Below are 115343 nucleotides of genomic sequence, written 5' to 3'. Positions count from 1 at the left end.
CGGCGCTCGCCCGTGCGGTCGGCGCTCTTCGCGACGAACAGCATGCTGAACACGGCGCATGCGTACGGAATGGCGGTGAGCAGGCCCACGTCGAGCACGTTCTTCACGCCGCTCGCCTTGATGAGCGTAGGCAGATAGAAGCTGATGCCGTACAGGCCCATCATGCAGCAGAAGTAAATCACGGCCATGAGCCACACGCGCCCATTGGCGAACACCGCGCCGATCGATGCGTGGCCCTTGCCCGCCTGGTCCTGCGCGATATTGCGTTCGAGCACGGCCTTCTCGTCGTCCGAGAGCCAGTTCGCCGCGCGAATGCCGTTGGGCAGATAGAAGAGCGTAATCACGCCGAGCACGAGAGAAGGAAGCGCTTCGATCAGGAAGAGCCACTGCCAGCCCGTCCAGCCGTTCGCGCCGGTGAAGGCCGAGAGAATCCAGCCCGAAAGCGGGCCGCCCAGCACGCCCGCGATCGGAATGCCGATCATGAAGAGCGCATTCATGCGGCTGCGGCGCGCGGCCGGGAACCAGTAGGTGAGATACAGCACGATACCAGGGAAGAAGCCCGCTTCGGCCACGCCCAGCAGGAAGCGCACGAAATAGAACTGCGTTGGCGTCTTCACGAGCAGCGTGGCCGCCGACAGCACGGCCCACGTAATCATGATGCGCGCGATCCACACGCGCGCGCCCACGCGGTGCATGAGGATATTGCTCGGGACTTCGAAGAAAAAATAGCCGATAAAGAAAATGCCCGCGCCGAGACCGTAGACGGTTTCGCTGAACTGCAAGTCGCTCAGCATCTGGAGCTTGGCGAAGCCTACGTTCACGCGGTCGAGATACGCGGCCACATAGCAAAGGAAGAGAAACGGCAGCAGACGCAACGTCGCCTTCGAATAGGCGCGCGTCTCGAGATTTTGTAATGCGGCCTTCGACTGGCCACCGGCGATCGTATTCATGGTCTCCAACATGGTGCAAATCCAGATGCCGCACAACGGCGCACGGCACGATGCAAAGTGCATGATCGTAGCGAGAGGCAACAAATGTTGTCAATCGTCTGTAAGCAACAGGAAGATGGACGAACCCTCACTGGCCCGGGACCAGGCGCTAGAATCGTCGAACCGGGGTCTCGACGAACCCCTTGCACTGGAGGACCGCGCGCCATGAATTCGACCCCGTTGCCCCGCCGCCCGCGCGTGTATCTCGCCGGCTTCGACGTCTTCCGGCGCGATGCGCTCGAGCACGGCGCACGCCTCGTCGCCGCGTGTGCGGAATTCGGCTTCGAGGGCGTCTATCCGCTCGATGCGCAGGCGCCCGCGGACCTCGACGGCCCGCGCAAGGCCGCGTGGATCTATCGCGCGAACGTCGAATCGATCCGCGCCGCCGATATCGTGATGGCAAACGTCAATGACTTTCGCGGCCCCGGCGAGCCCGACTCGGGCACCGCCTTCGAGATCGGCTATGCGGCCGCACTCGGCAAGGAAATCTGGGCCTACTCGTCCGACCAGGGCACGCTCATCGAACGCGTGCCTTCCGTGCCCGACGCGCAGGGGCGCGTGTGCGACCGCGGCTATCTGGTGGAAGATTTCGGCCTGGCGAAGAACCTGATGATCGCGTGCGCGGCGCGTCTCGTGCAGGGCGACGCGCGCGCGTGTCTCGAAGCCATGGCGCAGGGGCGCACGCCATAACCGCGTGCAAACGCCTGCGCCGGTGCCTGCGAAAGAATCAGTGATGCATGGTGCTCATCGTGCTCATGCGCTGGAGCGCGCGAATGCGCGCCACCGCGGGGCGGTCCGTCACGGCCACCTGATAGAGCTTCGCGAGATCGGCCTTGAGCGCCGTGCGTGAGCCGGCGTCGAGATACACCATGTGACCCGAAGGATAAAAGCGCGCGCTCAGGTTGTCGCGCACCTTCTGGTCGAGCAGCGGCATCTTCTGCAGGTCGATCACGGTCTGGTAGAACGGCGTGACGAAGTCGTAGTAGCCGTTCGCGGAAAGCACGCGCAAATCCGGATTCAGCGCCATCACTGCCGCGAGATCGCCGGCCGTGTAAAGCACGATATTGCCCTGCGCGTCCACGCCCTTTTGCGCGCCCGTCGGATCGATATGACCGAAGTTCCAGTTCTTGAACGCCTGGTCGTTCAGGTCCGTGAACGACGAGTTCGTGCGGAACTTGAGCTGCTCATTCAGGTAGCTGTTCCACATCGCCGTATAGACGCCGCTCACCGCCGTCATGGTGGGATCGTTGCCGCCCGAGTTGGGGTCGATATTGCCGGCAATGCCCGTGTCGATGGCGGTCACGCGGCCGTCGTACGAGCCGAGCGCCACGCCCTTGTCCTTCAGGAGCGAAGTGAGAAAAAGCGAATTGCCGCGGCTGTCGTACGAGGCGATGTCGAGATTCCACGACTCCAGCGTTTCCGTGTCGATGCCCGTGTATTGCGACAACGTCTTGAGCGTGGCAGGAATGCTCTTGTCGTTCGGATCGGGAAACTTCGAGAGCGCCTGCACGTAATCGGTGCGCGCGAATTGCGCGACCTGCGCGGCGAACGCCTGCAAGTCCTTCGGCGCGGGCGTCACGCCGAGGCGCTTGTGGTACCACGCGTCGGCGGCCGCCGTGGGCAGCGCGCCCACCGGATTGCCGCTTTGCGTGTAATCGAGAATCGACGACTGCAGCGTGATGCCGTTCAGATCCACGCCGTCCTCGTGCAGCCGGTAGGCCAGCACGCAGCTACGCGCCGTGCCATAGGATTCGCCGTAGAGAAACTTTGGCGAATTCCAGCGATCGTTCGCCGTGAGGTAGCGCTTGATGAACTGCTTGAGCGAATCCGCGTCCTGATCCACGCCCCAGAAGTCGCGGTTGTGATGCGGCGCGATCGCGGCCGAATAGCCCGTGCCCACCGGATTGATGAAGATGAGGTCGCTCTTGTCGAGCAGGCTGTCCGGATTGTCTTCGAGCGTATAGGGCGCGGGCGGCGTGAAGCCCGGCATCGAGGTCTTGATGCGCTTGGGCGCGAACGAGCCGAGCAGCACGAATACGGAAGACGAGCCCGGGCCGCCGTTGTAGAAGAATGTGACGGGACGGTCCTGCGCCTGCACGCCGTCCTTCGTGAACGCCACGTAGAAGATCTTGGCGTTGGGCTGCGAGCTGCTCGGATCGACCGTCACGAGGTGACCGGCCGTTGCCGTATAGGTAATGACTTCCTTGCCGATCTGGATGGCGTGATGCGTGACCGCGGCGTTCTCGGTCATGTCGGTGACGAAGTCGTCGGGACCGTTGCCGTAAGCGGTGGGATCGAAGCACGGCTGGTCGGCCTGGGAGCGATGCTTGCCGTTGCCGCTCGCGGGGCTGGCCCCTTGAGCACCGCCGTTGCCCTTGGTGGACTGCGCTTCGTCGTTCATGTCGTCTCCACTTTCTGTGTGTGTGCGTTTGAGACAGTGAATGCAACTTCGAATGCAACCTCTCATGCAACCCGCATCGCGCCCGCCGCCTGGCTCTCGTGTTCAACTCGCGTCGCGGCGGCGTGCCGCGCTCATCCTACGCCGAGCCGAGCGCGGTTGCCACCTTGCTGCCCACCGGCGTGCCGAGGCCCGTGCAGGCGTCCCAGCCCGGCGCCGCCGAGAAGTCGCCATTGCTGCCGCTCGTCACGTCGTTGAAGGCGCCGGGCTGCGCGTAGAGCTTCGCGTTCGCGAAGCCCACGGGCGTGCCGCGCGCCGCGTTGATGCGCGCGATCAGCGCCGCCCACAGCGGCGCGACGGCGCTCGTGCCGCCCACCACCGTATCCGCGCCCGCCACGCGCACCTCGTAGCCCGTGGCGGGATCGGCGTCGGCGGAGACGTCGGGCACGCCGCGCCGCACCAGCGCGCCCGCCCCGCCGCTGCCGCGCACGACGCGCAGGCCTTTTTGCCAGTCCGGCAGCGCGAACGTCGCGCTCACGCCGCCGCCGGTCGCGCCGTTATCGCCTTCGCTCCACACGGTTTCCTGCGAGATGCGTCCGTTCGACGCCGCGATGTGCGTGCCGCCGCAGCCGAGCGCGTAAGGGCTCGACGCGGGAAAGTCGACATGATCGGCGCCGTCGCTCACGCCGTCCGACGAGCCGCTGTCGCCCGAAGCCGCGCACACGGTCACGCCGAGCGCGACAGCCGTTTGCAGCGCGTCGTTCAGCGCGCCGAGCGTTTGCTGCGACCACGCCGACTCCGGCGCGCCCCAGCTGATCGAGATGACTGAAGGCTTACGCTGGCTGTCGTGCAGCGCGGCGCTCACCGCATCGACGAAACCTGCCTCGCTGTTCGGCGCGAAATAGACGGCGATGAGCGCCCCTGGCGCCAGCGAACCGGCGATCTCCACGTCGAGCGTGACTTCGGCGTCGGGGCCGTTCGGGTCGCCGGTCGGCGCGTTCGTCGCCTGATCGACGGACACGTCCTCCACGCGCGGCGCGCTCACCCCCAACTCGTTGAAATACGCGCTGAGGTCTGCCGTGTCATAGCCGCCGCCCATTTCGATGACGGCAATGCACTGGCCGCTGCCGTCGCCCGCGGGAAAGCTGTAAAGCTCCGCGAGTTGCAAAGGCGTGAACGATCTGGTTACCGCGCGCGCGGCGCGGATAGGCGGACGGATCGGTGCACCGGGTGTGCCTGGCGCGTCTGCCGGCGCGTTGGTCAGACTCGTCGGCACGATGCGAAAGTGCGGCTGCGCCTTCGCGCGATTGTCGAGCCCCACCACGGCGGTGACGACCTCGTGCATGTCTTCCGGCAAGTGCAGGGGGCCGCTCGGCTGGTGAAAGTGATGGGTGGTTTTGCCGACCTGATGCTCGAAACGCTGCAGGTCGATGCCGAAGGCGGCGTTGTACTGCTGCACCGTGCCCGAGAGCACGACGCGGCGCGCCGAGCCGTCGGCCAGATCCACGGTGAGCCCATGCGCGCTCGCGAACTGCTCGACACGTTCGATGTCGGCAGCGCTGGCGCCAAAGCGCCGCTCGTATTCCTCGCGCGAAACTGGCTGCGCGGCGGGATCGTTCGCGGCGAGCCGGTCCACCAGCTCGTGAAATTCTGCCGACGCCTGACGCCGCAGGATCAGCACGATCCTGAAACGCTCCGCCGGGTCGCAAGCGCCGACGCACTGCGCGCCAGCGGGCGCGGGATGTTCACTGCCTGCCACGGGAAGGTGCCTGGTCATGGACGGTTGCTCCTCCTTGAAGCGCGTGCCTGGATTCTGGCCTTCGGACACGCGTTGAATGACGGGAGTTCCGCGCGCCAAACCGGCCCGGAATGCCGTACAGAATCGTTGGGATATTCACGCAGCATGGCCGCCGCACGAGCGGCCCGCCACGCAGCACGAACGCAAACGACGCGCTGAGCGCATTCGGCATGCCCGCCAGAACCGTTATACACCGGTGACGATTGCAAAGTTGTCACGGCGACGCGGGAAGGCCAGGTCGCGGAGAATGTCGGGAAGTGATGCGAGATGGGCGAAACGCGCGCCGGCGTCGAGCCCGCGCGCTTGAAGTACCCCGTAGCGTGATTGTGGCGCTATGGAGTTTTATGCTGCAGCGGGCAGCGCCGCCGGCAGATGCGCTTGCAGATAGGCTTCGAACTCGTCCTTGACCTCCGGATGGCGCAGCGCGAACTCCACCGTCGCCTTGAGGTAGCCGAGCTTGCTGCCGCAGTCGAAACGCGTGCCCATATAGCGGTACGCGAGCACCTGTTCTTCGGTGAGCAGCGACTGCAGGGCGTCGGTAAGCTGAAGTTCGCCGCCTGCGCCCGGCTTCAGTGCGCGCAGATGTTCGAAGATCGTGGGCATCAGCACGTAGCGGCCCACGACGCCGAGATTCGACGGCGCGACTTCCGGCGCCGGCTTTTCGACGATGCCCGACAGCTTGAACACATCCTCTTCCCATTCGCGGCCGTCGACGATGCCGTACGACGCGCTGTCTTCACGCGCGATCGATTCGACGCCCACCACCGAGCTGTGATAGTGATTGAACGTGTTCACGAGCTGCTTCATGACCGGCGTGGGGCTGTAGAGCAGGTCGTCCGCGAGAATCACGGCGAACGGCGCGCCGCCCACGAGCTTTTCCGCGCACAGCACGGCGTGGCCCAGACCGAGCGCCTCGGCCTGGCGCACGTAGAAGCAGTCCACATTGGCTGGCTTGATGCTGCGAACGACGTCGAGCAGCTTTTGCTTGTTGCGGGCTTCGAGTTCGCATTCGATCTCGTACGACTTGTCGAAATGGTCTTCGATCGCGCGCTTGCTGCGGCCGGTCACGAAGATCATTTCGGTAATCCCCGCAGCGATCGCCTCTTCCACCGCGTACTGAATGAGCGGCTTGTCGACGATCGGCAGCATTTCCTTCGGGCTCGCCTTGGTGGCGGGCAAGAAGCGCGTCCCAAGGCCTGCAACAGGAAATACCGCTTTGGTTACTTTCAGCATGATGTCCATTCCCAGATCGTTCGTTTGAGTCTCGGTCTCGCAGCGAGGCAAGCCGACTTCCCCGAGGTTCTGCCGTGGCAGATTCTTGTGTTGAATGAGATTGTTTAGCGCCTTTTAAGGAATAAAAAAAGGCCAATAAATTCGGATGACTCGCTTCCGGCATAACACCGGAAATTATTGCCACTCACACAGAATAATTCCAACCGGATCGGCATGAATTTCCTGTTCCGTCTTGTGTCAATGACGCGTCTTGTTCGGGCGCAGTCTACTCCGCCTCGTCGACGGGCGGCAAGGCGCCGGAGCGCGTGCGTGCGCGCCGGATGGGCTCATTGCGCAACGCCTCGCGATACGCGGACACCCCCACGAGTATCAACAGCACGGCCACGCCGGCCAGCAAGTGCAGGTTCATCGGATTCTCCAGCGACCATAGTCGATCACACTCAAACTAGCATTCCAAATTCGATAAATAAACCGCTTTGTTTTTCAATCCATTTATTTCTCCATTTCTCATTTCATCATGAATACATTTTGAAAATCTTTTCCTTACTTCCCTCGCGCGCGCGCCCCTAAGATCGCCGGGTACTCTCCCCAAGGACCGGCTGACACCGATGAGCGATCCCGTACTCCAAACCGCCATGCCGCCTGCATCCGCCCTGCCCGCCGCCGCTGCCTCTGCAGCGCGGCCCGTAGCCGCGGCCCGCGAGCTGGCCGGCGAGCATCTGATCGAAGCCCTGCGTGGCTTTGCGGCCCTGCTGGTGGCGTATTTCCATTGCCGCCAGGTCACCTGGATCGGCATGGGCGCGTTCCACCAGCTGCATGCCAGCCTCGCGAGCCCCGGCACCGTTGCCGCGTGGCTGACGTTCCCGATTGCGTGGGGATCGGCGGGCGTGCCGATTTTTTTCGTCATCAGCGGCTATTGCATTCACCGCAGCGGCGCCGCGCGGCTCTTCTCGAACCCCGATTTCCGGCTCGACGCGCGGCAGTTCTGGCTGCGGCGTTTCGTGCGCATTTATCCGGTGCTGCTCGCCGCGTTGCTGCTCACGCTGGCAGTGGATTCGGTCAGCCTCTCGCTGCTTCCGGTGAGCCACAAGATCAACGAGATCGGGGCGCGCGATTTCTTCGTGAACCTGTTCTCGCTGCAGGGCGTGGCCGGTAAGACGTATGGGTCGAACGGCGCGCTCTGGACCCTTTCGCTCGAAGTGCAGTTTTACTTGCTGTATCCGCTGCTGTTCGCTGCGCGGCGCCGGTTTGGCCTGAATGTCGTGCTTGCCGCCGTGGCCCTCATCAACGTCGTTTCCGCGTTGACGCTGGAGCGGCACGACATCATCGTTTTCACTTCGTACTGGTTCTCGTGGATGCTCGGCGCATGGATCGCCGAAGTGCGTTTGCGCGGGTCTTCTGGCTTTCGGTTCGCCTATCCTGCTGCGGCGCTTTTCGCTGTCGCCGGTTGCGTGGCGTTTCACTTCGGGCAGTTTGGGGCGTTTCAGCTCTGGGCCTGTGCGTTTGCCTGCTATCTCGTCAAAGCGCTTGCGCGGCCTGCGCCTGCTTCCCCTGGCTTTCTGCAGTCGCTGTTCTCCAGGATCGGCGATTTCAGCTACTCGCTCTATCTCATTCACTTGCCGCTCTTCGTATTGCTCGGCTCGCTATTGTTCCGCTCGGAGCTGCAGACTTCGATATGGCCTTCGTTTGGGTTCACGCTGGCCGTGATTCCCGTTGGATGGGTGTTCTATCGGCTTTTCGAGAAGCCTGCGCTTAATGCTGCTGCTCGGCTTCGGAAGCGGGTTGTCGCTTGATCCTCTTTGGCCACTTTGGCCTTTCCTTGTTTTCGCGTCGGTATGCAAGTGTGTAGTGGTCAAGCCTCTTTGGACACCCACAAAGGGGCAACACCTGCACACCGACGCGAAAACAAGGAAAGGCCAAAGCGGCCAGAAGCCGCGAAAAAAGGCCTAAAAGCGCAAAAACTTACCTGCCCCGAGCAACAACCCCATCCAGCACCCGCTCGACGGCATCGACATACTGCTGCTTCCCAAACCGCGCCCGGGCAGTAGCCAGCCCTTGCGCAGCAAGCCCATCCCGCAACGCCGCGTCGTCGTGCAACCTGCCGATAGTGGCAGCCAGTTCCTTCGCATCACCTGGCGTACAGAGCAGCCCGCTCTCACCATGCTCGACGATCTCAGTCACACCACCATCACGAGAGGCAACGACCGGCCTTTGCGCCAGCATCCCCTCAACGACCACCCGCCCAAACGGCTCAGGCGTAATAGACGTATGCGCGATCACATCCACGGCCCGCATGCAAGCCGCAATGTCATGCCGGAAGCCGAGAAAATGCACACGCTCCTGCAGCCCGTTCGCTTCGACGAACGCACGCAGCTCCGCGGCATAAGCATCCTCACCAAACAGTGGCGCTCCCACGAGCACAGCATGCGCACGCGGCTCGTCGAGCAACGCTTCGAGCAGCACATGCTGGCCCTTCCAGCGCGCAAGACGGCTGAAAGCACCAACCAGGAACGCATCCTCGGGCAACCCGATCTGCGCCCGCAACTGAGCCTGCGGCACCCGCGCAAGCGCACGGAAAGGCGATTCATCCACGCCGTTGTGCACCACGTCGATACGCTTCGTGTCGAAGCGCGTGAGCTGCGCGAACACCTTCGCCGATGCATGCGAGTTCGCAATCACGTGCGCGAGTCCCAGCTTCGCGCAGCCCTTGATCACGGCACGCTGCACGCGGCCGAAATGCTCGTCGCTAACAATGTCGCGCAAATGCCAGACCACCGGCTTGCGCGCGAGCTTGCCCGCGAGCACGCCGATCACCATGGCACGCTGCGTGTTGGCGTAAAGCACGTCGGCTTCGCGCGCGCGGCGGCGCGTCTCGCGCACGAGCGCGGCGATGCCCGCAAGCACGCCCAGTCGCGGCGCGGTGCCGCCATCGCGGCGCACCTTGTTCAACGCGCCCGAATCGAGCACCTCCACGCGCGCACCGGCCTTGTCGAGCGCCTCCCTGAAGGGACCGTCGTTGAAGAGCAGCACGTCGATACGCGAGCGCAAGCCCTTCACCACTTCCAGCAGCGATAGCTCGGCGCCGCCCAGCACGCCGCTCTGGTCGATGGCGAGCACGCGCGGCGCTTCCGCTGCGTCCGCTTCGATCTCGTACGGAGCCGCGCCGTGTGCCGAGCCCGCCTGCGCAATCGCCGGCACCGCCTTCGCCACGCGCGCGAAGAATTGCTCGCGGAAATGCCGCGAAGAAAAGCGCTCGGCATTCGCGCGGCAATCCTCCGCGCGGAATCGGCCTGGATCGCTTTCGAACGATTCGACCGCATCGATGATCGCGTCTGCGTTTTGCTCTTCGAAGAAGAGGCCCGTGGGGCGCGAACCGGTGTCGCGCACCGTTTCGAGGGCGCCGCCCTTGCCGAATGCAATCACGGGCGTGCCGCAAGCCTGCGCCTCGACCACGGAAATACCGAAGTCTTCTTCCGCTGCGAACACGAACGCCTTGGCGCGCCGCATGCGGTCGTGCAGGACGGCGAACGGCTGATAGCCCAGCACTTCCACGTTGGGCGTCGCCTTCGCGCGTACCTTGTGCATGTCGGGGCCGTCGCCGATCACCACGAGGCGCCGCTCGGGCATGCGTGCAAACGCCTCGACGATCAGGTCGATCTTCTTGTACGGCACGAGCCGCGAAGCGGTCAGATAGAAGTCTTCCTTCGTGGTCTCCAGCTCGAACGCGTCGATGTCCACGGGCGGATAGACCACCTCGGCCTGGCGCTGATACACCTTCTGAATGCGCCGCGCGATGAACTCCGAGTTGGCGACGAACTGGTCCACCGAATTCGCCGTGCGCACGTCCCAGTTGCGGATGTAGTGCAGGATCAGGCGCGCGAGCATCGACTTCGGCCCGCGCGTGAGGCTCGACTCCTGCAGGTACTGATGCTGGAGGTCCCACGCATAGCGGATCGGCGAATGCACGTAGCTGATATGGAACTGGTCCGGTCCCGTGAGCACGCCCTTGGCCACCGCGTGGCTGCTCGAAATCACCACGTCGTAGCCCGACACGTCGAGCTGCTCGATGGCGAGCGGCATGAACGGCAGGTACGCGCGATAACGCTTGCGCGCGCCCGGCAGCTTCTGGATGAACGAGGTCGTGGCGCGCTTGCCGCGCAGGAACGTGCGGTCCTTCGCATCGACGAAGTCGACGACCGAGAACAGGTCCGCATCGGGAAAGCAGGCCAGAATCTGCTCGAGCACGCGCTCCGCGCCCGCGTAGGTCACGAGCCAGTCGTGCACGATGGCCACGCGCGGCGCACGGCCTGCGGCGAGCGCCGGCCGCAGTGGCCGCAGCGGCATGACGGCGCCCGACTCGGGGCGTCGCGGTTTGGTGGCGTCGCGCCGTTGAAGGGGCGCGGCGGCGCTTTCGGACGGCGCCGCTTCGTCGATCAGTTCGTGACTCATGCGCTTTTCCGTGAATTCAGTCGAAAGAGAAGGGAACGGGCGTAGCCGCGCAGCATCGGCGTGGTCGCAACCGACCACACCACGTTGGCAAGCGCGAGCACGACACCGGCGCCGATTGCGTACAGCGCGTCCGGCAGCCACCACGCAAGAGCGAGCGCAGCGGCGAGAAAACTCAGGTGGGCAAACATATCGACGATGATCGTGCGGCTATGAATGCGCGAAAGCCACAGCAGCACGACGTAGTCGAACAGGGCGCGAAACAGCACGGCGGCGGCTGCGCCCGGCAAGCCGAAGCGCGAAATGCCGAGCCACAGCAGACCGGCAAAGAGCGGCAGCTCCACGAGCCCGACGCGCGCAGCGGCGGCAGGATTGTTTTGCGACTGGATGAGAATGCGCGTCACGCCCGCCTGCCCCACGAGCCACACGGCGATGATCAGCACGCGCCCGACCGGCGCGCCATGCTCGGCGATCACGGGCCCGACCCACGCATGCAGGAAAGGCTGGAGCACCACGATCGCACCGATGGCGATGGGCGTGAACACGGCATTGAGAAACTGCAGCGACTGCGCGGCGATTTCATCGGCATGCTCGCGGCCCAGCGCGGAAAGGCGCGGAAACAGCGTGCGCACGAGCGCGTTGGGCACCATGTTCAGGCGCGTGACGAGGTTCTGCGGCACCGTGTAGTACGTGACGAAACGCGCGCCAAGGCCCGCGCCCAGCATCATGCGGTCGAGCGAATCCGCGACCATCGTCGTGATGCTCGCGACCAGCATCCAGCCGCCGAAATTGAAGAGCGCCTTCGAGGTATCGAGGCGCGGCCCGCGCACCTTGCGTATTCCGAGCACGCGCAGCGCCGAACGACCGAGCAGGATCGCGGCGGCGAGACGCGCGAACACGGCGGCGGCCAGCACGGTCTGCAGATTCGGTTCGTAGGCCCAGGCGGCGGCGAGCGGCAGCAACTGGAACAGGAACGTGCCGAGCGTCTGGTTCGTGTTGTAGATGCCGAAGCGCTCCGCACCGTTGATCGCGCCCGCGAACACCCACGAGACGTTCGCCACCGGAATCGCCACGGCGAGCCAGGGCAGCGCGAGATAGACTTCGTGCCGCAATTCGGGCGTCACGTGCGTGAAATACGCGGTATAGAGCGCGCCGCCCGAATAGATCAGCAGGCCGCCGATCGCGCCGGTCGTGAAGTTCAGCCAGAACGCGCTCCAGAACACGCGCTCGCAGGCGTCGGCGTCTTTCGACGCATACGCCTTCGAGATCTGGTTTTGCGCGGCCATGCTCATGCCGAGATCGAGCACGCTGAAGTAGCCGATCAGGGTCCAGACGAGCGCGATCACGCCGTAGCGCTCCACGCCGAGCAGGCGGATATACGAAGGCACCGTGACGAGCGACACGAAGGTCGGCAGCACGAGACCGAACAGATTGATTGCGACGTTGCGCAGTATGCCTTTATCCATTAGGTATCCAGTTGCGTGGCCCGTAGCGGGTCAGGCCGGTTTCCAGCGGTACATGAGCACCTTGCCGCGCGCGTCTTCCTCGACGAACACGAGGTATTCGCCGTTCGCTTCGCGATGCGCGGTGATCCCGAACGGCACGTCGACCCAGCCCGAGGTGTTGCCCACTTCCGCGCCGGGGCCGAAGGTGCCGATCTCCTTCGCGCTGTCCTTGTCGTACACGTGGACGTTGCCCGCGGGCTCGACCACGAACACGTACTGGCCTTCCACCGTGAGCCCCGCGGGCGTGACCGGCGGTTTCGCCTTCGGGTCCCACGGCAGGCGCAGCATGTAGTGCTGCTCGGGGTGGCCGCTCGACCACTTGTCGTAGCGCACCAGCACGCGCCCCGCTTCCTTCCAGAAGCCGGGCTCGTGGGGCGCATCGGCCGTGTAGCCCGTCACGTAGAGCGTGTCGGTCTGCGGCTCGTAGATCGCGCGATGCACTTCGGTGAACGGCTCGGGGACCGCGTACTTGTCGAGTTTGTCGTACGAGTAGATCGGGTTGCCCTTCGCGTCGAGCCCGCCAAAGCGGAAGCGCCAGATGCCCTTGTCGTCGCGCGCGCGCCAGATGTCGCCGCGCGTGTCGATCCACCAGCCCCAGCCGCCCGCCAGATGGTCGCGGCCCGGATTGCGCGTGAATTCGTCGGCGTCGAAGGCACCGTTGCCGTTCGCGTCGCGCCAGATCCAGTCGCCGCCGGGCGGCGGCGCGTTCGGCACGTTCTGCACCCCGCGGCCGCGGCCCGCGATGAAGCCCGACGGGATCGCGGTCTCGCCGTCGCGCTGCGCGTCGAAGCGGTAGATCTTCAGGTGGTCCGCGTACATGTCGGTGAGGAACAGGAACGTGTGCCCGTTCAATACGCGCGCGGTCGGCAGGCCCGGCCACTGGTCGGTGTGAAAGACCGGATCGTCGGGATAGCGGAACCGATTGGACAGGAATCCGACATATTTCCAGTCCTGCCCTGGCGGCTTCGACAAGTCGAGCTCGAAGCGCTTGTTGCCCGTATAGACGCTGTTGGGGCGCTGCGGGTCCACCCACGCGCCATCCACGAACAGCAGCCCTTCCAGGTTCCACAAGCGCTTGCCGGCAGGCGTATAGGCCTCCAGCGTTGCACCGAGACCCGCGCCGATGTTGTCTTCGTGCTGCGGCCCGACGCCGTTGGTCGAAACGTAGATGTTCCCGCGCGCGTCGGTGCCGACGCCCGTGAGGCCGTTGAAACGGCCCGGACCCGGCCGGCCCGCGACGCCCGAGAAAATGCCGCCGCGCTCGCCGAGCGTGGCGCTCTGCGTCCACGTCTTGCCGTTGCGCGTGAAGATGAGGATCTGCTGGCGCGGCCCGTTATCGGCGATCAGCAGGCGTTGCTGCGGATCGAACGCGAGATCCACCGGCACCGAATCGTCGGGCAGCGCGAGCGTGTCGTCGAGGCGCTTGCCGTCCGCCGAGTAATGCTCGACGCGCGCGTGCGCGGCGACCTTGCCCGCTTCGGCGCCCGTCAGCACCCACACCGACCCGTCGGCCGCGAGCGCGATGCGGCCCGGCGCCTGCACGTCCCATTGCCCCTTGCGCTGCATCGAGTTCGCGTCGTACACCTCGATGCGGTTCATCGGCGTGTTGCTCACATAGAGCGTCGAATCCGTCGCGGCGAGTCCGCCGATGTCGGCATGCGTGCCGGTGGGCACCTCGTTGATCTTCAGGAACGACGCGGAAAGCTGTGCATGCGGATTGAGCGGATCGGGTGAAGCCTGAAACGCGGCGGCGCGTTTGGGCTCGTCGAGCGGCCGGCGCGTGATGCCGTACCACTGGTTGCCCTTCGCAGGCCAGATGCCGCTCCCGACCAGATGACCCTTTTCGTTGCCCACGCCAACCGCCGCATACAGATAGCGATGATTCACGGCCACGGCGTTGCCGCCTGCGCCGCCCCAGCCATGCGTGCCGCCGGCGAAGCCGAGCGGCTTGCCGTCCTGGTACGCGCTGATCTCGGCGCCGCTCTCGTCCCACGGCGCGTTGGTGAACACCTTGCCTTCGGGCGTGACGGCGATGGCCGTCACGTTGATCTGCATCCACGTGCCCTGGCCGTTGCCAAAGCTATTGCCGATCCACGAGGTCGTCACGTTGAGTTGCGGCGCGGCGATGGTCTGAACCGACGACGTGCAGATAAACGTGCACATCGCGGCCAGTGCCAACGTCCTGCGCAAGCGGCGATCGGGATTCGATAACGGCAAGGCAAATTCCTCCGGTCTGATGACGGCAATCTGCCAGGATCATGCCGTACAAACCCGATGAAAAATCGCCTCCAAAAAAGGGAAAATAATTCAAAAAAATTCAGTATTTATGACCCATTTCCGAGCCATCCGGAAATAAATTCCCGAACGCCGATACCACGCCGAAAAGGCCGTGCGGTGCGGTGTTCAGCGAGGCCAAGCCCGATTTCCATACGGTAATGCGTATTTCATATCGCGCAAATTCCGGCATTCAAATTCAAAAATCCGGAATCAATATATTTCGGCTTTTTGAACATTTAATTCTTTCTAGAATGAACCGCGAAGCAATCGCGCTTGCATGAACCCACCGGAGAATCGATGACCGTTAGCCGCCCCGTCAGTCAACAAGGCCCCGCCGGCCATTCCCACCGCATCGTCCAGCTGGACGGTCTGCGTGCCTTCGCCGTGCTCGCCGTGTTCGCGCAGCACGCGTTGCGCGCGCCGCTGTGGATGGGCGTCGACCTGTTCTTCGTGCTGAGCGGCTTTCTCATCACCGGCATCCTGCTCGAGCGCAAGGCCCGCGGGCAATCGTATTTCAGCTACTTCTATGCGCGCCGGGTGCGCCGCATCCTGCCGCCCTACCTGCTGCTGCTCATCGTTTCGTCGCTGCTGTTCGGCTTCGGCTGGGCGCACTACTGGCCGTGGTACGCATTCTTCGCCACCAATATCGGCGACGCACTCGGCCAGAGCGGGCACGACAGCCTCAACATCCTCTGGTCGCTCGCCGTCGAAGAGCAGTTCTACATCGTGTGGCCCTTCGTCGTGCTGCTCCTGCCGCAACGGCTCATGGCCGTGGTGGCGGCCGCGCTCATCTTTGTCGTGCCCGTGCTGCGCGCCGTCGCGACGCCGTGGTTCGACTCGTACTGGCCGATCTACTACCTCACGCCGTTCCGCATGGACCTGCTGGCCGCCGGCGCACTGCTCGCCGTGCTCGTGCGCCGCGACCGCAATGCGCTCGAGCCCTTCAAGTGGCCCGCCGCCGTGCTTTTCTTCGCGGCGCTCGGCGTGCTGGCCTGGCTGCATCTGCACTACCCGCGCTTTCGAGGCATGAACACGCCGCTCTCGAACGCCATGCTCTATAGCGTTTCGCTCGTGCTCTGCACCTCCATCGTCGTGTTCGCGCTGCAGTCGAAAGGCATCGTGCGGCGCCTGCTGTCCAACCCGGTGCTCGTGTATGTCGGCACGATCAGCTACACGATCTACCTCATTCACCTCACGATTCTCTATGCCGTGTGGCCGCTCCATTACGGCCGCATCAAGAGCGCCGCGATCGCGCTCGTTCTCACGCTCGCTTATGCAAGCGCGAGCTGGTTCCTCTTCGAGCGCCGCCTCACACGCGGCCCGCGCCGCCGCTCAGCGGCTGAGCCGGTCGACCTCACCGCACGCGTGAGCCAGTCGAGCCCGCAATCGTAATTCCTGAATCCCGTTCGACACTTCAAAGGCACATCACATGAACGAACGTCGCAAAGCGATCATCACCGGCGTTTCCGGCCAGGACGGCGCCTACCTCACGCGCCTTCTGCTCGACAAGGGCTACAACGTCACCGGCACGTATCGCCGCACCAGCTCCGTGAACTTCTGGCGCATGAACGAGCTGGGGATCCTCGACCATCCGTCGCTCGATCTCGTCGAACACGATCTCACGGACGCGGGCTCGACCCTGCGCCTCGTCGAACGCGCCCAGGCGCAGGAGGTCTACAACCTCGCCGCCCAGAGCTTCGTGGGCGTGTCGTTCGACCAACCCGCCACGACCGCCGAAGTCACCGGCATCGGCGTGCTGAACATGCTCGAAGCGATTCGCGTCGTGAATCCGAAGACGCGCTTCTATCAGGCTTCGACCTCCGAAATGTTCGGCAAGGTCCAGGCGATTCCGCAATGCGAGGACACGCCGTTCTACCCGCGCAGCCCCTATGGCGTGGCCAAGCTGTTCGCGCACTGGTCCACCGTCAACTACCGCGAGTCCTACGACATCTTCGCGACGAGCGGCATTCTCTTCAACCACGAGTCGCCGCTGCGCGGGCGCGAGTTCGTCACGCGCAAGATCACCGACAGCGTCGCCAAGATCAAGCTTGGCAAGCTGAACATGCTCGAACTCGGCAACCTCGACGCCAAGCGCGACTGGGGCTACGCCTCCGAGTACGTCGAAGGCATGTGGCGCATGCTGCAGGCCGACGAGCCCGACACCTACGTGCTCGCCACCGGCCGCACCGAAACCGTGCGCGACTTCGTGAAGATGGCCTTCGCCGCCGCCGGCTTCCAGCTCGAATGGTCGGGCAAGGGCGAGCGCGAAACCGGCATCTGCGTCGCCACGGGCCGCACGCTCGTGCGCGTGAGCCCGCGCTACTACCGCCCCGCCGAAGTCGACCTGCTGATTGGCGACGCGACCAAGGCGCAGGAGAAGCTCGGCTGGAAGCCGCAGACTTCGCTCGAGCAGCTCTGCCAGATGATGGTCACGGCCGACCTTGCGCGCAACGAACGCCATGACACATTCTGATCCCGCTAGCCGTCCGCGCGCGCTCATCACGGGCATTGGCGGCTTTACGGGCCGCTATATGGCCGCCCGCCTCGCCGCGGACGGCTACCGCGTGTGGGGCACCGTGCGGACGGGCGAATCGCTGGACGCGGAAGCCTTCCCGTTCGGCGCCACCGCCATCGAAGCGGACTTGCTCGACCGCGCCGCGATCGCCCATGCGCTCGAATCCGTGCAGCCCGACGTGGTCGTGCATCTCGCCGCAGTGGCCCACGTGGCGGACAGCGACGTGGCGCGCACCTACGTCGTGAACGTCGTCGGCACGCGCAATCTGCTCGAGGCGCTCGCGCAGCAGGAGCATGTGCCGCGCGCCGTGCTGCTCGCCAGCAGCGCGAACGTCTACGGCAACGCCACCAACGGCGTGATCGACGAACAGGTCGATCCCCAGCCCGCCAACGACTACGCGGTCAGCAAGCTCGCGATGGAATACGTCGCGAGGCGCTTTCAGGCGCAATTGCCGATCATCATCGCGCGCCCGTTCAACTACACGGGCGTAGGCCAGTCGCCGGACTTCCTGATCCCGAAGATCGTCGAGCACTACGCACGCGGCGAGAAGCAGATCTCGCTCGGCAACCTGCACGTGGCCCGCGACTTCTCCGATGTACGCGACGTCGTGAACGCTTATGCGCGGCTCGTCGAAGTCGCGCCGCGCGGCGCCATCGTCAACGTCTGCTCGGGCACCGGCCAGACGCTCGGCGCGCTGCTCGACATGCTCGCGCGCATCGCCGGCTACGAGATCGAGGTGCACGTCGATCCGCGTTTCGTCCGCGCCAACGAAGTGCGTCAGCTGATCGGGTCGAATGCGAAGCTGCGTGCCATCGTCGGCGACAGCTCGCGCAAGCACCTCGAAGAAACCTTGCGCTGGATGTACGAAGAAGCGCGCGAACGTGTGCCCGAAACGCAATAGCGCCCTGCTCGCTTGCTCTGTTCTACAAATAAACCGCCGCTCTCCCGAGCGGCGGTTTTCTTTGGGTCGATCGACCCGCTTTCAGTGCGCGGCGATCGCTTCCGCGTAGACACCGGCCACGCGCTTCGCGATCACGGCGTTATCGAAGTGCTCGCGCGCATACGCCTTGCATGCCTCTTCATCCGGCAGCTTGATGCGGCCCGAGAGCGCGCCGTCGATGCCATCGGCGATCGCGTTCGCGCCCGTGCTCGGCAGCACGAGGTCTTGTGACAGACCCGCCACCGCCTCGGGCAGACCGCCTACCGGCGTCACCAGAACCGGCGTACCCGCGGAAAGCGACTCCACCGTGATCAGGCCGAAGCCCTCCAGCGCGACCGTCGGCACCACGCTCAGCGTGGCCGCGCGATAGAGCGCAGGCAGGTGCGCGTCGGGCACGAAGCCGAGCAGCTTCACGTTGTCGGCCAACCCGGCTTCGTCGATACGCTGCTGAAGTTCGGACTCCAGACGGCCTCGACCCGCGATCAGCAGGAGGACGTCCGGGTGGCGCTGCTTCACCATCTTGATCGCGTCGATCAGATCTTCGAGGCCCATGCGGCGCACGAGGCGGCGCACGGCGAGGATGATCGGGCGGCCTTGCGGCAGCTGGAGCTTCAGGCGCGCTTCCGCCGCCGTGCAGGCCGGGTCGAAATGCGCCGTATCCACGCAGCCCGGCACGATACGCACGCGCTCGGGCGAGATACCATAGCGGCGCGTGAGAATGTCGCCGAACGCCTTCGAGAGCACGATGAGCCGCGAGGAACGCTCATACACCGACTGCTCCAGCGAGTGCTTGATGCGCTGGCTCAGCGTGGCCGCGCCTTCCACGAAGCTTTCGTCGGCCCACGGCCCCTGGAAGTGCGAAACCTGCGGAATGCCGCGCGTGACGTCAAGCCCGGGGAAGGTGTAGAGCGCGAAGTGCGAGGAAATCACGTCGGGACGGTGGCGGCGAATCTCGCTGCGCAGCGCCCGGCGCGCGTCCATCAGGCGAAACGGCAGCGAGCGCGAAGCGGAGCCGAAGCCGTGAATCGCGCCGCCGCTGTCCTGGGCCACCTTGGGCGAGCCGGCAACGACGCCGCGCACGCGCACGCCCGCGCCGGGCAGCGCGCCGACGAGCGAGTAGTACATGCGGTCGAGACCGCCAGCGCGCTCGGGAAACCAGTGCATGCCGATCTGCAGCGATTGAATGGATTGTGTGGTCATCGCGTGTCCTTATTCTGCATGTATGCGGTTATCAGGGGGTTTCTGCGCGCTGGAGCGATTGACCGCCCGGCAGCGTCGCAGCAGCGAACGCGGGTTCTTCGCGGCGTACGGCCTCGCTCGCGTCGCCGGCCAGTTGCCGGTAGAGCGCGATGTACTGCGCGGCCATGCGCGCCCAGCCGAACTGCGTGGCCAGTTCCGCTGCCGCCTCGCCCATCGCGAGCCGGCGCGACGTGTCGGTGGCGAGCGTCTTCACGGCGTTGGCGAGCGCCGGCACGTCGTCGGGGTCTTCGAGCACAATGCCGCAATCGGGCGTGATGATTTCCGCGCCGCCGGCCGTGCGCGCGGTGACGACGGGCAGGCCCGCCGCCATCGCTTCGAGCAGCGAAAGGCTCATTGCTTCGTAGCGCGAAGGAAACACGTAGGTATCGACGGAGCGCATGAGCGTGGGCATCTCGCGCACGAGGCCGAGAAAATGCACCCGCTTCTCGATGCCCAGCTCGCGCGCAAGATCGGGATACGGGCTGCCCGGCAGGTAGCCCGCCACGGCCAGATGCACGTGCTCGGGCATCTGCTTCATGGCGTGCAGCACCGTGCCGAGGTTCTTGCGCGGCGTGCGCAGATCGCCCACGAACAGCAGCAGGAACGCTTCGGCGGGCAGCGAGAACTTCGCGCGGTCCGCGCTCGCGGCCGAGAAGCCGCGCGTGTCCACGCCGTTGTAGATCACGTCCAGGCGCTCGACAGGGTTGCCGCCCGACGCGCGAATTTCGTCGGCGACCTTGCGCGAAACGGCCGCGATGACGCGCGAGCGCCGGTACGCCCAGCGCTCCAGCACCGCATTGGCACGCGTGTAGACGAACTGGTAAGCGGACCACACGCCGCGCGTGAGACCGAACGGGTAGTACTTGCTGCGCGCCCAGCCGCCGTGCACGAAGTGTGCGGTGTTGACGTCGGCGTGCGCCCAGGTGATGAAGCCGTTCACATGGAGCACGTCGTAGGCGCGCCGGTTGCGGCGCAGCCACAGCGCGCTCTTCACCGCGAATACCTGCTGGCGCAGCAGGTTGGTGGGCCACGCGCGCGACGGCTGCACATTGACCCATTTCACCTTGGGGTGGGCGAGCAGCTCGGGCGCGACATGCGAGGCGACCAGCGTCACCTCGAACCCCTCGTCGAGCGCGGCGCGCGCGATTTCATGATTGACGCGGCCCTGGCCGTCATTGTGGCGCACGACATGCGTGACGATTGCGACTCTCAATCGGAGACCTCCGTGGTAAGGGCCTGGCGTTGCAGCTTCGCCCAGTGCCCCGCGCTGAGAATGGAAAACACGCTCGAAAAGAGCAGCAGGCCGCCGGTGCCCACTAGCGAGTTGGTGAAAACGAGCATGGCGAAGATCGATACCGCGAGGCTCAGGCACGCGCACACGTAGCGGTCCTCGGGAAAACGCATCGATACGCGCACCGCGCGCACGAGCAGCCACAGCACGCCCGACATGTAGAGCAGCGTGCCGGGCCAGCCCAGCACGAACGGAATGTTCATCACGCCGCTGTCGAAGCTGCCGTACTGGCCGAGCTGGCCGTTGTTGCTGGAGAGCTTGGTCGATGCGCCGGTGGCGCCGAGGCCCTCGCCCGTCACGTCGGTGAAGGCCTTCTTCGCGAAGTCGGCATAGAACTGGTTACGCGCCTCGTAGCTCTGGTCGTCCTTCAGGTTCACGAGCGTATTCAGACGCTGCTGCATGCGGTCCGCCACGGGACCGAAGGTGAGCAGCGGCACGCACACGCCCGCCAGCACGAGCGCGCTGACGATGATGCGAATGCGCACCTTGTTGCTCGACTTCATCAGCTGGATCACCATGGCGATTGCCCAGCCGCCCCAGGTGGAGCGCACGAGCGAGAGCGCGAACGAGAAGAAGCCGAACGCCGCCGCGATCCAGCGCACCCGATGCTTCGCGGCCATCACGAACACCATCGCGCCCATCATCGCGAACGCGAACGGGCCCGACGAGTTCATCGTGCTGAACACACGCACGCCGAGCGGCACGGGGTCGCCCTGCGAGTTCATGTCCGAGCCGATCATCCACATCGCATCCCATGGCGGCATGATGAAGAACTGCACGAGACCATACGCGCCCATCACGAGCATGCCGTAGATGAAGGTGTTGATGATGGTCTTGCTGCACTCGGGATACTGGCGCGTGAGCACCATGATGTGAAAGCCGATCAGGAACGGATAGATCCAGTTGGCAAGGTCATAGACCGCCGCGGCCGGGCCGCTGCCCACCACGCCCACCACGAACCCATAGCCGATGCCGAGCAGCGCGAGCAGGAGCGGCAGACCGCGCCGCTGCCCGAGGATCGGGTAGTAGCGCAGCAGCGAAATGCCGCTGATCATCGTGACGGCGAGCGGCGCGACCTGAATGAGGCTGGTGGGCGTGAAGCCGCCCTTGCCGTAGTCGGCGAGGCGCCGCACTTCGGGGCTCAGGAACCACAGCCACCACATGAAGCCGATATAGCGCACCGGGTTCACGAAGTAGAGCCAGAATCCCACCGCGATCGACAGCACGGGAAACGCCAGCGTCAGCACGGTGCCCTGGTGCGCGCCGATCAGGAGCGCCGTCAATAGCCACAACGCGAACGGCGGCAGCGTATCGCGGCTGAACAGGCCGCGCAGGCCGCCGCGGCGGCGGCCCGGCTGGCTCGCCGGCGCGGGTGCGGGGATAGCGGTCGTGACGTCCATGATCACATCCCGCGCGCAGCGACGCCCCGGCCTTGGGGTTCGCTCGCGATCGACTCGCCGTTGCGCGCGTCGCGCTCGTGCAGCATCTCGCGCGTGAGCTGCGCGTGCTGCCGTGCGAAGTGCTGCGTCGTGAGATCGCGCGTGCGCAGCTGCTCGCAGGCTTCGCGCGCCTGGGCGAGCGCACGTGCCGGGTCGGCCGCCAGCGCATTCGCCGCGTCACGCAGCTGCTGGGCGTTGAACGGCTCGACATACGAGGCGGCGTTGTCGTCGAAGTAGTCTTCGAGCGCGCCCACCTTCGTCGCGATCATCGGCTTGCCGAGCGCCGCGGCTTCCAGCATCACCGTGATGCCCGAAGCGTGCGTGTTGGGCCGCAGCGGCACGACGACGATGTCCGCCCAGTCGTACAGCGCATGCTGTTGCTTGATGCCGGACACGCGCACGATCTCGACGTTGTCCGCGCGCGCCGATGCCGGCATGCGCCGGCGCGTGGCGATGCGCACCTCATAGCGCGGATCGTTGCCGAGCGCGCTGACGAGCGTGGTCCAGTCGCGGTCGCGGTCGTTGCCGATCGCGGCCACGCGCACCGGCGTATGCGGCGTCCACTGCGCAGGCGGGCGCAGCGGAAAGTCGCTGGTATTGAGCCCATAGAGCACGTGGCGCGCCTCGCGCCCGAAATATTCGCCGCACAACGCGGCGTTCTCGCTCGCGAGCGTGGTGAGCAGATCGGCACGCTTGAGCAGCCGCTGGTAGATCGCGCGGCGCAGCGCGCCGTAGCCGGGCCAGCGGTCGAGCAGCCACACGCTTTGTGCGAGCAGCAGCGGGCGCGCGCCGCCCTTCTTCGCGTTCATCAGCAGCACCAGCGCCACGGCCAGATGCTCCTGCTCGGTGTGCGTCCAGATGACGTCGGATTGCAGAATGGCGCGGCGATTGCGCCACGCATGAATGAAGTCGAAACCGGCCGCGGCCTTCAGCGCGCGCCGCATGAAGCGCATGGGCGTGCTCTCGCTCGCGTCCTGCGCGTAATTGAGGGCGAATTCCGCAGATTCCGCGTGATGGTAGCCGTACAGGCTGCCGATGTTCTCGCCTTTGCGATAGCGGCGCGGATCGGCGCCATAGAAAAGGTGGACGTGGACTTGCGTACTGCTCATTCGGGGTCCTCCCTGTAGTCGTTGGCCGCGCCAGTCAAACGAGCGCGCGGCGCGCCTCTCGTGCGCCGCCGCGCACCGCGCGCCAGCGTGCGAACGCCGCGCCCGCGGAATCGCCGCGCACGGCGCTCAGGCCAGTGTGCACGAGGCCCGGATACACGCGCGTGCCGACGAGCGCGTACCACCACCAGGCGGTTTCGCGGCGCAGCGGCGTGAGATGGCCGAGCAGGATCAGATGCAGGTTGTAGGCGGCGTTGCGGATCGAGGCGAGCGTCTGCGCGTTGCGGGGGTCTTCGCCCGGGCGCGGCGCGGGGTAATGGTCGACGGCCACGAGCGGGTCGTAGACGAGCTTCCAACCCGCGCGCTTCACGCTCAGGCTGAACGCCATGTCGTTGTGCGTTTGCGCGCCGGTGCCGCGCAGGCGCCGGTCGAAGCGCAGGTCGCCGATCGCCGCGCGTCGATAGCTCATGTTCGCACCCTTGAGCAGATCGACTTCGCGCGCACCGCCCGCGCCCAGATGATGGTTGCCGATAATGCGGCCCGAGCGCTGCAGCTTGCCCACCAGCGTGCGCTCGCCGTCGATCACGCGGCCGCCTTCATGCACCCAGTCGCGGCCGCCCAGCGCCCCGAGCTTCGGGTCGGCCTCGAAGGCCGCCGCAATGCGCGCGACCCAGTCGGCGCGCGGCGCGGCGTCGTCGTCGGTAATGGCGATCACGTCGCCCGTCGCGGCCTCGATGCCGCGATTGAGCGCCGCCACCTGCCCCGGTTCCTCGACGATGGCCACTGCCACGTTGAGCACGCGGGGCGTGACGTGTTCGGCGAGGCACGCGTGCGTCGCCTCGTCGTCGGCGCGCGCCACCACCACGATCTCGTCGGGCGCGCGCTGCTGGCGCAGCAGCGCCGAAAGACAGCGCGACAGATCGTCAGGACGCCGATAGGTCGGCACGAGCACGGTCACTTTCATCGCGAGTTCTCCTCTGCTGTGCTTGATGAGGGCGTTTGCGTCATGCGCTCAGGTACTCGCGCACGTTCGCGTAGCCATAGGCGTAGTTGCCGCGCGTGTTCGCCGGCACGCCGTTGAACACCCCGCCCTGCACCCGCACGCCGGCGTTGCGCAGTCGCTTGAGCGCCTCGGCGATTTCGCCTTCGGTGTGCATGCCCGAACGCAGCACGAGGAACGTCGAGCCCGCATGGCCGCCGATGATGGCGGCGTCGGTCACGGCGAGCACCGGCGGCGTATCGATGAGCAGCACGTCGTAGCGGTTCGACAGGCCTTCGAGGTACTGGCCAAGACGCGGCGACATCAGCAGCTCGGACGGATTGGGCGGACGGCGGCCGCACGACATGAAGTGCAGGTTGTCCACTTCGGTCGCGCGAATCGCCTCGTCCAGCGAAATCTGCCCCGAGAGCAGCTCGGAGAAGCCGTTTTCCTGGGGGCCGCCCAGATGACGCTCGAGCGCGCCGCGGCGCATGTCGCCGTCGATCATCAGCACGCGCTTGCCCGAATGCGCGAGCAGCACGGCGAGGTTCGCGGTCAGGAAGCTCTTGCCCACGCCCGGCACCGAACCCGTCAGCATGACTACGCGATTGCGCGCGTCCATCACGCTGAACTGCAGCGAGGTGCGCAGGCTACGCAGGCTTTCGACCGTGAGATCCTTCGGGCGCGAGTTCGCGAGCACTTCACGCAGACGCGTGCCGCCGCGCACCGGAGCGCGCTTTTCGAGCGCCAGCTGCTCCGGCGAAAGCGGCACGAGACCGTACACCGGCAGCTGGAACGAGCGCTCGATCTGATCCGGATCGACGATGCCCTTGAACATGTTGCGGCGCATGAGCACGAAGCCCGTGCCGAGAATGACGCCGAGCAGCGACGCCGCCGAGACGATCAGCAGCTTCTTGGGCTTCGACGGGTTGCCGGGGCGCAGGGCCGGATCGACGATATGCACGTTGCCGCCCGTGCCCACGCGCTGCACCGAAAGCTCCTGGATGCGGTTGAGCAGCAGCACGTAGATGTCCTCGGCCACCTTCGCGTCACGCTGCAGCTGCACGGCCTTCACTTCCGTGGCCGGCAGGTCGCGGAACTTCGTGTCGTACTTCGCACGCTCGCCCTGCAGCTGCGCGAGCTGCTGGCGCGCCGCGATCAGCACCGGGTGCTGGTCGCCGAAGCGCTGCTGGAGCGAGGCGATCTGCAGTTGCAGCGCCGAGATCTGCTGCTCGTACTGCACGCTGCCGTCGAGATAGATCTTCGCTTCGTCGCTTGCGTTGATCGAGCCCGACTTGCTCTGGTAAGCCGTGAGCGCCGCTTCGGCGTTCTCGAGGTCCGACTTCAGGCGCGGCTGTTCGCTGCGCAGGAAGTCGAGCATCTTGCTCGCGTCGGCCTGCTTGGTCGCCACGTGCTCGCGCAGGTACGACTGCGCCACCGCGTTCGCGATTGCGGCCGCGTGCTCGGGGTCGTTGTCTTCGAGCGAGATGTCGATCACGCCCGTTTGCTTGCCCTGCTCCTGAACCTGGATCGCGTTCTGGAAGCCGCTGATCGCATCGAGGTCGTTCAGGCGCACGACATTGAAGCGGGTGCCCGGACGCGCAACGAGCTTGTTGACGAGCAGCTTGACACCGCCGCCCTGCTCGACCTGGCCGACCGTGCCTTCGAGCAGGCGCGCGCCGTCCGGCGTCGAAATCACGTAGCGATCGTTGTCGAGGGCGGTCAGCGAGAGCTTCTTGCCTTCGAGCTCGGGCGTGACCTCGATCGAGTCGATGTTGATGACTTCGCCGCCCCACGCAAAGTTGCCGAGCCAGTTGCTCAACCCGAACCACGGACGCGCGGGCGTGCCCGGTGTCGCGAGACGCGCGGACAGGCTGCCGATCAGCGGCAGCATGACCGGCGTGACGGTGGTGTTCAGCTTGAACTGCTTCACCACCGGTTCGACGACGCTGCGGCTCTTGATCATCTGGATCTCGGCGTCGGTGGGCAGGCTGCCCGTCGACGATCCCGAGCTGATGTTCGCGCCGGTTTGCGTTTGCGTGAGGGCCTGCGACGTGTAGTCGGAAGGCTCCACGCGAACCTGGGTGTCGGCCGTATAGACCGGCTTGGCGATAAAGCAGTAGAACACGGCCATGGCGATCACCGCCGCCGCGATCGCGATGAGCCAGCCGATGTCGTCGATGATGACGCGCAGCAACTGGCCGAGGACGACGTCCTCTTCCTCGGTGCGGGCCGCCGGGGCCGCCTGGCTATTGGCTTGTATGGTCACGATTCAATCCCGTTGTTTAGGTGTTGCTCCTGCGTCCTCTTTCGAAGCGTTTCGATCACGCTGTTACTTCGCGATCTGCTTCAGATAGAAGACGGTCTGGATGGTCGGCAGCACCTGCTGCAACACACGGTTGAAGGTCGTCGAAGCGGCCGTGCCCACGTACACCACATCCAGCGGCTTGAGCTGGAACTGCGACGAAAGCATGATCGCGTCGGGCTTGGTCATGTCGAGACGGTAGATCTCGGGCTGCGTTGGGTTGTCCTTCATGCCGCGCATCACGAAGATCTGGCGCGGGTTCGCGTCGGTATCGAGAATGCCGCCCGCCTGGGTGAGCGCGTCGGCGATCGTGAGGTCGCCGCGAATCAGGTTCGTCTGCAGCGGCGTCTTCACTTCGCCCATCACGAAAATTCTGCTATCCGAACGATCCGGAATATTGATGACGTCGCCGTCCTGCAGCAGCACGTTCTGAGTCGAATCGCCGCCGTCGAGCATGCGGTTCGCATCGAGGATGTACAGCTTGCCGTGGCGCGTGAGGCGCACGCGGTTGATGTCGGCGTTGTCGGTCGTGCCGCCCGAGCGCGTGATGGCGTCCACCAGCGTGAGCGGCACGTCGCTCATCGAGAGCGGGCCCGGCGTCTTCACGTCGCCCGTGATCTGCACCTTCTGGCTGCGGTACGCGAGCACGCGCACGTCCACCTGCGGGTTCTTCACGTAGGGGCCGAGGCCGGACGCGAGCTGGTCGCGGATCTGGCCAGGCGTCTTGCCCGCGGCCATGATGCGGCCCACGAACGGGAAGAAGATCGTGCCGTCCTTGGCCACGGTCTGTCCGTACGGGTCGGCCTGGCCCGGCAGCGCGTTGGTATAGGGCTGCGTGAGCGCCTGCCCCACCGTCTGCGTCGTGTTGCCGCCCGTGGAGAACGTCGAGCCCTGCGGCGTCGACAGCTCGGGGTGATCGAACACGGTCACGCCGAGAATGTCCTGCGGCGCGATGTGATAGGTGTAGTCGGCGGCGCTCGAGAACTTCGAGGGCGGCAGCGGCGCCTTCGGCTGGGCTGCGGCCGCTTGCGCCTGCTGCAGCACGACTTGCTGCGTGATGAGCGTCACGTTGAATTGCTGCTGCGGCTGGTTGTTCGGCTGTTCTTTCAGGCTCGACGTGTCGAGATAATTGCCGGGCGCCGTCGCGCACGCGGAAACGAAGACGCTCAACGCGACCACAGCCGTCAGTTTCAGTTTTGTCATTGGCATATTCGGCTCAACCATCCCTTAACCATACGATCCATCAATTCAAGACTCTGGCGATACGCGGACTCATGGAGCCCATGCGGATCGCTGACATCAGAGTTCTCCCAATTACCGAGCGCGTACACCTTGCCGCGCGCGGTGGGTTCAATGCGCTCGACCGCGGCGACCTGGCGGCGCTCGGTCACGAGCACGAGGTCTGCGGAGCGCACGAGGCGGCTGGTGAGGCGGCGCGACTGATGCTCGCCCACCTTCATGCCGCGCTCGGCAAGGAGCCACTGCATCACGGGGTCCATGTCGTCCCCATCGCGCGCACGCAGGCCCGCCGATTGAAACGATTCCGGCCGTGAACCTGTCTGTTCGCTCAGACGCTCGCGAAAGAGCTGTTCCGCCGCCGGCGAGCGGCAGACGTTGGCGTGGCAGACGATGAGCACGTTCTTGATCATGATCGCGTGACTCCCTTCCTTTACATGACGCTATGCGCGAAGCCCGGCAACGCTCAGGCCACTGCCTGCGTTGCGGCGGTTTCGGCGCGTGCGCGGCTTGCCTGGGTCGCGCTGGCGCGGCCCACGGCGTGGTACTCGATGCCGAGTTCCTGCAGCGCCGACGGCTCGTACAGATTGCGGCCGTCGAACACGATCGGCATCTTCAGCTGCGACTTGAGCGTTTCGAAGTCGGGCGCCTTGAAGACCTTCCATTCGGTGGCGACCACCACGGCATCGGCTTCGCTTGCGGCTTCCATCGCGTCGTTCACGAACGACAGCCGCGCCTGATGTTCCGGCGCGTGCGCGAGATCGAGCGCGAGTACGCGCTGCGCCTCGGCGGTCGCGACCGGGTCGTAAGCCTTGACCGTGGCGCCGCGCGCGAGCAGTTCGGCGATGAGCGTGCGGCTCGGCGCCTCGCGCATGTCGTCGGTGTTCGGCTTGAACGCGAGCCCCCAGACGCCGAACGTGCGGCCCGTGAGGTCGGAGCCGAAGCGCGTAACGATCTTCTGTGCGAGCACCTGCTTCTGCGCTTCATTGACGGACTCCACAGCGCGCAGGATCTGCAGCGGCTCGCCGAAATCCTCGGCAGTGCGCATGAGCGCCTTCACATCTTTCGGGAAGCACGAGCCGCCGTAGCCGCAGCCCGCATAGAGAAAGTCGTAGCCGATGCGCGGGTCCGAGCCCACGCCGCGGCGCACGGCCTCGATATCGGCGCCCACGCGGTCGGCGAGATTCGCGAGTTCGTTCATGAACGAAATGCGCGTGGCGAGCATGGCGTTGGCCGCGTACTTGGTGAATTCGGCCGAATGCACGTCCATGTAGAGCGTGCGCTCGTGATTGCGGTTGAACGGCGCATAGAGCCGCTTCATCACCTCTTTCGCACGCTCGCCGGGCACGTCGTCGTTGCAGCCCAGCACGATGCGGTCGGGCCGCGCGAAGTCCTCGACTGCCGCGCCTTCCTTGAGGAACTCGGGATTCGAGACCACCGAGAACATGTGGCTCTCGCCGCGCTTGCGCAGTTCGGAGGCGATCGCGTCGTGCACGAGCGCGGCCGTGCCGACCGGCACCGTGGACTTGTCCACCACCACCTTGAAACCGGTCATGTGGCGGCCGATGTTGCGCGCGGCCGCCAGCACGTATTGCAGGTCGGCGGAGCCGTCTTCGTCGGGCGGCGTGCCCACTGCGATGAACTGCACGTCGCCGTGCGCGACCGCCGCTTCCACGTCGGTCGAGAACTTCAGCCGGCGCGCGCGCACGTTGCGCTCGATGATTTCCTTCAGGCCCGGCTCGTGAATCGGCACGATGCCCTGATTGAGCAGGTCGATCTTGCGTTCGTCGACGTCGAGGCAAAACACGTCGTTGCCAATGTCGGCAAGACAGGCGCCCGTCACGAGACCCACATAACCGCTGCCAATGATCGTCAGATTCATGCCCACCTCAAAAGTGATTGATTCTTCATGTCACGCGAAACGTTGCGCACACCAGCATCGCGCGCACTCGCTTCGCCTCAATATGCGTTCTGGCCTGCGAAGCCCTTCCACATGGTCATCGCCACGATGCGCAGGTCGAGCGCGAAGCTCCAGTGCTGCATGTAGTGCAGATCGAAGCGCACGCGGTCGCGCATCTTTTCCACGCGATCGGTTTCGCCGCGAAAGCCGTTGACCTGCGCCCAGCCCGTGATGCCCGGCTTGATGCGATAGCGCGCCATGTAGCCGCGCACGAGGTCCTTGTAGATGTCGTCGTGGGCCAGCGCGTGCGGGCGCGGACCCACCACCGACATCTCGCCCTTGAGCACGTTGATGAACTGCGGCAGCTCGTCGAGGCTCGTGCGGCGCAGGAACGCGCCCACGCGCGTCACGCGCGGATCGTTGCGGCGCGCCTGGGTGATCTGCCCCGCGACTTCCGCATGGACCTTCATCGAGCGGAACTTGTAGATTTCGAATTCGTTGCCATCGAGCCCCTTGCGGCGCTGCTTGAAGAACACCGGACCCTTCGACGTGAGCTTCACGGCGAGCGAAATGACCGCGAGCAGCGGCGCCAGCGCCACCAGCACGCCGCCCGCGAACACGATGTCGAACAAGCGCTTGGGCAGCACGCGCAGATCCGTGACCGGTGAGGCCGCGAGATTGATGGCCGGCACGCCGAGCAGATCGACCACGGGCTGGCTGAAGAACGACAGGCTGCGCACGTCCGGGATGAAGCGGATGTTCACGAAGTCGTTGCGCAAGGCCGTGACGATGCGATGGATCGTGCGCTCCTTGGTGATCGGCAAGGCGAGCCACAGCTCGCGGACCTCGTTCTTGCGCACGAATTCGAGCATCGCCTGGAGGTTGCGCTCCACGGGCACGCCGTCGATTGCCGCGTCGCCGTCCGCGTCGCTGTCCTCGTCGAACACGAGCGCCGGGTGAAAGCCCGCTTCCGCGTGAAAACGCATGTGCTCGATCAGGAAGCGCCCGTAGCGCGGGCCGCCCACCACCGCCACGGCCTTCTGGTTGTAGCCCTCGCGGCGAATGCCACGCAGCACCATGTGCACGAGCGCCTTCGAGACGATCAGCAGGGCCACCGAGGCGACGACCCAGTACGCGAGCCACAGGCGCGAGAGCGAATCGGCGCGGTGCAGGCTGAAGCTCAGCAGGATGCCCGTGCCCTCCACGGCGAGCCAGGCGGCGCACACGCGCGCAAAGAGGACGTAGAGCGACTTGCCGCGCCACGACTTGTAGATCCCGAACGCCGGGAACATCCAGATCGCGAGCACGCAGTTGAACGCGAGCGCCACGCTCTCCGCGTCGGTGAGCGGCACGAACTGGCCACGATGCAAGGCGGCCGCGAGCAGCGCTCCAGCGGCAATGGCGGCAACGTCGAAAATTCTGGCTAGAACGCTGAGCATGTCCGGCACCTCGGGTTTAAAAAATGAAACGCGGCCACGCACTGCAAATCATGGCCGGTCGCTTCAAAAGTTTCTGGGACTGCGTCGCCGCGAAAAACGTCTGGCGTCGCGAATTCTGATCCGAATAAACCCTAATAAGGCGCGATAAAAATTCCGGCCGCAAGCCTCAAAAGTATCTCCAATTGTTTCGCCCCTTTCGGGTCAATTTTTCGCGACTTTTGTCGGCAAAGATTGCCGACACTCACACCCGCACTGGCTCACAACCCCGGTCATTCCGGCAGATTTTTCCTGCCTGGACGCCTGATTTTGGGTTCCGACAAGAAATTGCGGCGGTCGGCAGCGGAATTTTTATTGAATTTTTTATCGGAATTTCGCTATGACGGAAGCGTGATTTAAATTTAATTCGAATATTTTTCGTTTTCTTCTTTACGAATCTATTTATGACGATTTTAAGCATGCTACAAATCGCATCACCGATACCTTTTTCAGGAGAGCGAGATGACGGATACGGGTTCCGCTACGGCATCGGCAAACGCGTCGCAGACGCGTGCCGAAACGCGCAGTGCATTGCAGGTGTGCCCTGTGGTGCTTGCGGGCGGCGCGGGCTCGCGGCTGTGGCCACTGTCGCGCGAGCAATATCCGAAGCAGATGATCAACCTCGTTGGCGAGCAGTCGCTGCTGGCCAACACCGCGGGCCGCCTCGATGCGCTCGCCGAGCGCGTAACGCTCGCAGAGGAGTTGCTGATCGTCTGCAATGAAGAACATCGTTTCACCACCGCCGACCAGGTTCGCGCGGCGGGCAAGCAGGCGCGTCTGATTCTCGAGCCGGTGGGCCGCGATACCGCGCCCGCGCTCACGATCGCCGCGATGTCGGTGGTCGCGAAGCAGGAAGACGGCATTCTCGTGGTGATGCCGGCTGACCACGCGCTTGCCGACCTCGAAGCGTTCCAGAACACCGTGGCCGAAGGCGTGCGTCACGCGGCGAACGGCCAGATCGTGACGATGGGCATCGTGCCCACGCATCCCGAAGTGGGCTATGGCTACATTCACGTGGGCGAGCCGCTCGTGAACGCCGAACCCAACGGTGCGCGGCGTCTGAACGGCTTCGTCGAAAAGCCCTATTTCGAGCTGGCGCAGCAGTACGTCGCTTCGCAGCGCTACTGGTGGAACAGCGGCATTTTCATCGTGCGCGCATCGACCTGGCTCAAGGCGATTCGCCATTTCCATCCGGCCATCTACGCCGCCTGCGCGGAATCGATCGAGCACGGCAAGGCAGACGGCGACTTCTTCCGCGTAGATAGCGAAGCGTTCGCACGTTCGCCTTCGAACTCGATCGACTACGCCGTGATGGAACCGCTCGCCGGCGACCCGACGATCGCAAGCGGCGTGGTCGTGCCGCTCACGGCCGGCTGGACCGACCTCGGTTCATGGGACACCGTCTGGCAGGTTTCGCCCAAGGACGACGAAGGCAACGTCGCGCACGGCCGCGTGATGTTCGAAGGCGCCAGCGACACCTTCGCGCATTCGGACGGCCGGCTCGTGGCCTGCCTCGGCACGAAGGACCTCGTGGTCGTGGAGACCCCGGACGCCCTGCTCGTCGCCGACCGCTCGCGCGCCCAGGACGTCAAGAAGATCGTGCAGCGCCTGAAGCAGGAACGCCGCACCGAAGCCGTGGCGCACCGCCTCGTGCATCGCCCGTGGGGTCACTACGACAGCGTGGACAGCGGCGAGCGCTTCCAGGTCAAGCGGATCGTGGTCGAACCGGGCGCACGCCTCTCGCTGCAGATGCACCACCATCGCGCCGAGCATTGGGTCGTCGTCCGCGGCACCGCGCTCGTCACGCGTGGGGAAGAACGCTTCATCGTTTCGGAAAACGAGTCGGCGTACATCCCGCTCGGCGTGTCGCATCGACTGGAAAATCCCGGCAAGATGCCGCTCGAGATCATCGAGGTGCAGTCGGGCTCGTATCTCGGTGAAGACGATATCGTGCGTCTCGACGATCAGTACGGCAGGCAGTGAAGCAAGCAGGAGAGGCAATGCAGGAAGGCCGCGCGCGCAATGCGCGCGGCCTTGCAGGATCAGCGCGAAAGCGTGCGGTAGCGCGTTCCGGTGGTGCCGACGGTGCGTCGCTCGGCAGTGCCGGACGACGACGTATTGGCATCGCGCGCTTCACTGCCCGTGAGCAGTGCGCCCGTAGCCGTGTAACGCTGTACCGGCGCTGGCAGCGGCGCGAGCCGCACGCTGCCCGGCACGGCCGCAGGCAACGCGCGTGCGGCGGCGGCATTGGACGGATCGCCGCGCGTCACGCCTGGCGCCTGGATGGGCGCGTGCGGTGCGGCACCGGGCAACGCCGTTTGCGAAGCGCTCTGTGCAGCGCCCTTCGACGCGGCATGCTTGGCGAGAGGCGAACCCGGCCACGTAGCGCCGGACGCGGACTCGGCCATGCCTTCGCGATCGAGCCATTCACGCGCCCAGTCGAAGGCGAAATTGCGCGCCGATTCGCGATCCTGGAACGGCGGCCCGATCAGGCCCGAGCGCTCGATGCGCTTGCCGTCCTTGAGGATTTCCACGGCGCCGCGGAACATGCGGTTGCGCACGGGCTGCACGGTGAGGCTCATCGTGTAGCCGCGCCATTCCGCGACCTGCACCACGCCGCCCGCCGGGTGCGCGCTGCGATGCGACGCGTCGCGCGGCATCGCGCGGGTCGCAACGGGCTTGCTCACGCGGGAAGGCGAGAACGGTGCGAACGGCCCATCGCTCTGCGAACGCGTCGCACTCGCAACAGTCGTTGCACTCGTTGCGGCCGACACGACAGGCGCGTCGATCGAAACGGGCAATGCCGGTTCGCCGCCCGCGAGCTGACGCATCATGCTTTCCATGGGATCGGCAAGCGGCGCGTCGGCGAGCGCAGCGGGCGCCTGCCAGGCTTCGGGGCTCTTCCAGAACACGGCCGGCTGGCCATCGTCCTCGGCGACTTCCTCGACTGCGACTGCAACGGGTTGCGCATCGGCCTGCGCCGGCTGCGGCACATACACGAACTTGCGGCCGCGCTGCGAGAGCAGCTCGACCAGTTCGATCAGCGTGCCGCTGCCGTGCCATTCCTCGAAACGACGACGGCAGGTAGGCCCGGACGGATAACGCGCGGGCAAGCGCGACCACGACTCACCGGTGGTGAGAATCCAGAGGACGGCATTGGCCACGACGCGCGGCTCGGCACGAGGGCGGCCGCGCCGGTTGAGTCTGATTGGAGGTTCATCTGACACGAGCGAAGACACCTGCATCCACTCGTCGTCGCTCAGTTCTTCGAAATTCATGCTGTTCTCCACGCAGCCGGACCGGGGCTGCAGTGACGGAGCACTGGCTTGCGGATCTTGTTGCCCGCCTTGGCTAGCTCGGTTGCACCATATGCTTGTATGACGTGTTCATTTGCGTCGCGATGCGCACTCTGGCAGTGCGTTCTTTCACTGTATTGACGCAATACACGTGGTCTCACTCGTGCAAGGGAGAATTTGTGCAGGAAGCATACCACCTGAAACCAGCCGATGAGGAGGGCCGTAATAAGTGTTACGGTTAGAAACAATCTCCACCTTGAATAGCCGCGAAGATCGCCGAAAAAGGCCTGAAAACGCAGTGTTTTACAGCGTAGATACACTTGTAACAGGCTCAATCGTTGCGTAGCCGGCACACGCTGTGTGCCCTACACAATTCCGAACGCATGCATACCACTTAAGACACATCCGCCCCGGCGGATGCCGGGTTTGCTTCTGCAGCGTTATCGTTGTGCCCGCAACAAATGACATGCCGATGAAATCATCGGACGCATCATGAAACCTTCACGCGAGACCCGGCGGTCGCACTTCGCACCGGTTGCACCGCCGCTAACCGAACGCTCGTGCGGCGTCACGTAGCGAAGCCGGGTAAACGAATCCGTCTATAGTAAGGGCGCACTGAACCACCACGGAGATTCGTGTATGCAAACCTCTGTTCCGGGCGTCGCTACGCCGGGCGTCGCCACGCCACGCAAAGGCACGGCGTTGATAGCCACCTTGACCCTGGCGCTGCTCGCCCCCTGGGGTGCCGCACAGGCGCAGTTCGGCAACCTGCTCAACCAGGGCGGCAGCAACAGCGGTTCGGCACAGGGCGCGCTCGGCAATCTGGGCGGCCTCGGCAACTCGCTATCGGCGCCCTCGCTCACCTCGAACAGTCTCGGCAATGTCACCGGCGTGCTGCAGTACTGCATCAAGAACAATTACCTGAACGCCGACGCCGCGAGCAACGTGAAGGACTCGCTGCTCGGCAAGCTGCCCGGCGGCGCGAACACGACGGATAGCGGCTATACGCAGGGCACGAGCGGCATCCTCACGGCCGGCAACGGACAGAAGCTCGACCTCACGGGCGGCGGCCTCAAGGAGGAGGCCACGAAGCAGGTCTGCGACAAGATCCTGAGCCAGGCGAAGTCGATGCTCTAGCCGCCCCGATCCGGTATGCGGATGTGCGCGGGCGCACCGCCCGCGCAATTTATGTGCCGTAAGCTTTGAACACGAACGAAGTCCGGCTGTCGAATGGAATCAACCGGTCTTCTCCCGGCATTGCTGCTCGTAGCCATGACCAAGCGCCACACTCCCGTGATACTCGCGTTCCCGGCCAGCACGCTGCGGAACGCGCTGAGCGGCCTTGCCGCTTTTGCCGCCCTGCTGGTCCCGGTGGCCGCGCATGCGCAATCCACGCAATCCGCCGCACACGACCAGCAGTTCGACTGCAAGTCCGATCCCCACACGTTCATTTCGTCGCTGATAGACGAAAAATCCATCGATCCCCAGCCGAGCCGAGTGGAAGCGAATTCGGTCAACGCGTTCAGCCCGGTGCGCGGCACCCGCCTGAGCGCGTTCGGCTTCCCCATTTACGTGGTGCTCGGCTACGACCGCGACGACACGCTCTTCAGGCGCGGCGCCGGCAAGGAGATCACCTCGCCGCTCTACGGCGTGGTCGTGTCCGCGCCCGCGGAAAAGGTGCGCTCGCGCGTGCGCGAAGCCAACAGCGACGCGACCGTGCAATCGGTCGTGCCGCTGCTGCTCACGGCGATCGTGTGCGGCGGGTAAGCGCTCAGCCGCCGAAGAACGCCATCGCGCCCAGCCCCACCCCGACGATGGCGACGCCCACCGACGTATTGAGCAGCCAGCGCCGCCGCGTGAGCAGCGTAATCGCCGTGAGCGCGATCGAGATCTGGATGAGCGTCGTGGCCTGAGCCCAGCGATGATGGCCGTGCAGCACGTGCTCGCTCAGCGCATCGTCCTGCTCGACGATTTTTTCGAGCGCCTCCGCCTTGGCGCGGATCGGCTCCTTCTGCTGGCGATAGCGGTCGGCGTCGGCGGCGAAGCGCTTCTGCGCGGCGTCCGAATTCGGCGCGAGCGCCGAGAGTTGCGCGCCCAGCTCCGCGAGATTCTGTTTCTCGCCCTTCGCCTGATAGTAGGCCCATTGATTCGCGGCTTCGGTCTTGCGGATCGCCGCTTCGTTCTTGTAATAGAGCGCCTGGTTCTCGCTGTTGCCGCTCTGATAGGCAAAGATCGCTCCAATCGAAGCGAGGATCGCCGTCATCACCGCCATGCGGCCCGGGAACGGATCGCCCTCGCCGTGCCCGCCATGGCCCGCCGCGGCGTGTTCGACCGCGTGGTCGTGCGGCCCATGCACTTCGTACTCTTCAGACATCCAAGGACTCTCCGCTATCTCTGACTTTCACTGGCGCGCACCGCCTTTTCCCCGTGCGGCGCGCCTGTTTGGACGCTCAATTATCGTGAGCGCGGCGCGCTTGTCCAGTACCCGGAATGCATCGGATGTAACGAAACCCGAAATCTCTCCCGACGAAAGCGAATCGTAGGTTTTATCGTCTATTCATTCAGAATAGGTACCCCGGGATGTTGCAGTGCATCCCCTCCCGCCTGCCGTTTGCAAACGTGGATTTGCGCCTGAGCGCCCCCTCGCGTCGCTGCAGTGCCACATGGCCCTATATGCAACCTCGCGCGGCCTGCCCTGAGGCCTTCTGCGTTAATAAATTTCAGCCCGGAGACCATCATGGGGCCCACCACGGCCGCACACGCCGCGGCTATCGATACTGTGGCACACAGCGCGCGCGTGCGGTACGGCGAGCCGGATGATACCGGCTGCCTGATCGACGCGATCTACGATGCCGGCTTCGACGCGCAACGCTGGCCCGATGTGTGCGCGCGCATTGCGCAACGCATCGGTGCGCAACACGTCAATCTCACCATGCTGCCGCCCGAAAGCACGTTCTCGCTCGCCGAGTGGGACGGCATCGACGCTTCGTTTGCCCAATCGTACGCGCAGCACTACGGCAGCTTCGATCCGCTCGTGCCGCAGGTGCGCCGCTGGGCCGCCGGCACGCTCGTCACCGACACGATGATCCACCCGCAGGGGAGTCTGCAACGCAGCGCCTTCGTGCAGGAGTGGGTGCGCCCGCAGCGCTTCTACACGGTGGCCTTCGCAAACGTGCTGCGTGAAGGCGATATGGCCGCCGTGCTCGGCGCGCTGCGCCATGAAACACGCTTCTATAGCGAGGACGAACTGGATGCGCTGCGCACGCTGCTGCCGCATCTGCGCAATGCCTTGCGCGTGCAGCGGCACACGGCCCGCACCCTCGCCTCGCGCGATCAAAGCGCGAATGCCCCCGCGGACGCACTCGACGCGCTCGCGCATGGCGTGCTGATCGTCGACGCCGATGCGCACATCGTGTTCGCGAATCGCGCCGCCACGGCGCAGCTCGCGCGCGCAAACGGGCTGCGTACCGAACACGCCGCGCTCAGCGCCGCCACGGCTGCCGCCACCCAACAGCTACGCTCGCTGATCGCGCGAGCCGCGGGGCGCGACGGGCGCGGGCGCAGCGGCGGCGCAATGCTGATCGCCCGCCAGCCGCCCGACGAGCCGCTGCAGGCGCTCGTTTCGCCGCTAGGCGAACGCCGTCACGCCGACTACTGCGCCCACGGCGCGCGCGCCGGCACGGCCATGCTCATCGTGATCGATCCGCAATCGTCGCGGCGCGGCGTGGAAACGCGCCTGATCGCGCTGTTCGGCCTCACGCCCGCGGAAGCACGGGTGGCCTGCGAGGTCGGCAAGGGCCTCAACCCGAAAGACGTGGCCGAAGCGCTGCAGGTGCTGCCCTCGACCGTGCGCACGCATCTGCATCACGTGTTCGCGAAAACCACCACGCGCCGCCAGGCCGAGCTGATGCGCTTGATCGCGCAGCTTGCGATCGCGCGCGGCGATTGATTCGACATCCGTCGACGCAAAAAGAAGCGGCCCGCGCCTCCCACGCTCCATGAACGCGGATGACGCGGGCCGCAGTGCGGTCTTGTTCGCGACGATCAACCGCCCAGATAGGCGCGCTTGATGTTGTCGTTGGCGAGCAGATTGTCGGCGCTGTCGGCGAGCACCACGCGTCCGGTTTCGAGCACATAGCCGCGATCGGCCACGTGCAGTGCCTTGTTCGCGTTCTGCTCGACGAGGAACACCGTCACGCCCTCTTCGCGAATCGTGCGGATGATGTCGAAGATCTGCGCGATCACGAGCGGCGCGAGGCCGAGCGTGGGCTCGTCGAGCAGCAGCAAACGCGGCTTGCTCATGAGCGCGCGGCCGATGGCGAGCATCTGCTGCTCGCCGCCCGACATCGTGCCCGCACGCTGCTTCGCACGCTGGTTCAGGCGCGGAAACAGCTTGAACACGTGCTCGATGCCCGCATCGATCTCGTGCTGCGAGGCGAAGAAGCCGCCCATCTGCAGATTTTCGAGCACCGTGAGGCTCGGGAATACGCGGCGGCCTTCCGGCGAAATCGCCATGCCCTTGCGCATGATTTCATGCGTGGGCATGCGCGTGATGTCCTCTCCTTCGAACGTCACTTTCCCGGCCGATGCGCGCGGCGTGCCGCACACGGTCATCATGAGCGTGGTCTTGCCGGCGCCGTTGCTGCCGATCAGCGTGACGATCTCGCCCTTGTTCACTTCGATCGACACGCCCGCCAGCGCTTCCACCGCGCCGTAATGGGTATGGACCTTTTCCAGCTTCAGCATCAGTCCTCTCCGAGATAGGCCTTGATCACGCGCGGGTCGTTGCGCACTTGGTCGGGCTTGCCGATCATGATCGGCTTGCCGTGCTCCATCACCAAGATGCGGTCCGACACGCCCATCACGAGGCTCATGTCGTGTTCGATCAGGAGTACGGAGATTCCGAACTCGTTGCGCAAGCCGTCGACCATCTGCTGCAGCTCGACCTTTTCCTGCGGGTTCAGGCCCGCCGCGGGTTCGTCGAGCATCAACAGACGCGGATCGGTGATCATGCAGCGCGCGATTTCGAGCCGGCGCTGATGGCCGTACGAGAGCGTGCCCGCCTCGCGGTTCGCGACCGGCTTCAGGCCCACACGCTCGAGCCAGTACGCGGCGCGCTCGAGCGCGGCGCGTTCGGCGCGGCGATAGGCGGGCGTCGCGAACAGACCGCTCAGCATGTTGCGGTTGACCTTCAGGTGCTGGGCGACCATGAGGTTTTCCAGCACCGTCAGCTGCTTGAAGAGGCGAATGTTCTGGAACGTGCGCACGAGGCCGCGGCGCGCGACCTGGTGGCTCGGCTGGCCGGTAATGGCGTGACCTTCGAGCACGATGTCGCCCGCGGTGGGCTTGTAGAAGCCGCCCACGCAGTTGAACACCGTGGTCTTGCCCGCGCCGTTCGGCCCGATGATCGCGAAGACTTCGTCCGGACGCACGTCGAAGTCGATGCCGTCCACGGCCAGCAGACCGCCGAAGCGCATCTGCAGGCCGGCTACTTTCAACAACGCTTGTGCGCTCATTGCGGCAACTCCACGTGCGGACGGCTCGCGGGCAACAGGCCCTGCGGACGCCACATCATCATCAGCACCATCACCAGACCGAAGATCAGCATGCGGTACTCGGCAAAGCCGCGCGCCACTTCGGGCAGCGCCGTGAGCAGGATCGCGGCGAGCACGACGCCCAGCTGCGAGCCCATGCCGCCCAGCACCACCACGGCGAGTATCAGCGCCGACTCGATGAAGGTGAACGACTCGGGCGTGACGAGCCCCTGGCGCGCCGCGAAGAACGCACCGGCGAGACCCGCGAACGACGCGCCCAGCGTGAATGCCGAGAGCTTGATGCGCGTGGGGTTCAGACCCAGCGAGCGGCACGCGATCTCGTCTTCGCGCAGCGCTTCCCAGGCGCGGCCCATCGGCATGCGCAGCAGGCGGCTCGTGACGAACAGCGTGAACGCCACCAGCACGAGCGCGAGCAGGTACAGGAAGATCACCATGTGCTCGCCGCTGTACTCGATGCCGATCAGCTCGTTGAACGTCTTCGCGCCTTCCACGCTCGCGTGGCGGGCCATTTCGAAGCCGAACACGGTGGGCTTGGGAATGCTCGAGATGCCGTCCGGGCCGCCCGTGATGCTCGTGAGGTTGTTGAGCAGCAGGCGGATGATCTCGCCGAAGCCGAGCGTGACGATGGCCAGATAGTCGCCGCGCAGGCGCAGCACCGGGAAGCCGAGCACGAAACCGAAGGTGGCCGCGGCGAGCGCGGCGAGCGGCAGGCACTCCCAGAACGTGAAGCCGAAGTACTGGTTGAGCAGCGCATACGTATAGCCGCCCACCGCATAGAAGCCCACGTAGCCGAGGTCGAGCAGACCCGCGAAGCCCACCACGATATTGAGGCCGAGGCCGAGAATCACGTAGATGAGTGCGAGCGTCGCCACGTCGATCGCGCCGCGCGAACCGAGGAACGGGAACACCGCGCCGAACGCGAGCAGCACCCAGATCGCCACGCGCTGCTGACGCGCGCCGAGCGCGGGGGCCCGGGGCAAGCGCACCTGACTCGTGGCGCGCACGAACATCGGCTTGACGAGCTGGAACACGAACACCACGGCAGCCGCGATCCACACCGGGCGCCAGTGCTGCTGCAGCACGACCTCATAGCCGTCCAGCGTGAGCTGCAGGCCGAGAATGGGGGCCGTGAGGATGATGGTCGCCACGGCGGCGGCGAGCGCGCCTTTCACCGTTTGCGACGAGGACGGGCCCTCTGCGGCCACGCGAACCGAAACAGTCTGACTCATTTCGACCTCACACCTTTTCGACGTCCGGCTTGCCGAGCAGGCCGGTGGGACGGAAGAGCAGCACGAGCACGAGCAGGCCGAAGGCCACGACGTCCTTGTACTCCGCAGGCATGTAGCCCGAAGCGAAGGTTTCGGCGAGGCCGAGCAGCACGCCGCCGAGCATTGCGCCCGGAATGCTGCCGATGCCGCCCAGCACCGCGGCCGTGAACGCCTTGATGCCCGCGATGAAGCCGATATACGGATTGAGCTTGCCGATCGTGAGACCGATCAGCACGCCGCCCACCGCCGCGAGCATGGCGCCGAGCACGAACGTGAACGAGATCACGCGGTTCGTGTCGATGCCGAGCAGGTTCGCCATCTTCATGTCTTCCGCGCAGGCGCGGCACGCGCGGCCCATGCGCGAGCGCGAGATGAAGAGCGTGAGCGCGATCATCAGCACGAGCGTCACGCCGACGATCAGCATGCGCGAGTACGGAACCGTCACTTCGAAGTTGCCGCCCATGTTGAAGTCGAGCGCGCCGGAAATGAGCATCGGCACGGACACGTCGCGCGCGCCCTGCCCGATCTGCACATAGTTCTGCAGGAAGATCGACATGCCGATGGCGGAGATGAGCGGCACGAGGCGCGGGCCGCCGCGCAGCGGCCGGTACGCCACGCGCTCGACCGCGAAACCGTAGAGCCCGGTGACCACCACCGAGACGATGAGCGCCGCGCCCAGCACGAGCGGCAGCGGATAACCCGTCGAGGTGCCGATGGCCGTGAGCGTGACGAGGCCCACATAGGCGCCGATCATGTAGATCTCGCCGTGAGCGAAGTTGATCATGCCGATGATGCCGTAGACCATCGTGTAGCCGATGGCGATCAGCGCATAGATCGCACCCAGCGTGAGCCCGTTGACGAGCTGCTGGGTGAACTGAGGAAGAAAATCATTCATGCGTAAGCCCCGCGGCCGTGAAGCCGATGAGAGACCTTTGGAACCGTACCAACCCTTTTTTAGTTGCGCGCACAACCGCTATGAAAACGCCCCGCCACGAGGAAAGGCGGGGCGTTGGCAGCGTGCAGCGCCGGGATCAGTTCGCGGCGGTCTTGGTGGCGTCCTTGTGCCACGTGTAGACGACGAAGCGGAACGACTTCAGGTCGCCCTGTGCGTCGTATTCGACCTTGCCGATCGGCGTGTTGAACGCGTTCTTGTGCAGGTAGGCCGCGACCTTGGTCGGGTCCGTGCTCTTCGCGCCGGCAATGCCGTCGGCGATCACTTCGACTGCTGCGTACGACGGCATCTGGAACGGGCCGTTGGCGTCGCGCCTGGCGTCGGCGAAGGCCTTCACGAGCTTCGCGTTGGCGGGGTCCGAGGCGAAGTCGGCCGGCAGCGTGACGAGCATGCCTTCCGAAGCCGGGCCGGCGATGGCCGTCACGTCCTTGTTGCCGACGCCTTCCGGACCCATGAACGTGGCCTTCACGCCCTGTTCACGCGACTGGCGCATGAGCAGGCCCATTTCCGGGTGATAGCCGCCGAAGTAGACGAAGTCCACGCCCTGCGACTTGAGCTTCGTGACGACTGCCGAGTAGTCCGAATCGCCGGCGTTGATGCCTTCGAACACGACGACCGGAATGTGCGCCTTGTCGAGCGCGGCCTTGACCGAGGTGGCGATGCCCTGGCCGTACGACTGCTTGTCGTGCAGGATCGCGACCTTCTTCGGCTTGACCTTGTTGATGATGTAGGCGGCAGCAGCCGGACCTTGCTGGTCGTCGCGGCCGATGGTGCGGAAGATGAACTGGCGCTTCTTGCCTTCGGTCAGCTGCGGCGCGGTGGCCGACGGCGTGACCATCACGACGCCTTCGTTCTCGTAGATGTCCGAAGCGGGAATCGTCGAGCCCGAGCAGACGTGGCCGACCACGTACTGGATGTGCTGCGAAACGATCTTGTTGGCGACGGCGACAGCCTGCTTCGGCTCGCACGAGTCATCCATCAGGACGGCTTCGAGCTTGTTGCCGTTCACACCGCCGGCGGCGTTGATCTGCTCGATCGCAGTCAGCGCGCCCGCCTTGACCATGTCGCCGTACTGGGCGACCGGGCCGCTGAACGGGCCGGCAATGGCGATCTTCACGGTGTCGGCGTTTGCGCTTGCACCAAAGGCGAGCAGCGCTGCGGCCACGGAAACGGAGGTAAGGCGGTTAAGGGACAACAGCGGCATCATCAGGAGCTCCTCGATTGTTTTCGGGTCAACCGGTCAGACGGGATGACCTGCGCAAACGAACAGCGCCCCAATGAGTTTCAATGGGGAACAACCACGACGAGCACCAGAGAAAAAGACGTGACGGGGCCCGGCGTGTATCAGCGCCCTGATAGGCGGCTGAGTTCGGAGAGACTGCTGAGTTACAGACTCTGTTGCGCAAGCATTCCGCCTGCCCCGTTCGCTGCAATTCGTACCGGAAAGGTGGACCGGCCTGAATCAGCGACCCGCGGATGCTATCAATAATCCCATTTCATCGCAACCAAGGGTTTTTTCGGATATCGAGTTGAGTTTTGACATTGGTCAATAGAGGGGCATGCTGGAAAGCGCTTGAAAACGCTCGGGAAAATGGTCTTTCGGGCGGGTGGTGGACCACCATCGCGGCTGAGATGACCGGCTGGTGCGGGCGTCTGGAATTACTGGCTTTTTTGATTATTACGCCCCCTCGATCGTTATTTTAATTTTAACGAAATCTGATTGGCGAATTGCATCTTGAAATAAATCTCAAAGTTAATCTTTTATCGCGATAAAATCACCCATCCAATAATCGATAAACCGGGATTACCCTAAATGCAAAATGCGCCAAATCATTGATTTCAAAGCATAAATATTACGAAAGCCTTAAAATTGAATTTTTATATTCATTGAACTGGCATCATAAATCTCGCATCACCCCTACTTTCCGCCTTTCACTCCCAAACCGCGAAAGCTCTCGCCAAAGCGCGAATTTTTCTCATAATCGGATCGCCCAGTTTCGAATTAATCTGCGCGACACCGTCGCGCGCCCGCCTCACTGACCTTCCAGAGCGTTCCAGCCCCGCAAGAGACGATGGTATCCTCGCTCCCTCGCCGCGCCCGCATGCACCACTACGGCGCATGCCGCGTGCTCTCGCGCCACGCGTGAAGCCGGCGACGCCGCACCGTGCAGATCCGAAAAAACCGCAAGAACCCAGCACTCGGGGGAGATCAAACAGAATGAAGACCTTCAAGCAGGCAGCCGCTGCCGCCACCCTTTCCCTGATCGCCGGCGCCGCCGCACTCGCGCTGACTTCGGCCGCCGCACGCGCCGCCGAAACCGCGACTGTGGAAGTGCTGTCGATCGTCGAGCACCCCGCGCTCGACGCAATCCGCGACGGCGTGCGCGACGAACTGAAGGCCGCGGGCTACGACGCCGGCAAGAACCTCAAGTGGGAATACCAGAGCGCGCAGGGCAACACGGGCACCGCCGCGCAGATCGCCCGCAAGTTCGTGGGCGACAACCCGAGCGCGATCGTCGCCATCGCGACGCCTTCGGCACAAGCCGTTGTGGCCGCAACGAAGTCCGTGCCCGTGGTGTACTCGGGCGTGACCGATCCGGTGGCCGCGCAGCTCGTCAAGACGTGGACGCCTAGCGGCACCAACGTGACCGGCGTGTCCGACAAGCTGCCGCTCGACAAGCAGGTCGCGCTCATCAAGCGCGTCGTGCCCAACGCAAAGACCGTCGGCATGGTCTATAACCCCGGCGAAGCGAATTCGGTCGTCGTCGTGAAGGCGCTCAAGGAACTGCTCGCACAACAGGGCATGACGCTCAAGGAAGCCGCCGCGCCGCGTACCGTGGACATCGGCCCCGCAGCGAAGAGCCTGATCGGCAAAGTCGACGTGATCTACACGAACACTGACAACAACGTCGTTTCGGCCTACGAAGCGCTCGTGAAGGTCGCCAACGACGCGAAGATCCCGCTCGTCGCCTCCGATACGGACAGCGTGAAGCGCGGCGCCATCGCGGCGCTCGGCATCGACTACAGCGACCTCGGCCACCAGACCGGCAAGGTCGTCGTGCGTATTCTCAAGGGCGAGAAGCCCGGCACGATCGCCTCGGAAACCAGCAGCCAGCTGCAACTGTTCGTGAACCCCGCCGCCGCGCAAAAGCAGGGCGTGACGCTCTCGGCCGATCTGCTCAAGGACGCGACCACGGTCGTGAAGTAAGGCGCCGGCGTGGGCGCCGCCATGGCGCATCGCACGCTGTCACACTGCCAGGCCCGATAACGGCCACTTACGTGCGCAACGGCACGCCGCCCCATCCGGGCGGTGCGCCGCGCGTCGACTCCGGCGCACCGCCGCCGCAGACCGCAACAGGATTCTTCCCCATGTCCCTCTACTCGCTTCTGGGCGCGCTCGAGATCGGCCTGATTTTCAGTCTCGTGGCCCTCGGGGTGCTGATCTCGTTTCGCATCCTCAACTTCCCCGACCTCACCGTCGACGGCAGCTTCCCGCTGGGCGGCGCCGTAGCCGCCACGCTGATCGCGGCCGGTCACGATCCGTTTCTCGCCACCGCCTGCGCGATCGTTGCGGGCGGTATCGCCGGCTTCATCACCGGCTGGCTCAACGTGCGCCTGAAGATCATGGATCTGCTCGCGAGCATCCTGATGATGATCGCGCTCTATTCGATCAACCTGCGCGTGATGGGCGCGCCGAACGTGCCGCTCATTTCCGAATCGACGGTATTCACGATCATCCAGCCCGCCTGGCTGCCCGACTACGTGCTGCGTCCGCTCGCGCTCCTCGTCGTCGTGCTGGCCGCGAAGTTCGGCGTGGACTGGTTCTTCTCGTCGCAATACGGCCTCGCGCTGCGCGCGACCGGCGCGAACCCGCGCATGGCGCGCGCACAGGGCATCGCCACGGGCCGCGCGACGCTCGCCGGCATGGCGCTCTCCAACGCGCTCGTCGCGTTGGCCGGCGCGCTCTTCGCGCAAACCCAGGGCGGCTCGGACATTTCGATGGGCATCGGCACCATCGTGATCGGGCTTGCGGCCGTGATCATCGGCGAGAGCATCCTGCCCGCGCGCCGGCTCATGCTGACCACGCTCGCCGCCGTGCTCGGCGCGATTCTCTATCGCTTCTTCATTGCGCTTGCGCTCAACAGCGACTTCATAGGCCTCAAGGCGCAGGACCTGAACCTCGTCACCGCCGTGCTCGTGACGATCGCGCTCGTGCTGCCCGCCACGCGCAAGAAGCTGTTTGGCCGCAAGAACGGGAGGGCATGAGATGCTCAGCGCCAAGGACCTCAAACTGACTTTCAACCCCGGCACGCCGATCGAAACACGCGCGCTGCGCGGCCTCACGCTCGAGATCCCGAGCGGCCAGTTCGTGGCCGTGATCGGTTCGAACGGCGCGGGCAAGTCCACCTTCCTCAACGCGATCAGCGGCGACCAGAGGGTGGATGACGGCACGATCACCATCGACAGCCAGGACGTCACGAAGAAGCAGGCATGGGACCGCGCGCATCTCGTGGCACGCGTGTTCCAGGACCCGATGGCCGGCACCTGCGAGGCGCTCACCATCGAAGAAAACATGGCGCTAGCGATGGCGCGCGGCAAGCGCCGCGGCTTCGGCCCCGCGCTCAAAAAGCAGGATCGCGAGCTGTTTCGCGCGAAGCTGCGTCTTTTGAATCTGGGCCTGGAAAACCGCCTGACCGATCGCATCGGCCTGCTTTCGGGCGGCCAGCGCCAGGCGGTGAGTCTGCTGATGGCGTCGCTGCAGCCTTCGCGCATCCTGCTGCTCGACGAGCATACGGCAGCGCTCGATCCGAAAACGGCCGCGTTCGTGCTGGAGCTGACCGCACGCATCGTGGAAGAGGCCAGGCTCACGACCATGATGGTCACGCATAGCATGCGCCAGGCGCTCGACTACGGCCAGCGCACGGTGATGCTGCACCAGGGGCAGGTGGTGCTCGACGTTTCGGGAGATGCGCGCCGCGGCCTCGACGTGCCGGACCTGCTGCGCATGTTCGAGCAGACCCGCCACGAGAAGCTCGACGACGACGCGCTGCTGCTGGGATAAGTGTCCGGGCGCAGCGTTAAAAAAGCCCGCCCTTCGGTCGAAGCGGCGGGCATTGGCTTTTCAGCGAAATTACTTCGGATACCGATTCAACCGGAAGACGTTTCGCTCACGCCTGCTTAGGATACGAGTACTTGAACGTCCCCTGCGCGCTCGCGATCAGCAAACGATCGTCCACCCACGCCTCGGCGCGCGCAAAGAAGATCGAGCGGCCGCCGCGCTCCAGAAAGCCCTTCGCGCGCACGAACTGGCCAAGCCCCTTGTCGAGATAGTTGGTCGTGAGCGAGAGCGTGAAGCCATGACGCGGCGGGTCGCCAACCGGCGCGAAGAGCCCCGCGTAGCCCGCAGCGGCGTCGAGCAGCGTGGCAATCGCGCCGCCTTGCAGCACGCCCTGGCGATTGAGCTTCGAGGCGTCGATGGGCATCACGAGTTCCGCGTAGCCTTCGCGCCATTGCGCGACGCTCACGCCGAGCGTTTCGAGAAACGGATTGTCCACGGCGAATTGCGACATACGCTGTCTTCCTTGCATTATCGGGCGATGCGATTGATTATAGGGTGGCTGCCGCAACGCCGCAGCGGACCGCAGCGCCGCCCATCCGACTGTTCAGCGAAATTGCGCGCAACTGTACATGGCCAGCGCTGCCGCGCCGCACAACACTGCCTGATGGCGCGCCGATCGCGCGCGTCTCACGCAACCCCTTTCCAGGTCAAACCAGGTACTCAAGATGAACGACAACGCGCTCCACCCCGACCCGCTGGCCACTTCGCGCACAGCGGCGGCAGCGGCCGAGGCCGCGCCCGTGCCTTGCCCCAGCGTCGAAACGCTCGACCGCATCCTGCCCGAGGAACCGCTCCTCATGATGGGTGCGGGCCCCGTGCCGATTCCCGACGCCGTGGCCAAGGCCAACACCGTCGTCATCAATCACCTCGGCGACACCATGGCGCGCGTCATTCACCAGGTGAAGACGATGGCGCGCTATGTTTTCCAGACGCGTTCGAACTGGGTGCTCGGCGTGGCCGGCCCGGGCTCGGCGGCCATGGAAATGGCGATCTCGAACCTCGCGTGGCCGGGCACCCGCGTGCTCTCCATCGTCAACGGCTTCTTCAGCCAGCGCATGGCCGAAATGGCGGGCCGCGTGGGCGCCGAGGTCACGACGCTCGACGTGGCGAACCGCGAGATCGCCTCGCTCGAAGCCGTGGCGCAAGCCATCGAGCGCACGCGGCCGGCCGTCGTCACGATCGTGCACGGCGAAACCTCCAATACGGTATGGAACCGCGAGCTCAAGGAAATCGTGCCGCTCGCCAAGGCCGCCGGCGCGCTCGTGGTGGTGGACGCCGTCTGCACGCTGAGCACCATGCCGCTGGAAATGGACGCCTGGGGCATCGACGTCGTCATCACGGGCGGCCAAAAGGGCCTCTCCTCGATCCCTGGTGTGTCGCTCATCGCCTTCTCGGATGCCGCCTGGGAGCGCGTGCGCACGCGCACCGCGCCGAACACGCACTGGTGCCTCGACGCCATGCTCGCCGAAAACTTCTGGCACAACGCCGGCTATCACTACACCGCGCCCGTCTCGGGCGTGCTGGCGCTACACGAAGCGCTGCGCCTCGTGTGCACGGAAACGCTCGAAAAGCGTTTTGCGCGCCACCTGCGCTGCTCGCTCGCGCTGCAAAGCGGCGTGAGCGCGCTGGGCCTCGCGCTTTATACGCCGCAAACGTGCCGCCTGAATTCCGTGGTCGGCATCGAACTGCCCGAGGGCGCCACCGCGCGCGAGGTGTGCAATCACATCTCGCAACATTACCAGGTGGAGATCGCCGGATCGTTCGGTCTCCCGATCGTTCGCATCGGGCAGATGGGCGAGCAGTGCCGCGAGCACAACCTCTTTCGCACCGTGCACGCGCTTGGCCGCACGATGAGCGATCTCGGCGTGAAGGTCGATCTGCCCGCCGGGGTTGCCGCGCTCGAAGAGTCGCTTTCGGCCGGCTCGCGCGAAGCGCGGCGTTAAGCGCTTTCGGCGCCGCGCGGCCGCTCCCCCTCAAACGCGCCGTGCGCGCACGCAGATGAACGCCGGGGCCTGCGCCAGTTCTGCGTGCAGCGCCGGCGACACCGCCTTCATTTCCGGTTGTGGCATGGGCTCGAGCACGCGGTCGATGGCCCAGCCCGCTTCCATGAGCGCGTTGAAGATATCGGCAAGCGGGCGCCTGAACGCTTCCACCCACGGCTTCGGCTCGCCGAAGCCGCCCCAATGCAGGCCGAATCGCGTCGTCTCGAAGTAGGTGCGCGAACCGCGCGTGCGCGTGTCGATCCAGTCGCGCATGGGATGGGACATCGAAAACACCAGCAGCGCGCCGGGGCGCGCCACGCGGTGAAACTCTGCAAACGTCGGCGCGAGGTGCTCGACGTAGTCGAGGGCCAGCGAGCACACGATGCGGTCGACCGAGGTGCTCGCGAGCCATTCGAGCGGCCGCCCGAGGTCGCCCTGCGCGATATCGACCGCGAGGCCTGCGCAACGCGCCTTCGCCAGTTCGACCATCGCGGGCGTGACGTCGAAGGCCTGCACGCGTGCGCCCTCGCCCGCCAGCTCCGCGCTCACGATGCCGGGCCCGCAGCCCGCGTCGAGCACGTCGAGCCCCGCTACCGCGCCGAGCAGCGAGCGTGTGGCGGGACGTTCGTAGAGCGCGTTGTGCGGCTTGACGGGCGCCCGCTCCGCGTAACGGTCGGCGAATTGTGTGTAGTTGGCGCGGCCGGGGAGTTCGTTGGGGGTCTTTTCGTCGGTGGACATCAGAGCGGTCGGGTAGCGATTGGGTACGCTATTGTCCATCGTTTCGCACGGGCCGACCAACGCCGCGCCCTGCACGGCGGCCCGCCCCGGGCCGCCTTCGCGGCTTGCCCGCCAAAAGCCCACGCAAACGCGACCCCGGTTATCATCGCGCTCTTGCGTGCGCGATCCCGATGCGCGCCGCATGACGCAACCGCAGGCAACTGAAAGCAACCGCAGGCAAACGATGTCCCCCATCCCCTTCGACGCCATCCTCTTCGACTGCGACGGCGTGCTCGTCGACTCAGAACGCATTACGCACGTGGTGCTCACGCAGATGCTGGGCGAACTCGGCTGGACGCTCACGGTAGACGAAGCCATGGGCATCTTCGTCGGTAAGGCCGTGAAAGACGAGGCCGCGCGCATCGAAGCGCATACGGGCTTCGCGATTACCGATGCCTGGCTCGAAGGCTTTCGCGCGCGCCGCAACGAAGCGCTGGAGCGCGATCTCGTCGAGATTCCGGGCGCGCCCGCGGCCGTGCGCGCGGTGTACACGGCCATGAACGGGCGCATCGCCGTCGCCTCGGGTGCGGACCGGCGCAAGGTCGAGCTGCAACTGCGCAAGGTGAACCTGCTCGGCTGCTTCGCCGGCCACATCTACAGCGGCCACGAAACGCCGCGCAGCAAGCCGCATCCCGACGTCTACCTCGCGGCGGCGGCCGGCCTCGGCGTGGCGCCTGCCCGCTGCGCCGTGATCGAGGACACGGTCACGGGCGCGCGTGCGGGCCTCGCCGCGGGCGCCACCGTGTTCGGCTACAGCCCGCCCGAGCCCGGCCACAGCAGCGCGCACGCGCTGCTCGAGGCGGGCGTTGCGCACGTATTCACCGACATGGTGCAACTTCCCGCCCTGCTTTCCCGCTGGTCAAATAGTTAAGCGCGTATAAAACAACGCCAAAAAAGCCGCGCGCTTCGCGCACTGTTGGCCGTACGCATCACCCCGCACCAGATAGAAAGCAGGCCGCCGATGAGTCGCATACCATCCGATTCGTGGCGCTGCGAAAGAAAAAGATAGTTTGCTATCGAATCGCTTTGGGCTATGATCCGCCGATGTCGAATCTTCATACTTTACGCCTTGCGGTCAGCAGCACGCTCGTCGTGGCGGCACGCAAATGGCGGCGCACGACGCACGGCGCCCTCACCGCATACAACGTCTCCGAGGCATGCGCCGCGCCGCTGCTCACCGCCGGGCGCCTTGGCGAAGCCGTGCGCCAGGTGACGCTTGCGGAGCACGTGGGCATCGAAGGCCCTTCGCTCGTGCGCCTGCTCGACCAGCTCTGCGCCGCGGGCCTCGTGCGCCGCGACGAAGACCCCGACGACCGCCGCGCAAAAACGATCTCGCTCACGAGCGAAGGCCGCGCCGTGACCGAGCGCATGGAGGACGAGCTGCGCTCGCTGCGCGCCCGCGTGCTCAAAGGCGTGAGCCGCGCCGACCTCGAAGCGACGCTGCGCGTGCTCAACGCGTTCAACGCAGTTCCCCCCGCAGACCAGGCTGACCGCCCCTTACACGACTGAAAGCAGACAGCGGACTCATGACCTACCCCTCCATCCGCGACTGGCTCTTTTCGGTCAAGACCTTCGCCGCGTCGATGCTGGCGCTCTATATCGCGCTCAAATTCCAGCTGCCGCGCCCCTATTGGGCGATGGCCAGCGTGTACATCGTATCGAACCCGTTCGTGGGCGCCACGCGCTCGAAGGCGCTGTACCGCGCGCTCGGCACCGCCCTCGGCGCGGCGGCCGCCATCGCGCTCGTGCCGCCCTTCGTCGAAACGCCGCTGCTCTTCAGCGCGATCGTCGCGACCTGGACCGGCACGCTGCTCTATCTGGCGATTTCCGACCGCACAGCGCGCAGTTACGTGTTCATGCTCGCGGGCTATACGATGCCGCTCATCGCGCTGCCCACCGTAACCGATCCCACCACCGTGTTCGACGTGGCGATCGCGCGCACGCAGGAAATCACGGTCGGCATCATTTGCGCGAGCGTGGTGGGCAGCAACATCCTGCCTAGCCGCCTCGCGCCCACGCTCATCGAGCGCGCCGACGCATGGTTCCGCGACGCCGCCTGGTACGGCAGCGAAACGCTCTCGGGCCATATTGCGGGCAAGGCGCTTTCGGCGTGCCGTCAACGTCTCGCCGCCACGGTCAACCAGCTCGAATTCCTGCTGAGCCAGTTGAGCTACGACCACACGCACCCCGAGATCCTCGAGCGCGCCGAGTCGCTGCGCGGGCGCATGCAGCTCTTTCTGCCGATGATCTCCGCGCTCGCCGACCCGCTCGTCGCGCTGCGCCGCGATCTGCACGTGTGGCCGGAGGGCCTCGACAGCCTGCTCGCCGACGCGGCGCGCTGGTTCGACGAACCGCTGCCCACGCGCGCCGCCGAGATGCACGATGACGCGGGCGACCCGACCGCGGAGAATCTGCGCAAGCGCATCGCGACGCTGCAGCCCGCGCGCGACGCGCTCTCGAGCTGGGAGGGCGCGCTGCTCTCGAACGCGCTCTGGCGGCTTGGTCAGGTGATCGACGTGTGGCAGGACTGCCGCGCGCTGCGCGCGCTCATCGCGCACGAAGCCGAGGTCGGCACGTGGCGGCCGCGCTATCGCCACTGGCGCCTTGGCGGCACCGAACGCTTCTACGATCGCGGCCTCATGGTGTTCTCGTGCCTCGTGCCGGTGAGCGCGATTCTCGTGGCCTGCTGGCTATGGGTCAGCTCGGGCTGGCACGACGGCGCCGGCGCGGTGACGCTCGCGGCCGTGGCCTGCTGCTTCTTTGCGGCATCCGACGAGCCCGCGCCGCTGGTGTTCCGCTTCTTCCTCGCCACCGCGGCGAGCGTGGTATTCGCGGGGCTCTATCTCTTCGTCGCGCTGCCCAAGGTGCACGACTTCGCGATGCTCGTGCTGCTGTTCGCGGGCCCGTTCATCCTGATCGGCACGCTCATTCCGCGTCCGGCCTTCAATATGGTGACGATGCTCGTGGCCGTGAACACGGCCACCTTCATCAGCGTGCAGAGTGCTTACGAGTCGGACTTCTTTGTCTTCCTGAACAGCAATATTGCGGGCGTGGCGGGCCTGCTGTTCGCCTACCTGTGGACGCGCGTCACGCGCCCGTTCGGCGCCGAACTCGCGGCGCGGCGCCTACTGCGCTCGAGCTGGAGCGATGTCGCGCTGTCGGCATCGCCCACGCCTATCGCAGACCAGCGCAATCTCACCTCGCGCATGGTCGATCGCCTCATGCAGCTCATTCCGCGTCTCGCGGCTTCCGACGAGCACCGCCATCCGTCGATCGAGAGTTTCCGCGACCTGCGTATCGCGCTCAATTCGCTCGATTTGCGCCGTTCGCGCCACAAGCTCGACGGCGACGTGCCCGACGCGATCGACCGCGTGCTCGCGGGCGTCAGCGACCACTATGCGCGCTGCGCGCGTGCGAGCGAGCGCCAGGACGCCCCGTCCGCGCTGCTCTCCAGCATCGACGACGCCATGCGACGCGTCGCGGCTCGCGCGCGCGCGCAACTGCCGCCCGCCACGCTTGCCGACGCCGATGCCCAGCCCGCGCCGCGCGCGCTCGTCTCGCAGCGCTGGCTGCGCGACACGCTGCACGCGCTCGTAGGCCTGCGCATCGCGCTCTATCCGGCCCTTGCGGCGCAGTCGCCATCCAATCCGGAGGCCGCGGTATGAGCGTGCGTCCCTCTCATCCTTTTTCGAAACCCGCATCATGATCGGCGAAATCGATATCTTTGGCGTGTTCGTGCCCGCCGTGCTCGTGCTGATGCTGATCGCGTACCTCATCAATGTCGTGATCGGCAAGGTGCTCACGCGTGTCGGCTTCTATCGGCTCGTGTGGCATCGTTCCATTTTCGATCTCGGTATCTATGTCTTCGTGCTGGCTGCCGTCATCATCGTGTCGCATCGCTTCGTGAATTAACGTGAACGTGAAAAAAACCTGGTTCTCCGCAGGACAGATCCTGCTGACGCTCATCGTCGTCGTGGTCGCCGCCCTCGTGCTGTGGCGCATCGTCAACTACTACATGTTCTCGCCGTGGACGCGCGACGGCCGCGTGCGCGCCGACGTGATCCAGGTCGCGCCCGACGTGGGCGGACTCATCACCCGCGTCGACGTTGCCGACAACCAGCAGGTCAAGCAAGGCCAGGTGCTGTTCGTGATCGACCAGGCGCGCTACTCGCTCGCGCTGCGCCTCGCCGAGGCCACGCTCGAGCAGCGCAAGGCCACGCTCGCGCAGGCCAAGCGCGAATACGCGCGCAATATCGCGCTCGGCAATCTCGTGGCGGCGGAAACGCTCGAGGAAAGCCGCACGCGCGTCGATCAGGGCGAAGCCGCAGCGGCCGACGCCCAGGTCCAGGTCGACACCGCCAGGCTCAATCTTCAACGCACGACGATCGTGAGCCCCGTGGACGGCTATTTGAACGACCGCGCGCCGCGTGCTGGCGAGTACGTCACGGCTGGCCGCGCGGTGGTCGCCGTCGTGGACATGCATTCGTTCCGCGTCGATGGTTACTTCGAAGAAACGCGCCTGCACGGCATTCAGATCGGCCAACCCGTGGAGATCACGGTGATGGGCGAGACGCGCCCGCTGCGTGGTCATGTGCAGAGCATCGTCGCGGCGATCGAGGACCGCGACCGCCAGGCGGCGCCGAACCTGCTGCCCAACGTGAATCCGGCGTTCAGCTGGGTGCGTCTCGCGCAGCGCATTCCGGTGCGCGTGGCGCTCGACGAAGTGCCCGCCGATTTCCGCATGATCGCGGGCCGCACGGCAACCGTGGCCGTGCGCACCGAAGCGAACAACGCCAGCGGCGCCGTCGCTTCGCAGCCCGCCACGGGTGCGAGCGCCCCCGCCGCTTCCCAGGCTGCCGGAGCTTCGCAATGACACGCCGTAGTTTCTGGCGCCGCCGCTTTTCGCCCAACGTCTGGCCCAACCTCGCGCTCGCGCCGCTCACGCTCGCGCTGGGCGCGTGCATCACGCTCGGTCCCAACTACCACGTCCCGCAGGAAGCCGTGGTCAATGCGCCGCTCGCGCAAGGCCCGATCGACGGCGCGGACCATGCGCCCGTCTCGCAACTGGGCGTGCCCGCCAACTGGTGGCAGCTTTACGACGACCCCACGCTCAACGAACTCGTGCAGGAAGCGCTGAAGTCGAACACGGACCTGCGCGTGGCGGCTGCGAATCTCGCGCGCTCGCGTGCGGCGGTCGACGTCGCCAACGCACAGGGCGGCTTCTCGGGCAGCGCGCATGCCACCGCCGAGCGCGCACAGGTGTCGGGCGAGCAGTACCTCCTGTTCGAAAAGGTGCCTGTCGCGACGCTGGGCGACCTCGGCGTCAACATCTCGTATGAATTCGACCTGTTCGGCAAGCTTAGGCGCGGCGTGGAAGCCGCGCGCGCCGACGACGCGGCCGTGGAAGCCGCGGCCGACCTCGCGCGCATCACCGTGGTCGCCAACGTGGCGCAGGCTTACGTGGAATCGTGCTCGGCCGCCGAGGAACTGGAGATCGCGCAGGAATCGCTCAAGCTGCAGAACGAGCGCGTGGCGCTCACGAAGCGCCTGCGCGACGCGGGCCGCGGCAACCAGCCCGACGTGACGCGGGGGCAGACCCAGGCCAACACGATCGCCGCCGATATCCCGCGCTTCGAGGGACGCCGGCGCGTGGCCCAGTATCAGCTCGCCATGCTGCTCGCACGCGCGCCCAGGGACCTGCCGCCCGCCGCGCTCGCGTGCAAACGCCTGCCCAGGCTCAAGCAGCCGATTCCCGTCGGCGACGGCGCCGCGCTCCTCAAGCGCCGCCCCGACGTGCGCGAGGCCGAACGCCAGCTCGCGGCATCGACGGCGCGCATTGGCGTGGCGATCGCGCAGATGTACCCCGACGTCACGTTCGGCGCGGGCGTAGGCACGGTCGGCCTGACGAGCGACCTGTTCACCCCCGCGACCAATGCGTGGTCGTTCGGACCCCTGATCAGCTGGACCTTCCCGGTCAACGGCCAGCGCGAACGAGTGCGTGAAGCAGAAGCGGCATCGGGCGGCGCGCTCGCGCACTTTGACGGTGTGGTGCTCAATGCGCTGCGCGAAACGCAGTCGAGCCTCGCGACCTATGCCGCCGACGACCAGCGCGCCGATGCGCTGCGCACGGCCTACACGTCCGCGCAGCAGTCGGCGGACGAAACGCATCGTCTCTATGCCGCGGGCCGCGAACCGTTCCTCTCCGACCTCGACGCCACGCGCACGCTCACCACTGTGCACGCGCAGGTCGCCGCGGCCGAAGGTCAGGTCGCGCTCGACCAGGTGCGCTTGTTCCTCGCGCTCGGCGGCGGCTGGGAAGGCAATCAGCAAACGCTGCAGCAGCAAGGGGCGCAAGGCAGCCAACCGGCATCAGCGGCACCGGCGGCCACCGCCGCGACTGCACCCGCGAATTAAGCTGGCCTCTCCTTCAGCGCGCCACGCCGCCTTGCGCGGCGTCGGCGCCCATCGACTTCTGTGGCTTCGCAAGCGCGCCGCGTACCTCGAAGCGCACGGTATCGGTCACCTGCCCGCTCGCATCGACGAGTTCGAGCGTGTGCTTGCCCGGCCAGGGCAGCCACGCGACGCGCGCGGCGCCGCCAAAAGTTTTCCCGTCTAACCGCCAGTTCACGCGCGCAGTCGACCCCGTGGCACGCTCGAACCAGACGCGCTGACGCTGCGCGGGAATGTCGGGATCGAGCGCGAAAATGGTGCCGTCCACGGGGCTGCCGATTTGCGCGGGGCCACGTGCGAGATCGGCGGCATTCGATGCCAGGCCCACTAGGGGCGTGGACGTGCCCGCGATGAACCACTCGTTGCGAGACGGCTCCACGGCATTGGCGAACTGCACGCGCACGCGCTCGACGCCCGGCGGCGCGGCCGGCGCGACACTCGGCACGCGCCGATGCAGATAGCCGACGATGGCGGCCCACACCGGCGCCGCACCGGTCACGCCCGAGACGTCCCACATGGGCGAGCCATCGGCGTTGCCGACCCACACGCCCACCGTATAGCGCGACGTGAAGCCCACGGTCCAGTTGTCGCGCATGTCCTTGCTCGTGCCCGTCTTGACCGCGGAAAACATGCGCGTATCCAGCGGACTGTCGAAATCGAAAGTGCGCGTGCGCGCATTGTTGTCGGCGAGGACGTCGGTGACGATGAACGCGGACTCGCGGCTGAAAACCCGCTTTGACACGCTATTCGATGCGGCCTGCGCAGGCGCAGGCAATTCGGCGATCGGACTCGCGACGCCGCCATTGGCCAGTGCGCGATACGCGTTCGTGAGCGTGACGAGGCTCACATCCGCGCTGCCCAGCGCGAGGCTGAAGCCGTAGTAGTCGCCCGCCTGCGTGAGCGGCAGGCCGAGCGCCGTGAGCGTCTTCGCGAATCGATGCGGCGTCACCATCACGAGCGTGCGCACGGCAGGCACGTTCAGCGACGAGCCGAGCGCAGTGCGCACGCTCACCCAGCCCTTGAAGCCCTTGTCGTAGTTCTGCGGCATGTAGAGGCCGCCGCCCGCCGCGAGATCGAGCGGGGCGTCGTCGAGCAGCGAAGCGGTCGTCACGCGGCGCTCGTCGATGGCCTCGGCGTAGAGAAAAGGCTTGAGCGTCGAACCCGCCTGGCGCAGCGCGAGCGCCGCATCGACTTCGCGCGCCTTCGACAGGCCGCCAGACGACCCGACCCACGCGAGCACTTCGCCGGTTGCGTTATCGAGCACGACGACCGCGCCGTCCTGCACGTTGCGCGGATGCGCGCGCGCATTGAGTTCGATGAGCGTGCGCGTGAGCGTGTCGCGCGCGTAGCGTTGCAGGTTCGCGTCGAGCGTCGAGCGCACGCGCATGCCGGGCGCGGGATGCACGGCGTTCGCGATCTGGCGCGCGAAGTGGGGTGCCAGCTGCGGCGAGTTTTCGCTGCGCCCGTCGAACGAGGGATCGTCGGCAACGATGGCCGGGCGCGCGAACGCCATCTGAACGAAGGCATCGAGATTCGGGCAGCCGTTATCGACGTTCGCCGCATGCATGTCGCGCAGGATGCGGCACGCGCGCGTGGCGACCTTCGTATAAGGCGCGTTGGGCGCGCGGATCAGCGCGGCGGCGACCGCCGATTCGCGTTCGTCGAGGCCCGACGGCGCCTTGCCGAACAGCGTTTGCGAAAGCGCGGCAAGACCCACGGTCTCGCCGCGGAACGGCACGAGGTTCAGATACGCCTCGAGAATCTGGTCCTTGCGCCAGGTGCGTTCGAGCCGCAGCGCGTCCACGGCTTGCACGGCCTTTTGCGCGAGCGAGCGCTGGCCCGAGTGCTGCGGGTCGTCGTCGAGCAGGCCCGTGAGCTGCATCGTGACCGTGGATGCCCCGCGCGTGCGTGTACTCCAGAGGTTCGCCCACGCGGCGGCAGTCGCGCCGCGCCAGTCCACGCCGCTGTGCTCGTAGAATCGTTTGTCCTCCGAAACGACGATCGCCTCGCGCAGCGCCGGCGACACGTCGGCGAGCGCGACCCAGTCGCCGCGCCTCGCGGTATGCTCCACCCGCGTGCGCTGCAACGGCGTGCCGTCGCGCGCCAGCAGCACCCAGTCGGAGCTTTGCCACTGGCCGCGCACATCATCGAAAGTCGGCAGGGCGAACGCGGGCAGCGGCAGCAGCACGAGGCACAGCGCGGCAACGCCGAGTGCCCCCGCCGCGCGATGCCGGAGCGCGTAGGGACCGCTCATGGCGCCGCCTTCACGACCACCGGCGCATTCGGCGCGACGCCGAACGTGGCCGGCGCGTAGAGCGCCTCCACGCGCGTGGGCGGCAACCCGAAGGTGCCGACGTTGTTGAGCCGCACCGTGTACTCCACCGTGACCTTGCCCTTCGGCAGAAACTCGTAGTACGCGCGATAGCCGTCGAAGCCGCGCTCGATGAACGCGGGCCACGGACCGTTCTCGTCCGGCTTCTCGCCCTGCGTCGCCACGGCCGAATCGCGCCCGAGTCCGGAGCCGAGGATCGTCGTGCCCGCGGGGATCGGGTCGTTCACGACGACCCACGTCATGTCGGTCTGCGCGTCGATGTCGAGGCGCACGCGTACGACGTCGCCGCGCGTGTACACGCCCTTCACGGCGGCGCTCACCGGCGTGATGGTCTTCGTGATGCGATAGCCCGCCGCGAACGGCGCGCGCAAGGCGACCGCCGCGAGGCTTTCCACCGTGGCCCACGGTTTGCCGCTCCCTTCCTGTGTCAACGTGAGGGGCACGGCCGCGTTCTGCTTTGGCCACGCGAGCAGCGTGCTGCGCGCGGGCGCGTTGCGCGTCGCCGCCGTGGCCCCGCTGGCGCCCGCCGACGCTTGCGCCGCCGCGTTCCAGCCGATGATGCGCGACGTATCGCCGAGCTGGATCTTCGTCGCGCCCGTCACCGGATCGTGCTCGAACACGCGCGAGAAGCGCTCGACCGCGAGCGAGCCATAGGCGTTCGCCGTCGTCGTGCTCCATGCGCCGTTGCGTTGCAGCGCGAGCAGGCCCGCCACGAGCCGCGGCATTTCCTCCTTCCACGCGGGGTTGTCGACAAAGGCCAGCGCGAGGCGCGCCGCGTTGACCTCCGTGCCCGTCATGAGCCACCACAAGTCGTCTTCGGCGGCCGTCGAGAAGGTCAGCTGCGTGCCCTGCCACGTGAGCCGCGCGCGCAGGATCTGCTCGAGCTGCGCCAGTTTCTCCGCGCGATCCGGCACGTCGCGCATGCGCGCGAGACTTTCCGCATAGTCGATCACCGCCGACGTGGGCCACTGGTTCGGCGCGATCTCGATCGAGCCGAACTGGCGCGCGTTCGCCGCGCCGTAGCGCGACAGCGCATCGATAGCGGCGAGCTTGCGCAGATCGAGGTCGCGGCGCGGCGCCCACGCATTGCGCTCGATGCGGCCTTCCACGAAGCGCGTGAGGCCCTCCACCATCTTGCTGCGCAAGGCGTCGGGAAGCGCGAAGCGCGGGTCGAGCTTCGACGCCTCGTCGCTTATCGTGAGCAGATACGCGGTGAGCGCGGTGCTGCCGCGGCTCGCGCTGTCGTCAGCGGGCGGGAAGTAGTTCGCGAGGCCGTCACGGTCCAGATACACCGGCAGGCGCGCAAGCTCCGCCTGCCAGCGCGCGGGGTCGCGCAAGCCGATCGCGATCGACGTCTGCTGCTCGAGGCAGGAATACGGGTAGCGCGTGAACCAGCGGCGCACGCCGGGCAGGCCGTCCGCGAGCTTCGGCTGCAGCGACACTGCAATGCCGCCGCGCACCACGCCTGCATGCGTCACGCTCGCGTTGGCCGGCGGCGCAACGGGAATCGAAAGCGTGCTGTCCACTTGGGCGAGCGTGGCCTGCTGTACCGTCACGGGTATCGCCGCGCTCACCTGCTGCGCGAGCTTCACCGCATCAACCGCATGCGCGCCGCCCTGCTCCGCTGCGCTCACGTTCCACGCGAGCGCGGGCCGTTCCGCTTCGGCGAGATCGTCGGGAACCACGACGGTCCACGCAATCTCACGCGAGGAATTGGGTGCGAGGTCCACGCTCTGCGCGGCAAGCGCGAGCGGCGGCACGTTCGGCGTGACCAGCACTTTCATCGCGCGCGGGGTCGTATTGCGCAGCGTGAACTGTGCGCGGAAGGTGTCGCCCTCGCGCACCTGCGGCGGCAGGCCCGAGATCAGCTGGAGGTCCTGCGTGCTCTCGATGGTCGCGCTGCCCGTGCCGAAGCGCGCCACCCCGCTCGCCGCAATCGCGACGATGCGAAAACGCGTGATCGAGTCGTTCAGCGGCACGCTCACTTGTGCCTCGCCCCTCGCATCGAGCGTGACGCGCGGGTTCCAGTAGAGCAGCGTGTCGAAGAGTTCGCGCGTCGCGCCATGCCCGCCGCCGCCGCCCGCCGGCACCGCCTTGCGCCCGAAGTGCCGCCGCCCCACGATCTCCATTTGCGCCGTCGCCGTCTCCACGCCGTAGGCGCGTTGCTGCAGCATAGCGTCGAGCAGATCCCAGCTGCGGTTGGGCATCAGTTCGAGCAGTGCTTCATCTACGGCCGCCACGGCGATCTGCGTACCCGCCGGCACCGCCTGGCCGCCCGGCAGCTGCACGCGCAACTGCACGTGCGACGTCGCGCGAACCGCGTAGCGTTTCGCGTCGGGCGTCACGCTCACCGCGAGGCGGTGCGCCGCGTCGCCCACGCGGATTTGCGCGAGCCCGTAACGGAAAGCCGGTTTCGAAAGATCGACGAGCGGCGTGGGCGCCTCGTACTGGCGCCCCTCGTACCAGAACGCACGCGCCCATTCGAGCGGCGCTTTCCATCCCCAGGTGAAGAACGAATACCACGGCACTTCGTGAATGCGCCCCCGCAGCGCGAGTACCGAAACGTAGACGTTGGGCCCCCACGCGTCGCTCACCTTCAGTTCGACGGTCGGGTCGCGCCCGTCGAGTTGCACCACGTGCGTTTCGATGATGCCCTCGCGCTCCACGGCGACGAGCGCCGTCGCGAAGCGGAATGGCATGCGCACCTGGAAGCGCGCGGTCTCGCCGGGTTCGTAGCTCGTCTTCTCGGGCAGCACGTCGATGCGGTCCGTGTTCTCGCTGCCGAACCAGAGTTCGTCCTCGCGCGTGACCCATACCGAGGTCGTCGCCGTAGAGGCATGGCCGTCACCGTCGCGCGCCGTAGCCACGAGCTGGATGTTGCCCGCCTCCTTGAGCTTCGCGTCGCAGGTGAGCAAGCCGTGATCGTCGCTCGTGCCGCTGCACAGCGTGCCGAGATCGCGCGTTTCCGTGTGGTTGTCGTAGGCGTAGAAACCGCCCACCATGCGCTTGCGCGAAGTCGTCGTGATCTTCGCCACGCCGCGCACTTCGAGCTTCACGCCCGCGTGCGGCTTGCCCTGCAGATCGAGCGCGAGCGCGGTGACCGGCACGGTATTGCCCACGGAGACCCAATGCCCCGACTTGATGCCCGCCACCACGGCAGCGGGCCAGAGTGTGGCCGCGCCGCTGACGGTCTGCACCTCGCCGTTCGGGTCCGCGAAAGTCGCTTCGAGCGCGAGGCGCTTCGGCGCGTCCACGGCCGGCAGGTTCTTCAGCACGAGCGTGCCTGCGCCGTTGCGGTCGAGCGTGAGCGGCTCCTTGTCGGCCACGAGCTTCGCGACCTCGTTGTCCTCCCGTGGGCCGCTGTCCTCGTCCCCGGACGTGTTGTCGGCCTGGTTCGCGCTCACATACGGCGCGAAACTGAAATCGCTGTACGTGCCGGCGAACGACGGCGTCGTGTCCTTCACGAGCGCCGAAACCTGCACCGGCAGATTCGAAGCCGCGCCGCCCGACACATAATCGATCTGCACCGCCACGCTCGCCTGGGTAGCGGCGACGAGCGGCGACGTCTTCTCGTTCTGCACCGCGATCGTGCCCTTGAGCACCGGCAAGCGGAAGGCTTCCACGCGGAAGCTGCCGCTGTCGTAGCTCATATGAATGGCGTCCGCGCTGTTGTCCGCTTCGTCGTTGCCGTCGCTGGCCGTGCTCGCGTTCGCGTCGCCGTCGTCGAGCGAGACGTCGTATTCGCCGAGCTTCGCTTCGGGTGGCAACACGAAGGTCGAGTCCGCCGTATGGTCGGCGGCCCACTTGAGCGGCAGATGCCAGGTCTGCCCGCTGCCGGTATGGCGTATCGTCACGCGCGTGGGGTACTGCTGCGGGAGCGCGAAGCCATGCATCGTCTGGGCGCGGATGAAGTGTTTCATCGACACCGTCTCGCCCGCGCGCAGCAGCGTGCGGGCGAACACGGTATGCGCGCGCACCGTGGGCTGCAGGCTCGTGTCGGTCGGCACATTGAAGCGCCACGACTCGATGCCGCGATTCCAGTCCGATTGCACGAAGGCCATGTCGGGGCCCGTTTTCGGGTCGTCGATGCGCGCCGAAACGAACAGCCCGCTAAAGCTGTTTTCGCCGCAGTCGCGACGATTCGACAGCGGCCCGTCTATCGTCAGGAGTCCATGGGAATCCGTTTTTCCCGTGGCGATCGTCTCGCCATTGCAATCCGATACGTGCACGTCGGCGCCTGCGACCGGCTCGCCCTTGTCGAGCGAGGTGATCCATACCACGCTGTTCTCGCGTCCCTGCTTGAAGTGCACGCCCAGATTGGTGACGAGCACGGCCGTGCGCACGTACATTTGTGCCGGCTTGCCGAGCAGCGACGCGCCCAGCGCAGGCGAAGCGAGTTCGATCACGTAGAAGCCCGGCCTCGGCACGGGTATGCCCACCACTTCGAACGGCCGCAACGCCTTCGGGTCGGCCTTGGGCAGCGTGAGGGTCTGCACGCCGGGCTGGCCGTCGAGCAGCGAGAGCGAGCGCACGTCGATGATGCGCGCCTTCGCGTCGTCGTCCCCCTCGCCCGTCGTGCGCGGAATCACCACGGGCGACTTCGCGCGCGCGAGCAGCCCCGGTATCAGCTTGTCGATCGACGTTTCGCTCATGCCGAAATTGTCGAACTGGTCGACGAGGCGCATCCAGCGGCGCATGTCGGTATCGGACTGCACCGCGAGCCTGGCGAACTTCGCCTCGCCCGCGTTGAGCCCCTGCACGTGCAGGTCGGCTTCGACGTTGCGCAGCGTGACCGGCACGAGCGGCGGCGTGCCCGGCTCCGCATAGCGCTCGATGATGCCGAAGGTCGAGGACGGGAATTTCGCGAGCGGCGGCATCGGCGCGGTCGCCGTATGCAGCGGGAAAAGATCGGCGTTCGCGAGCGCACGGCCGCTGACGTCCTCGAGGCCGGCGGGCGCCGTGATCGTGAGCGTCGCGCGCTCGGGCAAGGGCGCGGAGAACGAGATCGAGCTGACCTCGTTGTTCCTGTCGTCGGGGCGGAAAGTCGGCGCGACTTCCCCCTTCGGCCCTTGCAGACGGAACTTCTGCGCGTCGGCGCGCGCAATCGGCGCGCTCAGGTCGATGCGCAGGGGCCGCAGCGGCGTACATGGCGCCTTCGCATTCTCGCGCTCGCAACTCATGCTCGCGGTGAACGGCTCGCGCACGGTGAAATCGAAGCGGCGCTCCACGTCGTTGGGCGTGCCGTTCGGTCCGAGCACGCCCTTGCCGTACACGAGTTGCATCTTCGCGCTGGAAGGCAGCGTTTGCTGGCAGGTGAGCGTGAGCACGCTCGCGCTGGCCTTTTCGAGCCGGAAATGTTTGAGCAGCACCGCGCGCGTGGACGCATCGACGGGCTGCACCGGAATGCGGTTGCCAAGTCCACCCGACTCGCACCACACGTGCTCGCGCACGGAAGCCGGCGTGGCGGGGCCATTGAGCTTCAGCACGAATGCCTGGTTTTCCTCTATTTCGCCACCGTAGGGACGTACGCTCAGCGGGAACGGGCCGCCCGTGGAGAACGTGAAACGGCGCACGCCCGTCACTGCGTTGCCCGCCTGCGATTTGAGCGCGTCGACGAGCGTGACGCTGCATTGCACGTCGGGCGGCAGATCGGCGGCGAAATCGTACGCCCACGTTTTCCCGTCGATCCAGCGACCCTGGCCCGCGCTGGCCGCCGCGTTGCTGCATTGCAGGCGCGCGGGGTCCTTCGCATCGGGCGCCCCGAACGCCACCATGGCCTCGTCGAACTTCACCACCACCTGGCGCACCTGCGCCACGGTGCCCTGCGGCGACACGCTCACCGCGCGCGCGGCATAGGCGCGCCACGCCCAAGCCATGCTCAAGCCCAGCACCAGGGCAAGCGCCAACGTCCACCACCCGCGAGTTGTTCGTGTTATTCGTTGCATCGACCGGTCCTCGTTTGCGCGCGCGCCGCGTGGCCATTGCCGGGCGGCGTGCGGTGAATGGTACAGGGCGCCGCGCGCCCGCGCGCCAGGAATGGCCGCCCGCGCCCCCATGCGGGCGGCTCGCGAAGAACGCGAGCGCCGGCGCGCAGCTTGCCGCGAATCGGGAAATCGCGATATCGGAAACCGCTGAAATTGCGAACGGGCTAAAGCGAAGGGAGGACTGCGGGGAAGAGGCTAGCCGGGCTTGCGGACGCGAGCCGGTGAGAGTGGGAGTGAGGATGCGCTGGGACGGCGGCCGCGCCTCGCGGCTCGCCATGGACCGCGGGCGACCACTGGCCGCCCGCAATACATCGGACTACATGGCTTCGCGGTACCGCGCCGCCGGCTGCGACTGGCCGAAGTTCGCGAACATCGCGGACCGCGCGGCTTCGTAATCGTCCCACTGCTGCGCGTCGGGCAGCGGCGGGATCGTCACCGTCTCGCGCCGGTCGAAGCCCACGAGCGCCGCGTCGACGAGATCGTCCGCTTCCATCACGGCCGGTAGTGCATTCACGTCCTTGCCGGAGCGCTCCCAGATTTCGGTGCGCGTGGCGCCGGGTACGACGGCCTGCACGTACACGCCCTTGCCGCCGAGTTCCAGATTCAACGACTGCGAGAAATACAGCACGAACGCCTTCGTCGCGCCGTACACGCTCGAACGAAACTCGGGTGCGAGGCCAATGACTGAACCGATATTCACGATCGCCCCCTTGCCTTCGCGCGCGAAACGCGGCGCGACCGCGGCGGCGAGGCGCGCAACCGCCGTGACGTTCAGACCGATGAGGCCGGCCACGGCGTCCGGGGCCTGTTCGACGAAGGTGCCCGGCAGGCTCGCACCCGCGTTATTGATCAGCACACCGATGCGTGCGTCGTCGGCGAGGCGCGCCTCCAGCAGCGCAAGGTCGGCGTGCGAGGCCAGATCGGCGCGCACGACTTCCACGTTCACGCCATCGCGCTCGCGCAGGCGCGCCGCGAGGTCTTCCATGCGGGCGCGATCGCGCGCCACCAGCACGAGGTCATGACCGCGCTTGGCGAAACGGTCGGCGTAGACGGCGCCGATGCCCGTGGACGCGCCAGTGATCAGGACAGCAGGTTTAGCAGACATCGAAACTTCTCCTTGGGGATTCCGTTTACATGATGAACGTCATGTAAACGGAATCATGATGACCATCATGTATAATGTCAAGCGTCGAATGATGGAAAGCGGAGAGAACAATGAGGGTCAGTCGCGAACAGGTGGAAATGAATCGCCAGCAGATCCTGCAAGCCGCCGGCCGGCTCTTTCGCGAGCGCGGCTACGATGCGGTGACCGTCGCGGACGTGATGAGTGCCGCCGGGCTGACGCACGGCGGCTTCTATGGCTATTTCAAGTCGAAGGACGAGTTGATCGCGCAAACGCTCGCCCACGTCTTCGCCCAGGGCGAAGGCGGCGATTCCGATCTGGTTCGCTATGCGGCGCGCTACCTCAGTGCCGAGCATCGCGACAACGTGGCGGACGGCTGTCCGACCGCGGCGCTCGCCGCCGAAACCGCGCGGCAAACGCCGCAAGCGCGCGCCGTCATGGCGGCCGGTCTGGAGCGTCAAATCGAGCGTCTGAGCGGGGGGATGAATGGCGCCGGCGCCGCGGTGGCGCGCCAGGCGGCGATCGGCGGCTGGGCCGCGATGGTGGGTGCAGTCGTGCTTGCGCGGCTGTGCGACGATCCCGCGCTATCGAACGAGATCCTCGAGTCCACGCGCCTGTGGATAGTCGAGCGTGCGGCGCCGCGAGACTGAGACTGAACGTGGCCGCTCTGTGTGCCGCATGCGCAGGCGGGAAACGAATCAGCCCGCAACGGTGCGCCTTCGCACCGTTGCGGGCCGATAGTCATCATGCGGCATGAATCGGCTTCCTGCCGCCGTAAAACTCAATGCGCGTTATATACCGGCGGCGAATAGCTGCTAACCGCGCCATCGGTACGCGCACCGCTTTGCGACGAGCCACTCGTAGCCGGACCATAGCCGGTTGCCTGCGCAACGGCCCCACCGTTTTGTGCGTTCACTCGCGCCTGGGCTTGTTGCAGATCCGCGGGATAATACAGATCGTTCACCGAGGGACGATAACCCGCGGCTTCGAGCTGCTTCAGCTCACTACGCACCTGGGCACGCGTCACAGGACCATTGGTGCCTTGCGACTGTGCAAACGAAATGGCCGGCACTGCCAGCACGGCAGCGATCGCAACGGCCTTGATGAGCGTTCTCATGACTAACCTCCAGTAACTTGAAATCGGCGCAGTTGCTTGTCTGCATCCGTTGAGTACAAGTCTAGGAACGTTGGCCTCGCGAATAAATGCTGCAAAAGCGAATTTACTATTCCCGCAGCGCACCTAATCGGCTTTCATTGCTTCAATGCATAAGCTTCTATCCGGATGGAATATGGAACACGTATGCGACGCACTGTGCCACTCTGATGCATGATAGGGGCTCTTCCGAATCTTCGATGAGGGGGCAGCAATGGCGACGTGGCAACCGGACCCGACCTTCTACCCGTCTGCGCGCATGGCAGGCGAAGCCCCGCCGGAGACCCTGGCATACGTCGCCAGCTTCGATCCCACGCGCAGCGTGCCCGATTCGCTCGACGTGGTCGATCTGGACCCGCGCTCGCCGGAATTCGGGCGCATCGTGCATCGGCTGGCAATGCCCAACGTCGGCGACGAGCTCCACCATTTCGGCTGGAATGCCTGCAGTTCGTGCCTGTGCCCCAACGCCCCCCACGCGCATACCGAGCGCCGCTATCTCGTCGTGCCCGGGCTGCGCTCCTCGCGCATTCATATCGTCGATACCCGGCCTGACGCGCGCCGCCCGCATATCGCGCGCGTGCACGAGCCCGAGAGCGTCGCGCAGCGCGCGGGCTACACGCGTCCGCACACCGTGCATTGCGGGCCGGATGGCATTTATGTGACGTCGCTTGCGAACGCGCAGGGCGAGGCGCCCGGCGGCGTCTTCCTGATGGATCACGAGAGTTTCGACATTCTCGGCCAGTGGGAGATCGACCGCGGCCCGCAGCAGCTCGCCTACGACGGCTGGTGGCACCTCGGCTACGACACGCTCGTGACGAGCGAGTGGGGGCTGCCCGCGACCTTCGAGAACGGCCTCGTGCCCGAGGTCCTGCTCGGCGGCCAGTATGGCCATCGTTTGCATTTCTGGGATCTGCACACGCGCCAGCACAAGCAGGTGCTCGACTTCGGCGCCGAAAACCAGCTCGTGTTCGAGCTGCGCCCCGCGCACAACCCCACGCGGCCCTACGGTTTCGTGAACTCCGTGATCAGCCTGAAGGACCTCTCGGCCTCGATCTGGCAGTGGTATCTCGACGGCGACCAGTGGGCCGCACGCAAGATCATCGAAATTCCAGCCGAGCCGGCGGATCCCGAGCATCTGCCGCCCATGCTCAAGGGATTTGCGGCCGTGCCGCCGCTCGTCACCGATATCGCGCTCTCGCTCGACGACCGCTTCCTCTACGCGGCGTGCTGGGGAACGGGCGATTTGCGCCAGTATGATGTGTCGGACCCTGAGAATGCGCGCCTGACGGGTTGCGTGCGCATCGGCGGCATCGCAGCGCGCGCGGCGCATCCGTTCGCGCCCGAACGCGCGCTGAACGGCGGCCCGCAAATGGTGGAAGTGAGCCGCGACGGCCGGCGCGTCTATTTCAGCAACTCGCTGTATGGTGCGATCGACGCGCAGTTCTATCCCGAAGGCATCGACGGCTGGATGGTGAAACTCGACGCCGCGCCCGAAGGCGGGCTCGAATTCGACGAGCGCTTCTTCGTCGAATGGCCGAAGTCGCACCGGCCGCACCAGATCCGGCTCGAAGGCGGCGACTGCTCATCCGATTCGTACTGCTACCCATAAGCGCGGAGCACGATATGGAGGAAGTCTTCGGCGCGCACTGGGGCGCCTGGGCAGCCGTGATGGGCAGCGGCGTCTTTCACGGCGTGAATCCGGCGATGGGCTGGCTCTTCGCGACCGCGCTCGGGCTGCAGCGCGGCAGCCGCACGGCGTTGCTGCTCGCCTTGCCGCCCATCGCGCTTGGTCACGCCGCGTCCATTCTGCTATTCACGAGTTCCACGGCGGCGCTGGGCGCGCATCTGCCGGGCGCGGCGCTGCACGGGTGCCTGGGCGCACTCCTGATCGCGTGGGCCGCATGGCAGTACGCGTATGGGCATCGGCACCGCGTGCGCGTGGGGATGACCGTGGGCTTTGCCGGGCTTGTGGCGTGGTCCGCGTTAATGGCCACGCTGCACGGCGCGGGACTCATGCTGATGCCCGCCATGCTGCCGCTGTGCGGTGGGGCGGGCAGCGCGGCCGGCCTTGCGAACCCGCTTGCGCTTTCGTTTGCGTTCACCGCGCTGCATACCGCCACGACGCTCGCCACCACGGCCGTCATCGCGCTGCTCGCCTACGAGTATCTCGGTCTCGGCGTGCTGCGGCGAGGCTGGATCAACTTCGACTGGCTCTGGCGCGGGGCGCTCGTGGCAACCGGCACGCTGATGATCGCCACGGCGTGAGCCGCCCGCTCAACTCTTCGCCGGATAGTCCGTGCCGAGGCTCAACTCGCGCCACGCCTCGATATCGGCAAGCGCCGCGCGCAAGCGGTTCGCCACCGCATCGACGCCGAATGCACCGAGCACGAGATGCCGCGGCGGCTTGTCGGTTTCCGTGATGCGTATCATCGCCTGCGCCGCGCGCACCGGATCGCCCGGCTGATGCCCGCTGCCTTGCGCCGTGCGCTGCATGCGCGCGCCCGCCGTTTCGGCGTAGTCGTCGATACGGTTCGCCGTTTGCACGAGCGAGCGGCCTGCCCAGTCCGTGCGAAACGGCCCCGGCTCCACGCAGGTCACCTTGATGCCGAGCGGCGCCACTTCCGCCAGCAGCGAATCGGAGAAACCCTCCACGGCGTGCTTCGAGGCAGCCCCATCGTCTAAACTGGCTTTCGATACGATATGTGTCGAGGAAAAACAGTATATGAACGCCAGAATCAAGGACGCGCAACAACCGCCAGCGCGAGTTAATCGCGTGTATGCATACATCGAGTAGAGCTCAATGGCACACGACGCGGCGATGATCCAGACCGACCGGACGCTTAAGTCGAAGGCCGATACGAGCCCGGAGGCGATGGCGAAGATGGTCGACGCGTTCGCAGAATTCGGCGTCACCCGCGCGCTGGCCGCCAGTTTCGATCTGCGGTAATGCTCCCCGCACCCGCGAAAGATTGTGGCCTGCATCTCACAAGTCACAATACGAGCGCATCTGCGACGCAACCAGTCGAGGCGATGGACTACAGCGGCACTGGCACAGATCGTCGCTGAGCGCCTGTTGCCGCCCAAGGGGGCCAGTTGATGACACGCGCGGACCCACGCAGACAATGCGCCCGGTCGTCTGGCAGCGGGAGCACCAGACCGGATCGTTCTCGAAGGCGACCGGCACGCCGTCGATTGTGTCCTTACCGCCGCTTCCCTTGACGCGACCGCCTACCGTTGTCGTGTCGCCATCGCGGATATCGTATCGTCTCATCGCATCGCTCCGTGATTAAATGCAGTCGTTCATTCCGGTTGGCGCAGGTCCCACATCACCGCAATGATCCATCCGCGCAGGGACTTCATTTGTTTCCGGACTCGATTACCAGCGTGCGGTCCGCCGCCACCAGCTTCACCGGGTCGGTTTTCTTCCACTGCGATTTCGGCACCAGCACCGACCACTCGGCGTTGGCCGTGTCGCGGAAAAACGCCGCTACGCCCACGTAGTTCGCAGCGCCGTCCATTGGCTCCGACACTTTCAATGTCTGCCCTGGCCCCAGCGTCACGTCCCGGCTCCACAGCGTCGCTGCTTTCAGTGCATCACTACCCTCCAGCAGTTGCGCGTAGGTCGCCGTCGCAAAGGGCTTGTCGTCCTTGAGCTGGTAGATGCGCAGCACGACCGGCAGCGATACGCCGCGCGTATCCTGATTCAGCGCGCTACGCGCCGCAACGGTGAGGTTCATCTGCTTGACCTTCGTCTCGAATACGGCCTGCGTCGCCGCGACCGTTCCGTCCTTGACGGACTGCCACATGCCGCACGCCGAGACGGCGAGCGCGAGGCCGACGCCGAGCGCGGCCCGTATGATCCTGCTACGCATCAGAATGGCGCCCCTCTGAAATCGGTGCGCGGATAGACCGTCTCCTTGCCGTCGATGCTCAGCACCAGTTGCATGGAGCACTGCAAACTCGCGTAGCGCCCGAGGAAGTAATTGAGCACGTCGCCGAACAGCACCGCGTCGCCGGGTCCATCAAAGCCGCCCGGGTCAAGGTCAACATGGATACACGCAATGCGCAGCACGTAGCCGCGTTGCAGGATCTCCCGCCCTTCGGCGAAACGCACGGCGCGGATCGCGTCGATACGCTGCGGTACCGCATCGTCCGGCGTCCAGTCGTAGAGTTCGAGTACCTCGCGCAGAACCGGAGCGCCCTCCATGACCATCCGGTTTAGTTCGTTCGCGCCGTTCGCGGCGTAGTGGCCCAGCACGCGCCAGTCGTAGCCCGGGTAGTAGCGCGGCGGATACTGCGGCAGGCTTGGCGAGGCCACGTTGCGCACCGACGCGATGCCGGTAAAGCCGGAGACCGTCTCGTTGATCATTGCCTCAGCGAGCGCCATGCGAGGCAGGCGCCCGTTGTTCGCCAGCGCCCGCACCGTGACATGGCGGTCGTGCGGCGGGCGCTCCTCGTCGTCCGGCGCGAATCGGTATACGCCTTCCCAGAGCTGGCCCGACAGGTTGACCCACATTTCCCGTCCCACCACGCCGTAGCGGGTCGCGGTATGAAAGTACCGCTCGGGCTTTTCATAGAACAGTGCCCAGCCGCGATGCTTGAAGCTCTTGAACGGCTTGTAGGCGTGCCGTGCGCTGCCCTCCGGGTCGGCGGCAGTCACCTCAAGCAGGTCGTAGGGCTGGACATACCTCTCTATGGCGGACTGCACACGTACGCGGTGTTCCTTGTCATGCCAGTCGGCGGGCTGCAATGGCAGCGCATCGACTTCGAACAGGTTGATGACGGGCGTGCAGAATAGCCGGAAGCTCTCGCGCCCCACCGGCTGATCGCCCGGCACACGTCCGTCGAGTCCGATCTCGAAGGTCATGCGCGTTTCGCCCGCCGGTACCATCGTGCTATCGAAGCCGCACAGGTCAACGAAGTGGAATTTCTGCGGGAATACGAAATACTCCAGCAGCGTCTGTTCGCGGTCCAGCGCCTCGTTACGTGCGACGTCCTGGACCGGCCATACCCGCGTTAACGGGCCGAAACCCGCAGGCGTGAAATTTACGCCGTCGAGCGGTACCAGCGCGCCGTCGCGCACCGAGGGCAGGCGCAGGCCAATGGCGGCGATCTGGCGCGTCAGCGCCGCGTACAGCGCGGCGGCGGCGGGCCGGTCGCCGTCCAGGTACAGGCGGATGCGCGACAGGTCGGTATGCTCGCGCTGGTCGCCAAACCAGAGGCCGAACGTCAGGCGGATGACCGTGCGTCCGTCTGCGCGTACCGCTACCGACGCGTCGTCGATCGAGAGCGGCAGCAGGTCGACGGCCTGCGTTGTACGGAACGAACACTGCACCCCGTCGGGACCGACAGGCGCCGAGCGCACCACGGCACCGGCGGAAATCTGCGCCACCTTCGCGCCCCGGTTCAGGGGCGCGCATTCGATGATCGACAGCGACGGAATCGCCCGCGCCATATGCTCGAAGATATTGTCGAGCAGCGGATCGGTCAGTTCCTGCATACCGTCGTCGAGCTTCATGCGCAGCCGCGCCATCATGAAGGCGAAGCCTTCGTTGACCGCGCGGACCTGGTCGTTTTCCTGGCCGTACTGCATGCCCAGACGTCGCGCGGCCTCTGGCTGGGCGCGTACAAACTCACGACCCGCCTCGCGCAGAAAGCGCATTTCGGCATCGAAATATCGCAGGAAGGGGTTTCCGCCTTCCTGCTGCGTGGATTTCCACGGGGCTGTCATGGCTGCAATTCCGGTGGCAAGGGCGGCAGTGAAGGGAGCCCCGATATCTTTCCGGCGCGGCGCGTCACGAAAATGCGATCCGGCATCTGGAAACCGCGCAGCTTCAGCAGGTCCAGTGGCCCTGCTCCCGCCTGCACACGCAGCAGGTAGCGCAGCGGGGCTACTGCATCGCCGTTTGTCGTGCCATCCGTCTTGCCACTGGCTGCCGATGCCGCCTGCGCGTCGTCACTGCCCCGCGCGTCGTACCACACCAGCTCGTAGCGCGTATCGTCGAGCGCCTTCACATGAGCTTTCTCCAGCATTCGCAGGAAGGCCCAGTCACCGGTGCGGTCAAACGCCAGGCGCAGTCCGCCGTTCAGCGTCTGCCAGTTCAGCGACGCATGGCCATTCAGGCCATTGCCCGGCCATGCGAGCGGTGACCACGTTTCGCGCTGGTTAAAGTAGATGACCTGACTGCCATCCACCGTCAGTTCCGTACGCGTTACATCTGGCGTCGGCTGCGGCATGATCTCGAAGTGGAAACCCGCGTCGCCCTGCGCGTAAAGATGCGCGCCCATCGGACCGATGAGGCGCAGCATGGCGAGGAACTTCGGATCGAACTGCAGCGACTGCGGTGCAAGTTCGTTCTGCACCCACTGGTCACCCTGCCGCTTGAGCACGCCGGCCAGCTCGACCTCGATAAAGCGGCTGATGAGCCCCGTATCGGGCCGCACGTAGCGACCGAATTCGGCGAAGGATGCGTCAGCGGTCGTTGCTGCGAACGGATAGCGCGAACCGAACGACGACTGGAACGGGGCCGCTACCGCGCCGTGCCATGCGTCGTTCAGGCTCGCGGCGGCGGGCTGCAGGACCGCCTGCCAGGCCGCGTCGAGCGGTTGCACCAACATCGCCTGGCCGAAGCCCGCCCACTGCGCGCCCAGGCTCGCGGCAGTCAGCGCCGCGTCGTCGCGCGCCTGTGAGAGATCGGAGAGCTTGCCTTGGAAGATCGCCTGCGCGAGCGAGCGCGCCATCGCCTGTGCATCCGGGCTCGCCTGGATCTGCTGCAGTTTCAGGCGCACGGTCGTGTCGGCAGTCAGCGCCCGCGAGAGGCTTACGCCGTTGAACGCCGCCGCGTTGCCTGCATTGGCCGCGTTGCCCTTCCCGATGCTGCTGGCGCCATTCCCGTTGATGTCGCCCATCAGCGCCAGCAGCGGGCCGAAGGTGCGGTCCAGCGGGTGGACCACGGGGGCCTGCATCTGGTCGCCGTCGCTCCCGCCCAGGAGGCCCTGCGCCTTGCGTACGAGCGTATCGGTGAGCGCCTGGGAAGGACGCCCCGCCTCGCCCTGGTACTGCACCGACTTCATGACTGCCAGCAGCGGCGACGTCTGCGCATCGGTCAGACGCGTAAGCTGGTCGATCACACCCGAGAAGCTGGTCGCCGGGAGCCACTGGAAGCTGTTGAGCATGCTCGCCCATGCTGCCGTGTAGTCGGTGAAGTAGCGTGTGCGCAGACGTTCGCGAAGATCATCGGCTTCGTGCTTCGCCTCGAGTGCTGCACGCGCGGCGTCGACCGTGCCAGCCACCGGCGTGCCAATCCGGGCGGGTGGCTGGTCGCCGGTCAGCACCCAGTCGCCTTCAACGTGCTGCTCTTTCACTGCATTGTCGATGGCCTTCTCGATCACGCCTTCCCACGCCGCGCGCGTATAGACGCCCGGCACCGTCTGCGTGGTGGTGAAGAGACCGTGCGCGTCCGCGCCGGCGAGCAGCGTCGCGAGCGACACGTCGGCATACTTGCCGCGCGCGTCATGAATCACGCGCTGGTAGAGCACGTCGTCGCTTGCTGCAAGCCCGATCTGGTTGACGAGTGTTGAGCGCATCTGCGTGACGAGCGGTTGCGATGCCTCGATCCGCCAGCCGGGATGCGCCTTCAGATGGTCGGACCAGAAGCCCGCGAGCTGCTGCGAAACGTCGAGCCACTCGCCCGCGCGCATGCCGGTCACGTCGGGCCAGACCGCCAGCATCTGCGCCTTCAGGAACGGCGCGTCGGTGCGTGCCGGGGTGGCGAGCATCAGATAGGTCTTAAGGCGGTTGTACGCCTGCTGCTGCGCGTCGTGGCTCTGCTGTTCGTCGGCACGAACCTGCGAGAGCTGCGCAAGCTGCCCTTCCAGCGCCTGCACAACGGACTGGCGCAGATTGCGGGTGGCCACGGTCTGATAGGGCCGCCACAGCGCAGCGAGCAGCTCGTCGTTGTGAGAGAGGCCCGCGCGCAGATACCAGGGGGCGCCGTGCTGCTGACGGTATTCGAGCTTGGCGATCTCGTTCTGCAGCGCAAGTTGAGCGCGCAGCGCGGGTGGAGTGCCGGGCGTAGCGGCTAGCGCGACGGCGGCAGTCGTTTCGGCATCCTTGACGAGTGCCCGGTTGCCCGCGCCAGACATAACCAGCAGCACAATCCACGCGATGGCCCCGGCCAGCACGCACCACGCGAGCGCATTGGGCCAGTAAAAGCCCGAACGGCGCCCCCGGTAGCGGAGCGACGCTGCTGCAATCTCCCGCCATACAGGCAGAAGTGCGGAGGGCTGATCTAGCGTTCCAGGCGTCGCTAATGTCCCTGCCGCGCCTCGGGACGCGAGGACCTGCGGCGCATTGCCCTTAGGAACCGGCACGACAGAAGCACCCGGAAAAACCGGGGCGAACATCAACCCCGCGAGCGGCGCACGCAGCCAGTTCGACATGGCCAACGTGCGCAGGCCCGTCGCGATACGTTCGGTATGGTCGCCGACGTACTTGGATACCTCCAGCATCCAGGTCATCCAGTCCGGCTCGCCGGACCGGCGCACACCCGCGTCTGCTGTTCGCCACTCAAGGTCCGCCAGCAGTTCCAGCGCACTCGTCGCGGCTTCGTGCGCCTGCCTGCGCGACCCGCCCGGCATGAACGCACCCACAGCATCGAACCGTTCTGGCGGGTGGCCATGCGCCGCGACCGGATGCAGGAATGTGACGGGCGCAGCCCAGCCCAGCGCCGTAGCAATTCCCGCAAGCTGGCGCGGCAGTTCAGTCTCGGAGTCGCCCGCGCGGACGACGTGCACCACACCATCGACCGGGTAGCGCCGCCGCAATCGCCGAACTTGACCGAGCCACTTCTGGCCTTCGATACCATCGGGCGCAGCGTGAACAAGAATGGTCTCGCCGACATGCATCACACCCGCCCGCTTCAGCCCGGGCGCAACCTGTTCGACACGCTCGTCCGACCCATAAACCAACAGCCAACGAAGGCGATAGCGCCAGAACCAGCCGTGCGCTGTCCGCAATTCGTCACGCAGATACTGCAAACGCGTGTCCCGCTTCAGCTTCCTTTGGGCGGGCTGAAGGTCGCGCTTCTCATTCTCGAAGGTCCTTGCATAGACCCAGTCCCACGACAAATGAATCATCGGCTCCAGCATAATCAAAACCAGAGCGATTCCGGTGATCAGCGCAAAGGCCCAGCCAAGTCGCCCCTTGCCAGACAGTTTCCATTGCTCGGCCATCAACAAAACCAGTACGCCAGCGAGGATGGCCAGCACAATCACGAACGCCCGGAAGGCTCTGGTCCGGCGCGGGACAGATTTCTCGCTCATTGTGGATTTTCCGGTTGTTGACGAGACGGCTTACGAACAACCGCATACACCACGCCAGAAGGCTCCTGTGTGGCGATCAGTTGGGCTCGCTCCGTCCCAGTGAAATTTTCTGCTGCCAATGCACATGCGAGCCACCCCGCTGCATGCCCTGCGTCGCCCAGCGACATGTCTATATTTGCGGCAGCCACTCCATCTGAGTCGCCGACGCTTTCCGTCGACTTAGAGGGCGACTGTTTGAACGCCCTAGCAAGACATTCGCGGCCATCGACTGCAAGGCCACTCGACCACACGACCGTATCTTCGGCAGACGTCACAGTACCCCACGTCAAGGCTGTATCAAGAGCCAGTCCTGAGCGTTCAGCAAGCGCGCAGACCGGACGATGAAGCCAGGCCTGAACAGGTAGCCCCAAGCGATCCGCGATGTCCGGCCACGCGATCAGCATTGCGGTCGCGGCTTCGGCTCCGTTGTCCGGCGGGTCGTCCCGAAACTGAACGTTAACGCGCAGTTCAACCCGATCGCGCTTGCCCCGGTCCGCTTCGTCCAGCCACGCATCTAGCGCCATCATCCCCGCCCCTGCCGCTGAATCACTGAACACGAATTGCCCAAGACCGAACGCATACCAGGCGGTTTCCCACTGCCTTGCGACGTCGAGCGGATACTCATTTCCCGCAACGATCAGTCGGACGGGCAGCACGAGTTGGGGAGGCAAGGTCCCAAGCGTTGCCTGCATCCCTCCGATCAACCGCCCAAACAGATCCAGCAGGTCATCATCGGTAAGAGGCAACGCGTTGCGGCGCGTGCGGCGTTTCTCAGTTTCGCGATCATCCCCCCGCTGCGAGACGATCGCGGTATGGCTCACTGATGCGCCAATTCCCCGAACGGGTTGATAGCACAGCAGCGAATCGCCCTGAAGAATGCGCTTCCCAACGTCGCGCTCGCCCATCGCCGTGAGGTAAGCGTGCGCAAGCAACGCAAGAGGCCGCTGGGCAAACCCAGTGTTGTGATCAGCAACGCCTTTGCGCTGGCGGTTATGTGCCTCGACCTGCGCGAGCGCCTGTTCATACAGGTGCCAGCGCGCAATAAACGTCAATGCAAATACGAATACAGGCACAACAAGCCAAGTCCAAAACTGCCAGACGTGCGTCGACTTGCCTTTCGGCCACAACCAGATCACCAGCGCTGCACCCAGGCCGATAGTAACTACAGCCAGCAAAAGCCAGACAATTAGCCGTGGCGGCTTTGCGTCCGGTATAGCCTCGGGTGGCAGTTTTGAAAGTTCAACCGGCACGGAAAAATTAAATCCAGTAGAAAATATTGGATATCACGACTTTAAAACACTGAAGGAAAAAATACCTAATCACTTGTTCTCGTCAAACGTTCGGTCATTTTTCGGCCCCTGGACATGGCGTATGATCTCCGTTGGATTCAGCATAGCATTCACGCCAATCCTCCCGCCGACCATCTTGACGATTGAACCCGATCATTTCCTTTCGATGGCCAGTGGTGGACCAGTAAGTAAAGCGATTACGATTCTCGAGTGTTCGCAGAACGAGATCAGCTGCCCGAGCCTTCTGCAAATAAGCCGTAACCTTGACGTAGGACTGCGATCGTATTGCCTCATCAATGGTTATCTCCCCTTCTAATTCCCCCTTCGAATCTATTGAAAAGAAATAATCACCATTAACGACAATTCCGAATTTCGCGAGATTTACTTCCCCATCAAATGAACGTCTCTGCCGCTCATAGACAACCTCCCATTCTGTTTTTTGATCGGCGCGAACTACTCCAATGCTCACCTTATCCTGAGGCTCTACCTGCCGGGCAGATACAGGGGGATGCTGCGGATAGTCACGATCGAAGTACGCGGGTTTGACTTCAAAGTAATATTCCTTTCCAGGCACTAAATGTTGACCGATCAAACCGTATTCGTCTTTGTGTGTCATATGCCACATCCACGTAAGCCCGCTCGCCGAGCAGTAGCCGGTTAACCTACAGATATTGAAGATAGGGTACCCCAATGAAGCGCCCAAAACGAGAGCGACAATGCCAATTTTCGTAGCAAGTCGGAACGGCAACGCATCACTGGGTCTGACCATACTTGCTCAGTATCCCTTGTATTAACTTTGCCTTCGACGACAGATAGTCAACGAACTCTGGTCGCTTTAAGTATCCGACGACTTGACCGATAACTGACGTATGCTGGCCGCCATTCGCGATCGATGCGAAATGTCGGTCAACCGACGAATCAAGGATGTCGACATCGATAAGACCACAGTGATACAACGTTTGCCATACAAACGTATGGCAGTTATTTTCTGCGGGATCATCGAACTTGAACGTCCATCGCCCGTTGGAAGTGTGCTTGTATGACGCAGCATAGTCACGGATCGCTTGCAGAATTTCGCCCTCTGAACGATCATCGCCCACGCCAACATACGGGTGACGAATGGTTCTTACATCGATTGCGCCGTGGTGTGGATCCCAAGGGAACGGTTGAGTACCAAAACCACCACCGGCGATCCCTATGCTATGACGCTCATTTTGGGACTTACGCCGGGCGGGCGAGTCGCCATTAATACACCCCTCAGACTCGAAAAACGGGGTGAACATCGACGCACCAGATTTGACCTTGTCCAACACCCCGGAATTGGTGATGTCCGTTGCTGGATACCAGCCATAGCTTTCCTTGATTTTGCGGTCGCCATGGTCAAGCTCCAGCCAATAGTGTCCGGGTTCCGCCTCCATCATGGCACCGTTGGTGCCATAAAAGGGAATCCGCATGATTCTGATCCGATCGATCCGACGCGGAAAATGTGCAAGTGTATAGCTGGCTTCCGACGCCGCCTGCGACACGCCGGGAAATGATAGTTCAAGCCAGGATGTATCACTCATTGTTCATGTCCTTAAGTGCGATTTGCAGTTTCAGCACGCTTTTCGCATAACCTGTCTGCACAATTTTTGTTTTCCCGCTCGCGTCGGTCGTCCCTGAATGGATCGTTCCATCCGGCTCGACGATTCGATATGCAACGCCGGATATCGGTTGGCCGGTTGCCGGATTCTTCACAACGAAATGATGGTCGTGTGGTTGCAACTCCTTCCCTTCACCGAACGAAAAGCACGGCGTCGGCATCGAGCCACCTTCTCCACGCGATATTGAGCCGCCACGTAGCTTAAGATCACCCGGACAGACAATCTCGATATTGCCGCCACTCATCTTGATGTACGCCCCACCGCTCTTCAGGGTCAGCGCCTTGTTCGCCGAAACAAGCACCTCGCCATCTGCGCTGATGATCTGGATGTCGTCTTGTGCAGCAAGCTCCATTGCATTGCCCTGCGCCTGCAAATGCAACTTGCCTTTTTGCGATATCACTTTCAGCGCGCCTTGCCATGCGAACATCGACATGCCAGCACCAGCTGCGAGTGAGACATTCTTCATCGCACCGAAATCGGCATTCCCTCCCGCAGTTGCAACGATATTCGCCTGAGCGGCCAACTGCAGATGCGAACCGCTTGTGAGCGCGACGCCATCAGGAGCACTGGCAAGCAACACGGCCTGTTTGAGCCCGTCGAGCCGTTCCGAAAGCAATTGACGCTGCTTCTCGACATCAGCAGCAAATGCATGGGCTGCGCTTGCCAGTTCAGCCAACTTCTCCATTTGCGACAGCGCTACCTCAAGCTGCCTGTTCGCAGGCTGCATTTCGAGATGAGGCGCATCAGGGTTTGAATAGGGGTCTGCTGAAAAGAACAATCCCTTCGCCGCGCGCACCGTCCCCCACCCCTGGGTCGTCGCCTCGAACCCGTTCCCGCGAGGGAGCTTTCTGCTGTTGAGGAGGAATCCCTGGTTGAACGCTGACTGGCTGTAGACCGTCGCGATTCGCGCGCTCTCCTTGCGCTTCAGGTCATTGAAAACAATCTCGGCCCCCAGCAGCGGCGAGCGCCAGATCGCATAGCTAAACAACGCATCGGTGCTTCGGACGACGTCAGGGTGCGAAAAATCGTGCAGGGCTCCGGTGATATAAAGACGCTCCACGTCCCCATGTGCCCCGTCGAGCAAAACCTCAGTGTCCGGCAGCAGCGGTGAGTGGAAGCCGCCCTGGTACGACGACGAGGGACGCAGCAGGCGCAGTCTCAGCAGCTTGTTGTTGGCGTTGGCCGAACCTTGCAGGAACTTCGGCAAAACGGGATAACGCCCGAATTCGTCTACGTAAGCATAGGGCGCCGAGTCGAACGTTGTGACCACTCCTACCACGGGACCCGTCAGAAAACGCCAATCCCGCTCGTAGTCAAACTCCGGGCGATACGTCAGATGCGCCGGCATTGCCTTGAAGCGGGTATAGGCGAGCTTGGTGCGGCTACCCTTCATTCTGAACGACGTCACCACGAAGCCATATTCGGCGCTGGGCATCTTCGTGTTGGTCAGCTTGATTACGACGCCCGACGCAATACCTTTCGCGTCCGTCGCACCGGCGAGCGTTACCTGACGCGCGATCTGTTCGTCGCGACGCGTCTGCACAAGCGTCTCGCCCTGCTGCTGCGTCAGATGAAACTCCGCGCTGCGGCTGACCTGCCCGAACACTGAGCGGTCGTCGACCTCGTCGGAAACCTTCGCCGAAGCCCGCAGCGGGTCCTCCGGCGTGCGGTAGTTGCGCTCCCACACCTCGATCGTCGCCGGCACCAGCGTACGCTGTTCGTGAACCTCCTGCGCCGCCTCGTGCGAGTTGCTGTGCATGCCCGAACTGGCGAGCAGTGGCAGGTTGACCGAGCGAACATAGGCGCGCGGATTGTTCGCGAACACGAGGATATCGAGCAGCCCGTTCTCCCCGCGCTCCTGCCGGTAGAACCAGAAAATGCCCTTGCGCTTCGCGTGACGTGCGATGAAATTCCAGACGGACTCCTCGTACATCACGATCTGCTGCATCTTCTCCTGCGGCCCTTCGAGATGGAACTCAATATCGAAGGCGTCGAAGTTCTGACCGTCGACCAGCTTTTTCCTGACCATCTCCTCGAACGTGACGTCGTCGAGCACATCGGAATGGACCATGCGCTTGCCGAGCGCGGCAAAGCGCGGCTCGATGCGCAACTGGTAGGCTGCCTCGTCGCGGCTCGTGCGGATGCGCTTCCAGCGCGTCACCACACCATTGAGGGTGGCCGCTGCGTGATCGACAGGCGTCGTCCAGTTCGCCGACGGCACCGCTGCCCGCTCATCAACCTGCAGGCCCGCGCGTCGCCCTACATAGTCCTTGCCGTCGATATCGAGACGGGGGGACGTAACGGTCACGTCAACGACGTAGTCCTTGCAGAGGCCACCGCGCACCTTGAAGTCGAGCACGTCGAGATCGAGTGCCTCCTTGCCGATCCAGATCCTGAGATGCTGGGTCAGGCGCACGCTCGGGTGACGTAGCGCATCGGTAAAGGCTTTTGTAACAGCGTTCATCAGTGATCCCCGTCCGAATGGAATGCGAGAAGCAATCCCGCGTGAGCAACGGTTAATCACCTAGCCTACGGTCAACAACATGGGGGTGTCCACGGCACTGATCTGGAACCCTTATCTACATCAGGAGAATTGGCAATACACCTGATAATCGGAATTTCTCTACATCCGTGAGGTGTATTGCTGTGATAAGAGGCGGCACCGATATGGTCTGTTATGCGAATTGACTATCGCGATTTTCCGCCCACAACCTTTCCCGCCAAGGCCTGACTGACCTAGCCAGGCTGAGTACCTCGGAGGCTGAACATACGAAAGGTCAGTGGGCATTCGTGACTAGCCTCGCCCGATCACACGGCGACGATTGAGACTTCGCATCGGACCACGAGTCGCTGCCTTTTCGAGCAGCACCAGCTCCAGCAGCCAGTAGTGGTAGTGACGACGCCTGCGCGTTCGCCCCCGGCTGATCGCGACGGCCAGCACGAACAGCGATAGCAGCACCAGGACGTATCCGATCCAGAATTGCCCAGGCTGCGTCAGGCACCCTGCCCACGTCTGGATGCCGACTCCGCAAGCGAGTGCGACACTCACGATCGCCGCCAGCTTCTCCGGTACCTGACTGAGCGTGAAGCCTTGCGCCGTCGCGGGACGCGGTTGCGTGAGGTAGTGCTGCGCGCAGCGCAGCAGAGCGTCAGGGTATCGCGAGAGCAGCGCGATGTGTGCGCGCTCTGCGCGTGCCGTGAGGCGCGGCGAGTCCGCCCGCTGTGGCTCACCGGTGCGCTCGCGATAAAGTTTACCTGCCCGGTTGGCGACAATATCAAGGACAAGGAAAACCACGAAAAGACCTTGCGGCACGAACCAGACTCTCAGTACCACGCAAGCGATATCTTCCGGCAGCTTGTGGACGAACGTGTGCCACAGGCCAGTCGACACAAGGCAGAGGGTAGTCAGCACAGCAGCGGCAAGTACAACCTTCGCCCTGCGCTCGACACGCCGCGCCCACGCTCCCGGCTCAAGCCGGATTGCCTGCGGCTCGCATGTGTCCAGATCCTTGAGCAGTTCCTCGATCCTTTCCATTCCACTGATTGCCTCCACGCTATCCGGGGCGAGGATAACAGCGCGCTTTTCCCAAAATTTGCCATCTGGCACGCCGGATCGCTTTACGCTCGCTCCCCTACATTTGACGGGATTCCTGATCAGATTTGAGGGCGCGCGAGACTGCCCGAAGCCCGCGAACTCAGGCCAGCGCGGGCAAAAAGAGAGCTGAAGTCAAAGGCTGTCGCGTGAAGCCGACAGTGCACAACGTTGTGGATACCCAGCAGGCCACCGAGAACGCGACGAAGGCCGAGCAGTCGTGACCTGCTCGGCGGCGTCACGCGCTTCTTAGTCAACCCGCTCACGGTCAGCGGCGCGCTGCACTTTCACAGCGAAGATCTCGGCAAGGGTGAGGCCGAGCAGCTTAAGCGCATTCGTGCGCTCGAAATGGCGAGCTACAAGCCGCTGGGCGCGTCGCACACGCCCGTCCCCCCCTGCCGCCGATACGCGGGCGCTCTCCGCGCGCCTGGCTGACTCTGCGTTCGCCATGTTGATCGCTCGCGGCGAAGGCGACTACAACAGCGTGAATCGCGGCGCGGCACATGGCTACACCGCTGGCACCGAGGTTCTCGCAAAATATGACCGTCGGCGAAGTGATGGCAGCGCAACTGGCACACCGTTTCAACGCGGCAGGACGCTATCCGATGATGACATCGCGACGCTGACGGCATTACCCCCGCCAACGCTCTCACTCGACTTTATCGCGAACCCGTCGATACCGTCGAACTGGACGTTCCAGCGTACGTCGAGCGCGACCTACTATGACGCGAACGGCTCGCTTGTTAGCGCGACCGGAAACGTGCCACGCTTCGAGTATGAGCCACGAGCAGTTCACCACTTTGGCGCGCTCTTTCGCCCGTGTCGATGAACGCCTGCGCCGATCGCCCGGGCCATGTACCATACGGCGCCTGGCGCCCCGAATTTCCGCGCCACGAACCCACTGTCATTTGCCGGAGAAGAAACCCGATGTCCACCGTCACCACGCCCGCACGCCCGGCTGCCGATCTCGCCGATGCCGTGCGCGCGCTCGAAGCGCGCTATGGCACGCCGTGGTCCGCGCCGCTGCCGGCCTGGAACGAAACGCTCGACACGCTGCTCGCGCACCGCTCGGTGCGCAACTACGCGGACCGTCCGCTGCCCGCTGGCACGCTCGAAACGCTGATCGCCGCGGCGCAATCGGCCTCGACCTCGTCGAACCTGCAAACGTGGAGCGTGGTTGCCATCGAAAGCCCCGAACGCAAGGCGCGCCTCGCCGAGCTTGCGGGCGGCCAGTCGCACGTTCGCGCCGCGCCGCTCTTTCTCGTGTGGCTCGCGGACCTCTCGCGCCTCGAAGCGGCTGGCACGCGCAGCGGGGCGAGCGTCGAAGGTCTGCACTATATGGAGACGCTGGTCGTCGGCATGATCGACGCGGCGCTCGCCGCACAAAACGCCGTGGTCGCGCTCGAATCGCTCGGCATGAGCGCCGTGTATATCGGCGGCATCCGCAATCAGCCTGAACAGGTCGCCGCGGAACTGGGCCTGCCGCCGCGCGTGCTCCCCGTATTCGGCCTGTGCGTGGGCTATCCCGACGAAACCCGCCCTGCGGATGTGAAGCCGCGCCTGCCGCAGGAGGTCGTGCTCCACCGCGAGCAATACGACGCGCCTTCGCAGGCGGCCGCGATTGCCCGCTACGACGAAGTCATGGGCGGCTTCCAGACCGCCCAGGGATTGAGCGCGGCAGGCTGGACCGTGCGATCGCTCGCGCGCTGGCGCAGCCGCGAGTCGCTGCACGGCCGCGACCGCCTGCGCGACGCGCTCAACGCGCTCGGCTTCGAGCTGCGCTGAGCGCACCGGCACGCCGCGGGACAATTCAGGCAACGAAGCACGCCACACAGGAGAGACGCAAATGAAAGTCGCCGTCATGGGCGCAGGCGCAGTAGGCTGCTTTTACGGCGGCATGCTCGCGCGCGCGGGACACGATGTGGTCTTGATCGGCCGGCCCCAGCATGTCGAGGCCATTACACGCGACGGGCTGCGCCTCGAAGCGCAGCAGTTCGACGAGCGCATCGGCGCGCCGCATCTCACGGCCAGCACCGAAGCCGGCGCCGTGGCGGGCGCGGACCTCGTGCTGTTCTGCGTGAAGTCGACCGACACCGAAAGCGCGGGCGCCGCGCTCAAACCGCACCTGGGCGCCGCCACGCTCGTGCTCACGCTGCAGAACGGCGCGGATAACGCCGAGCGTCTGCGCACCGTGATCCCGCAGGACGTGGCGGCCGCCGTGGTCTATGTCGCCACGGAGATGGCGGGGCCGGGCCACGTACGCCATCACGGCCGCGGCGAGCTGGTGATCGAGCCTTCGCGAGCAAGCAACGCCGTTGCGCGCACGCTCATCGACGCGGGCGTGCCCACGGAAATCTCACCGAATGTGCGCGGCGCGCTCTGGGCGAAGCTGATCGCGAACTGCGCGTACAACGCGCTCTCGGCGATTACGCAATTGCCTTATGGTCGTCTCGTGAAGGGGGCGGGCGTGAGCGAGACGATGCGCGATATCGTGGGCGAATGCATGGCCGTTGCGCAGGCCGACGGCGTGACGCTGCCGCCGGACATGGACAGCGCCGTGACGCGCATCGCGCAGACCATGCCGGGCCAATACTCGTCCACGGCGCAGGATCTCGCGCGCGGCAAGCTCAGCGAGATCGATCATCTCAACGGCTATGTCGTGCAACGCGGCGCGGCGCTTGGCGTGCCCACGCCCGCGAACCGGATGCTGCAGACGCTCGTGCGGCTCATCGAGGACAAGGCGCGCGCGGCGATCTAGCGCGCGCCGCTCATGCATCGCTCGCGCTGCGTCAGCGGTCGAACACGAGCAAGGTGGAAGTGGCGGACGCGTAGAGCTTGCCCTGCGCATCCGTGATGCTGGCCTCCGCGAAGGCCGCGCGGCGGCCGATGCTGAGCACGCGCCCTTCTGCGCGCACGGTGCCGGTGTCGGCGGTCATGGGCCGGTGGTACGCGACCTTCAGCTCCAGCGTGGTGTAGCCCTGAGTCGCGCCGAGCCGCGAGTGCGCGGCGCACCCGCACGCGGAATCGAGCAGCGTGGCCGCATAACCGCCGTGCACCGTGCCGATGGGGTTGTACACGTGCAGCCCGGGCGTGCCCTCGAACACGACGCGGCCCTCCTCGACTTCGACCAGCCTGAAGCCGAGCGTTTCGCCAATGGCCGGGCCACGGCTCCCGTGCAGCATGCGCTGCAACTGTTCGACGCCGGTCAGGCCGGCGGGCATTTCAGCAACGAGGTTCATCGAGGCGATCTCCGTCTATGGCGCGCGTCTCTTCGCGACTGTGCACGCCTGTACGATGCGCCATCGTAACGCTTTTAGAACGATCGTGCTTAAATTATCGCGAGTCTCTCACCCGTTTCGATTCAGGCCTCGCTTCACTGCGCCGGACGTTTCAATACGTCTCGAGATGCAGACGGCCTTCCCGCTTGAGTCGATCCCACAACGCCTCCCAGCCCATGCCGTGTTTTTCGGCGATTTCCTGGAGCGCCTGCAGCACGCCGTCTTCCATGCCCTTCAATCCGCAAACATAGACGTGTGTGTTGTCGTCCTTGAGCAGTTGCGCGACGTCCACGGCGCGCTCGCGCATGGCGTCCTGCACGTAGCGCCGCGGCTGGCCCGGCGTGCGTGAGAAGGCGAGGTTCGTGTCGATGAAATCCTTCGGCAGATTCATCAGGGGTCCAAAGTACGGCAACTCCTGCTGCGTGCGCGCGCCGAAGAAGAGCATGAGCTTGCCGGTGGCGCCCTTGAGCCTGCGGCGGCGGCGATATTCGGTCATCGCGCGCATGGGCGCGGAACCGGTGCCCGTGCAGATCATCAGCAGATGCGAGTTCGGATGGTTCGGCATGAGGAAGGTATTGCCGAACGGCCCGATCACGGTCACAACGTCGCCCTTCTTCAGATCGCAGAGATAGTTCGAGCACACGCCATCGGTGGCGTTGCCGCTGTGATCGCGCGTCACGCGCTTCACCGTGAGCGAAACGTTGTTGTAGCCGGGGCGCTCGCCATCGCGTGGGCTCGCAATCGAATACTGGCGCGCATGATGGGCCCGGCCTTCAGGGGTCGCGCCCGGCGGCAGAATGCCGATAGACTGGCCTTCCAGCACCGGGAACGGCATGGCGCCGAAGTCGAGCACGATGTGATGAATGTCGCTTTCGGTGGCGTCGTCGGTGAGGCGATAGTTGCCGACCACGGTCGCCGTGGTGGGCGCCTTGTGCGTGTAGAGCTGGACATAGGGGCGCGCCGCCGACCACGGCGGCACGGTCGAGCCGCGCACCATGTCGGAGCCGCCCACGGGCGCATCGGCGGCATTCGGCGCTGCTTGTGCAACGCTCGCCGCATCGCCCGTTTCCGCCGCAACGACTGGCGCCCCCACCGATGGATTCTGCGCGGGCAGCTCGTCCCACGTGTACTGCTCGTCGATGCTGTACGTCTCGGCCTTGAGCACGTTGCGCCAGTTGTCGATCGCGCCGGTCGGGCAAGGCGGCACGCACGCCATGCAGGCGTTGCAGACATCGGCCTTCACCACATAGTTGGTGCCGTCGTGCGTGATCGCGTCGACCGGGCACGTTTCCTCGCACGTATTGCAGCGTATGCAGATTTCAGGATCGATCAGGTGTTGCCTGAGAATTTCCACGGGTAGCGGACCGTTCATGATTGTCTCCCACCGCGGCGCGCAAACGCGTGGCTGCGCGCCGCCGCTCCCCTCAGTTAAAGCGCACGTATTCGAAATCGACGGGCTGCCGGTTGATGCCCATGGCCGGCGGCGCGATCCAGTTGGCGAACTTGCCTGGCTCGATTACGCGGCCCATGAGCGAGGCCACGTAGGCGCGGTCTTCCGCGGTGGGCAGCCATTTCGCTTGGTTCGCGGCCCATTCGGTCTCGCCGATCACGCGCCCGTCCGGCGACACGCGCACGCCCGCGAAGGTGCCGATCTGGCGGTTGAAGGCCTTGTGCGGCACGCTGAGGCGAACATCGATGCCAGCCTTTTCCAGCACCTTGTTCCAGCGGTTCACACCCGCAATCGAGTCCTTGATGTAGTCGTCGCGCAGCACTTCGTTCATCGCGTTGAGCATCGGCACTTCGCGCTCCACGAGCTTGCCGTCCTGCACATCGAGCAGGCGGTACTGCTGACCTTCGAGCTGGTGGTCGTCGTCGCGTTTGGTCTCTTCGTAGCGCCCCTTCAGACCCGAGCTGTAGAAGGTCGCGGCATTCGACGAGTGATCGGCGCCGAACAGGTCGATCGTCACCGAGTAGTGGAAATTCAGGTAACGCTGGATCGTTTCGAGGTCGATCACGCCCGCGGCGCGCAAACGGTTCACGTCGTCGGTCTTCAGCTCGTTCATGACCTGCGCGGTGCGTTGCACGACGCGCGAGATGCCCGACTCGCCGACGAACATGTGATGCGCCTCTTCGGTCAGCATGAATTTCGTCGTACGCGCGAGCGGGTCGAAGCCGGATTCGGACAGCGCCGAAAGCTGGAACTTGCCGTCGCGGTCGGTGAAGTACGTGAACATGAAGAACGCCAGCCAGTCGGGCGTCTTCTCGTTGAACGCGCCGAGAATGCGCGGGTTGTCGTCGTCGCCCGAGCGGCGCTCCAGTAATGCTTCGGCTTCCTCACGACCGTCGCGGCCGAAGTAGCGATGCAGCAGATACACCATCGCCCACAGGTGCCGGCCTTCCTCCACGTTCACCTGGAACAGGTTGCGCAGGTCGTACATGGAGGGCGCGGTGAGGCCGAGATGGCGCTGTTGCTCGACCGAGGCGGGCTCCGTGTCGCCCTGCGTGACGATGATGCGGCGCAGGTTCGCGCGGTGCTCGCCGGGCACGTCCTGCCACGCCGCCTCGCCCTTGTGCGCGCCGAAATGGATCTTTCGGTCCGCATCGCCCGGCGTGAGGAAGATGCCCCAGCGATAGTCAGGCATCTTCACGTGGTCGAAGTGCGCCCAGCCGCCCGCGTCGACGCTCACCGCCGTGCGCAGATACACGTCGTAGCCGTGCGAGCCGTCGGGACCCATGTCGCCCCACCACGAGAGAAAGTTCGGCTGCCACTGTTCGAGCGCGCGCTGCAGCGCGCGGTCGTCGGCGAGGTTGACGTTGTTCGGGATCTTTTCGCTGTAATTGATCGTGGACATTGCGGTTCCTTGTGGCAAACGCCTTGGCAGAGACGGCTATCAAACGCGGGCAACGTCGAACTGCGCCTTGCTGCCCTTGCCGTACACCTTGAGCGCGCCTTTCTCGCCCACGGCGTTGGGCCGGTTGAAGATCCAGTTCTGCCACGCGGAGAGCCGGCCGAAGATGCGCGTTTCCATGGTCTCGGGCCCGTTGAAGCGCAGATTCGCCTCCAGGCCCGTGAGCGCGTCGGGCGACATGACCGCGCGCTCTTCCAGCGCGAGGCGGATTTCGTCGGGCCAGTCGATGTCGTCGGGCGAGGCCGTCACGAGGCCCAGGCGCTCCGCCTCGACCGGCTTGACCGCTTCGCCAATCTTCGCGAGCACGGCATCGAGGGGTTCGGTTTCCTCATAGAAGCGCCGCGCGAGACGCGATTGATGCGTGACCATCGGGTAGAGGCCGAAGTTCGCTTCCGAGAGCGTGATGCCCGGTTCTTCGTCTTCGTTCGCGGGCAGCGCGGCCATGTACGTGCGGTCCGCGGCGAACGCGAGTTCGGCGAAGGTGCCGGCGAAGCACGAGCCCGGCTCGATCAGCGCGAACAGCGAACGCGAAGAGACATCGATGCGCGCCAGCGTGCGGCGCAGCATGCCGATGGTCTCGCGCACGAACCAGTGGTCGCGGTGCGCGAGCAGCGCGGCGTCGGCGGCGAGCACGGTGCGGGCGTCGCCTGCGGTCTTGAGAATCCACGTGCCGATGTCGAGCTCGTTGGTGCGCATGGAGAGAATCGCGTCGTCCAGCTCGCGCGCGAACTGCAGCGGCCACCACGATGCACCGGCGGCGACGATTGCTTCGATATCCGAAACAGGCGCCGCGGCGGGCGCTTTCGCCGTGAACGTCGCGGTGCGCTTCGCGCGTTCGATCGTGACATCGACGGTGGCATAGCTCAAGCCGCCGTCGTGCTCCACGCGTTCGATGCGCGGGAGCGCAATGCCCCGCGCGTCTGCAGGACGATCGCTCGCGGCGGCCAGCTCGAGCGCGCGCGCCTGCACCGCCTGGCCGAACTGGTTCGGCTTCACGACATCGTCCACGAGGCGCCAGGCCTTCGCGCGCTCGCCGCGAATGCCTTCCACCACGGTGCAGAAGATATCGGCGCGGTCGTGGCGCACACGGCGCTTGTCGGTGAGGCGCGTGAGGCCGCCCGTGCCCGGCAGCACGCCGAGCAGCGGCACTTCCGGCAGCGCCACCGACGACGACCGGTCGTCCACCAGCAGGATCTCGTCGCACGCGAGCGCGAGTTCGTAGCCGCCGCCGGCACACGCGCCGTTCACGGCCGCAATGAACTTCAGGCCCGAATGGCGCGACGAGTCTTCCATGCCGTTGCGCGTTTCGTTGGTGAACTTGCAGAAGTTGACCTTCCAGGCGTGAGTGGAGAGGCCGAGCATGAAGATGTTGGCGCCCGAGCAGAACACGCGGTCCTTCAGGCTGGTCAGCACGACCGTGCGCACTTCCGGATGCTCGAAGCGGATGCGCTGGAGGGCATCGTGCAGTTCGATATCGACGCCGAGGTCGTACGAGTTCAGCTTCAGCTTGTAGCCGTCGCGAATGCCGCCGTCCTCGGCGATGTCGATACCGAGCGTCGCCACCGGGCCGTTGAACGTGAGCTTCCAGTGCCGGTACTGCGAGGGATCGGTGCGGTAATCGACCCGCTGCGGGGCGACGGCGGTTTCGGCTGCGGCCATGAGCGTCTCCTGTCTACACATCGTTTCAATGAACGATAGTGCAATTGATTGCTCATGTAAAGCACATTAATGCATTTTAATGCATGAAAGGGGTAAACCCGCGATGCCCTAGTCCGCGCCCGCCCCTCACTCGATGCGGGGCGCCTCCGCGGCCAGCCGGGCGGCGAGCCGGTCGCGCAGTTGCAGATAGGCGTCGGCGAGCGTCTTTTCGCTGGTGTCGAAGGTCATGTCGGCGCGGCCATACAGTTCGCTGCGGCCGGCCAGGATGCGCTTGAGGTCGTCCATCGCCTCGCTGTTGCCCGAGTTGCCCGACATGGGCCGCAGGTCGCCCTGCGCCACGACGCGGCGCATGTGCTCTTCGGGCGAGGCCTGCAGCCAGACGGTGAAGCAATGCGCGAGCAGCACATTGAACGTGGCGGGCTCGGAAACGAGGCCGCCCGGCGAGGCGATCACGGCGCGCGGGTGCTCCGCGATCACGGCCTCGAGCGCCCGGTGCTCGTAGCGGCGATAAGCGCTCGCGCCATACAGCGAATGGATTTCCGAAGGGGGGCAGCCCGCCAGCTGTTCGATCACCCGCGTCAGCTCGACGAACGGCACCTTCAGCTCCTGCGCGAGCATGCGCCCGAGCGTGGACTTGCCCGCGCCGCGCAGGCCGATGAGCGCGATGCGCTCGTTGCGGTGCGGGTCGGCGCTCGTGTGCGAGAACATCTCGGCGAGCGCCATGCGCGCGCGCTGCAAGGCCGCCGGATCGCGCCCCTGCAGCAACTCGCGGATCAGCAGCCATTCCGCCGACGAGGTCGTGACATCGCCGATCACCTCGGCGAGCGGGCAGTTCAGCGTGGTCGCGATCTGCCGCAACACCAGCACGGAGGCATTGCCCACCCCGGACTCCAGATTCGCCAGATGCCGCTCCGAGAGCCCGGTTTCCGCCGCCAGCGTCTTGCGCGTCATGCCGCGCCGCGCGCGCAGCATGCGAACGCGCTCGCCCATGGCGGTCAGGAACGGATCGCGTTCGGTGCGCTCGCCGCGCGAGGCGTCGTCGGCGGCTTCCGCCGGCGGCTCGGCAATGTAAGTTTGCTTCATCTTAGGGAATCCCTGAACCCGTGTTTGTGTACTATAGTGCTTGACATGCATTTTGCTAACGGCTAATTTTCCGCGAAAAGGTTGATCGACGACAAATCCGATCGAATCAGACTGAGCGGAGACAACACCGTGCCCATCCCAGCAGCGTCGCAGGAACACGCCGCGGCCGCGCCGCCGCCCGCGCTATTCAACTTCGCCTCGCACCTGTTCTCGCTCAACGCCGCGCGCGCCGCGAAGACTGCTTATATCGACGACATGCTCGCGCTGAACTACGGCGAACTCGAAACGCAGGGCCGCCGCTTCGCGGCCGCCATGCGCGCGCTGGGCGTCCACACGGAAGAGCGCGTTCTGCTCGTGATGCTCGACACCGTCGAGCTGCCGATTGCGTTTCTCGGCGCGCTCTATGCGGGCATCGTGCCGGTGGTCGTCAACACGCTGCTCTCGCCGGCCGACTATGTGTATATGCTCACGCACAGCCGTGCGCGCGCGGCGATCGCCTCGGGCGCGGTGCTGCCCGCCGTGAGTGCCGCGCTGGCCGAGGCGCAATGTGAGGACTGCCAGTTAATCGTTTCGCAGCCTGCTTCTCTGGCTGCTTCACAGTCGCTCCCGCACGAACCCCAACACGTCCTCGCCGATCTGATCGCACGCGCCGAGCCCGCCCCGCGCGCCGCGCAAACGGGCTGTGACGACATCGCGTTCTGGCTCTACTCGTCGGGATCGACGGGCAAGCCCAAAGGCACGGTGCATACGCACGCCAATCTCTACTGGACCGTCGAGACTTACGCGAAGCCGATACTCGGCATACGCGAAGACGACATCGTATTTTCGGCAGCCAAGCTGTTCTTCGCTTATGGCCTCGGCAACGGCCTTTCGTTTCCGCTCTCGGTCGGCGCGACCACGATCCTGATGGCCGAACGCCCCACCGCCAGCGCCGTCTTCGCGCGCCTCGTGCAGCATCGGCCCACGGTGTTCTACGGCGTGCCCACGCTTTACGCGAGCATGATGGCCTCACCCAATCTCCCCGCACGCGCCGACGTCGCGCTGCGCGTGTGCACCTCCGCGGGCGAAGCGCTGCCGCGCGAACTGGGCGAGCGCTTCAGGGAGCACTTCGGCAGCGACATTCTCGACGGCCTCGGCTCCACGGAAATGCTGCACATCTTCCTCTCGAACCGGCCAGGCGCGGTCGAATACGGCACCACGGGCCGCCCCGTGCCGGGCTACGAAATCGAACTGCGCGACGAAACCGGCGCGCTCGTGGCCGACGGCGAGATCGGCGACCTCTTCATCCGCGGACCGAGCGCGGCCGTGATGTACTGGTGCAATCGCGAGAAGTCGCGCGCGACCTTCCTCGGCGACTGGGTGAGGAGCGGCGACAAGTACCGGCGCCTGCCAGGCGGCGCCTATGTCTATGCGGGCCGCAGCGACGACATGCTCAAGGTGAGCGGCCAGTATGTCTCGCCCATCGAAGTGGAGATGGTGCTCATGCAGCACGAAGCCGTGCTCGAAGCGGCCGTGATCGGCGTCGATCAGGGCGGGCTCGTGAAGACCTGCGCGTTCGTCGTCCTCAAGCAAACAGCCATGGAAACCGCGCACGACGCGTTGGCCGAGCAGTTGAAGGCATTCGTGAAAACGCGGCTCGCGCCGCACAAGTATCCGCGCGACATTCTGTTCGTCGACGATCTGCCCAAGACCGCGACCGGCAAGATCCAGCGTTTCCGGCTGCGTCAGCAGTTTCAGTCGTGACAGTGACAAACGCCATGAACGAAAGCGATTTCGCCGATCTGCCCGCCACGTCCACGCGCGATGCGCTGCGCATCGAATATCGCTGGATCGCCGCGGCCGCCAGCGACGCGCCGCTCGCTGTGTTCCTGCACGAGGGTCTCGGCTCGATCGCGATGTGGAGAGACTGGCCCGCCGCGCTTTGCGAGCGCCTCGGCATGCGCGGGCTCGTTTATTCGCGTCCGGGTTACGGTCGTTCCACACCACGCGCGCAAGGCGTGAAATGGCCGGTCGATTTCATGTCGGCGCAGGCGCGCGACGTGTTACCCGCGCTGCTCGACTCGCTTGGCGTGGGCGCGGCCGACCGCGCGCGCATGTGGTTGATCGGTCATAGCGACGGCGCCTCCATCGCCCTGCTCTACGCCGCCGCTTTCCCCGAAGCACTCGCGGGCGCGGTGGCGATTGCGCCGCACGTGTTCGTCGAAGACATTTCGGTCGATAGCATCGGCGAGGCGAAGGTTGCGTACGAAACGACCCGCTTGCGCGAAAAGCTCGCGCGCTATCACGACGATGTCGATTCCGCATTCTACGGCTGGAACGATATCTGGCTCGATCCCGCCTTCCGGTCCTGGAACATCGTCGGCGAGCTGGCGTCGATACGCGTGCCGCTGCTCGCGGTGCAGGCGCTCGACGACCACTACGGCACCATGGCGCAAGTCGAAGCGATCGGCGCGGCCGTGCCGCACGCGCGCGTCCACGCGCTCGCGCAGGGCGGCCATTCCCCGCATCGCGACGCGCCGCAGCCCCTGAACGACATCATCGAGCAATTCGTTTCCGCACCACGCAAGCCCACGGCCTGAACACACCCCAGCGCCCCCGCAAGACCCTCCAGCGCCCATCGAACGCCTCCAGACAGGGGCGAATCGATGCACCGCGCATAACATTCCCCCGTCAACGCGGCGCCGAAGCCCATCGCAGGCCGAACTAAGGGCCAAACCCGCCTCATCGCTGCAATCCTTTGGTGATATTGTCTTTCTTTGCGGGGTGGAGACGGGGTCCGCCCACGCGAACCCAACGGCAGAACGGGGCACCAAAAAAAGCGAGACGCAAGAAGACCGGCCGGATCACGCGCGCCGGCCAGAACGATGAGCGATTCCATCCTGATGAACGTTTCAAGAACCTCGGTGCGACTGAGGCGAGCCTGGGCGTCGATGCGTCCGCGCTTCGTGCGCGCCTTCGCGCCCGCGCTGCGCAACCTGCAATACGTGAAGCGCCGCATGCGCCCGCTCGCCGTGGTAGCGAGCGTGGGCTTCCCGCTTTACTACTACGTCTGGAAAGACCTCTTTCCTCAGCCGTATGAAAATCTCACGCTACGCCTGATCGGCTCGTTTCTGTTCATACCGATCCTGGCGTTCGAGCGCTGGCCCGCCGCGCTCAAAAAGCTGCTGCCGTGGTACTGGTACTTCTGCACTCTCTACGCACTGCCGTTCTTTTTCACGTTCATGCTGCTCAAGAACAACGGCAACGAAGTGTGGGTGGAAAGCGCGCTGATCGCGGCGTTCGTGATGGTGCTGCTGCTCGACTGGCTCATGCTCGTGCTGCAGTTCCTCGTGGGCATCAGCCTCGCGGTGGTCGCGTACTGCCTCACCACCTACCCCATCGTGCTCGGGCCGAACTACCTCACGCATCTGGCGATCTTTTCATTCGCGGTGGCGATCGGCGCGGTGGCCAATTACGATCAGGACCGCATTCAGATCGAACAGGAGCGCGCCATGCTGGCCACGGCGGGCAGCGTGGCGCACGAACTGCGCACGCCGCTCGTGGCGATCCGCGTGGGCGCCGCGGGCCTCATGCGCTATTTGCCCGCGCTGCTCGACACCTATCAACTCGCCCAGCGCAGCCGCTTGCCGGTGCCCAAGATACGCGTGGCGCATCTGCATTCCCTGCAAGGCGTGGTAGGCCGCATCGAACAGGAAGCACTGCATTCGAATGCGATCATCGACATGCTGCTCGCCACGGCGCGCTTCACGGGCGGCAACATGCAAAACGCAACGCTATGTTCGATCGTACATTGCGTGGAAACCGCGCTCGCGCGTTTTCCGTTTCGCGAAGGCGACCGGCGTCGGGTAATCTGCAATCTGCGCCCCGATTTCGAGTTCCACGGATCTGAAATGCTAACCGTTCACGTGCTCTTCAATCTGCTCAAAAATGCCTTCCGGCATATGGGCAGCATCGAAGGCGCGCAGATTTTGATTCGTCTTGAATCAGGGCAAAGGGCCAATCGATTGATTTTCAGCGATACGGGCACCGGTATTTCCCCTGAGGTATTGCCGCACATCTTCACGCGCTTTTATACTTCGACAACCGCCACCGATGACGTGACGCTCGGAGCAGGAATCGGGCTGGCATTCTGCCGCGATGTCATGCAAGCGATGGGTGGAGCAATCACCTGCTCTTCCGTAAAAGGCGAATACACCGAGTTCGTTTTGACATTCCCTGCGCCATGACGAAAGCCATTCAGCCGTTCTCCTATCCGACCACCGTCGCCTTCGTCGACGACAGCGCCGCGTTCCTTTCGAACCTGAGCCTGCAACTCGACCCCGACCTGGCCTTCCGCCTGTTCAGTTCGCCCTACGAGGCGCTGAAGTTCCTCAATGGCCGTACGCCTCACGACCGCGCGGCGGAGCCTATCTTCGGTCCCTATCTGGACCGCACGGAAGAAAACGATGCGCACCAGGTCATCGCCATGCGCGTCGATGCGATACGTAGTCTCGTACATAACGCTTCGCGCTTCGAGTCGGTTTCGGTCGTGGTGGTCGATTACGACATGCCCGAACTCAATGGCATGGAGTTTTGCCGCCGCATTACCGACCCGTCGATCAGGAAAATCGTGCTGACCGGCAAAGCCGATGAGCACGTGGCCGTAAAGAGCTTCAACGAAGGGCTGATCGACCGCTTCATCCGCAAGCATGAAGTCGATGCGGTGGAAACGCTGAACCGGGCGATCGACGATATGCAGCGTGCGTATTTCGACCGCTGCTGCAGAACGGTGCTCGACGCGCTCGCCGTTTCCGAATATGCCTTCCTCAAGGACCATGCGCTCGCCGCGCACGTGAAGGGCATTGCCGATTCATTGGGCATCGTCGAGCACTATCTCTCGTATCAACCGCACGGACTCCTGATGTTCGACGGTGTCGGCACCGCGTATCTGCTCGTCATTCACACCGACGAATCGCTGCGCGGCGTGCGCGAAATCGCCGTCGAACAAGGTGCGCCCACAGGCTTCCTCGCCGAGCTCGACAGCCGTCGCAGCCTGCCTTATTTCTGGCGCACGGAAGGCTATTACCCGTCACAGTGCGCGGAATGGCAGCCGTATATGCACCCCGCATCGGAGTTTCACGGCGACCGCCGCTATCTCTACGCCGTGGTGAAGAAGCCGGCGGGGCTCGCGCTCGACAACGTGCTGCCCTACGACCGGCATCTCGACCAGCTGGACCGCGAGATCCAGGCGGCGTGGGACTCGCCCTGATAGCCGGGCGCACCCCACGCTACCGCTGTCTCGCTCCACGCCGCCTCAATCGCGCACGGCTCAGGCCGCCACGGCCACCATCGGCATGTTCACCACGGCCTGCGGCAGACGCATGCGCGCACGGCCCGCGTTGCGTTCGTTGCGGCGCGTGGACGGCCAGTTCCACATCTGCACCTCGTCGCGAATCTCCGCGCACACTTCGACGAGCCGCTCCAGTTCTTCCTCGCACAGCGCCGCATTGAGCGAGAGCCGCACGAGCGAGCGGTTCTGCGCCGTGGCGGGCGCACAGAACACCGAACCGAAAATGCCGCGTGCCTCGAGCGCGTCGCGCAGCACGATCGTCTGCGGCTCCGGCCCGGCTTCGAGCGCGATGATCTGCGTTTCGCTGCCGTTCAGGTTGTAGCCAAGCTCGGCCAGCCGTGAGCGCACGTAACGCGCATTGGCCGCGACGCGCGCGCGCCGCCAGTCTTCGCGCTCGATCACGTCGAGCGTCGCCGCGAGACCCGCCGTTTCATGCGGCAGCAGCGTCGAGCTGAAAATGGCGGGCAGCGCCTCGCATTTGAAATACTCCTGAAAACGCCGCGAACAGCTGATGATGCCCGCGCGCCCGGCAAACGCCTTCGCGAGACTCGCGGTGCGGAAATGCACGCGGTCGATGAGCCCGAGCTCGGCCACCATGCCCGCACCGTGCGGGCCGTGCGTGCCGAGCGAATGCGACTCGTCGACGACCAGCACGCAGTCGTGCTCGGCGCACACTTCGGCGATCGCCGTGAGCGGCGCCACGCTGCCGTTCGTGCTGTACACCGAATCGACGATCACGATCCCGGCCCCGTAGCGCTGGATGCGCTGCTCGAGGTGATCAACATCGTTGTGGAAGAAACTAATCGCCCGCGCACCGGCGCTGCGGATGCCTTCCCACAGCGACATATGCGCCATCATGTCGACGTACACCGGCGTCTGCGCATTGGCGATCGACTGGATCAGCCCCGTATTCGCGGCAAAACCCGACTGGCACAGCACGCTCGCTTCGGCCCCCATGTATGACGCGAAGCGGTCTTCGAGCGCGAGCTGCGGGCAGTCGTCGCCGTGCAGGAACACACCGGACATCAGGAGCCCGTTGCCCTCCGAGCGGATACTCATGCACATTGCATCGAGAATCTCGGGGTGGCGTGCAATCGAGAGGTAGTCATTACTCGAAAGGTGCAAGGCATCCGCATCGGCAACACGTCCCTTCATGATGTGCCCCCCGGCCCAGCTTTCCTGCACGCGCTCGGTGTAGTAGCGATCGACACGTGCTGCGAGGAATGCGGGCAATGCCGCGTCGTTGTTATGTGCGTTACGCCAGTTGCTGCCAACTTTCATCTCAGGCTCCTTGTGGTTAAAGGCCGGCCCCGGAGGCGACTTGTCTGGTCAGGAAGGATTCCGAAAGGCAGGCCCGTAATGTGCCCGCAACGAAACGACACGCGCGATGAGGCCTGACGTGCGCATTCCGGCAGCGGACTTATGAATGTGGGTGATGCAATGACTGGCGAGCGCGTGAGTCGCGGCGCGCGGCGGGGAGTGGTCACGGCCGGCGGCGCCAGAGCGCGCTCGAGAGAAAACCAATGCGGGCGCGGGGCGCCGGGAGCAGGCGCCTTCGTATCCGCACGAATCCCGCTTCGCGTGATCGCCACTGGTTACAAGGGAAGAAACGCCCGCCCGAAAATTTTTGAGGCGCGCCACGCAGGCCACCTGGACATGCACGTCATGCAGCGAAGCGCCTTCACGCTGCACGCAACGTCAGTCGCGCCATTGATAATTATCGTTTAAAAACAGCGCTGTTAAGCGCCTCGCATTGCGCAACTATGCGTAGCGCATGGAGTTTCGACAAGGATTGCCCGTCGCACCGCGAAAGGGCGCGAGCGCTGATTCACCACGCATAGATTGCGTGGAGGAGACCGACGGAATCGTCAGATGGCCACGACGCGGTCGCGCCCGCGTGACTTGGCGACGTAGAGCGCGGCGTCGGCGCGCGCCATCAACGTGGCGAGCGAGTCTTGCGCCTGCAGTTCATCCACGCCGGCGCTGAACGTCAGGCCGTCGTGGGGCTCCTCGCCGGATTCGCGGACGTGAGCGTCGGCGCTGCGGCGCACGGAGAGCGTCAACACGCGCAATTCATCGAGGCGCGTCACGACATCGTCGCGGGTCATGCCCACGAAGAGCAGCGCGAATTCCTCGCCGCCGAGGCGGCCGAACAAGTCCTCCACGCGCACGCCGCCCTTCACGACGCGGCAGAACTGCGCGAGCACGCGGTCGCCTGTGGCGTGCCCGTAGCGGTCGTTGATCGACTTGAAGTGATCGATATCGACAATCGCGCACGCGACCCGCTGGCCCTTCTCGCGCGCGGCTTCGAGCGACGCGTTCGCCTGAGCGAGAAAGGCGCGGCGCGTGAGTGCGCCGGTCAGCTCGTCCTGGTTCGCGAGGCGTTCGAGCCGCTCGGCCATGCGATCGTGCGCGAGCAGGACCATGCCGATCGAAAGCGAAGGCAGCACGAGAATGCCGAGCGCGAGCCACGCGACGTTGAGCGGCGTGAAGTCGAGCAGCCCGTACTGCTTCACGAAGCCGCTGCCGTACATCACCCCGCGCAGCGCGTGCGCGAACGCGCCCAGCCACGCCGCGAGGGTCACGAACCGATAGCTGTACACGGGGCGCTCAGGCGGGCGGCAACGCAGCGAGAGCCAGCCGAGCGACGCGTAGATAGCCGCATGAAACGCGGAGACGACGGCCACGCGCGCGCCGAGACTGGGCGTGACCCAATACCACCACACAATACCCATTGCGAGCGCAACGGTTCCCGCGTAGGCGAGCGGCACACGCGGCTTGAGCCCGAAGAACTGACGGCAGCCCTCGAGCAGCCGCACGACGGCGAGCGCCAGCAAAGTGTTCGAAACGAACACGGTGAGGATGGGAAAACCAAGCCGTTGCAGGCCCGCGAGCAGGAGCGCCACGCTGGCCATCCAATAGGCGCCGATCCACCGCCCGACACCGGGAATACCCGCAGGCCGCAGCGAGCCGAGAATGGCGAGGCTCATGATGCTCGAAAGCACCGTGACGAGAAGGATATTGACCGGATCTAGCATGTACGGCGTGGTCTGAAGATATGCCTGAGTTTACGGCATCAATTTGAAAAACATTCGCCCTGGCCGCGTGTAGAAGGTTTATTCAAAACCGCATGGCTGGCCGGCCGAAGCGCGCCGGTGCCCCCGGCGTAGTCAGACAAAACCATGAAACCCCGGGCTCTATTTGGACTACGAATCGTAATTCTCACGCGGCAGGCGGGAAAAACCCGCCGCGCCCTCCCGGCGCTTGACGAACGCCCCGCAGGACCGCGACCATGCCTTTGACGCCACGACGTAACAGGAGCCATGTCATGACCCAGCATGCGTTGTACGTCGAGCTGCACGCGCAGCCCGGCAAGGAAGAGGAACTCGCGGCATTTCTCGCGGGCGCGAAGCCGCTGGTCGATGCGGAGCCCGGCACGCCGGCCTGGTTCGGCGTGCGCTTCGACGCCACGACGTTTGCGATCTTCGACGCATTCGACGACGAGGCCGGCCGCAGCGCGCATCTGAACGGCCAGGTGGCCGCGGCATTGATGGCGCGCGCAGGCGAACTGCTGGCCGCGCCGCCGCAGATCCGCCGCGCCGACGTGCTCGCCGACAAGCTTCCCGCCTGAACGGCCGCCCGATTGCCCGGGAGGACGCGCGCGGCCACGTCCTCTCCCAGCCTGTAACCACGGTGCACGGCGCGCACAGATAATGGGCGCCGGGAACGGCAACTGCGGGAGGCGTCGCGATCTTCGAAGGAGGAGCCGATGAAGCCTGCTTCCGCTTGCGAGGCCGCACGATCTGACACCCCTGACGAGGCGCGTTCGAACGCCGAGGCGCTGAGCGATCGCGTGCTGCACGCCCTCGAACGCGTCACCTGGCCCGCACACCCCGCCACGCTGATCGAAACCGCCGAGCGCAGCGGCGCGCCGCGCGACGTGACCGACGCCCTGCGCCGCTTGCCCGACGAGGCGTTCGGCAGCTTTGCCGAAGTCTCGGCACTCATCGTCGCGGCGCAACTGGGCGCGCGCGGCTCGACCGTACAACGCGGCGCGGCAACGCAAGGATGACGAACGAAACGGCAACGATGACGGGCGCGGAGCGCGATTGCGCGCGACGGGAACAGAAATTGCGGCCTGCGGGACGGCCGCCGGACACCCTCGGCCCGCCGCGACGCGATCGCGAAGAACAAAGGCCCAGCCGCCACGATCTGCCGGGCCGCTCACGCAAGAAACGTATGGCTACCGTACTACTAGTCGACGACGACACGAACGCGCTCGACGCGCTCAAGGAACTGGTCGGGCAGGAAGGTTATCGGGTCAGAACTGCCGCAGACGGTTCGGATGCCCTGCAAAGCGCGCTCGACGACCCTCCCGATGTCGTGATCTCCGACTGCATGATGCCGCGCATGGACGGTCTCTCTCTCATGCGCGAAATGAGGCGCAGCAGCAAGCTCGCGGGTGTGCCGCTCGTGCTCGTCTCCGCGCTCGTCACCCTGCCCCCCGACGCCGACGTCGTGGGCTTCCTGCGCAAGCCCTTCGCGGTTTCGCAGCTGCTCGACATCCTCCATCGGGTCGCCACGCCCTGACAGGCTCGAGCCACCTGCCTCCTGCGCCGCATGAACGATTTACATCCTCGTTGTAGCGACTGACGCGACACCGGGGCGCCCAACGCGGCGGTTCGCGGGCGTTTCCTTGATTCGGCATCCTGACCGGTTCTCGATCGATCGCCGCGCCTCGCGCGCCACGGCATGACCGATGCTGTGGAATCGGCTTGGCCGGTCCATTTCGAGGCCGGCACGGGATCGAACCCTAGCCGCATTGCGTCGTGATGCGATGCGCATAACCGAAGGAGGTCGAAATGAGCGAATACGCAGGCCGCTCGCACGACGAGCGTGTGGCGCAACGCAAGCGCGAGAAGAAAGGGGCGACGGAGCCGCCAGGCGGCGATATGGCCGTACACGGCACCGAGCCCGACGCCACCCGCAGCAGCGGCGAGCTCTCTGAGCAAGGCAAGGAAGTGTGGCGCAAAGGCGCCGGCCTGGACGGCGGCGGCAAGAGCCGCTGAATCTTCCTTCGAGCCACCACGACCGCCAGGGCGCATGGTTGCGCCCTCAACTTCCGCAATCTGCTGCATAACCGGCGCGCGCCGCGCGCGGGAGACCCCCGGCGTGCGTGTTTCATCGTGAACAAGGAGAACATCATGGCCTACTCGCAAACCCCGATCGGTTCAGCGTCGCCCAGCGGCGACGACGCACGCGACGGTGCACGTATCGTCGGCCGCGACCAGTCGGACACGCGTGGCCCCGGCCCCGACGTGATGGCGGCCAGTACGCTGGACGGGGACCGCGTGATGAGTTCGGACGGCGACGAAGTCGGCAAGGTCAAGGAGATCATGCTCGACGTGGAAAGCGGCCGCATCGCCTACATGGTGATGTCGAGCGGCGGCTTTCTCGGCATCGGCGACAAGCTGCTCGCGGTGCCGTGGAATGCCCTCACGCTCGACGCGGCACGCAAGTGCTTCGTGATTGCGCTCAACTCCGAGCGCGTAAAGAACGCACCGGGCTTCGACAAAGACGAATGGCCCTCGATGGCCGATCGCACCTGGGCCAGTTCCGTGCACCAGTACTACGGCCGGGAGCCGTACTGGAGCGACGACGCCGCGAGACTGTCGCTGGACGAGCCGGGGCGCGAGCCGCCGGAGGCCGGCGGCGTGAAGCTCTAAAGGGCGCGCACGCGCACCCGCAACCGTTCATCGAGCACCCGCGGCGGCGCCAACGTGTCATGCTAATGGTCGCGAGCACAACGACAACAACGCGAACCCACCATGACTTCGATGGACCGCCGTGATTTCCTTCGCGCCGCCGCCGCGGGCGCGACGCTCACCCTGGCTTCGCCCGCCATCCAGCGGGCCCTGGCCATTCCTGCCAACGACGCAACCGGAACGATTGAAGACGTGCAGCATATCGTCGTCTTCATGCAGGAGAACCGCGCGTTCGACCACTACTTCGGCACGCTGCCCGGGGTGCGCGGCTTCTCGGACCGCATCACGATTCCCCTGCCCGACGGCGCCAATGTATGGCAACAGAGCGACGGCACCCGCACGCTGCTGCCGTTCTACCTGGACAGCCGCAAGGGCAACGCGTTGCTCGCGGGCGGCGCGCACAACTGGGCCGACGCCCACGCGGCCTGGGACCACGGCCGCATGACGCATTGGCCCAAGTTCAAGGGCGATGCCTCGATGGGCTACTTTCAGGCCTCCGACCTGCCGTTTCATTTCGCGCTCGCCAACGCCTTCACGATCTGCGATGCCTACTATTGCTCGCTGCACGGCGGCACCAATGCGAACCGGCTTTTTCTGTTTACCGGCACCAACGGCCCCACGGCCTCCCCTTATGCCGTGGTCGACAACAACGGTTGGGACAACATCGGCGCGCCGTCCACGGGCCTGAAATGGACCACGTATCCGGAGCGCCTGCAGGCCGCAGGCGTGACGTGGAAGGTCTACGAAAACCAGCCCGATAACTACACCGACAATCCGCTCATCGGATTCGCGAGCTATCGCAAGGTGCTCGAGACGATCGAAGGCTCGCCCAACGTGCCGTGGACCGAGGCACTCGACGCACGCGAGCCGCTCTACAAGGGCGTCGGCAATACCATGCCCGATGGCGGCTTCCTGCAGGCGCTCGATGACGACATCGCGGCGAACCAGCTGCCCCAGGTGAGCTGGATCATCGCGCCGCAGGCCTATTCCGAACACCCTGCCGTTTCGACACCGGGCCAGGGCGCCTACTATCTCCAGAAGCTGCTCGAAGCGCTGACGCGCAACCCGGACGTCTGGAGCAAGACCGTGCTCTTCGTGAACTTCGACGAGAACGATTGCTTCTTCGATCACATGCCGCCGCCTTGCCCGCCCTCGCCCATCAAGGACGGCGAGTATGCAGGCAAATCCACGGCCAGTACGCGCCACGAATACTTCACCATGCCGAACCCGCCCGGCGACGGCAAGCCGGTCAAGCCAGACGGCTTGCCGTTCGGGCCCGGGCCGCGCGTGCCGATGATCGTCGTCTCGCCGTGGAGCACGGGCGGCTATGTGAACTCCGAAGTCTTCGATCACACGTCGGTGCTGCGCTTCATCGAGGCGCGCTTCGGCGTGCGCGAGCCGAATATCAGCCCGTGGCGGCGCGCGGTATTCGGCGATCTCACCTCGGCATTCAACTTCAGCACGCCGAACGAAAAGCCCGTGCAGGCGTTTTCCGCGCCCACGAAGGCCGACGCCGATGCGTTGAACAAGCAGCAGAACGCGCTCAAGCCCGTGCCCGTGCCGCAGCCCGACATGCAGACCCTGCCGCAGCAGGCGCGCAAGGCGCGGCCCTCGCGCGCGCTGCCGTACCGCCTCGACGTGGATGCGAGCGTCGATGGGCGACATCACAAGGTTCAACTGGAGTTCGGCAACGAAGGCAAAACCGGCGCCGTCTTTCACGTGTACGACACGCTTCATCTCGACAGGTCGCCGCGCCGCTACACCGTCGAAGCCGGCAAGACCCTGCGCGACACGTGGACGCCCAGCGCCGCCGACGACGGTGCATACCGGCTGTGGGTGCTTGGCCCGAACGGTTTCCATCGCGCCTTCGAGGGCAACGTGCGCGCGGCGGCGCATGGGCCCAATCCCGAAGTGCGCGTGCGCTACGACGCCGCGAGCAATGCGCTCGTGCTGAGCATCGCGAACCGCGCGAGCGCGGCGTCGAATGTGAGCCTGGCGGCCAATGCCTACCGCAGCGACGGCCCCTGGACCTACGCGTTGCGCGCCGGCGAGCAGGTTCAGTCGAACTGGGCGCTCGCGGATTCGGGCGGCTGGTACGACTTCACGCTGAGCGCGGAGAACGGCGTGCTAAGGCGCTTCGCGGGCCGGGTGGAAACCGGCAGGGACAGCGTGAGCGATCCGGCGATGGGTGCGTGAGACGCCTCAGAACGCATCCGGAGCGCCTGCGCAGTACACTGCCCGTTCCCTTCACAATGGCCGCGCGCGACGTTGCGTCCAGAACGTTCGACACACGTTCAATGGGCGTTCGCGAGCGTGGCCAGCCTTCTCCTCGAGGAGCCCGCATGAAAATCGATCTGACTGGAAAACTCGCGCTCGTCACCGGCTCGGCTGCGGGCATCGGCCTCGCCGCGGCCAAGGGCCTCGCGCTCGCGGGCGCCGACGTGATCGTCAGCAGCCGTCACACCGAAAACGTGCGCGAAGCCGAAGCGGCGCTGCGTACCGCTGCGCCCGGCGCGCGCGTGCAGGGTTTCGTCGGCGATCTTTCCAGTGCTCAAGGATGCGACGCGCTCGTGAAAGCGCATCCGCAGGCGGACATCCTCGTGAACAATCTCGGTGTGTTTCAGCAGCAGGACTTCTTCGAGATTCCCGATGCCGAGTGGCTGCGCTTCTTCGAAACGAACGTGATGTCGGGCGTACGGCTCTCGCGCGCCTATGCGAATGCCATGGTCGAGCGCGGCTGGGGGCGCATCGTGTTCATCTCGTCGGAATCGGGATTGAACATTCCCGCCGACATGATCCACTACGGCATGACGAAAACCGCGCAACTCGCGCTCGCACGCGGCCTCGCCAAGCGCCTTGCGGGCACGGGCGTCACGGTCAATTCGGTGCTGCCGGGCCCGACTCTCTCCGATGGCGTGACGCACATGCTCAAGGACGAAGTGGCCGCTTCGGGCAAAACCGTCGAGGAAGTCGCCGCGCAGTTCGTGCAGACACATCGCGCCTCTTCCATCATCCGGCGCGCGGCGAGCGTGGAGGAAGTGGCGAACATGATCGTCTACGCGTGCTCGAAAGAGGCGTCCGCAACCACGGGCGCGGCCTTGCGCGTGGACGGCGGCGTGGTCGATACGATCGCGTGATGCATCAGGCTGCCAGCGAGATGAGTTAATTCGTCATACGAAGTATCCGGACGCAGCTGTCGAATACAAAAACGCAGCCCGCACGAGCGGGCTGCGATTCAACTGCAACAAGGGGGTTCGTTGATCAGCCCCGTCTCACGACGCCAAGCACCAACGTGACGAGGAAGATCACGAGGAAGATGAAGAACAGGATCTTGGCGATCGATGCCGCACCCGCCGCGATGCCGCCAAAACCGAACACGGCCGCGATGATCGCGATGATAAAGAAAATGACAGCGTATTGAAGCATGACGTCCTCCTGCATCCGGTGCGAACCGGCTCAAGGGTGGTCGCCGCGCCCCGGCGCCGCGTGCGGTCGCCTGATGCCCGGCATCTGGTTGAGCAGGACGGATCGACGCGCCCGCCCCTGCAGGATCATCACAGCAAGCGCGGTGCCCGAGACCGGGCAGGGTTTCGCGGGAAATGGTGTGACGGAATGAGGTTGAAAAGACGTTGGCAAACACGCGCGCGCCGGAAAAGCGCGCGCTTCGTGATGCGTCACGCCACTTGCGGATGCCAGCCGGCGCGCTGGAACGCCGTGGCGAAGAAGAGCACCTGGTAGCGGATCGAGTTCGACCAGTAGGACCACGTATGGCCGCCTGGACGTTCTGCGTAATCGTGCGGCACGCCCAGTTCGACGAGCTTCTCGTGCAGCGTGCGGTTCGATTGCACGAAGAAGTCGCTCACGCCGCAGTCGATGGTCAGCGCGATATGGGCTCGTTCGAAGTCCTGTGCGCTATCCACGATCGCATTACTGTTCCAGAACGACGCGTGCCGCGCGGGATCGCCGAACACGTGATCGATACCGGGCTCGTCTTCGCAGTTGCGCGGATCGACCGCGCCGCTAATGCTGCCGGCCGCGCCGAAGGTCTCCTGCCGGTCCAGCGCGATGCGCAGCGCGCCGAAACCGCCCATGCTCAAACCCGTGATCGCGCGCGCCTCGCGCGTGGCGATCGTGCGGAAATGCATGTCGATATACGACACGACCTCGCTGCCCACATACGTTTCATAACGACTGCTGCGATCGAACGGGCTGTCGATATACCAGCTCTCGTGTCCGCCGTCCGGCATCACGAGCACAACGTGATAGCGGTCGGCGAGCTTGCCTATGCGGGTGTTCGAGGTCCAGTCGGCATAACTGCCGCCCGAACCGTGCAGCACATAGATCACCGGAAAGCGCGCGGCGTGGTTGCCGCGTGCGTAGTCGTCGGGCAAGACGACGGTCGCGTCGAACGAGCGCTCCATTGCGGCGCTGGGGATCGACACGACACGTGTCTGGTAGGCCCAGACGGGAGCACTGAGAAGCAGCGCCAGAACGAACCAGCATGCGCGGAGAATGGCCATGAGAAGTCGCTCTTGTGTTGACTGCCACGAAAGACAACTGCTTTCATGGACTCTAACAAGCGCCACTTACAGCCAAATTTCAGCGTGCCATACGAATGGTTGGCAAGCGTGTGCGAGCCCACATGATGGGAGATGAAACCCCGCACGCCGCATTTTCGAGAGAGCCCTCTATCTCTGAAGCTCCGCAGTGCAGGCCAACCCTCAATCGCCGTTGCGCCGCCGGCGCTTCAGCCGCCCTTCGGGCTCGCCCTCGTGCAGCAAACCCTTTTGACGCGCCGTGAGCGGATCGGTCAAACACGGCTCCGCGTCGAGTTCCTGCTCGAAACGCTCCCACATGCCCGCAGGCGTATTTGCCTTACCGACGCGCGTGCCGATCGTGAGCCGTATCTGGTTTGCCCGGCTGATGGTGGAGCGCAACCGGTGGATTTCCCATAGCAACCGCAATACGACGGGCAAGGGATGCCGGTCGTAGATTTCAGCCAGTTCCGCCGCCGTGAGCGGAGGGAAGTGACGATGATCCCGTCCCATTTTCCGCCCCAAAACACTGTATATTTATACAGCCTATCACATGTCAGAATGATTCTGAAGGACGGGACGGAGAGACGACCATGTGCACGAACTACGCCGCCGCACGCCGTGACTACCTCTTCAGGCACTACGGCGTCCTGCCGCCGGACGACCCGTGGCGCGACGAGATTTTCAAGGACTATGCCGCGCCGGTGATCCGCCGTGTTGGCCCAACCCCCCATGCGCCCGTGACGCCCGATGCACGCGAAGCCCTGCTCGCGACATTCGGCATGGTGCCGCGCAAACAGATTCCGCCCGGTGTGAAGGTGTTCGACACGATGAATGCGCGCGCCGAATCGGTGGGCGAGAAGCGCAGCTTCAGTGGCGCGTGGAAGAAGCTGCAGCTGTGCCTGATTCCCTGCGAGGCGATTTTTGAGCCGAGCTACGAGACCGGCAAGGCGGTGCGCTGGCGCATTGGTCTTGCCGATGGCGCGCCGTTTGCCATTGCCGGCTTATGGCGCGAGTGGGACGAAGGCGAGGCCGGCAAGGCGTACTCGTTCACGATGCTTACCGTCAATGCGAGCGATCATCCGCTCATGAAGCGTTTCCACAAGCCCGGGGACGAGAAACGTTCCGTGGTGATCGTGCCGCCTTCCGAGTATGAGAACTGGCTGGCGAGCCGTTCGATGGACGAGGCGAGGTCGTTTCTCAATCTCTATCCGGTGGAGGGAATGGCGGCCGAGCCTCAGCCCCTGCCCCCGCGCGCGAGCCCGAAGCCCGATTCGAACGGCCAATAACAAACGACCCGGCAAAGCCGGGTCGTTTGGCATTCCACATCGATAAAACCAGCAATGTGAATCAGAAGTTGAAGTTATCGATATTCGAAGCATCGAACGTCGTGGGCGGCCCGAGAATCACCTCACCGCTCTTGCCGATCGTACGCTTGCCGAGCTTGCCCGCCTCGAACGACTCGCCTTCCTTGCCCGTGATCGTGCCCGAAGCAAGATTGGCCGCCGCATACGCGGCGAGATAGCCGAGTGCACCCGGGTCCCAAAGCTGGAACGCCTTCACGGTGCCGTTCTTCACGAACGCGCGCATCTGGTTAGGCGTGCCGAGGCCCGTCACCGCCACCTTGCCCTTGCTCGGCGACGAAGAGATATAACGCGCCGCCGCCGCGATGCCGACCGAGGTGGGCGCAACGATTGCCTTCAGGTTCGGATACGCCTGCAGCAAGCCTTGCGTCTCGACGAAGGACTTCTGGTCGTCGTCGTTGCCGTAGGCGATCTTCACGAGCTTCATCTTCGAGTACTCGGGCTTCTTCAGCTCTTCCTGCATCCACTTGATCCAGGTATTCTGGTTCGTCGCGTTGGGCGTGGCCGAGAGAATCGCGAACTCGCCTTCGCCGCCCATCAGCTTCGAAACGAGCTGGATCTGGCCGCGGCCAATGCTCTCCGCGTTCGCCTGGTTCACGAAGATCTGCCGCCCTTCGGGCGCCGTGTCGGAGTCGAACGTAACGACCTTGATGCCTTGATCCATCGCGCGCTTCAAGTACGGCACGAGCGCATTCGCATCGTTGGCCGCGATGACGATCGCGTCCTGGTGCTGCGTGGTCAGCGTATTGATGTACGAAACCTGCGAGGACGCGCCCGCGTCCGAAGGTCCGACCGCCTTGCCCTCGCCCTTGAACTCCTTGATCGCGTCCAGACCGCCGTTATCGGCGATCACCTCGTAGGGGTTGTTGATCTGCTTGGGCACGAACGCGATCTTCAACCCCTCCTTGATGCCGGCCGCATGCGCCGCGACCCCGCCTCCCACTAGCATCGCGCACAGCAAGGCCGTGCACACGTGACGTACTGGCTTTCTCATGAATCGTCTCCTCGATGGGTACCGGACGCGTCCGGCTGATTGACTGCCTCTTGACTTCCTTGCCTTTCTTCACACCACGTTCACGCCGCCCGCGCCAGCGCGCGCCGGTCGCGCATCGTGCGCCAGCGCGCGGCGAGATTCGGGATCAGCACCGAAGCCAGCAGCAGCGCCCCGGTCACGATCGTGAGCGTTTCGCTCGACACGTCGACGAGCGTGAGCGCATTCTTCAGTACACCGACGATCAGGAGCGAGAGCAGCACGCCGTACATCGACCCGCGCCCCCCGAAAATGCTCACGCCGCCGAACAGCACCGCCGCGATCACCGAAAGCTCGAAGCCTTCGCCGTTGTCGCCGCGCGCGCTCGTGAAGCGCAACGTATAGACGATGCCCGCGAGCGCGCTCATGACGCCCGAGAGCACGAAGAGGCGCAGCTTGATCTTCGGCACGTCGATGCCCGAGAACGACGCGGCCGTGGTGTTCGCACCGATCGCGAAGAGGCTGCGGCCGAACGCCGTGGCCTGCAGCCATATCGTGAACACGATGGCGCACGCCGCGACGATCAGGAACGGCAACGGGATGAACGTGCTGCCCAGGTTGCTCATGCCAAATAGCGTATAACCCGGCGGGAAGTCGGCAATCGCCTGGTCGCCGAGCAACACGTAGGCCAGCCCGCGAAACAGCGCGAGCGTGCCGATCGTCACCGCGAGCGAAGGCAGATTGAGCTTCACGATCACGAGCCCGTTGAAGAGGCCCGCGAGGCCGCCTGCCACGAGCACGAGCGCCATGGCGGCCGGCATCGGCAAGCCCATGTGCCAGAGCACGCCGAGCAAGGCGCTCGAGGCGCCGAGCACCGAGGCCACCGAAAGATCGATCTCGGCGGCGACGATGATGAGCGTCATCGGCAAGGCCATGAGCGCGACTTCGGTGAGGTCCGCGAGCACGTTGCTGATGTTCGCGCTCGTGAGGAACACAGGCGAGAGCACGCGCCCCACCACCAGCGATGCAATGAAAATGACGACGAGCAGCGCCTCCCAGCTGAGCGGCAGGCCGGGCTTGCGCGTGAGCAGCGCGGCGTCGGGTTTCGGGGCGTTCCTAGCCATGGTCGCGTTTCCTCATCATGCGTTTTGCCACTGAGCGGGCGAGCAGCGTATCGGCGGCGATGGCGGCCACGATCAGCGCGCCCTGGATCGCCTGCTCCCAGAACGGCGAGACGTGCAGCACCACGAGCGCGATGCTGATCACGCCCAGCACGAGCGCGCCGAGCGTCGCGCCGAGTATCGTGCCCACGCCGCCCGTGATCGCCACGCTGCCGACCACGGCGGCCGCGACCACCTGCAACTCGATGCCCTTCGCGGTGCTCGCGTCCACAGTGCCGAAGCGGGCGAGCCACAGCGCGCCTGCCAGGCCCGCAATCGCGCCGCTGATCAAGAAGCCCGTCGCGACGCGCCGCTCCACGTTGATGCCGGCGAGGCGCGCCGCTTCCGGGTTCGAGCCGATCGCGTAGTACTCGCGGCCCGGCCGGAACTGCTTGAGATACACGGAGAGCGCGGCCAGCAGCACGATCGCGACGAGCGCCAGCACCGGAATGCCGAGCACCGAGCCGGTGGCGAGCCGCGAATACGCGTCGGGCAGGCTCGTGGCGTTGATCTGGCCGCCATGCACCCACGCGTAATCGGCGCCGCGGAAGATGTAGAGCGTGGAGAGCGTCGCGACGAGCGACGGCACGCGCCCCACCGCCACGAGCAGCGCGTTGATCGCGCCCGCCACGAGTCCGATGGCGAGCCCCGCGACCAGCGCCACGAGCACGGGCATGTGCGGGAACGCCACGTAGAGACTGCCCACGCCATAGGCGCTGATGCCGACCGTCGAACCGATCGAGAGATCGATATGGCGCATCAGGATCACGATCGTCATGCCCGCCGTGAGCAAGCTCACGATGGAGACGTTGAGCAGCACGTCGCGCAGATTCTGCAGGTTGAGGAATTGCGGCCGCGCGAGCGCCGTGCCGCCCACGATCAGCAGCAGCACCACGAAAAGCGTGGTCTCGCGGCTGCGCGCCAGCGCTTCGGCCCACGCACCCGCGTTGCGCCGCTGCGGGCGCGGCTCGCCGCCGTGCAGGGGATGAGGAGAAGTGGAATGGCGCATCATGCGGCGTGCCCCAGATGAATGTTGGTTTCGCCGAGCGCGGCGCTCATGATGCGCTCTTCGTTGGCGTCGGCACGTGCGATGTCGGCGGTGATACGGCCTTCGTGCATGACGAGCACGCGGTCGGCCATGCCGATCACTTCGGGCAGTTCGCTCGAGATCATCAGCACGGCCATGCCCTCTTTCACGAGTTCCGCGAGCGCGCCGTAGACTTCGGCCTTCGCGCCCACGTCGATGCCGCGCGTCGGTTCGTCGATGATGAGCACCTTCGGCCCGGTGGCGAGCCACTTGCCGAGCACCACCTTCTGCTGGTTGCCGCCCGAGAGCGTGCCCACGGGTGCGTTCAGATCGCTCGCCTTCAGGCGCAGGCGCTTGCCCCACTGCCCGGCCAGCTCCACTTCGCGCCCCGTGGAGATGAGGCCGAAGCGCACGAGCCGCCCGAGCACGGTGAGCGAGGCGTTGCGCGCAATGCTCAGTTCGAGCGCGAGACCTTGCTGACGCCGGTCCTCGGGTACGAGCGCGAGCCCGGCCTTCACGGCCGCAGCGGGCATGCCGGAGGCCAGCGGCTTGCCCGCGATCTGCACCTGCCCCGCGTCGCACGGATCGATGCCGAAGATCGCGCGCGCCACTTCGCTGCGCCCCGCGCCCACGAGCCCCGCGAGCGCGACGATCTCTCCCGCGCGCACGTCGAACGAAATGTCCTTGAAGACGCCGCGGCGCGTGAGGCCGCGCACGCGCAGCATCACTTCGCCCGGCTGCACGTCCGCCTTCGGGTAGAACGTGGCGAGGTCGCGTCCCACCATCTTCGCGACGATGTCCTGGGTCTTGAGCGTGGCCGTGGGCGCGTCGAACACCTTGGCGCCGTCGCGCATGATCGTCACGTGCTGGGTGAGCGCGAAGACTTCTTCGAGCCGGTGCGTGATGAAGAGAATCGCCACGCCACGGTCGCGCAGCGTGCGCGCGATCGTAAAGAGCCGCTCGACCTCGGGCAGCGAGAGGGCGGCCGTGGGCTCGTCCATGATGAGCACGTTCGCGTTGAGCGAAAGCGCCTTCGCAATTTCGATCACCTGCTGGTCCGCAATCGAAAGGCCGCGCACGAGCCGTTCGGGCTTCAGCTCGACGCCGAGCGACTGGAGCAGCGCCGCGACCTCGCGATGCATCGTGTCGTAGTCGATACGGCCCACGCGATCCACGGGCTGACGCCCCATGTAAATGTTCTCCGCAATCGACAGATCGAAGAACAGTGTGGGCTCCTGATAAATCACCGCGATACCGGCGTCGCGTGCCTGGGCGGGCGTCGCGAATGCGCGCTCCACGCCGTCGATGCGCATCTCGCCGCCGTCGGGCTGATACACCCCCGCGAGAATCTTCACGAGCGTCGACTTGCCCGCGCCGTTTTCGCCGAGCAGCGCATGGACCTCGCCGGGCATGAGCCTCAAGCTGCCGTCGATGAGCGCGCGCACGCGCCCGAACGCCTTGCTCGCGCTACGCAGTTCGAGCCGCGGAGTGTCATCGGCCCTGCTGTTTGCTTCTGCTTCCACGCCTGTCTCCCTGTCGTTGCGCGCACGCTCAAATGCGGTAGATACGTTCCGCGTTGCCGCGAAACAGCGCCGTGTGTTCGCTCTCGCTCGCGCCGCTCACGATCGACGCATACGCCTGCCAAAGCTTCGAATAGCCGCCGAACAGGCGGTCGACCGGAAAGTTCGAGGCGAACATCGCGCGCTCCGCGCCGAATGCGTCGATCGTCTCCAGTACATAAGGGCGCAGGCTTTCGACGCTCCACGCATGGTCGAACATCGCCAGTCCGCTGATCTTCACGGCCACGTTCGGGCATGCCGCAAGCAGGCGCAGGCCGTCGCGCCACGCGCGGTAGCCCGCCACGCTGTTGCGGTCGACGAACATGCCCGCGTGGTTGATCACGAGCTGAATGCCGGGATGCGCACGCGCGAGTGCGGCGGCCTCCTCCATCTGCGAGGGATAAAGCTGCAGGTCGAACGAAAGACCGTGCTTCTCCAGCAGCGCGAAGTTCTCGCGCCAGCTTGCCTCACGCATGTAATGCCGCCCCACGTAGTCGTAGAGCTTGTTCTCGTGAACATTCAGAATCTGGCGAATGCCGCGTGTACGCGCAAACGCCGCATGCGCCTCCAGCACCGCGGGCGCATTGGGCGAGCTGAGATCGCAGGCCGCGACGATCGCGTCGGGCAACGCGCGCGCCTCCCCCGCGTTCGCGGCAATGTCCGCGAGCCCTTCCAGCCAGCGCGTTTCTTCCACCGGATCGTCCGGATCGTGATTCGCTTCGACGTGCACGACCTTGAGCAAGTCAATGTCGCCGGCCTCGCGCAACAGATCGGCGGGCAGATAGTTGTGCTTGAGTTCGCGCGCATCACAGACGAACGACGTACCCGGATTCGCGAGCCACGGGTAATGATGCGTATCGAGGTTCCAGAAGTGGACGTGTGGATCGACGACCTGCATGGCATGCTCCTCGCGTGAGCTCAAGGCAAATGAAAGACCTGCACGAGCGGCTGTTGCAGCGGCACGTTGTGCGCATCCGTCTGCATGATGTCGGCCATGTAATCCCACCATTTGCGCATGACGGGCAACTCGGGCAGCGCGTCCATGGTGTGATCGTCGCGGCATTCGAGCACGGCAAAGAGATGGTGGGTCGCTTCGTCGAGAAAGATGCGGTAATTTTTCACGCCCGCGTCGCGCAGCGCGCTCGCCAGCTCGGGCCAGATTTCGCGGTGACGCCGCTCGTATTCGTCCCGCTTGCCGGGATCGAGCTGCATGCGAAACGCCATTGTCTCCATGATCGTGTCTCCGTCCAGCCTTGTTACGTCGTGCGCTTATGCCGCTTGTGTGACCGGGTGCAGGCGTCGACTCGGTGTTTGCCCTGGCTTCGCGGTGCGCGGTTGCACGCGTTTTTTACGTGGTTAGCTGCGTTGTGATCCGACTATAATTCCCGCATCGATAGCCAACCAATCCGATGTTGGGATCGGGCGATGCACAAACCGGATCGCTCCATGAACCATCACACTTCCGTCGTCGCACTCGTCAACCGGCTCAGATTCAAGCACCTTGCCCTGCTCGTCGCGCTCGACGACGCGCGCAACGTTCATCAGGCCGCCGACGCCATCAACGTGGCCCAGCCCAGCGCGAGCCGCATGCTGAGCGACATCGAGGAAGCGTTCGGCTTCCGGCTCTTCGAGCGCAACGCGCGCGGCATGCAGCCCACCGCGCTCGGCGTCGTCACGCTCGCCTACGCGCGCCGCGCGCTCGCCGAACTCACGCGCTTCGCCGAAGACCTCGACGTCAAGCGCCGCGGCGGTCACG

The 115343-nt window shown here is 65.2% G+C and carries 96 protein-coding genes (2 of these 96 cut by a window edge); 39 read left to right on the top strand and 57 right to left on the bottom strand.

From position 1 onward, the window contains the following. Positions 1 to 950 carry the 5' portion of an MFS transporter gene (locus AB4Y40_RS14400; RefSeq protein WP_368688256.1) on the bottom strand. Its footprint begins 358 nt before the window's first position, so 950 of the gene's 1308 nt are visible here — the first part of the coding sequence; its start codon is at positions 948 to 950; the stop codon falls past the left edge of the window. Positions 951 to 1154: 204 nt separating this feature from the next. On the opposite strand from AB4Y40_RS14400, the gene AB4Y40_RS14395 reads away from it, so the two are divergent. Next, the gene (locus tag AB4Y40_RS14395) at positions 1155 to 1679 is read left to right on the top strand and encodes a nucleoside 2-deoxyribosyltransferase (RefSeq protein WP_368688255.1); all 525 of its coding nucleotides are present in this window, start codon (positions 1155 to 1157) and stop codon (positions 1677 to 1679) included. 37 nt (positions 1680 to 1716) lie between these two features. Here AB4Y40_RS14395 and AB4Y40_RS14390 read toward each other — a convergent pair whose 3' ends face one another. From AB4Y40_RS14390 to AB4Y40_RS14375, 4 genes are all read right to left on the bottom strand, one after another. Further along, positions 1717 to 3390: a S10 family peptidase gene (locus AB4Y40_RS14390; RefSeq protein ID WP_368688254.1), complete on the bottom strand. Its 1674-nt coding sequence runs from the start codon at positions 3388 to 3390 to the stop codon at positions 1717 to 1719. 136 nt (positions 3391 to 3526) lie between these two features. Then, entirely contained in the window at positions 3527 to 5164 is a 1638-nt protein-coding gene (locus AB4Y40_RS14385; protein ID WP_368688253.1) for a protease pro-enzyme activation domain-containing protein, read from the bottom strand. 363 nt (positions 5165 to 5527) lie between these two features. Further along, positions 5528 to 6418 carry a UTP--glucose-1-phosphate uridylyltransferase GalU gene (gene galU / locus AB4Y40_RS14380; protein WP_368688252.1) on the bottom strand — a complete coding sequence of 297 codons (891 nt, stop codon included), beginning with the start codon at positions 6416 to 6418 and terminating at the stop codon, positions 5528 to 5530. A gap of 265 nt (positions 6419 to 6683) precedes the next feature. Continuing rightward, positions 6684 to 6827 (bottom strand): hypothetical protein, encoded by a 144-nt coding sequence (locus tag AB4Y40_RS14375; protein WP_165979327.1) that lies wholly within the window; start codon positions 6825 to 6827, stop codon positions 6684 to 6686. Positions 6828 to 7026: 199 nt separating this feature from the next. Between AB4Y40_RS14375 and AB4Y40_RS14370 the strand changes: the two genes are divergently transcribed. After that, the gene (locus AB4Y40_RS14370) at positions 7027 to 8211 is read left to right on the top strand and encodes an acyltransferase family protein (RefSeq protein WP_368688251.1); all 1185 of its coding nucleotides are present in this window, start codon (positions 7027 to 7029) and stop codon (positions 8209 to 8211) included. 169 nt (positions 8212 to 8380) lie between these two features. Here the strand turns inward: AB4Y40_RS14370 and AB4Y40_RS14365 are convergent, their stop codons facing one another. Genes AB4Y40_RS14365 through AB4Y40_RS14355 form a run of 3 tightly spaced genes read right to left on the bottom strand, consistent with a single transcriptional unit; the run spans position 8381 to position 14532 of the window. Then, positions 8381 to 10867 carry a glycosyltransferase family 4 protein gene (locus AB4Y40_RS14365; RefSeq protein WP_368688250.1) on the bottom strand — a complete coding sequence of 829 codons (2487 nt, stop codon included), beginning with the start codon at positions 10865 to 10867 and terminating at the stop codon, positions 8381 to 8383. Then, positions 10864 to 12330, bottom strand: a complete 1467-nt coding sequence (locus tag AB4Y40_RS14360) for a flippase (protein ID WP_368688249.1) — start codon at positions 12328 to 12330, stop codon at positions 10864 to 10866. The genes AB4Y40_RS14365 and AB4Y40_RS14360 overlap by 4 nt, the downstream gene beginning before the upstream one ends. Before the next feature lie 30 nt (positions 12331 to 12360). Continuing rightward, the gene (locus AB4Y40_RS14355) at positions 12361 to 14532 is read right to left on the bottom strand and encodes a hypothetical protein (RefSeq protein WP_368688416.1); all 2172 of its coding nucleotides are present in this window, start codon (positions 14530 to 14532) and stop codon (positions 12361 to 12363) included. Positions 14533 to 14943: 411 nt separating this feature from the next. Here AB4Y40_RS14355 and AB4Y40_RS14350 point away from each other — a divergent pair, with 411 nt between their 5' ends. From AB4Y40_RS14350 to AB4Y40_RS14340, 3 genes are read left to right on the top strand one after another with little or no spacing between them, the layout of a single operon-like run. Continuing rightward, on the top strand, positions 14944 to 16038 hold the full coding sequence (locus AB4Y40_RS14350) for an acyltransferase family protein (protein ID WP_368688248.1): 1095 nt from the start codon (positions 14944 to 14946) through the stop codon (positions 16036 to 16038). Positions 16039 to 16075: 37 nt separating this feature from the next. Further along, on the top strand, positions 16076 to 17119 hold the full coding sequence (gene gmd, locus AB4Y40_RS14345) for a GDP-mannose 4,6-dehydratase (protein ID WP_342918708.1): 1044 nt from the start codon (positions 16076 to 16078) through the stop codon (positions 17117 to 17119). Next, complete coding sequence (locus AB4Y40_RS14340; protein WP_368688247.1) at positions 17106 to 18062, top strand: GDP-mannose 4,6-dehydratase; 957 nt, start codon at positions 17106 to 17108, stop codon at positions 18060 to 18062. The genes gmd and AB4Y40_RS14340 overlap by 14 nt, the downstream gene beginning before the upstream one ends. An 81-nt stretch (positions 18063 to 18143) precedes the next feature. Here AB4Y40_RS14340 and AB4Y40_RS14335 read toward each other — a convergent pair whose 3' ends face one another. From AB4Y40_RS14335 to AB4Y40_RS14290, 10 genes are all read right to left on the bottom strand, one after another. Continuing rightward, on the bottom strand, positions 18144 to 19301 hold the full coding sequence (locus AB4Y40_RS14335; protein WP_368688246.1) for a glycosyltransferase family 4 protein: 1158 nt from the start codon (positions 19299 to 19301) through the stop codon (positions 18144 to 18146). Between the two features lie 31 nt (positions 19302 to 19332). Continuing rightward, positions 19333 to 20553, bottom strand: a complete 1221-nt coding sequence (locus AB4Y40_RS14330) for a glycosyltransferase family 4 protein (protein WP_368688245.1) — start codon at positions 20551 to 20553, stop codon at positions 19333 to 19335. Continuing rightward, positions 20550 to 22031: a glucose-6-phosphate isomerase gene (locus AB4Y40_RS14325; RefSeq protein WP_368688244.1), complete on the bottom strand. Its 1482-nt coding sequence runs from the start codon at positions 22029 to 22031 to the stop codon at positions 20550 to 20552. The genes AB4Y40_RS14330 and AB4Y40_RS14325 overlap by 4 nt, the downstream gene beginning before the upstream one ends. A 2-nt stretch (positions 22032 to 22033) precedes the next feature. Next, on the bottom strand, positions 22034 to 23179 hold the full coding sequence (locus AB4Y40_RS14320; protein WP_368688243.1) for a glycosyltransferase: 1146 nt from the start codon (positions 23177 to 23179) through the stop codon (positions 22034 to 22036). Between the two features lie 34 nt (positions 23180 to 23213). Further along, complete coding sequence (locus AB4Y40_RS14315) at positions 23214 to 24140, bottom strand: glycosyltransferase family 2 protein (RefSeq protein ID WP_368688242.1); 927 nt, start codon at positions 24138 to 24140, stop codon at positions 23214 to 23216. A 40-nt stretch (positions 24141 to 24180) separates the two neighbouring features. Further along, on the bottom strand, positions 24181 to 26427 hold the full coding sequence (locus tag AB4Y40_RS14310; RefSeq protein WP_368688415.1) for a polysaccharide biosynthesis tyrosine autokinase: 2247 nt from the start codon (positions 26425 to 26427) through the stop codon (positions 24181 to 24183). A gap of 60 nt (positions 26428 to 26487) precedes the next feature. Next, the gene (locus AB4Y40_RS14305; RefSeq protein ID WP_368688241.1) at positions 26488 to 27663 is read right to left on the bottom strand and encodes a polysaccharide biosynthesis/export family protein; all 1176 of its coding nucleotides are present in this window, start codon (positions 27661 to 27663) and stop codon (positions 26488 to 26490) included. Next, the gene (locus tag AB4Y40_RS14300; RefSeq protein ID WP_368688240.1) at positions 27660 to 28109 is read right to left on the bottom strand and encodes a low molecular weight phosphotyrosine protein phosphatase; all 450 of its coding nucleotides are present in this window, start codon (positions 28107 to 28109) and stop codon (positions 27660 to 27662) included. The genes AB4Y40_RS14305 and AB4Y40_RS14300 overlap by 4 nt, the downstream gene beginning before the upstream one ends. A 53-nt stretch (positions 28110 to 28162) precedes the next feature. After that, entirely contained in the window at positions 28163 to 29578 is a 1416-nt protein-coding gene (locus AB4Y40_RS14295; protein WP_069266050.1) for a UDP-glucose/GDP-mannose dehydrogenase family protein, read from the bottom strand. Positions 29579 to 29655: 77 nt separating this feature from the next. Then, positions 29656 to 31035 (bottom strand): undecaprenyl-phosphate glucose phosphotransferase, encoded by a 1380-nt coding sequence (locus AB4Y40_RS14290; RefSeq protein WP_368688239.1) that lies wholly within the window; start codon positions 31033 to 31035, stop codon positions 29656 to 29658. 498 nt (positions 31036 to 31533) lie between these two features. Between AB4Y40_RS14290 and AB4Y40_RS14285 the strand changes: the two genes are divergently transcribed. Continuing rightward, on the top strand, positions 31534 to 33054 hold the full coding sequence (locus tag AB4Y40_RS14285; RefSeq protein WP_368688238.1) for a mannose-1-phosphate guanylyltransferase/mannose-6-phosphate isomerase: 1521 nt from the start codon (positions 31534 to 31536) through the stop codon (positions 33052 to 33054). Positions 33055 to 33113: 59 nt separating this feature from the next. Here the strand turns inward: AB4Y40_RS14285 and AB4Y40_RS14280 are convergent, their stop codons facing one another. Then, positions 33114 to 34349 (bottom strand): transposase, encoded by a 1236-nt coding sequence (locus AB4Y40_RS14280; RefSeq protein ID WP_368688237.1) that lies wholly within the window; start codon positions 34347 to 34349, stop codon positions 33114 to 33116. A 657-nt stretch (positions 34350 to 35006) separates the two neighbouring features. Here AB4Y40_RS14280 and AB4Y40_RS14275 point away from each other — a divergent pair. Both AB4Y40_RS14275 and AB4Y40_RS14270 read left to right on the top strand, forming a co-directional pair. Beyond that, positions 35007 to 35504, top strand: a complete 498-nt coding sequence (locus AB4Y40_RS14275; RefSeq protein ID WP_368688236.1) for a DUF2501 domain-containing protein — start codon at positions 35007 to 35009, stop codon at positions 35502 to 35504. Between the two features lie 93 nt (positions 35505 to 35597). Continuing rightward, on the top strand, positions 35598 to 36134 hold the full coding sequence (locus tag AB4Y40_RS14270; protein WP_368688235.1) for a hypothetical protein: 537 nt from the start codon (positions 35598 to 35600) through the stop codon (positions 36132 to 36134). A gap of 4 nt (positions 36135 to 36138) precedes the next feature. Here the strand turns inward: AB4Y40_RS14270 and AB4Y40_RS14265 are convergent, their stop codons facing one another. Then, complete coding sequence (locus AB4Y40_RS14265; protein ID WP_342918696.1) at positions 36139 to 36741, bottom strand: DUF4337 domain-containing protein; 603 nt, start codon at positions 36739 to 36741, stop codon at positions 36139 to 36141. Positions 36742 to 37104: 363 nt separating this feature from the next. On the opposite strand from AB4Y40_RS14265, the gene AB4Y40_RS14260 reads away from it, so the two are divergent. Beyond that, a complete protein-coding gene (locus AB4Y40_RS14260) occupies positions 37105 to 38316 on the top strand; it encodes a helix-turn-helix transcriptional regulator (RefSeq protein WP_368688234.1) in 1212 nt (403 codons plus the stop codon). A gap of 95 nt (positions 38317 to 38411) precedes the next feature. On the opposite strand, the gene AB4Y40_RS14255 is transcribed toward AB4Y40_RS14260, so the two are convergent. The 5 genes from AB4Y40_RS14255 to AB4Y40_RS14235 all read right to left on the bottom strand — a co-directional run bounded on the left by AB4Y40_RS14255 (position 38412) and on the right by AB4Y40_RS14235 (position 43337). Continuing rightward, positions 38412 to 39113, bottom strand: a complete 702-nt coding sequence (locus AB4Y40_RS14255) for an ABC transporter ATP-binding protein (protein WP_028203114.1) — start codon at positions 39111 to 39113, stop codon at positions 38412 to 38414. Further along, positions 39113 to 39883 (bottom strand): high-affinity branched-chain amino acid ABC transporter ATP-binding protein LivG, encoded by a 771-nt coding sequence (gene livG, locus AB4Y40_RS14250; protein ID WP_368688233.1) that lies wholly within the window; start codon positions 39881 to 39883, stop codon positions 39113 to 39115. Before livG ends, AB4Y40_RS14255 begins: the two co-directional genes overlap by 1 nt. Next, complete coding sequence (locus AB4Y40_RS14245; protein ID WP_368688232.1) at positions 39880 to 41151, bottom strand: high-affinity branched-chain amino acid ABC transporter permease LivM; 1272 nt, start codon at positions 41149 to 41151, stop codon at positions 39880 to 39882. Before AB4Y40_RS14245 ends, livG begins: the two co-directional genes overlap by 4 nt. 7 nt (positions 41152 to 41158) lie before the next feature. Then, positions 41159 to 42085, bottom strand: coding sequence for a high-affinity branched-chain amino acid ABC transporter permease LivH (gene livH, locus AB4Y40_RS14240; RefSeq protein WP_368688231.1), 927 nt, complete (start codon positions 42083 to 42085; stop codon positions 41159 to 41161). 136 nt (positions 42086 to 42221) lie between these two features. Then, on the bottom strand, positions 42222 to 43337 hold the full coding sequence (locus tag AB4Y40_RS14235; protein WP_368688414.1) for a branched-chain amino acid ABC transporter substrate-binding protein: 1116 nt from the start codon (positions 43335 to 43337) through the stop codon (positions 42222 to 42224). A gap of 1023 nt (positions 43338 to 44360) precedes the next feature. Between AB4Y40_RS14235 and AB4Y40_RS14230 the strand changes: the two genes are divergently transcribed. The 3 genes from AB4Y40_RS14230 to AB4Y40_RS14220 all read left to right on the top strand — a co-directional run bounded on the left by AB4Y40_RS14230 (position 44361) and on the right by AB4Y40_RS14220 (position 47204). After that, entirely contained in the window at positions 44361 to 45350 is a 990-nt protein-coding gene (locus AB4Y40_RS14230; RefSeq protein WP_368688230.1) for an ABC transporter substrate-binding protein, read from the top strand. Between the two features lie 161 nt (positions 45351 to 45511). After that, on the top strand, positions 45512 to 46408 hold the full coding sequence (locus AB4Y40_RS14225; protein WP_342918692.1) for an ABC transporter permease: 897 nt from the start codon (positions 45512 to 45514) through the stop codon (positions 46406 to 46408). 1 nt (position 46409) lies between these two features. After that, positions 46410 to 47204, top strand: a complete 795-nt coding sequence (locus tag AB4Y40_RS14220; RefSeq protein ID WP_368688229.1) for an ABC transporter ATP-binding protein — start codon at positions 46410 to 46412, stop codon at positions 47202 to 47204. A 106-nt stretch (positions 47205 to 47310) separates the two neighbouring features. Here AB4Y40_RS14220 and AB4Y40_RS14215 read toward each other — a convergent pair whose 3' ends face one another. Further along, on the bottom strand, positions 47311 to 47712 hold the full coding sequence (locus tag AB4Y40_RS14215; protein ID WP_342918690.1) for a PaaI family thioesterase: 402 nt from the start codon (positions 47710 to 47712) through the stop codon (positions 47311 to 47313). Positions 47713 to 48058: 346 nt separating this feature from the next. On the opposite strand from AB4Y40_RS14215, the gene AB4Y40_RS14210 reads away from it, so the two are divergent. Next, positions 48059 to 49204 (top strand): alanine--glyoxylate aminotransferase family protein, encoded by a 1146-nt coding sequence (locus tag AB4Y40_RS14210; protein WP_368688413.1) that lies wholly within the window; start codon positions 48059 to 48061, stop codon positions 49202 to 49204. Between the two features lie 30 nt (positions 49205 to 49234). On the opposite strand, the gene AB4Y40_RS14205 is transcribed toward AB4Y40_RS14210, so the two are convergent. Continuing rightward, positions 49235 to 49981: a class I SAM-dependent methyltransferase gene (locus tag AB4Y40_RS14205; protein WP_368688228.1), complete on the bottom strand. Its 747-nt coding sequence runs from the start codon at positions 49979 to 49981 to the stop codon at positions 49235 to 49237. 223 nt (positions 49982 to 50204) lie between these two features. Here AB4Y40_RS14205 and AB4Y40_RS14200 point away from each other — a divergent pair, with 223 nt between their 5' ends. The 6 genes from AB4Y40_RS14200 to AB4Y40_RS14175 all read left to right on the top strand — a co-directional run bounded on the left by AB4Y40_RS14200 (position 50205) and on the right by AB4Y40_RS14175 (position 56434). Next, the gene (locus AB4Y40_RS14200) at positions 50205 to 50891 is read left to right on the top strand and encodes an HAD family hydrolase (protein ID WP_368688227.1); all 687 of its coding nucleotides are present in this window, start codon (positions 50205 to 50207) and stop codon (positions 50889 to 50891) included. Between the two features lie 173 nt (positions 50892 to 51064). Beyond that, positions 51065 to 51529 carry a MarR family winged helix-turn-helix transcriptional regulator gene (locus AB4Y40_RS14195; protein WP_069266182.1) on the top strand — a complete coding sequence of 155 codons (465 nt, stop codon included), beginning with the start codon at positions 51065 to 51067 and terminating at the stop codon, positions 51527 to 51529. A 17-nt stretch (positions 51530 to 51546) separates the two neighbouring features. After that, positions 51547 to 53685, top strand: a complete 2139-nt coding sequence (locus AB4Y40_RS14190; protein WP_368688226.1) for an FUSC family protein — start codon at positions 51547 to 51549, stop codon at positions 53683 to 53685. A 37-nt stretch (positions 53686 to 53722) separates the two neighbouring features. Next, complete coding sequence (locus tag AB4Y40_RS14185; RefSeq protein WP_027818583.1) at positions 53723 to 53932, top strand: DUF1656 domain-containing protein; 210 nt, start codon at positions 53723 to 53725, stop codon at positions 53930 to 53932. Positions 53933 to 53939: 7 nt separating this feature from the next. Beyond that, positions 53940 to 54893 carry an efflux RND transporter periplasmic adaptor subunit gene (locus AB4Y40_RS14180; RefSeq protein WP_368688412.1) on the top strand — a complete coding sequence of 318 codons (954 nt, stop codon included), beginning with the start codon at positions 53940 to 53942 and terminating at the stop codon, positions 54891 to 54893. Then, a complete protein-coding gene (locus AB4Y40_RS14175; RefSeq protein ID WP_368688225.1) occupies positions 54890 to 56434 on the top strand; it encodes an efflux transporter outer membrane subunit in 1545 nt (514 codons plus the stop codon). Before AB4Y40_RS14180 ends, AB4Y40_RS14175 begins: the two co-directional genes overlap by 4 nt. Before the next feature lie 13 nt (positions 56435 to 56447). Here the strand turns inward: AB4Y40_RS14175 and pbpC are convergent, their stop codons facing one another. From pbpC to AB4Y40_RS14160, 3 genes are all read right to left on the bottom strand, one after another. Next, a complete protein-coding gene (pbpC, locus tag AB4Y40_RS14170; RefSeq protein WP_368688224.1) occupies positions 56448 to 58724 on the bottom strand; it encodes a penicillin-binding protein 1C in 2277 nt (758 codons plus the stop codon). After that, positions 58721 to 64747, bottom strand: a complete 6027-nt coding sequence (locus tag AB4Y40_RS14165) for an alpha-2-macroglobulin (protein ID WP_368688223.1) — start codon at positions 64745 to 64747, stop codon at positions 58721 to 58723. The genes pbpC and AB4Y40_RS14165 overlap by 4 nt, the downstream gene beginning before the upstream one ends. A 355-nt stretch (positions 64748 to 65102) precedes the next feature. Beyond that, complete coding sequence (locus AB4Y40_RS14160; protein ID WP_368688222.1) at positions 65103 to 65891, bottom strand: SDR family NAD(P)-dependent oxidoreductase; 789 nt, start codon at positions 65889 to 65891, stop codon at positions 65103 to 65105. A 110-nt stretch (positions 65892 to 66001) separates the two neighbouring features. On the opposite strand from AB4Y40_RS14160, the gene AB4Y40_RS14155 reads away from it, so the two are divergent. Continuing rightward, positions 66002 to 66559 carry a TetR/AcrR family transcriptional regulator gene (locus tag AB4Y40_RS14155; RefSeq protein ID WP_368688221.1) on the top strand — a complete coding sequence of 186 codons (558 nt, stop codon included), beginning with the start codon at positions 66002 to 66004 and terminating at the stop codon, positions 66557 to 66559. Between the two features lie 131 nt (positions 66560 to 66690). On the opposite strand, the gene AB4Y40_RS14150 is transcribed toward AB4Y40_RS14155, so the two are convergent. Further along, positions 66691 to 67026 carry a DUF4148 domain-containing protein gene (locus tag AB4Y40_RS14150; RefSeq protein ID WP_368688220.1) on the bottom strand — a complete coding sequence of 112 codons (336 nt, stop codon included), beginning with the start codon at positions 67024 to 67026 and terminating at the stop codon, positions 66691 to 66693. A 250-nt stretch (positions 67027 to 67276) separates the two neighbouring features. Between AB4Y40_RS14150 and AB4Y40_RS14145 the strand changes: the two genes are divergently transcribed. Further along, complete coding sequence (locus tag AB4Y40_RS14145) at positions 67277 to 68671, top strand: selenium-binding family protein (protein ID WP_368688219.1); 1395 nt, start codon at positions 67277 to 67279, stop codon at positions 68669 to 68671. A gap of 14 nt (positions 68672 to 68685) precedes the next feature. Then, positions 68686 to 69327 carry a hypothetical protein gene (locus AB4Y40_RS14140; RefSeq protein ID WP_368688218.1) on the top strand — a complete coding sequence of 214 codons (642 nt, stop codon included), beginning with the start codon at positions 68686 to 68688 and terminating at the stop codon, positions 69325 to 69327. Between the two features lie 9 nt (positions 69328 to 69336). Here AB4Y40_RS14140 and AB4Y40_RS14135 read toward each other — a convergent pair whose 3' ends face one another. After that, positions 69337 to 69849, bottom strand: coding sequence for an SDR family NAD(P)-dependent oxidoreductase (locus AB4Y40_RS14135; RefSeq protein ID WP_368688217.1), 513 nt, complete (start codon positions 69847 to 69849; stop codon positions 69337 to 69339). Between the two features lie 13 nt (positions 69850 to 69862). Between AB4Y40_RS14135 and AB4Y40_RS14130 the strand changes: the two genes are divergently transcribed. Further along, positions 69863 to 70009 carry a hypothetical protein gene (locus AB4Y40_RS14130; protein WP_368688216.1) on the top strand — a complete coding sequence of 49 codons (147 nt, stop codon included), beginning with the start codon at positions 69863 to 69865 and terminating at the stop codon, positions 70007 to 70009. 36 nt (positions 70010 to 70045) lie between these two features. On the opposite strand, the gene AB4Y40_RS14125 is transcribed toward AB4Y40_RS14130, so the two are convergent. The 9 genes from AB4Y40_RS14125 to AB4Y40_RS14085 all read right to left on the bottom strand — a co-directional run bounded on the left by AB4Y40_RS14125 (position 70046) and on the right by AB4Y40_RS14085 (position 82892). Further along, entirely contained in the window at positions 70046 to 70333 is a 288-nt protein-coding gene (locus AB4Y40_RS14125) for a PAAR domain-containing protein (protein WP_368688215.1), read from the bottom strand. Between the two features lie 85 nt (positions 70334 to 70418). Continuing rightward, positions 70419 to 70934 carry a type VI secretion system lipoprotein TssJ gene (tssJ, locus tag AB4Y40_RS14120; protein ID WP_368688214.1) on the bottom strand — a complete coding sequence of 172 codons (516 nt, stop codon included), beginning with the start codon at positions 70932 to 70934 and terminating at the stop codon, positions 70419 to 70421. Beyond that, positions 70934 to 72793, bottom strand: a complete 1860-nt coding sequence (tssF, locus tag AB4Y40_RS14115; protein WP_368688213.1) for a type VI secretion system baseplate subunit TssF — start codon at positions 72791 to 72793, stop codon at positions 70934 to 70936. The genes tssJ and tssF overlap by 1 nt, the downstream gene beginning before the upstream one ends. Beyond that, complete coding sequence (locus AB4Y40_RS14110) at positions 72790 to 76386, bottom strand: ImcF-related family protein (protein WP_368688212.1); 3597 nt, start codon at positions 76384 to 76386, stop codon at positions 72790 to 72792. The genes tssF and AB4Y40_RS14110 overlap by 4 nt, the downstream gene beginning before the upstream one ends. Beyond that, complete coding sequence (locus AB4Y40_RS14105; RefSeq protein ID WP_368688211.1) at positions 76383 to 77675, bottom strand: hypothetical protein; 1293 nt, start codon at positions 77673 to 77675, stop codon at positions 76383 to 76385. The genes AB4Y40_RS14110 and AB4Y40_RS14105 overlap by 4 nt, the downstream gene beginning before the upstream one ends. Before the next feature lie 94 nt (positions 77676 to 77769). Further along, entirely contained in the window at positions 77770 to 78330 is a 561-nt protein-coding gene (locus AB4Y40_RS14100; RefSeq protein ID WP_368688210.1) for a hypothetical protein, read from the bottom strand. A gap of 136 nt (positions 78331 to 78466) precedes the next feature. Further along, positions 78467 to 79279 (bottom strand): hypothetical protein, encoded by an 813-nt coding sequence (locus AB4Y40_RS14095; RefSeq protein ID WP_368688209.1) that lies wholly within the window; start codon positions 79277 to 79279, stop codon positions 78467 to 78469. Next, positions 79272 to 81821, bottom strand: a complete 2550-nt coding sequence (locus AB4Y40_RS14090) for a DUF2345 domain-containing protein (RefSeq protein ID WP_368688208.1) — start codon at positions 81819 to 81821, stop codon at positions 79272 to 79274. Before AB4Y40_RS14090 ends, AB4Y40_RS14095 begins: the two co-directional genes overlap by 8 nt. Before the next feature lie 330 nt (positions 81822 to 82151). Then, positions 82152 to 82892, bottom strand: coding sequence for a hypothetical protein (locus tag AB4Y40_RS14085; protein WP_368688207.1), 741 nt, complete (start codon positions 82890 to 82892; stop codon positions 82152 to 82154). A 505-nt stretch (positions 82893 to 83397) separates the two neighbouring features. Between AB4Y40_RS14085 and AB4Y40_RS14080 the strand changes: the two genes are divergently transcribed. The 3 genes from AB4Y40_RS14080 to AB4Y40_RS14070 all read left to right on the top strand — a co-directional run bounded on the left by AB4Y40_RS14080 (position 83398) and on the right by AB4Y40_RS14070 (position 85707). Further along, positions 83398 to 83778 carry a hypothetical protein gene (locus AB4Y40_RS14080; RefSeq protein WP_368688206.1) on the top strand — a complete coding sequence of 127 codons (381 nt, stop codon included), beginning with the start codon at positions 83398 to 83400 and terminating at the stop codon, positions 83776 to 83778. Between the two features lie 98 nt (positions 83779 to 83876). Next, positions 83877 to 84734 carry an NADPH-dependent oxidoreductase gene (locus AB4Y40_RS14075; protein WP_368688205.1) on the top strand — a complete coding sequence of 286 codons (858 nt, stop codon included), beginning with the start codon at positions 83877 to 83879 and terminating at the stop codon, positions 84732 to 84734. A 61-nt stretch (positions 84735 to 84795) separates the two neighbouring features. Further along, complete coding sequence (locus AB4Y40_RS14070) at positions 84796 to 85707, top strand: ketopantoate reductase family protein (protein ID WP_368688204.1); 912 nt, start codon at positions 84796 to 84798, stop codon at positions 85705 to 85707. Between the two features lie 31 nt (positions 85708 to 85738). On the opposite strand, the gene AB4Y40_RS14065 is transcribed toward AB4Y40_RS14070, so the two are convergent. From AB4Y40_RS14065 to AB4Y40_RS14045, 5 genes are all read right to left on the bottom strand, one after another. Continuing rightward, positions 85739 to 86188: a PaaI family thioesterase gene (locus tag AB4Y40_RS14065; RefSeq protein ID WP_368688203.1), complete on the bottom strand. Its 450-nt coding sequence runs from the start codon at positions 86186 to 86188 to the stop codon at positions 85739 to 85741. A gap of 151 nt (positions 86189 to 86339) precedes the next feature. Beyond that, positions 86340 to 87599, bottom strand: coding sequence for a benzoyl-CoA 2,3-epoxidase subunit BoxA (gene boxA, locus AB4Y40_RS14060; RefSeq protein ID WP_368688202.1), 1260 nt, complete (start codon positions 87597 to 87599; stop codon positions 86340 to 86342). A 52-nt stretch (positions 87600 to 87651) separates the two neighbouring features. After that, complete coding sequence (gene boxB / locus AB4Y40_RS14055; protein ID WP_368688201.1) at positions 87652 to 89079, bottom strand: benzoyl-CoA 2,3-epoxidase subunit BoxB; 1428 nt, start codon at positions 89077 to 89079, stop codon at positions 87652 to 87654. Positions 89080 to 89118: 39 nt separating this feature from the next. Beyond that, the gene (gene boxC / locus AB4Y40_RS14050) at positions 89119 to 90795 is read right to left on the bottom strand and encodes a 2,3-epoxybenzoyl-CoA dihydrolase (protein WP_368688200.1); all 1677 of its coding nucleotides are present in this window, start codon (positions 90793 to 90795) and stop codon (positions 89119 to 89121) included. Between the two features lie 126 nt (positions 90796 to 90921). After that, the gene (locus AB4Y40_RS14045; RefSeq protein WP_368688199.1) at positions 90922 to 91878 is read right to left on the bottom strand and encodes a helix-turn-helix transcriptional regulator; all 957 of its coding nucleotides are present in this window, start codon (positions 91876 to 91878) and stop codon (positions 90922 to 90924) included. Positions 91879 to 92007: 129 nt separating this feature from the next. Here AB4Y40_RS14045 and AB4Y40_RS14040 point away from each other — a divergent pair, with 129 nt between their 5' ends. From AB4Y40_RS14040 to AB4Y40_RS14025, 4 genes are all read left to right on the top strand, one after another. After that, positions 92008 to 93621, top strand: coding sequence for a benzoate-CoA ligase family protein (locus AB4Y40_RS14040; protein ID WP_368688198.1), 1614 nt, complete (start codon positions 92008 to 92010; stop codon positions 93619 to 93621). A 14-nt stretch (positions 93622 to 93635) separates the two neighbouring features. Then, positions 93636 to 94457 carry an alpha/beta fold hydrolase gene (locus AB4Y40_RS14035; RefSeq protein WP_368688197.1) on the top strand — a complete coding sequence of 274 codons (822 nt, stop codon included), beginning with the start codon at positions 93636 to 93638 and terminating at the stop codon, positions 94455 to 94457. A 285-nt stretch (positions 94458 to 94742) separates the two neighbouring features. Beyond that, positions 94743 to 96104, top strand: a complete 1362-nt coding sequence (locus AB4Y40_RS14030; RefSeq protein WP_368688196.1) for a sensor histidine kinase — start codon at positions 94743 to 94745, stop codon at positions 96102 to 96104. Then, a complete protein-coding gene (locus AB4Y40_RS14025; protein WP_368688195.1) occupies positions 96101 to 97126 on the top strand; it encodes a response regulator in 1026 nt (341 codons plus the stop codon). The genes AB4Y40_RS14030 and AB4Y40_RS14025 overlap by 4 nt, the downstream gene beginning before the upstream one ends. A 60-nt stretch (positions 97127 to 97186) precedes the next feature. Here the strand turns inward: AB4Y40_RS14025 and cqsA are convergent, their stop codons facing one another. After that, positions 97187 to 98488, bottom strand: coding sequence for an alpha-hydroxyketone-type quorum-sensing autoinducer synthase (cqsA, locus tag AB4Y40_RS14020; protein WP_342918666.1), 1302 nt, complete (start codon positions 98486 to 98488; stop codon positions 97187 to 97189). Positions 98489 to 99075: 587 nt separating this feature from the next. Beyond that, positions 99076 to 100245, bottom strand: a complete 1170-nt coding sequence (locus AB4Y40_RS14015) for a GGDEF domain-containing protein (RefSeq protein WP_368688194.1) — start codon at positions 100243 to 100245, stop codon at positions 99076 to 99078. A 290-nt stretch (positions 100246 to 100535) separates the two neighbouring features. Here AB4Y40_RS14015 and AB4Y40_RS14010 point away from each other — a divergent pair, with 290 nt between their 5' ends. The 7 genes from AB4Y40_RS14010 (at position 100536) to AB4Y40_RS13980 (ending at position 106109) form a co-directional block, all read left to right on the top strand. After that, entirely contained in the window at positions 100536 to 100838 is a 303-nt protein-coding gene (locus AB4Y40_RS14010) for a putative quinol monooxygenase (protein ID WP_368688193.1), read from the top strand. Between the two features lie 138 nt (positions 100839 to 100976). Next, positions 100977 to 101279 carry a DUF2795 domain-containing protein gene (locus tag AB4Y40_RS14005; protein WP_368688192.1) on the top strand — a complete coding sequence of 101 codons (303 nt, stop codon included), beginning with the start codon at positions 100977 to 100979 and terminating at the stop codon, positions 101277 to 101279. A gap of 167 nt (positions 101280 to 101446) precedes the next feature. Next, positions 101447 to 101797, top strand: coding sequence for a response regulator (locus AB4Y40_RS14000; protein ID WP_342918663.1), 351 nt, complete (start codon positions 101447 to 101449; stop codon positions 101795 to 101797). A 272-nt stretch (positions 101798 to 102069) separates the two neighbouring features. Further along, a complete protein-coding gene (locus AB4Y40_RS13995) occupies positions 102070 to 102276 on the top strand; it encodes a hypothetical protein (RefSeq protein WP_368688191.1) in 207 nt (68 codons plus the stop codon). A gap of 135 nt (positions 102277 to 102411) precedes the next feature. Further along, positions 102412 to 102933, top strand: coding sequence for a PRC-barrel domain-containing protein (locus AB4Y40_RS13990; protein ID WP_368688190.1), 522 nt, complete (start codon positions 102412 to 102414; stop codon positions 102931 to 102933). A gap of 102 nt (positions 102934 to 103035) precedes the next feature. Further along, on the top strand, positions 103036 to 105168 hold the full coding sequence (locus AB4Y40_RS13985; RefSeq protein WP_368688189.1) for a phosphocholine-specific phospholipase C: 2133 nt from the start codon (positions 103036 to 103038) through the stop codon (positions 105166 to 105168). A 146-nt stretch (positions 105169 to 105314) separates the two neighbouring features. After that, positions 105315 to 106109 (top strand): SDR family NAD(P)-dependent oxidoreductase, encoded by a 795-nt coding sequence (locus AB4Y40_RS13980; protein ID WP_368688188.1) that lies wholly within the window; start codon positions 105315 to 105317, stop codon positions 106107 to 106109. Positions 106110 to 106233: 124 nt separating this feature from the next. Here the strand turns inward: AB4Y40_RS13980 and AB4Y40_RS13975 are convergent, their stop codons facing one another. The 3 genes from AB4Y40_RS13975 to AB4Y40_RS13965 all read right to left on the bottom strand — a co-directional run bounded on the left by AB4Y40_RS13975 (position 106234) and on the right by AB4Y40_RS13965 (position 108020). Continuing rightward, positions 106234 to 106398 (bottom strand): DUF1328 family protein, encoded by a 165-nt coding sequence (locus AB4Y40_RS13975; protein WP_028210724.1) that lies wholly within the window; start codon positions 106396 to 106398, stop codon positions 106234 to 106236. Positions 106399 to 106646: 248 nt separating this feature from the next. Then, positions 106647 to 107492 carry an alpha/beta hydrolase gene (locus tag AB4Y40_RS13970; RefSeq protein ID WP_368688187.1) on the bottom strand — a complete coding sequence of 282 codons (846 nt, stop codon included), beginning with the start codon at positions 107490 to 107492 and terminating at the stop codon, positions 106647 to 106649. A gap of 201 nt (positions 107493 to 107693) precedes the next feature. Further along, on the bottom strand, positions 107694 to 108020 hold the full coding sequence (locus AB4Y40_RS13965) for a hypothetical protein (RefSeq protein WP_342918658.1): 327 nt from the start codon (positions 108018 to 108020) through the stop codon (positions 107694 to 107696). Between the two features lie 80 nt (positions 108021 to 108100). On the opposite strand from AB4Y40_RS13965, the gene AB4Y40_RS13960 reads away from it, so the two are divergent. After that, entirely contained in the window at positions 108101 to 108796 is a 696-nt protein-coding gene (locus tag AB4Y40_RS13960; RefSeq protein ID WP_368688186.1) for an SOS response-associated peptidase, read from the top strand. 61 nt (positions 108797 to 108857) lie between these two features. Here AB4Y40_RS13960 and rhaS read toward each other — a convergent pair whose 3' ends face one another. The 6 genes from rhaS to rhaM form a co-directional block, all read right to left on the bottom strand. Next, positions 108858 to 109865: a rhamnose ABC transporter substrate-binding protein gene (rhaS, locus tag AB4Y40_RS13955; RefSeq protein WP_324156578.1), complete on the bottom strand. Its 1008-nt coding sequence runs from the start codon at positions 109863 to 109865 to the stop codon at positions 108858 to 108860. Positions 109866 to 109945: 80 nt separating this feature from the next. After that, positions 109946 to 110965: an ABC transporter permease gene (locus AB4Y40_RS13950; RefSeq protein ID WP_368688185.1), complete on the bottom strand. Its 1020-nt coding sequence runs from the start codon at positions 110963 to 110965 to the stop codon at positions 109946 to 109948. Further along, positions 110958 to 112013 carry an ABC transporter permease gene (locus AB4Y40_RS13945; protein WP_368688184.1) on the bottom strand — a complete coding sequence of 352 codons (1056 nt, stop codon included), beginning with the start codon at positions 112011 to 112013 and terminating at the stop codon, positions 110958 to 110960. The genes AB4Y40_RS13950 and AB4Y40_RS13945 overlap by 8 nt, the downstream gene beginning before the upstream one ends. After that, positions 112010 to 113551: a sugar ABC transporter ATP-binding protein gene (locus AB4Y40_RS13940; RefSeq protein ID WP_368688183.1), complete on the bottom strand. Its 1542-nt coding sequence runs from the start codon at positions 113549 to 113551 to the stop codon at positions 112010 to 112012. The genes AB4Y40_RS13945 and AB4Y40_RS13940 overlap by 4 nt, the downstream gene beginning before the upstream one ends. Before the next feature lie 28 nt (positions 113552 to 113579). Continuing rightward, positions 113580 to 114485 carry an amidohydrolase gene (locus tag AB4Y40_RS13935; protein ID WP_368688182.1) on the bottom strand — a complete coding sequence of 302 codons (906 nt, stop codon included), beginning with the start codon at positions 114483 to 114485 and terminating at the stop codon, positions 113580 to 113582. Positions 114486 to 114505: 20 nt separating this feature from the next. After that, positions 114506 to 114820 (bottom strand): L-rhamnose mutarotase, encoded by a 315-nt coding sequence (gene rhaM, locus AB4Y40_RS13930; RefSeq protein ID WP_368688181.1) that lies wholly within the window; start codon positions 114818 to 114820, stop codon positions 114506 to 114508. 213 nt (positions 114821 to 115033) lie between these two features. On the opposite strand from rhaM, the gene AB4Y40_RS13925 reads away from it, so the two are divergent. Continuing rightward, on the top strand, positions 115034 to 115343 hold the start of the coding sequence (locus AB4Y40_RS13925) for a LysR family transcriptional regulator (protein WP_368688180.1). The gene runs 683 nt beyond the window's last position; 310 of the gene's 993 nt are visible here — the first part of the coding sequence; it begins with the start codon at positions 115034 to 115036; the stop codon falls past the right edge of the window.

Origin of the sequence: Paraburkholderia sp. EG287B (assembly GCF_040965595.1) — a bacterium.
In the GTDB taxonomy this organism is placed as follows: domain Bacteria; phylum Pseudomonadota; class Gammaproteobacteria; order Burkholderiales; family Burkholderiaceae; genus Paraburkholderia.
Note: the sequence above shows the minus strand (reverse complement) of the source record. Positions and strands in the feature narration are given on the sequence as shown.

Bases quoted from the DNA above. Each gene is read 5' to 3' on its own strand.
- AB4Y40_RS13945 (WP_368688184.1), bottom strand. From the start codon at position 112,013: ATGATGCGCCATTCCACTTCTCCTCATCCCCTGCACGGCGGCGAGCCG.
- AB4Y40_RS14075 (WP_368688205.1), top strand. From the start codon at position 83,877: ATGTCCACCGTCACCACGCCCGCACGCCCGGCTGCCGATCTCGCCGAT.
- livG (WP_368688233.1), bottom strand. From the start codon at position 39,883: ATGAGCGCACAAGCGTTGTTGAAAGTAGCCGGCCTGCAGATGCGCTTC.
- AB4Y40_RS14285 (WP_368688238.1), top strand. From the start codon at position 31,534: ATGACGGATACGGGTTCCGCTACGGCATCGGCAAACGCGTCGCAGACG.
- AB4Y40_RS14000 (WP_342918663.1), top strand. From the start codon at position 101,447: ATGGCTACCGTACTACTAGTCGACGACGACACGAACGCGCTCGACGCG.
- AB4Y40_RS14030 (WP_368688196.1), top strand. From the start codon at position 94,743: ATGAGCGATTCCATCCTGATGAACGTTTCAAGAACCTCGGTGCGACTG.
- AB4Y40_RS14200 (WP_368688227.1), top strand. From the start codon at position 50,205: ATGTCCCCCATCCCCTTCGACGCCATCCTCTTCGACTGCGACGGCGTG.
- AB4Y40_RS14085 (WP_368688207.1), bottom strand. From the start codon at position 82,892: ATGGAAAGGATCGAGGAACTGCTCAAGGATCTGGACACATGCGAGCCG.
- AB4Y40_RS14145 (WP_368688219.1), top strand. From the start codon at position 67,277: ATGGCGACGTGGCAACCGGACCCGACCTTCTACCCGTCTGCGCGCATG.
- gmd (WP_342918708.1), top strand. From the start codon at position 16,076: ATGAACGAACGTCGCAAAGCGATCATCACCGGCGTTTCCGGCCAGGAC.
- AB4Y40_RS14155 (WP_368688221.1), top strand. From the start codon at position 66,002: ATGAGGGTCAGTCGCGAACAGGTGGAAATGAATCGCCAGCAGATCCTG.
- AB4Y40_RS14395 (WP_368688255.1), top strand. From the start codon at position 1,155: ATGAATTCGACCCCGTTGCCCCGCCGCCCGCGCGTGTATCTCGCCGGC.
- AB4Y40_RS14150 (WP_368688220.1), bottom strand. From the start codon at position 67,026: ATGAGAACGCTCATCAAGGCCGTTGCGATCGCTGCCGTGCTGGCAGTG.
- AB4Y40_RS13970 (WP_368688187.1), bottom strand. From the start codon at position 107,492: ATGGCCATTCTCCGCGCATGCTGGTTCGTTCTGGCGCTGCTTCTCAGT.
- AB4Y40_RS13990 (WP_368688190.1), top strand. From the start codon at position 102,412: ATGGCCTACTCGCAAACCCCGATCGGTTCAGCGTCGCCCAGCGGCGAC.
- AB4Y40_RS14205 (WP_368688228.1), bottom strand. From the start codon at position 49,981: ATGTCCACCGACGAAAAGACCCCCAACGAACTCCCCGGCCGCGCCAAC.
- AB4Y40_RS14325 (WP_368688244.1), bottom strand. From the start codon at position 22,031: ATGGACGTCACGACCGCTATCCCCGCACCCGCGCCGGCGAGCCAGCCG.
- AB4Y40_RS14350 (WP_368688248.1), top strand. From the start codon at position 14,944: ATGACCGTTAGCCGCCCCGTCAGTCAACAAGGCCCCGCCGGCCATTCC.
- AB4Y40_RS14175 (WP_368688225.1), top strand. From the start codon at position 54,890: ATGACACGCCGTAGTTTCTGGCGCCGCCGCTTTTCGCCCAACGTCTGG.
- AB4Y40_RS14230 (WP_368688230.1), top strand. From the start codon at position 44,361: ATGAAGACCTTCAAGCAGGCAGCCGCTGCCGCCACCCTTTCCCTGATC.
- AB4Y40_RS14025 (WP_368688195.1), top strand. From the start codon at position 96,101: ATGACGAAAGCCATTCAGCCGTTCTCCTATCCGACCACCGTCGCCTTC.
- AB4Y40_RS14130 (WP_368688216.1), top strand. From the start codon at position 69,863: ATGGCACACGACGCGGCGATGATCCAGACCGACCGGACGCTTAAGTCG.
- AB4Y40_RS14365 (WP_368688250.1), bottom strand. From the start codon at position 10,867: ATGAGTCACGAACTGATCGACGAAGCGGCGCCGTCCGAAAGCGCCGCC.
- cqsA (WP_342918666.1), bottom strand. From the start codon at position 98,488: ATGAAAGTTGGCAGCAACTGGCGTAACGCACATAACAACGACGCGGCA.
- AB4Y40_RS14095 (WP_368688209.1), bottom strand. From the start codon at position 79,279: ATGAGTGATACATCCTGGCTTGAACTATCATTTCCCGGCGTGTCGCAG.
- AB4Y40_RS14220 (WP_368688229.1), top strand. From the start codon at position 46,410: ATGCTCAGCGCCAAGGACCTCAAACTGACTTTCAACCCCGGCACGCCG.
- AB4Y40_RS14160 (WP_368688222.1), bottom strand. From the start codon at position 65,891: ATGTCTGCTAAACCTGCTGTCCTGATCACTGGCGCGTCCACGGGCATC.
- AB4Y40_RS14225 (WP_342918692.1), top strand. From the start codon at position 45,512: ATGTCCCTCTACTCGCTTCTGGGCGCGCTCGAGATCGGCCTGATTTTC.
- AB4Y40_RS14355 (WP_368688416.1), bottom strand. From the start codon at position 14,532: ATGTGCACGTTTATCTGCACGTCGTCGGTTCAGACCATCGCCGCGCCG.
- galU (WP_368688252.1), bottom strand. From the start codon at position 6,418: ATGCTGAAAGTAACCAAAGCGGTATTTCCTGTTGCAGGCCTTGGGACG.
- AB4Y40_RS14035 (WP_368688197.1), top strand. From the start codon at position 93,636: ATGAACGAAAGCGATTTCGCCGATCTGCCCGCCACGTCCACGCGCGAT.
- AB4Y40_RS13980 (WP_368688188.1), top strand. From the start codon at position 105,315: ATGAAAATCGATCTGACTGGAAAACTCGCGCTCGTCACCGGCTCGGCT.
- AB4Y40_RS14080 (WP_368688206.1), top strand. From the start codon at position 83,398: ATGTTGATCGCTCGCGGCGAAGGCGACTACAACAGCGTGAATCGCGGC.
- AB4Y40_RS14375 (WP_165979327.1), bottom strand. From the start codon at position 6,827: ATGAACCTGCACTTGCTGGCCGGCGTGGCCGTGCTGTTGATACTCGTG.
- AB4Y40_RS14295 (WP_069266050.1), bottom strand. From the start codon at position 29,578: ATGAATCTGACGATCATTGGCAGCGGTTATGTGGGTCTCGTGACGGGC.
- AB4Y40_RS14005 (WP_368688192.1), top strand. From the start codon at position 100,977: ATGAAGCCTGCTTCCGCTTGCGAGGCCGCACGATCTGACACCCCTGAC.
- livH (WP_368688231.1), bottom strand. From the start codon at position 42,085: ATGAATGATTTTCTTCCTCAGTTCACCCAGCAGCTCGTCAACGGGCTC.
- AB4Y40_RS14125 (WP_368688215.1), bottom strand. From the start codon at position 70,333: ATGAGACGATACGATATCCGCGATGGCGACACGACAACGGTAGGCGGT.
- AB4Y40_RS14210 (WP_368688413.1), top strand. From the start codon at position 48,059: ATGATGGGTGCGGGCCCCGTGCCGATTCCCGACGCCGTGGCCAAGGCC.
- AB4Y40_RS14305 (WP_368688241.1), bottom strand. From the start codon at position 27,663: ATGACAAAACTGAAACTGACGGCTGTGGTCGCGTTGAGCGTCTTCGTT.
- AB4Y40_RS14165 (WP_368688223.1), bottom strand. From the start codon at position 64,747: ATGCAACGAATAACACGAACAACTCGCGGGTGGTGGACGTTGGCGCTT.
- AB4Y40_RS14090 (WP_368688208.1), bottom strand. From the start codon at position 81,821: ATGAACGCTGTTACAAAAGCCTTTACCGATGCGCTACGTCACCCGAGC.
- boxA (WP_368688202.1), bottom strand. From the start codon at position 87,599: ATGAACGGTCCGCTACCCGTGGAAATTCTCAGGCAACACCTGATCGAT.
- AB4Y40_RS14190 (WP_368688226.1), top strand. From the start codon at position 51,547: ATGACCTACCCCTCCATCCGCGACTGGCTCTTTTCGGTCAAGACCTTC.
- AB4Y40_RS14100 (WP_368688210.1), bottom strand. From the start codon at position 78,330: ATGACACACAAAGACGAATACGGTTTGATCGGTCAACATTTAGTGCCT.
- AB4Y40_RS13995 (WP_368688191.1), top strand. From the start codon at position 102,070: ATGAGCGAATACGCAGGCCGCTCGCACGACGAGCGTGTGGCGCAACGC.
- AB4Y40_RS14215 (WP_342918690.1), bottom strand. From the start codon at position 47,712: ATGTCGCAATTCGCCGTGGACAATCCGTTTCTCGAAACGCTCGGCGTG.
- rhaS (WP_324156578.1), bottom strand. From the start codon at position 109,865: ATGAGAAAGCCAGTACGTCACGTGTGCACGGCCTTGCTGTGCGCGATG.
- AB4Y40_RS14185 (WP_027818583.1), top strand. From the start codon at position 53,723: ATGATCGGCGAAATCGATATCTTTGGCGTGTTCGTGCCCGCCGTGCTC.
- boxC (WP_368688200.1), bottom strand. From the start codon at position 90,795: ATGGCCGCAGCCGAAACCGCCGTCGCCCCGCAGCGGGTCGATTACCGC.
- AB4Y40_RS14265 (WP_342918696.1), bottom strand. From the start codon at position 36,741: ATGTCTGAAGAGTACGAAGTGCATGGGCCGCACGACCACGCGGTCGAA.
- AB4Y40_RS14260 (WP_368688234.1), top strand. From the start codon at position 37,105: ATGGGGCCCACCACGGCCGCACACGCCGCGGCTATCGATACTGTGGCA.
- AB4Y40_RS14255 (WP_028203114.1), bottom strand. From the start codon at position 39,113: ATGCTGAAGCTGGAAAAGGTCCATACCCATTACGGCGCGGTGGAAGCG.
- pbpC (WP_368688224.1), bottom strand. From the start codon at position 58,724: ATGAGCGGTCCCTACGCGCTCCGGCATCGCGCGGCGGGGGCACTCGGC.
- AB4Y40_RS14275 (WP_368688236.1), top strand. From the start codon at position 35,007: ATGCAAACCTCTGTTCCGGGCGTCGCTACGCCGGGCGTCGCCACGCCA.
- AB4Y40_RS13960 (WP_368688186.1), top strand. From the start codon at position 108,101: ATGTGCACGAACTACGCCGCCGCACGCCGTGACTACCTCTTCAGGCAC.
- AB4Y40_RS14360 (WP_368688249.1), bottom strand. From the start codon at position 12,330: ATGGATAAAGGCATACTGCGCAACGTCGCAATCAATCTGTTCGGTCTC.
- AB4Y40_RS14315 (WP_368688242.1), bottom strand. From the start codon at position 24,140: ATGAAAGTGACCGTGCTCGTGCCGACCTATCGGCGTCCTGACGATCTG.
- AB4Y40_RS14070 (WP_368688204.1), top strand. From the start codon at position 84,796: ATGAAAGTCGCCGTCATGGGCGCAGGCGCAGTAGGCTGCTTTTACGGC.
- AB4Y40_RS14385 (WP_368688253.1), bottom strand. From the start codon at position 5,164: ATGACCAGGCACCTTCCCGTGGCAGGCAGTGAACATCCCGCGCCCGCT.
- boxB (WP_368688201.1), bottom strand. From the start codon at position 89,079: ATGTCCACGATCAATTACAGCGAAAAGATCCCGAACAACGTCAACCTC.
- AB4Y40_RS13975 (WP_028210724.1), bottom strand. From the start codon at position 106,398: ATGCTTCAATACGCTGTCATTTTCTTTATCATCGCGATCATCGCGGCC.
- AB4Y40_RS14065 (WP_368688203.1), bottom strand. From the start codon at position 86,188: ATGAACCTCGTTGCTGAAATGCCCGCCGGCCTGACCGGCGTCGAACAG.
- rhaM (WP_368688181.1), bottom strand. From the start codon at position 114,820: ATGGAGACAATGGCGTTTCGCATGCAGCTCGATCCCGGCAAGCGGGAC.
- AB4Y40_RS14290 (WP_368688239.1), bottom strand. From the start codon at position 31,035: ATGCTCAGCGTTCTAGCCAGAATTTTCGACGTTGCCGCCATTGCCGCT.
- AB4Y40_RS14300 (WP_368688240.1), bottom strand. From the start codon at position 28,109: ATGATCAAGAACGTGCTCATCGTCTGCCACGCCAACGTCTGCCGCTCG.
- AB4Y40_RS14390 (WP_368688254.1), bottom strand. From the start codon at position 3,390: ATGAACGACGAAGCGCAGTCCACCAAGGGCAACGGCGGTGCTCAAGGG.
- AB4Y40_RS14270 (WP_368688235.1), top strand. From the start codon at position 35,598: ATGGAATCAACCGGTCTTCTCCCGGCATTGCTGCTCGTAGCCATGACC.
- AB4Y40_RS14110 (WP_368688212.1), bottom strand. From the start codon at position 76,386: ATGAGCGAGAAATCTGTCCCGCGCCGGACCAGAGCCTTCCGGGCGTTC.
- AB4Y40_RS14140 (WP_368688218.1), top strand. From the start codon at position 68,686: ATGGAGGAAGTCTTCGGCGCGCACTGGGGCGCCTGGGCAGCCGTGATG.
- AB4Y40_RS13935 (WP_368688182.1), bottom strand. From the start codon at position 114,485: ATGCAGGTCGTCGATCCACACGTCCACTTCTGGAACCTCGATACGCAT.
- tssF (WP_368688213.1), bottom strand. From the start codon at position 72,793: ATGACAGCCCCGTGGAAATCCACGCAGCAGGAAGGCGGAAACCCCTTC.
- tssJ (WP_368688214.1), bottom strand. From the start codon at position 70,934: ATGCGTAGCAGGATCATACGGGCCGCGCTCGGCGTCGGCCTCGCGCTC.
- AB4Y40_RS14280 (WP_368688237.1), bottom strand. From the start codon at position 34,349: ATGAATTTCGAAGAACTGAGCGACGACGAGTGGATGCAGGTGTCTTCG.
- AB4Y40_RS14195 (WP_069266182.1), top strand. From the start codon at position 51,065: ATGTCGAATCTTCATACTTTACGCCTTGCGGTCAGCAGCACGCTCGTC.
- AB4Y40_RS14340 (WP_368688247.1), top strand. From the start codon at position 17,106: ATGACACATTCTGATCCCGCTAGCCGTCCGCGCGCGCTCATCACGGGC.
- AB4Y40_RS14135 (WP_368688217.1), bottom strand. From the start codon at position 69,849: ATGTATGCATACACGCGATTAACTCGCGCTGGCGGTTGTTGCGCGTCC.
- AB4Y40_RS13985 (WP_368688189.1), top strand. From the start codon at position 103,036: ATGACTTCGATGGACCGCCGTGATTTCCTTCGCGCCGCCGCCGCGGGC.
- AB4Y40_RS14245 (WP_368688232.1), bottom strand. From the start codon at position 41,151: ATGAGTCAGACTGTTTCGGTTCGCGTGGCCGCAGAGGGCCCGTCCTCG.
- AB4Y40_RS14335 (WP_368688246.1), bottom strand. From the start codon at position 19,301: ATGACCACACAATCCATTCAATCGCTGCAGATCGGCATGCACTGGTTT.
- AB4Y40_RS14320 (WP_368688243.1), bottom strand. From the start codon at position 23,179: ATGAGCAGTACGCAAGTCCACGTCCACCTTTTCTATGGCGCCGATCCG.
- AB4Y40_RS14045 (WP_368688199.1), bottom strand. From the start codon at position 91,878: ATGAAGCAAACTTACATTGCCGAGCCGCCGGCGGAAGCCGCCGACGAC.
- AB4Y40_RS14015 (WP_368688194.1), bottom strand. From the start codon at position 100,245: ATGCTAGATCCGGTCAATATCCTTCTCGTCACGGTGCTTTCGAGCATC.
- AB4Y40_RS13965 (WP_342918658.1), bottom strand. From the start codon at position 108,020: ATGGGACGGGATCATCGTCACTTCCCTCCGCTCACGGCGGCGGAACTG.
- AB4Y40_RS14370 (WP_368688251.1), top strand. From the start codon at position 7,027: ATGAGCGATCCCGTACTCCAAACCGCCATGCCGCCTGCATCCGCCCTG.
- AB4Y40_RS14010 (WP_368688193.1), top strand. From the start codon at position 100,536: ATGACCCAGCATGCGTTGTACGTCGAGCTGCACGCGCAGCCCGGCAAG.
- AB4Y40_RS13950 (WP_368688185.1), bottom strand. From the start codon at position 110,965: ATGGCTAGGAACGCCCCGAAACCCGACGCCGCGCTGCTCACGCGCAAG.